This is a genomic window from Tabrizicola sp. (assembly GCF_034366665.1).
Taxonomy (GTDB): Bacteria; Pseudomonadota; Alphaproteobacteria; order Rhodobacterales; family Rhodobacteraceae; genus Tabrizicola.
The window spans coordinates 1-107,808 of record NZ_JAXMMF010000122.1; the positions used below are offsets into that span (position 1 = coordinate 1).

Genomic DNA, 107,808 nt, shown 5'->3' on the forward strand with positions numbered 1-107,808 from the left:
CAAGGACAGCGCTGAAGTCGCCCAGGTCGGCACCATCTCGGCCAACGGCGAAGCGGAAATCGGCCGTCAGATCGCTGATGCGATGCAGAAGGTCGGCAACGAGGGTGTCATCACCGTCGAAGAGAACAAGGGCCTGGAGACGGAAACCACCGTCGTCGAAGGCATGCAGTTCGACCGCGGCTACCTGTCGCCCTACTTCGTCACCAACGCCGACAAGATGATTGCCGAGCTGGAAGACGCCTACATCCTCTTGCACGAGAAGAAGCTTTCGTCGCTGCAGCCGATGGTTCCGCTGCTGGAAGCCGTGATCCAGTCGCAGCGCCCGCTGATCATCGTGGCTGAAGACGTCGAAGGCGAGGCTCTCGCCACCCTCGTCGTCAACAAGCTGCGCGGCGGCCTCAAGATCGCTGCCGTCAAGGCGCCGGGCTTCGGCGACCGTCGCAAGGCCATGCTGCAGGACATCGCGATCCTGACCGGTGGCCAGGTGATCAGCGACGATCTGGGCATGAAGCTTGAGAATGTCACGCTGGACATGCTGGGCCGTGCCAAGAAGGTCATCATCAAGAAAGACGACACCACCGTCATCGACGGCGCTGGCGACAAGGCCGAGATCGAAGCCCGCGTCGGCCAGATCCGCGCTCAGATCGAGGAAACCACCTCGGACTACGACCGCGAGAAGCTGCAGGAGCGTGTGGCCAAGCTGGCGGGCGGCGTTGCCGTCATCCGCGTCGGCGGCATGACCGAAGTCGAAGTCAAGGAACGCAAGGACCGCGTTGATGACGCCCTGAACGCGACCCGTGCGGCCGTTCAGGAAGGCATCGTCGTCGGTGGCGGCGTCGCCCTGATCCAGGCTGGCAAGGTGCTGGAAGGCATGACCGGCGCGAACAGCGACCAGAACGCGGGTATCGCCATCGTGCGCCGCGCGCTGGAAGCCCCGCTGCGCCAGATCGCCGAGAACGCTGGCGTCGACGGCGCTGTCGTGGCTGGCAAGGTCCGCGAGTCGAAAGACACCTCGTTCGGCTTCAACGCCCAGACCGAAGAGTACGGCGACATGTTCGCCTTCGGTGTGATCGACCCGGCCAAGGTGACGCGGACGGCTCTGGAAGATGCGGCTTCGGTCGCGTCGCTGCTGATCACCACCGAAGCGATGATCGCAGACCGTCCGGAGCCCAAGGGCGCCCCGGCTGGCGGCGGCATGGGCGGCGGCGGCATGGGCGGCATGGACTTCTGACCCAGCCTCCCTCAGGATCGGAAGGGCGGCCTTCGGGCCGCCCTTTTGCTTTGGAGACGCCCTTGGTCATCGGTCCAGATTTCTCACGCGAAATGCGCTCCGGCGAAGAGGGTGAAGTCGATGCCCTTCTGCGCGCCGCCTTTCCGGGGCCGGAAGAGGCGAAGCTTGTCCGTGACCTTCGAGCCTCCGGCCAGATGGTGGCCGAAATGGTGACGCCATGGCAGGACCGCATCGCCGCCTATGCAGCCGTCAGCCGAATGGTCGCGCCGGAGGGCTGGATTTGCCTTGCCCCCGTTGCCGTCTGGCCAGAGTGGCAGCGCGGGGCGCTGGGCAGGAATGACGGCGACAGCCGGCCAAATCCGTACCATTTCGGCACAAGACTGGTCTCGATGCTCGTAACGGTGGTCAGGAATTCTTCTGTCTTTTCAATTGGCAGCGCAACTCCCACTCTGGTCGTCCTCGGCAAACCCTCTTTCTACGCCCGCTGCGGGTTCTCGCTAGAGCGCGCTGAGCGGCTGACCTCTCCCTATCCGATTGCAAACACGCTGATCGCCCGGTCGGGGGACGACACCCCCGAAGCAACGCTTGTCTATCCGGCCGCGTTTGACGGGGTCTGATGCGCCTGTTCCTCCTCACCGCCCTGACGATGCTGGCCTTCGCGGCCAATTCCGTCCTGAACCGCTGGGCGGTCGGGCCGGGGCATATCGGCGCGGTGGAGTTTGCAATGATCCGGCTGGTGGCCGGGGCGGCGATGCTGGCGGTTCTGGTCCTGTGGCAGCGGGGTGGACTGGCCTGGCCCGGCGCGCGAGGCCGCTTGGCGGGGGTGCTGGGGCTGTCGGTCTATCTGATCGGGTTTTCGCTGGCTTATCGCGGGCTGGATGCCGGGACGGGGGCGCTGGTGCTCTTCGGCATGGTGCAGGTCACGATGTTTGCGGGGGCGTTGGTGTCGCGCGAGGCGGTGCCGGGGCGGCGCTGGGCCGGGGCTGGGTTGGCGCTGGGCGGGCTTGTACTGATCGCGGCGCCGGGCGCGGTGGCGGCGGTGCCGTTGGCGCTGATGGCGGCGGCGGGAGTGGGTTGGGGCGTCTATTCGCTGGCCGGGCGCGGGGCGGTGGACCCCCTGGCGGCGACGGCGTGGAATTTCCTGTTGTCGGTGCCATTGGTCCTTCCGCTGGGTCTGCTGGCGGGGGTGGCCTTGCCGGATGTGACGGGAGTGGCGCTGGCCATCGTCTCGGGAGCCGTGACCTCGGGCCTTGGCTATGCGCTTTGGTATGCGATCCTGCCCCGGCTTGGAGCGGGGCGGGCGGCGGTAGCGCAGCTCACGGTGCCGGTGATCGCGGCTTTGGGTGGGGCGGTGCTGCTGGCGGAACTGCCGGGGGTGCGGTTCTGGCTTGCGACCGTGCTGGTCCTGGGCGGGGTGGCGCTGGCGAGCTTGCCTTACAGGTCCAGGACCATTCGCTCCAGCCAGTGACCGGTGATCTTGTCCTGCCCCCTCTTTCCGGTGGGCTTGAACCCCTCCCGTTCCCAGAACGCCCGGCCACGGGGGTTCACGTCGAGGACGGCAAGGTAAAGCCGGGCGGCATGGCGTTTGCGGGCGAGTGTAACCACATGTTCGAGAAAGCTGCGCCCGTGGCCCGAGCCTTGCGCCCAGGGGCCAAGCATCATCAGCACGAGATAGGCGTCGTTCGGTTCGGGGAAACCATAGGACAGGTCGGCCACGCCGGAAAGCCGTTGGTCGATGAACATCCCGAGTCGGTCGCTTTGCGCGGGATCACAGTTCGGGGGCGCGTCGGTGAAGAATTCAGCCGCCTGATGGGGCGGGTCACAGCGGCCTTCGGCCAGCAGCCAGTAGTCCGGTGCTTCGCGGTAGAATTGCGCGACGAGGGCGGTTTCCGAGGGGAAGAGCTCACGGATGCGCATGGGTGATCCTGGTGACTTCAAGGTTGATTGGACCGGCGGGGCGCTTCCAGGTCACCACATCTCCGACCTGAGCGCCGAGGAGCGCCCGGGCGAGGGGGAGTTCGGGGCGATGCGGTGGCGGGGGGCGTCGGCTTCGTCCTCGCCGGTGATTTCGTAGGTGGTCTGGGTCCCGTCCTGATCGGCCACGGTGACCGCAAGCCCGAAGGCGACCTCGGTCAGGTCATGGGTGGCGGGGTCGATGACGACGGCGGCCTTCAGGCGAGCGTCCAGCCAGCGCAGGTCGCGTTCGGCAGCGGCTTCGGGAAGCTTGTCCAGCCGGTCGGGGCGGGCTTTCAGCCGCGCAAGGTCGGCCTGCCGTTCCAAGATCTTCGCTTGCAGCGTGGCAAGGCCCCGGGGCGTCAGGATGTTCGGGCCGGGGGGAACGGGGAGTTCCGGCAGGTCGGATCGGTCGGCCCCGGCATCCTCGTTGACGAAAGCGCGGCTCATTTCAGGATCACTTCCAGCGGGTCGTAGCGGGCTGACGCAGTGCCCCAGGCGGCATCGGGCAGGCTGTCGGGCTTGAAGCGGATCTGTCCGGCGGCAAGTTCCGTCCGGGAAAAGAAGCGGCGTTGGGTCACGACACCTTCGGGGTCCAGCCAGGCATCGTCAAGGTCGCCCCGGGTCACGCTGCAGCGGAAGAACAGGTCGACCTGGTGAAAGCCTGTCTGGGGGTCGTGGAATTCGTTGACCAGGACGGGGGGGCCGACGGCGATGGTCAGGCCGGTTTCCTCCATCACCTCGCGGGCCAGGTTTTCCGGCAGGGACTGGCCCGCCTCGCAGCCGCCACCGGGTGCGCACCAGAGGCCAAGGTGCCCGTCGGGGTAGGCGTTCACCAGCAAAAGCCGGTCTTGATGCAGGATCAGCGCACGCACGGCGAGGCGGGGTTTCATCTTGGCCATGCGGCAAAGCCTGTGACGCTGCGTCGGCTTTGTCCAGAGGCGGGAATTCCGGGCTTGCTGAGGCGGCGCGGCGGGCAGACAGTTGCGTCATGTGGCTGACCGGACGCCTTTCCCGCTTCCTGCCCGCCCCCGCGTCCGAAGAGGGCGCGGGAGTGGCCGATGCCGTGGTGCTACTGCACGGGCTGGCCCGGACCGACGCCTCGCTGGCCCCGATGGCGCTGGCGCTGAAGGCAGCGGGGTTCCGGGTGGTCAATTGGGCCTACCCGTCCACCAAGGCCGCTCCAGAGGCGCTGGTTGCCGAGGTTGGCCGCGCCGTCGATGCCGCGGGACCGGGGCGGGTGCATTTCGTGACACATTCGATGGGCGGTATCCTGCTCCGGGACTGGCTGACCACGCAGCGACCGGCGCAGATGGGGCGGGTGGTGATGCTGGCCCCGCCGAACCACGGGTCCGAACTGGTGGACAAGCTGGGCGACAACCCGGTGTTCAGCATGATGAACGGCAAGGCGGGGCTGACGCTGGGAACCGGACCGGAAAGCTGGCCGAACCGCCTGCCGCCTGCCGACTATCCGCTGGGTGTCATCGCCGGGACGCGGTCGCTGAACCCGGTCTGGAACGCGATGCTGCCGGGGGCGAACGACGGCAAGGTGACAGTGGAAAGCACCAGGCTGGACGGCATGGCCGAGCATCTGGTTCTGCCGGTGACCCACACCTTCATGATGGTGAACCCAGTGGTGGTCCGTCAGGTCCTCAGCTTCCTGCGCGAGGGGAAGTTCGACCCTTCGCTGACTCTGAGCTCTGTGGTGAAAGAGACGTTTCAGGCGGTGCAGTCTGGCTGACGACTTCGGGCGTGCCGGTGTCGGTCATGCCCTTGTCCAGCTGCGCGCGGCCAAAGCTGGCAAGCGCCTCATACTGGCGGACGAAAGCGGCAAGCTCCTTCTCCTCCAGTTCCTCCAGATCCAGCAGCGACAGATGCGCGCCGCGGGTGGCCCGGATCAGCTCGTCCAGTTTCAGCTGCATCGCCACGGTGTCGCGGTTCTGGGTGTTCTGGATCAGGAAGACCATCAGGAAGGTGATGATCGTGGTGCCGGTGTTGATCACCAGCTGCCAGGTGTCGGAAAAGGCGAAAAGCGGGCCGGTGACCAGCCAGAGGACGATCAGGCCGACGGCCAGCAGGAAGGTCATCGGGCGGCCGGACAGCTGGGCGATCCAGCGGGCGGCGCGGGTGTAGACAGAGGCTTTGTCGGTCATGATGTCCCCCGGTGGGTGTCGATGACCGAGCCAACGCACAAACCGGCGATCGGTGCCGTGATCTGTGTCACCCCGAAACAAGCTCGTCGTGGACTTCGTCACTCCTCGCGGGTTCTGCGACGAGGAGACGCAGTCGAACGAGGAGCGGTCAGGGGCGCAGAATGCGGTTCACGTGGCCCATCTTGCGGCCCGGACGCGGGGCGCCCTTGCCGTAAAGATGCACCGCCGTGTCGCGGGCTTTCAGCAGGTCGGGGACCGTCAGGATGTCATCGCCGATCAGGTTCTCCATCACCACGTCGGCGTAGCGGTTGCCGTCGCCGAGCGGCAGGCCCGCCACGGCGCGGATGTGCTGTTCAAACTGGTCGACGGTGCAGCCTGCTTGCGTCCAGTGGCCCGAGTTGTGGACGCGGGGGGCGATCTCGTTGACAAGAAGGCCGCGCGGGGTGACGAAAAGCTCCACCCCCATGACGCCCACATAGTCGAGCGCGTTCAGGATGCGGGCGGCAAGCAGGATGGCGTCGGACCGCTGGCCGGGGTTCAGTTTGGCGGGAACCGTCGTGGTCCGCAGGATGCCCTCGCGGTGGATGTTTTCGCCGGGATCGAAGCAGGCGACCTGGCCGTCCAGGCCGCGGGCGGCGATGACGCTGACCTCGTGGTCGAAGGCGACGAAGCCTTCCAGGACGCAAGATGCGTTCATCATCGACGCCCAGGCCGCGGGGATGTCGGCGGTGTCGGTCAGCTTGACCTGACCCTTGCCGTCGTAGCCAAGGCGGGTGGTCTTCAGGATGGCGGGCAGGCCCAGTGTGCCGGCAGCGGCGCGCAGGTCGGCTTCCGAGTTCACAGCGGCCCAGGGGGCGGTTTGCAGGCCAAGATCGTTCAGGAAGGACTTCTCGCTGATCCGGTCCTGGCTGATCGCCAGCGCGCGGCGGTTCGGGCGGATCGGTTTCAGCGATTCCAGCAGGTCGAGGGCCGATGTCGGGACGTTCTCGAATTCGTAGGTGATGACGTCGACCGCTGCGGCGAAAGCGCGAAGGGCGGCTTCGTCCTCATAGGGGGCTGATGTCACGGCAAGGGCGACGTCACCTGCAGGGGCCGCGCCCGGTTCGTAGATGTGGCAGCGATAGCCAAGGCGGCTGGCGGCGACGGACAGCATCCGGCCAAGCTGGCCACCGCCAAGGATGCCGATGGTCGCGCCCTGCGGCAGTTCACTCATCCTTCGGCTCCTCGGGGATAGAGGCGGACAAGGCCTCGCGCCAGGCGTCCAGTCGGGCTGCGATGGCCGCGTCCGAGACCGCCAGGATCGCCGCCGCCATCAGGCCCGCGTTGGCCGCACCGCCGATCGCCATCGTGGCGACGGGGTAGCCCTTGGGCATCTGCAGGATAGAATAAAGCGAATCGACGCCGGACAGAGCCTTGGTCTGCACCGGCACGCCGATCACCGGGACCCGGGTCTTCGACGCCATCATGCCGGGCAGGTGCGCGGCCCCGCCCGCCCCGGCGATGATCACCTTCAGCCCGCGCGAGACGGCGGTCTTGCCGTAGTCCCACAGCCGGTCGGGCGTGCGGTGGGCCGAGACGATCTTCGCCTCATACGCGATGCCGAGTTCGTCAAGGATTTCAGCGGCGGCTTTCATGGTGGGCCAGTCGCTTTGCGACCCCATGATGATTCCGACGGATACGACCATGCGCGCCCCCTTGTTTCAGGCGCGATTACCGGGAACCGCGCGCAGGGGCAAGCGTCAGGCGATGATCCCCGTCACGCAATGATGTCGGGGATCAGCATATCCTCGATCTTCACGATCTGGTCCTTCAGGAACAGCTTCTGCTTCTTCAACCGGCGCAGGGTCAGCACGTCAGGACGACCCGTTTCCTCCAGCGCATGGATGGCCTGGTCCAGGTCGCGGTGTTCGCGGCGCAGAACCTCAAGCTTGATGCCAAGCATTTCGTCGTGGGTGAGTTCGGTGGGGGCGTTCATGGCTGTGACGAATCAATTCCTGCCTTTCGGGAATGATATAGGAAAGCGCTGCCCTTGCGTGAAGGTTTCTGTGCGAATTCCCGACGATGATGAGCGTTTCTGCCCGTGGCACGGCCCTTGCGGGGCGCGACGGGCGGCCCCATATTCGAAGGACGCGGTGCCTGACTGCAGGGCCGCAAAGACCGAACCGTCGCTTATGCCAAGGACTGTCCGATGACGAAACTAAGCTTTGGGGCCCATCCCTACCTTCTGGGGTTCGAGCAGCTGGAACGGCTGGTCGAACGCACCGCGAAATCCGGGGCCGAGGGTTATCCTCCGTTCAACATCGAGGCGGTGGCCGAAAACGCTTACCGGATCACTCTGGCCGTCGCAGGTTTCCGCGAGGAGGACCTGTCGATCACGGTCGAGGACCGGCAGCTGGTTGTGCGGGGCCGTCAGGCTGACGATGTGGCGGAGCGTGTGTTCCTGCATCGCGGAATCGCCAGCCGTGCCTTCCAGCGCAGTTTCGTCCTGGCCGATGGGGTCGAGGTCGCGGGGGCCACGATGGAACACGGGCTTCTGCACGTCGACCTGCGCCGCCATGTGCCGGAAACCGTGGTGCAGACGATCCGGATCGGTCGCAAGGATGCCGCGTCCAATGGGACGGGCCACAAGGAAGGGGTCAAGACGTGAACACTCCATTCAACGGGCTGCCGCAAGGGGCCGACCGGATTGTCTATGTCCGCGAGATCGCGGTCACGGACCTGCCGGACGAAGTGCGCGAACAGATGGACGGGCTGGAGGTGATCTGGTCGGTCCACGGGGCGGACGGCCGCCAGCTGGCGCTGGTCGCGGACCGCAAGCTTGCGTTCCATCTGGCGCGCGAGCATGACTTCACGCCCGTAAGCGTGCACTGATTTCAGCACAGGGCAGCGGGTGGCCTATGGCGCGCCTGTGACAGAACTGGCCTTTGACGACGGAACGACTACGCTGAGGCGTAGGTGTCATGTCGTCAACGGAGGTCATCTTGAAAACCACTACCGGATACTCGGGGCTGCAGATTGCCCTGCACTGGCTGATTGCCATCCTGATCGTGACCGCCTGGTTCACGGGTGAGGGTGCCGAAGAGGCGATGGAAGTGGTCGAAGAGGGCGGGACCGTCGGCTTCGTGCCGCATGTGGCCGTGGGGCTGTCGATCCTGGCGCTGGTCGTCGTCCGGGTGCTGGTCCGTCTGACGCGCGGGGCCCCTGCCGCCCCAGGCGCGCCGGGCAGCCTGTCGGTTCTGGCAGCGGACTGGGGCCACCGGCTGATCTATCTTCTGATGATCGCGGTTCCGCTGGGCGGGATCAGCGTCTTCTTCCTGGGCCTGGACGTGGGCGAGATCCACGGGCTGGCGGCGAACCTGCTGATGCTGGTGGTGCTGGGCCACGCGCTGATGGCGCTTTACCATCAGTATGTGCTGAAAGACGGACTCTTGCGCCGGATGATGAAGCCGGACTAGCGGTCAGGGCGCCGCCCGTTCGGCCACGTGCAACAGGGCGGCCCCCGGTTCGATGCGGGAGAGCAATGGCTCGTCCATCGGGCAGGTCACCTTGTCCTTGGACGTCAGCCTGAGGGTGAACTCCTCGCCCGTGTCGGCGCGCCCGATGATCGCATCCGCTTCGGCCCGGTAATGCAGGCAATAGCCGGGGTTCGTGTCTTCGTAGAGGTAGCAGACATAGCCGTTCTGGACCTGCCAGATGCCTGCCTGGCAGGTGCCAACGGCGTCCTGCCAGATCACCTTCCGGTCATTCAGGAAGATTTCGATGCCTTGCAGGGTGCCGTCGGCGAAGTAGGTGCCGAATGCGTGACCCTCGGTCCGGGCCTGGAATTGGTCGGGCGACAGCTCTTGCGCCTGCGCCGCCGGGGCAAGCATCAGGGCAAAAGCTGTGGCCGCGGCGCGGATCATGCGCGGATCAGGCCCATCTGTTCCAGCTTCAGCAGCACTTGGTGGGCGCAGTGGTCGACGTCGACGTTCTCGGTGTCCACCACAAGCTCGGCCTGGGTCGGGGCCTCGTAAGGGTCTGAGATTCCGGTGAATTCCTTGATCTTGCCCTCGCGCGCCAGCTTGTACAGGCCCTTGCGGTCGCGGCGTTCGCATTCTTCAAGGCTGGTGGCCACGTGCACCTCGATGAAGGCACCGAAGGATTCGATCATCTCGCGGACGGCACGGCGGGTGGCGGTGTAGGGCGCGATGGGGGCGCAGATCGCGATGCCGCCGTTCTTGGTGATCTCGGACGCCACATAACCGATGCGCTTGATGTTGAGGTCGCGGTGTTCCTTGGAGAAGCCAAGCTCTGACGACAGGTGTTTCCGCACCACGTCGCCGTCAAGGAGGGTGACCGGGCGGCCGCCCATCTCCATCAGCTTGACCATGAGGGCGTTGGCGATGGTGGACTTGCCCGAGCCCGAAAGGCCGGTGAAGAACACGGTGAAGCCCTGCTTGGACCGGGCAGGCGAGGTCTTGCGCAGTTCGTTGACAACCTCGGGGAAGGAGAACCATTCCGGGATGTCCAGGCCTTCGCGCAGGCGGCGGCGCAGTTCGGTCCCGGAGATATCAAGGACGGTGGAGCCTTCCGGGATCTCGTTCGCGGGGTAGTACTGGGCCTTTTCCTGCACGTAGACCATGTGCTTGAAGTCGACCATTTCGATGCCGATTTCGGCGGCGTGCTGGGCGAACAGTTCCTGCGCGGCGTAGGGGTCGTAGAAATCCTTGCCCTGGGAGTTCTTGCCCGGACCGGCGTGGTCGCGGCCGACGATCATGTGGGTGCAGCCGTGGTTCTTGCGGATCAGCCCATGCCACACAGCCTCACGCGGGCCGGCCATGCGCATGGCGAGGTTGAGGAGGGAAAGGGCCGTGGTCTGGGCGGGGTATTTGTCCAGAACCGCCTCATAGCAGCGCACACGGGTGAAGTGGTCGACGTCGCCGGGTTTGGTCATGCCGACGACGGGGTGGATCAGCAGGTTCGCCTCGGCCTCACGCGCGGCGCGGAAGGTCAGTTCCTGATGCGCGCGGTGCAGGGGGTTGCGGGTCTGGAAGGCGACGATCTTGCGCCAGCCGAGCTTGCGGAAGAGCGCGCGGAGTTCGTTCGGCGTGTCGCGGCGGGCCTTGAAATCGTAGTGGACGGGTTGCTGGATGCCGATCACCGGGCCGCCAAGGTAGACCTTGCCCGCCTGGTTGTGCAGGTAGTTCACTGCCGGATGCGCCAGATCGTCGGCACCGAAGACCTTCTCGGCCTCGACGGCCTTGTTCGGCACCCACTTGTCGCTGATCGACAGGATCGCCAGGATCACGCCTTCCTGGTCGCGCAGCGCGATGTCCTGACCCGGTTCGACCTTGTCGGCGAAGGCTTCGGACACGTCCAGCGTGATCGGCATCGGCCACAAAGTGCCATCGGCCATGCGCATGTTCGCGACGACGCCATCGTAATCCGCCTGCCCCATGAACCCCTTCAATGGCGCAAAGCCGCCGTTCATCAGCAGCTCAAGGTCGCAGATCTGGCGTGGGGTCAGGTCCCAGGAGGGCAGCTGCCCGGCCTCGATCTTCAGCTTCTGGGCCGAGTCGTACGAGACGTAAAGCTCGGGGATCGGGGCGTGGTTCTGCAAATACATGGGACAACCTTTCAGCGCGGCAGGTTCCCCCGCCAGTTGCGCGGGGCGTAGCCCGACCGGGGGGGCCATATCAAGCGGATGCGGGGGATTTTGCGCAGATAAGGCGGAAATCGCGGGGCGACGGGCGCGGATGGGCAACGGTTCTGTGGCGCGGCAAGGGGCGGGACAGATTTCCCGTCATTAGGGGTTTGCGGCGACGTTTCGGAATTCTGTTCTGCAAGGACCGCTCGTCGATGACTTCGTCACTCCTCGCTGGCGCACGCCGCCGACGAGGAGACGAAGTCGAACGAGGAGGCGTCAGGCGAGATAAGCGCGGAAGCTGCGGATGACTTCGTCGTAGACGGCGCGCTTGAAGGGCACGATGCTTTCGACCATCTCGTCGGCCAGAATCCAGCGCCAGGACGCGAACTCGGGGTGGTCGGAGGCGATCTTGATGTCGCTGTCCTGGCCCTTGAAGCGGAAGAGGAACCACTTCTGCCGCTGGCCCCGGTACTTGCCGCCCCAGACGCGGCCCAGAAGTTCGGGCGGCAGGTCGTAGGTCACCCAGCCATGCGTCTTGCCCACGAATTCCACCAGGTCGCGGGTGACGCCGGTTTCTTCCCAAAGCTCGCGGTAGGCGGCCTCGCGCGGTTTTTCGCCCTCGTCGATCCCGCCTTGCGGCATCTGCCAGGCGGGTGAGGGGCTGTCGATCCGCTGACCGGCAAAGACCATGCCGCGGGCGTCGATCAGGACGACGCCCACGCAGGGCCGGTAGGGCAGGCTTTCGGGGTCGGTCATAAGGGTTACGGCTGTTCCCCGGCGATGGCGGTCAGGCCCTTGATGATGTCGACGGCGTAGGCCAGCTGGTAATCCTCGTCCCGAAGCTTGGCGGATTCTTCGGCGCGCTCCTGCTCTTCCTGGTAGAGGCGCTTTTCCTCGTCGGTCATCGAGTCGTTGGTGATCGCCCCGCGCAGGTCGGCTTCCGACCGGTCGCGCCGCGCTGCGGACTGCTCTTCCTCGGCGGTGGCCTCATCGGCGGGCGGGGGGGCGGGCTGCTGGACGACGATGTCGGGCGAGATCCCAAGCGCCTGGATCGAGCGGCCCGAGGGCGTGTAATAGCGCGCGGTGGTCAGGCGCATGGCGCCGTCGCCGCGCAGCGGGATCAGCGTCTGGACCGAGCCTTTGCCGAAGCTTTTGGTGCCGACGACGATGGCACGGCGATGGTCCTGCAGCGCACCGGCCACGATCTCGGAGGCCGAAGCAGAACCGCCGTTGATCAGAAGGACGATGGGTTTGCCTTCGATCAGGTCGCCAGGCTGGGCATTGTAGCGTTCGCCGCTTTGCGGATCGCGGCCCCGGGTCGAGACGATCTCGCCCTTGTCGAGGAAGGCGTCCGAGACGGTGATCGCCTCGTTCAGCAGGCCGCCGGGGTTGTTGCGCAAGTCGATGACCACGCCGTCAAGGTTGGCCATGCCGCCCAGTTCTTCCAGGCCCTTCTTCAGCTCTTCGTTCACGCCGGTGGTGGTCTGGTCGTTGAAGGTGGTGATCCGCAGGACGATGGTCTTGCCCACAACGCGGCCCCGCACGGCGGTCAGCTTGATCGTGTCGCGGATGATCGAGACGTCGAAGGGCTCCGGCGTGCCTTCGCGGACGATGGTGATGATGATCTCGGACCCGATCGGGCCGCGCATCTTTTCGACGGCGTCGTCAAGAAGGAGGCCCGAGACCGGCTCGCCGTCGACATGGGTGATGAAGTCGCCTGCCAGGATCCCGGCCTTGTCGGCGGGGGTGTCGTCCATCGGGGCGATGACCTTGATAAAGCCTTCCTCTTGGGTCACCTCGATCCCGAGGCCGCCGAATTCGCCCCGGGTCTGGACCTGCATGTCCTCGAAGTCCTTGGCGGACAGGTAGCTGGAGTGCGGGTCCAGCGAGGTCAGCATCCCGTTGATCGCGGCGGTCACCAGTTCGTCGGTCGGGACCTCTTCGACATATTGCGAGCGGACCCGTTCGAAGATGTCGCCAAAGAGGTCAAGCTGGTCATAGACCGAACTGTCCTGAACCGCCTCTTGCGCGACGAGGGGGCCTGCGATCTGCGTGGTCGCGATGACCCCGGCGACGGTTCCCGCCAGTGCGGCGATCACGTGTTTCTTCATCCTCGTCAGTCTCCTGTGCGGGCAAGTCCGGCGAACCACGGGATCGGGTCCACGGGGGCTGCCCCCTGTCTGAGTTCCATATAAAGCGTTTCCGTGTCGCGCCCACCAGAGCGATCTGGCGACCCGGCCACGAATTCCGCAGCAGCACCGGACGGCCCGCCCATCAGGCCCAGGGGTGCGTCGGCTGCGACAACCTCTCCCACTTCGCCATACAGGGTTTCCATCCCTGCAAGAACCAGGAGATAGCCGTCGCCGGGTTCAAGGATCATCACATTTCCGTAGTCGAGAAGCGGTCCCCGGTAGCGGATCGTGGCGGGCCAGGGCGCGGTGACCAGGGCGAGGGGCTGGGTGGCCAAGGTCACCCCGGGGCGGCGGACCCCTGCCGCGTCGGCTTCATCCGGGCGGCGCAGGATCGTGCCCAGCACCGGCAGGGGCAGGCGGCCCTGTTCGCCGGCAAAGGAGGTACCGCTTTCGGCATCCGGCGACAGGCCCGCGGCGAAGGCGTCCAGCGTGTCGGCGCTGTCCAGCAGTCCTTTCAGCACCTCGGGGTCATCGGTGAAGCGTCTGGGCAGGTCGGTGCGGTCCGAGATCGCTTGCGACAGTTCGGTGCGGGCGTCCTGCGCGGTGGCAAGGCCGGTCTTCAGCACCTCGCCTGCCGAAAGCTGCAGGGCGCGAAGGTCGGCGAGTTCCTGCAGCTCGGCCTTCAGGGCGGCGGCTTCGGACTGCAGGGCGGGGGTGACGTCGGCCAGAATCATGCCGGAGCGCGCGCTGCCGACGGCGCCTTCGGGGTGCAGCAGGAGAAGCGGGCCGGGGTTCGCCTCCATCGTGGCAAGGACGCCCAAGAGCCGCCCGATCCCGTCGCGCTTGGCGTCGAAGGCGCGGGTCAGCGTCGCCTCACGGAGGGCCGCTTCGCGCAGCGCGCCGCGCAGGGCGGCCAGGCCGGATTCGTAGGCCCGGATCGTCCGGCTTAGCGCCGAGACCCGGTCGCGCGCTTCGGTCGCCTGCTCCAGTTCAGCGACGGCCGCTTGCAGTTCGGTTGACGCCCGTGCGGCCTGCTCGGCCACGGTCTCGGCCTGCAGCGGCAGGGCCAGAAGGCACAGAAGGGCGGCGGTGCGGATCATGCGATGAGGGTCTGGGCCGGCAAGCTTTGGCCCAGCAAGCTTTGGCCGGTCATCTCGGCGGGCTGGGGCAGGCCCATAAGCTGCAGAAGCGTCGGGGCCAGGTCGGCAAGGCGGCCGCTGCGCAGGGTGGCACCGGGGGGGCCGCCGACCAGGATCACCGGGACCGGGTTCGTGGTATGCGCCGTATGGGGGCCGCCGGTGACGGGATCGACCATCACCTCGCAGTTGCCGTGGTCGGCGGTGACGATCATCGCGCCGCCCCTGGCCTGCAGCGCGGCCAGGGCGCGTGTGAGGCCGCGATCGACCGCCTCGCAGGCCTTGATCGCGGCGGGAAGCGACCCGGTATGGCCCACCATGTCGGGGTTGGCGTAGTTCACGACGATCAGGTCATAGCCCTTTTCGATCGCAGCCACGAAGTGGTCGGACACCTGATCCGCGCTCATCTCGGGTTGCAGGTCATAGGTCGCGACCTTGGGCGATTGCGGCATGGCGCGGTCTTCGCCGGGATAGGGAGCCTCGCGCCCGCCGTTCAGGAAGAAGGTGACGTGAGGGTATTTCTCGGTCTCGGCGAGGCGGAACTGGGTCAGGCCGTGGTTGGCGACCCATTCGCCCAGGGTGTTGATCAGGACGCGCTTGGGGAAAGCGGTGCCGATGTAGGCGTTGTGGAGGTCGGAGTATTCGACCATCCCCAGCAGCACCGACCACTGCGGTCGGGTGCCGGTGTCGAAGGCGGTGAAGGTCGGATCGCCGATGGCGGCGAGAATTTCCCGCGCGCGGTCGGCGCGGAAGTTCAGGCAGAAGACCCCGTCGCCGTCCTTGGCGCCGTGGTAGCCGTCGATCACCGTGGGGGCGAGGAATTCGTCGGTCTCGCCCTTGCCATAGCTGTTCGAGACGGCGGTCAGCGGGTCGGGCGCGGTCTCGCCCTTGGCGTGGACGATCGCGTCGTAGGCGCGGCTGACGCGTTCCCAGCGGTTGTCGCGGTCCATCGCCCAGTAGCGCCCCGTGACCGTGGCGATGCTGGCGCCATAGGGGAGGCGCTTGACCAAGGCCTCGACAAACCCCTGCGCCGAGGACGGCGCGACGTCGCGGCCGTCGGTCACGGCGTGCAGCGCGACCGGGACTCCAAGTGCGGTGATCGCCCGGCAGGCGGCAAGGACGTGGTTCACATGGCCATGCACCCCGCCGTCCGAGACGACGCCCATCAGATGCGCGGTCCCGCCCTTGGCCTTCACTTTGGCCGCAAAGTCCAGGATTGCCGGGTTCTTCGCAAAGCTGCCGTCCTCGACCGCAAGGTCAATGGCCCCAAGGTCCATCGCCACCACCCGGCCCGCGCCGATGTTGGTGTGCCCGACCTCGGAGTTGCCCATCTGCCCCGTGGGCAGGCCCACGTCCGGCCCGAAGGTGGTCAGCGTGGCGTGGGGGCAGGTGGCCCAGAGGTGGTTGAAGGTCGGCACATGCGCCTGGGCGGGGGCACTGGTGTCGGGGTTCGGGCCGATGCCCCAGCCGTCAAGGATGCACAGAACGACGGGTTTCGGGGCGGGCATCGGCAGTCTCCTTCTGTCTGGGAAGGCTTTTACGCGCGCTGGCGAAGCGGAGCAACCGGGACCGCTCCTCGCGGCGCTGCGCTTGCTCCTCGCTAGGGCTGCGCGCGGGTCAGGGCCGCCTTCTCGCGCACGCGTTGACGCCACAGGGTGAAGACGCCCGCTGCCACCACGATCCCTGCGCCGACGGCGACGTTGATCCGCAAGGTCTCGCCAAAGACCAGAAGGCCGATGCCGCTGGCCCAGACAAGCTGCAGATAGGCGAAGGGCTGGATTGCCGAAGCCTCGGCCACTGCGAAGGCGCGGATCAAGAGCCAGTGACCCAGCGCGGCGCTGCAGCACAGGGTCGCCATCCAGGCCCAGTCGCCGGGGCTCATCGGCTCCCAATGGGCCAGGCCGAAGGGGGTCATCGCGACCGCACCGACCACGCCGGTCCAGAAGAAGCTGACGGTGGTGCTGTCCTTCTGCGCCACGAAGCGCGTCAAAAGCCCGTAAAGCGCGAACATCGCGGCGGCCAGGAGGGGCACCAGCGCCCAGGGCGAGAAGACGCCGCCCCCCGGCTGCAGGATGATCAGGATGCCCAGAAAGCCGACCAGAATGGCCGTCCAGCGCCGCCAGCCGACCTTTTCGCCCAGGACCGGCCCGGAGAGGGCGGCGATGAGCAAGGGGTAGCTGGCAAAGACGGCATGTGCCTCGATCAGCCCCAGTTTGACGAAGCCGACCATCATGACCGCGATCTCGGCCACCAGGATCAGCCCCCGCGCCAGCTGGTGCCAGGGATAGGCCGACCGGGCCGCAGCACGGAGCCCGCCGTTGGAGCGCGCGGCCAGAGCCATGACGAAGACGGCGAAGAACCAGAACCGCACCATCACGACCATCGTGACGTTGTAGGTCGACCCCAGGTGCCGCGAGATGCCGTCCTGCGCGGCGAAGACCAGCGTCGTCGCGATCATCAGCCAGATGCCAAGCCGGGTGTCCTGCGGGGCCTGGTGGGTCATGCGGTCCTCCGCTCCAGCGACAGGGCGTAAAGGCCTGCCGCGACGACGATCACGCTGCCGATGGCGACGGGGAGTTCAAGCACCTCGCCGTAGACCGTCATGCCGATGATGGTGACAAAGACCAGTTGCAGGTAGGCATAGGGTTGGACCCGCGCCGCCTCGACCTGTTCGTAGCACTTCAGCAAAAGCCAGTGCGAGAGGATCGACAATCCGCAGTAGACGGCAAGGAACCCCGCGTCCTGGGGCAGCATCGGGGTCAGGGATGGCAGGCCGATTGTGGTGATCAGCCCCGCCCCGATGACGCCGGGCCAGAAGAAGGCGGGGAAGGTCGCCTCGCCGCGCGTCGTGAGGCGGGTCAGCACGGAGTAAAGCGCGAACATGAAGGCTGCGGCCAGGGGCAGGATCGCGGCCCAGGAAAAGACGCCCATGCCGGGGCGCAGGATGACCAGGACGCCCACCATCCCTGCGGCGACGGCGGCCCAGCGTTGCCAGCTGATCCGCTCGCCCAGGATCGGCCCCGACAGGGCCACGATCAGCAGCGGGCAGACCGAGAAGATCGCCAGTGAGTTGATCAGCCCGATCTGGGTGTAGCCCCAGACGATCAGGCAGATTTCCCCCACCAGAAGGCAGGACCGCACCAGATGCGTGGGCAGTCGGGCAGAGCGGATGGCGGCGCGGAAGCCTTCGGGGCGGCGCAGCGCCAGCAGGGTGACGAACCCGGCAAAGACCCAATAGCGGATCATGATGATCATCTGGGTGGAATAGGTCCCCGCCAGGTGCTTGGCGAAGGCGTCCTGCGCCGCAAAGGTTGCGACGGCGGCCACCATGAGCCAGATGCCCAGGGTCGGATTGCGCGAGGAGGTCATGACGCGGGCTGGCTATCATCTGGGGCGGGCGGGCGAAAGGGGCGGTGGGCACCAGAGCGGGGCGGGCGAAAGCGCCGCGACGCGCGCTTGACGCCTGGCCGGGTTCTGCGCAGACTTCGGGTGTCCAAAGGGAGTGTCCGCGTGATCCTGCGCGCCAACCACCACCATACGACCGGCCCTGTCTGTGCCCCGCATCTGATCGTGCGGGGCTGATCGGGGCCGACGACGTCTCTGATCTGCCCGAACGGCAGCACGTCTGCCTTGTCCGGACCGGAGACACCCATGTCCATCCTTACTCTGAAAGCCGCTGGCATCATGCTTGGCGCACCGTTGTTCTCACAACTTGACCTGACGCTTCACCCCGGCGACCGGCTGGCCATCGTGGCCCAGAACGGACGCGGCAAGTCCACGCTGCTGCAAGCCGTGGCGGGGGTGGCCGAGCTGACCTCGGGCGAGATCACCCGGCGGCGTGGGCTGGTGATCGGCCATCTGCCGCAGGACATGCCGCCGGACCTTGCGCCCCTGGCCCTGCGCGATGCCGTCCGGGCTGCGGTGGACGCGGACTGGCGCGCCGACATCGCGCTGGATGATCTGGAGATCCCCCAGGACCTGCGCGACCGGCGCATGGGGGATCTGTCGGGCGGCTGGCAACGCCTGGCCATGCTGGCCCGGGTCTGGGTCACGGAGCCGGACCTTCTGCTGCTGGACGAGCCGACGAACCACCTGGACCTGTCGCGGATCGGCCTGGTGCAGCGCTGGATTGCGGCGCTTCCACGTGCGACGGCCCTGATGGTGGTGTCGCATGACCGGGCGTTCCTGGATGAGGTCTGCACCCGGACTCTGTTCTTGCGCGAAAGCCAGTCGCAGGTTTTTGCGTTGCCTTATACCCATGCCCTTGCCGCGCTGGATCAGGCCGATGCCGCGACCGGCCGCCAGCACGATCTGGACCTGCGCGCCGCGCGGCAGTTGCGCAGGCAGGCGGCCCGGCTGAAGAACATCGGTGTCAACTCGGGCAGTGATCTGCTGGTGGTGAAGACCCGTCAGCTGACCGAGCGCGCGGCCAGGATCGAGGCTGCTGCGACCCCGGCCCACAAGCCGCGCAGCGCAGGCGAAATCCGGCTGGACACCAGCGAGGCCCGCGCCCGCGCGCTGATCTCGGTCGCGCCTTGCGCCGTCACGGCTCCGGGGGGCCGGGTGCTGTTTCACTGCCCCCAGCTTTGGATCGTGCCGGGTGACCGCGTCGTGCTGCTGGGAGCGAATGGGGTCGGCAAGTCGCGGTTCGTGGCTTTGGTCGAGGCCGCGCTGCGGGGCGGCGATGGCCCGGTTCGGGCGGCACCGACCGTGGTCGCGGGGATTGCCGATCAGGGGCTTGGGGGTCTTGACCCCGACGCCACGCCGCACGGGCTGGTGACCCGCCGCTTCGACCTGGGGGACCAGGCTGCCCGGACAGCCCTGGCGGGGGCTGGCATCGCGCTTGCCCTGCAGACCACCCCGATCCGCGCACTCTCGGGAGGTCAGCGGGCGCGGCTGCAACTGCTGGTGCTGCGGCTTACCCGGCCCAACTTCTTCCTATTGGACGAGCCGACCAACCATCTGGACATCGAAGGCCAGGAAGCGCTGGAGATGGAACTGGTCGCAAAGTCCACGGCGACCCTGCTGGTGTCGCATGATCGCAGCTTGATCCGCGCGGTCGGAACGCGGTTCTGGTGGATCGAGCCGGGTGGCAAGAACGGGGGCCGGCTGACTGAAGTGGACAGCCCCGAGCCCTTCATCCACCAGATGCTGAAAAACCCCGTCAGCGGATGGTGAAAGCCACCTCGTTCCGCCGCTTCCACGGCAGGGTCATCGGCGCGTCGTAGAAGTAGTAATGCGGCCCGTCGGTGATTTCATACCCCTGCGCCTCGGCCCAGTCGCGCAGGGCGTTGGCACGTTCGGCCAGTCCTGCACTGCCGGGCAGGCCCGAGAACCGCTCGACCAGTTGCCGCGAGGGGCCGGCGGGCACAAAGCGGATGCGGCCGTCGCGGGGGGCGGGAAGCGTCTCGGCAGTATAGCGGGCGGGCATCATGAAGCTGACCGTCCAGAAGTCGCGCTCGGCGGTTTGGGCGACGGGGACGGTCATGGCGATCTTCTCGCCCGTCGCATTGCCGCCGAAGATGTAGCCCGCCAGCATCCGGAACCCGGCCTGGATCGCGCCGGTCCGACCGCCCGTGACCTTCACCTCGGCCAGAAGATGCGGGCCGTAGGTCCGAATCTCGCGCGCGCCCTCGGACCACTCCATGCTGTAGGGCGGCATCTCATAGCCCTTGTGCGTCGCCTCGGCCCCTGCCATCCCCGCCATCGCACCCCCCAAGATCCCTGCCAGCACCAGTTTGCGCATCGAAACACCCCTGCTTTCAAGGGGACCTAGCTTGCCTGACCCGGAATTCGAGCGTATATCGCGCCCATGTCCGGGTTCATCTACTTCAACATCACCGATCACGCGCGGCTTCCGGCCCGCTTCTTCGGCATGACCCGCTGTGTCCTCGCCCGCGCCTGACCTTCGCCGTCCCGCGCGCCCGCGCCGTTTCGCCTATCCAGCCATCCCAAGACACAGGTGAGAGCCATGACCGCTCCGCGTACGCTTTACGACAAGATCTGGGACGACCATGTCGTCCATCAGGCCGAGGATGGCACCTGCCTCCTCTACATCGACCGGCATCTGGTCCACGAAGTGACCAGCCCCCAGGCGTTCGAGGGCCTGCGGATGACGGGCCGCAAGGTGCGCAGCCCGGAGAAGACCATCGCGGTGCCGGACCACAACGTGCCCACCACGAAGGGCCGGGAAAACCCCGACCAGATGCCCGAGGAAAGCCGTATCCAGGTCGCGGCGCTGGACAAGAACGCCAAGGATTTCGGGATCAACTACTACCCCGTGTCCGACATCCGCCAGGGCATCGTCCACATCGTCGGGCCGGAGCAGGGCTGGACCCTGCCGGGCATGACGGTGGTCTGCGGTGACAGCCACACCGCGACGCATGGTGCGTTCGGCTCGTTGGCCCACGGGATCGGCACGTCCGAGGTGGAACATGTGCTGGCCACCCAGACGCTGATCCAGCGCAAGGGCAAGAACATGAAGGTCGAGATCACCGGGTCGCTTCGTCCCGGCGTCACGGCCAAGGACATCACCCTGTCCGTCATCGGTGAGACCGGGACGGCGGGCGGCACGGGCTATGTCATCGAATACTGCGGCCAGGCGATCCGCGAGCTGTCGATGGAAGGCCGGATGACGGTCTGCAACATGGCGATCGAGGGCGGCGCTCGGGCCGGTCTGATCGCGCCGGACGAGAAGACCTTCGCCTATGTCATGGGCCGCCCGCATGCCCCGAAAGGGGCGAAGTGGGAAGCGGCTCTGGCCTACTGGAAGACGCTTTACACCGACGAAGGCGCGCATTTCGACAAGGTGGTGACCATCCGTGGCGAGGACATCGCGCCGGTCGTGACCTGGGGCACCTCGCCCGAGGACGTGCTGCCGATCACTGGGGTTGTCCCGGCACCGGAGAGCTTCTCGGGTGGCAAGGTCGATGCGGCGCAGCGGTCGCTGGATTACATGGGCCTGACGCCGGGCCAGAAGCTGACCGACATCCAGATCGACACCGTCTTCATCGGGTCCTGCACCAACGGCCGGATCGAGGACCTGCGGGCGGCTGCAGCGATCCTGAAGGGCAAGAAGATCAAGGTGAAGCGCGCGATGGTCGTGCCGGGTTCGGGGCTTGTGCGCGCCCAGGCCGAGGAAGAGGGTCTGGCGCAGATCTTCATCGATGCGGGGATGGAGTGGCGGCTTGCCGGTTGTTCCATGTGCCTGGCGATGAACCCCGACCAGCTGGCCCCGGGCGAGCGCTGCGCGGCGACCTCGAACCGCAACTTCGAGGGCCGTCAGGGCCGTGGCGGCCGCACCCACCTGATGTCTCCCGCGATGGCGGCTGCGGCGGCGATCACCGGCCACCTCACCGACGTGCGCGAGCTGATGGGCGAGACGGTGTAGGGTTTGCATGTCCGCGTTCAGCGAGTACATCGTTTATGCTGACGAAAGCGGCTCTCCGGTACTGGGTGCCGACGCGAATGACTTTCCAGTGTTTGTGCTAGTATTTCTGATCGTGAAGAAATCGTACTATGCTCAGGAGGTCGTCCCGAAGATCCAGCAGTTGAAGTTCGACTTCGTCGGACACGATCAACTGATCCTTCATGAACGCGACATACGGCGTCAGTCCGGTGCTTTCGCGTTCCTGCAGGTCTCAGAAGAGAAGCGTGCAGAGTTCATGGGACGACTTTCATCGATCATGGACGCTGCCGAGTTCCAGCTATGTTGCGCCATCATCGACAAGTCAAAACTTGCTGAAAAGTACGCGGACCCTTGGAGCCCATACGACTTGGCTCTCACCTTCTGCATCGAGAAGACGGCAAAGACTCTCCGAGAAGCGGGAGAGGAGGACACAGAAGTGAACGTGATATTCGAAGCGCGAGGTCCGAGGGAAGATCATCACCTTGAACTCGAATTTAGAAGAATTGTCGGTGGCCAGCCCAAGATTGGGAAAGCCCTTCCGGTCGTTCAGCGTTTCAGGTGGGTACCCCGTTTTGTAGACAAGAGGTCGAACTCAACCGGTCTGCAACTTGCCGATCTCGCTGCTCGTCCTCTGGGCCTCGAATACATGCGACCGACGCAAGACAATCGCGCCGTAAAGATTCTGCGGCAGAAAATGGTGTTCCCACACCCAAAGTGCTTCCCATGAAAAGCAGAAGGGCCCCCGAGCAAGCCCAGAAGCCCAACGCCGACCGAAAAACTCCAGCCCATTTGCACACCATATGTGACCTCTGGGCGTTAAAGTCAACCTAACGAGACCTGCAGTGTACAAGCTTACCTCCCCAATCGAAGCTGTAGAGATGACAGGCGAACGCGCTTGATCGATTCGGTCTTAGCCACAAAACACACCACCAGCGGGGCCGCGCGTCGGCCCCGCGTTCTGGTCATTGCCGAGGCGGCGAACCCCGAATGGGTCTCGGTCCCGCTGATCGGATGGTCCTTGGCCGAGGCGCTGCGTGGGGTGGCGGATGTCCATCTGGTGACGCAGGTCCGCAACCGCGATGCCATTCTGCGGGCGGGCTGGGTCGAAGGGCGGGATTTCACCGCCATCGATACCGAGGCGCTGGCCGCCCCGGCCTGGAAGCTGTCCCAGGTGTTGCGGATGGGCGAAAGCCGGGGCTGGACGGTCGTGCAGGCTGTCAGCAGCCTGACCTATCCCTGGTTCGAGCGGAAAGTCTGGAACGCCTTCGGCGCTGCGCTGAAGCGCGGCGATTATGACCTGGTCCACCGCATCACGCCGCTGTCGCCTGCCGCCTCCGGCCCCCTGGCGGTGCAGTGCCGCAAGGCCGGGGTGCCCTTCGTCCTGGGTCCCTTGAACGGCGGTGTACCTTGGCCCAAGGGCTTCGAGGCCGAACAGAAGCAGGAAGGCGAGTGGCTGAGCCGGGCCCGTGGCCTCTTGCGCGTCTTCCCCGGTCGCCGCCGGATGCTGCAGGCCTGCAGTGCGATCCTGTACGCCTCGAAATTCACGCGCAAGGACATCCCCGAGGCGCTGGCGGACCGCGCCATCTATCTGCCGGAAAACGCCATCGACCCGGCCCGCTTCTTCCGCCAGGCCACGCCTGAACCCGGCAGTCTGAAGGCCTGCTTCATCGGACGCTTTGTGCCCCTGAAGGGCCTTGGCATGCTGATCGAGGCCGCGCGGCCCCTGGTCGAGGCCGGAAAGCTGGAGCTGCATCTGGTCGGCGACGGCCCGCTGACCCCGGTTCTGAAAGAGCAGGCCAAGGGCCTGACGGGCGTGCATTTCCACGGCTGGTTGAAGCACGAACAGGTGCAGGACGTGGCGGCGGGCTGCCATGTCCTTGCCTTCCCCTCGATCCGCGAGTTTGGCGGTGGCGCGGTGCTGGAGGGGATGGCGCTGGGCCTGGCCCCCTTGGTCGTCGACTATGGCGGTCCGGCCGACCTGGTGACGCCGGAAACCGGGATCAAGATCCCGCTTGCCACCCGCGAAGAGATGACGCTGGCGCTGCGCGAGGCGCTGGAGCGGATGGCAGCCGACCCCGCACAGACCGCGCGGATGGGCCAGGCCTCGCGCCAGCGGGTCACCGACCTTTTCACCTGGCCCCGCCGGGCCGAGCAGATCCTGACCATCTACGACTGGGTCCTGGGCCGCCGCCCGACCCGCCCCGAACCGATCACCTCACGCTAAGACCCACACCGGCCCGCAGCCCGGGCCAAGACGAAGGCAGACGACATGGAAAAGTTCACCACTCTTACCGGCGTTGCGGCTCCGATGCCGCTGGTCAACATCGACACCGACATGATCATCCCCAAGCAGTTCCTGAAGACCATCCAGCGGTCGGGCCTGGGCAAGAACCTGTTCGACGAGATGCGCTATACCCCCGACGGTAAGGAAATCCCGGACTTTGTCCTGAACCAGCCCGCCTACCGCAATGCCGAGATCATCGTCGCCGGTGACAACTTCGGCTGTGGGTCCAGCCGTGAGCACGCGCCCTGGGCGCTTTTGGATTTCGGTGTGCGCTGCGTGATTTCCACCAGCTTTGCGGACATCTTCTTCAACAACTGCTTCAAGAACGGCATCCTGCCCGTGGTCCTGCCACAGGACGCGGTGGATCACCTGATGGACGACGCCCGAAAGGGGGCCAATGCCCGCATCACCATCGATCTGGAAAGCCAGACCGTCACCGCTTCGGACGGCAAGACATTTGCCTTCGAGGTTGACCAGTTCAAGAAGCACTGCCTGTTGAACGGGCTGGACGACATCGGCCTGACGCTGGAGAAGGCCGCCTCGATCGACGCCTACGAGGCGAAGAACGCCACACTCCGTCCCTGGGCGTAAGCCTTGCGGCGCGAAGGCCCGGTCTGATGGCCGGGCCTTTGGCATTGCGCTGCGGCGCTGCGGGGGACTAACGTTCCGCCGATGCTTTCACCCTTGTCCAATCCGATCTTCCGCCGGCTTTTCGCTGCGCAGGCCGTGGCGCTGACCGGCACGGGCCTGGCCACGGTGGCGCTGGGTTTGCTGGCCTTTGACTTGGCCGGGGACAACGCGGGGGCGGTGCTTGGGACAGCACTTGCGATCAAGATGGTGGCCTATGTCACCCTGGCCCCATTGGCCGCCGCGCTGGCCGTCCGCCTGCCGCGGCGGGCCTTCCTGGTGGCGCTGGACCTGATCCGCGCCGTGGTGGTCTGCGCCCTGCCGTTCGTCGATCAGGTCTGGCAGGTCTACGTGCTGATCTTCCTGCTGCAAGCCGCGTCCGCCGGGTTCACACCCGCCTTCCAAGCGACGATCCCCGAAGTGCTGCCCGCCGAGAAGGACTACACCGAGGCCCTGTCCCTGATGCGGCTGGCCGAGGACATGGAGCAGATCGCCTCGCCCCTGATTGCCGCCGCGCTGCTGACGGTGGTCTCGTTCCCGGTGCTGTTCGCGGGGACGGTCGCGGGGTTCGTGCTGTCGGCGGCGCTGGTCGGCACGTCGCGCCTGCCGGCCCGGGCGCCCGTCGCTGCCGAGCCGTTTCTGGCCTCGGCCACGCGCGGGCTGCGCATCTATGCCGCTACGCCCCGCCTGCGGGGCCTGCTGGCGCTGGAGGCGGCCGTCGCGGCCACGGGAGCGATGGTCTATGTGAACACCGTGGTTCTGGTGGAGACCCGGCTTGATCTAGGCGCGCCGCAGGTGGCGCTGGCCTTTGCCGGGTTCGGGGCCGGGTCGATCGTGGCAGCACTTCTGCTTCCCCGGATTCTGGAGCGGCTGGAGGACCGGCCAGTGATGCTGGCTGGGGCCGGGCTGATGATCCTGTCGGTTGCCCTCCTGCCGCTGATCGGCGGGTTGACGGGGCTGGTCGCGCTTTGGGCGCTGGCGGGTTTCGGCTTTTCGCTGACGCAGACGCCGATCGGACGCATCCTGAACCGTTCAGCGGACGAGGCCGACCGCCCCGCGCTTTTCGCCGCGCAGTTCGCGCTGAGCCATGCCTGCTGGCTGGTGACCTATCCGCTGGCGGGCTGGCTTGGCGCGCTGGCGGGGCTGTCCACCGTGGCGCTGGTGCTGGCCGCTGTCGGTGCTGTGGCGCTGGTCCTGACCTTGCGGCTTTGGCCCGCCCGCGACCCCGAGACGCTGGCGCATGACCACCCCGAGCTTGCCCCGGGCCACCCGCATCTGGTGGCGCATGGGCAGACAGGAGCGCACCGGCACCGCTTCGTCGTCGACGCGTTGCACCAGCGCTGGCCCAATCCGGCGCGCTAGGTTTCCCGGTCCAGCATCGCCTGCAAGGTGGACAGATGGTCCGCCTCGGCCGCAGGTTTGTCGTCGCGGATGCGGTTGATCCTTGGAAAGCGCATGGCGACGCCGGACTTGTGCCGGGTGGAGCGGTTCAGCCCTTCGAACGCCACCTCCACCACCTTGGTCCGCGCCACGGATCGGACCGAGCCGAAGCGTTCCACCGTGTTGTTGCGGACAAAGCGGTCGAGGTCCTTCAGCTCGGCATCGGTGAAGCCGAAATAGGCCTTGCCGACCGGGACAAGTTCATCGCCGTTCCAGACGCCGAAGGTGAAGTCGGAATAGTAGCCCGACCGCTTGCCATGCCCGCGCTGGGCGTACAGCAAGACCGCGTCGATGAGGTGCGGGTCGCGTTTCCACTTGAACCACGGACCCTTCATCCGCCCCGCGAGATACGGACTGTCGCGCCGCTTGATCATCACGCCTTCGATCACCGTTGCGGGCGGGTTCAGGCGCAGGGCGGCCAGGTCGTCCCAGGTCTGGAAGTCCAGTTCCGGGGAGAGGTCGATGCGCGGCCCCAGCGGCGCCACGGCCTTGGTCAGCACCGCGCGGCGCGTGTCATAGGGCTGGTCGCGCAGATCGCTCCCCTCCCAGATCAGCACGTCGTAAAGCCGCAGGCCCGCGGGGTGGCTGCGCAGCATGGCGGGGGTCACGGTCTTGCGGTTCAACCGCTGCTGGAGGTCGCCGAAGCTGGCGATCTCGGCATCACGCCGCACCAGAAGTTCGCCGTCCAGAGTCCCGTCAAAATCCATCAGGTCGACGATGTCGGGGAAGGCGGCGCTGATGTCTTCCCCGGTCCGGGAATACAGCCGCCGGGTCCCGCCATCGCTGACTGCCTGGATGCGGATGCCGTCCCATTTCCATTCGGCGGCATAGGCGGTGGGGTCCAGAGCTGACAGCTGGTCAAGGTCGGTGGGGGTGGACAGCATGACGGGGCGGAACGGCGCGCGGGCGGCGGCTTCGGGGCGCGGGGCGGTGCCTGCGGCCCAGGCGAAGAGGTCCAGGTAGGGCGGCGAAAGGGCGTGCCAGATCTCTTCGACCTCGGACACTGGGAGGGTGGCCCAGGTGGCAAAGGCGGTGCGCGCGAGGCGGGCCGAGACGCCGACCCGCAGCGCGCCGGTCGCCAGCTTCAGGTAGGCGTAGCGTTCCGACGGGCCAAGGCTGTCCAGCCGAGCGGTGATCAGCGCGGGAAGGCGGGTCTTGGGCGTGGTGGCAAGTTCCTCGACCACCTCGGACAGGGGCGGGTCGGACCGGGTGCCTTCGGGCCAGATCAGGGCGATCGTCTCGGCCAGGTCGCCGACAAAGTCGTAGCTGGCGGCAAAAAGCTGAGCATCTACTCGCGTTTCGGTCAAGCCGCGCAAGAGGCTGGGGGTGACCTGCCGCAGCTTCAGGTCGCCGGTGATCGCGGCCAGCATCAGCCCGCGCTGGGGGTCGGGACTGTCGGTAAAGGCTTGCATTAGAAGCCTTTCCTTGCCCAGCCGTTGCGGTGTGAAGGCCAGGCGTTCCAGCAGGGTGGCGAAGGCGGCAAGGCTCATTCCGCTTCGTCCTCGTAGCCGATCAGGTGCAGGGGGCGGGCCTTGCGCTGCTGAAGCTCGCACCAGCGCATCAGGGCGTCTTCGCGACCGTGGGTGATCCAGACCTCGGCGGGGTTCAGCTCGGTGATCGTGGCGGTGAGGTGTGGCCAGTCGACGTGGTCCGAGAGGATCAGCGGCAGTTCGACGCCGCGCTGGCGGGCGCGGGCGCGGACCTGCATCCAGCCCGACGCGAAAGAGATCACCGGATCGGGAAACCGCTGCGCCCAGGTGGCGGCGAAGGCGGACGGGGGCGCGATGACGATGGCCCCCGCGAAGTCGGCCTTGGTCCCCCGGGTCGCAGGGCGCAGGTCGCCAAGGTCGATGCCTTCCGCGATGTGGTAGTCGCACAGCCGCTGCAACGCGCCGTGGATGTAGATCGGCGCATCCCATCCCGCCTGCCGCAACGCCCCGATCACCCGCTGCGCCTTGCCCAGGGCGTAGGCCCCGATCAGGTGCGACCGTTCGGGGAAGGCCGCGACGGACGCCAGCAGGCGGGCGATTTCCACCTGTGGAGGGGGGTGGCGGAAGACCGGCAGGGCAAAAGTCGCCTCGGTCACGAAGATGTCGCAGGGGACGGGCTCGAAGGGCGCGCAGGTGGGGGTGGGGACACGGGCATAGTCGCCGGAAAACACGATGCGGCACCCCCGCGCCTCGACCGCGATCTGGGCCGAGCCAAGGACATGGCCCGCCGGGTGAAAGCTCACTTTCGCCTCGCCCAGCGTCACCGGGCCGTCATAGGCCTGGCGACTGCCCGCGAAATCCTCGCCATAGCGGATGGCCATGATGTCCAGCGTCTGCCGGGTGGCCAAAACTGCGCCGTGGCCGGGGCGGGCGTGGTCGGAGTGCCCATGCGTGATCAGCGCGCGGGGGACCGGGCGCAGCGGGTCGATGAAGAAATCCCCCGCCGGGCAGTAAAGCCCTTCGGGACGGGGCAGAAGAAGCGGCTCGCGCGCCATGCATGGGTCCTGACTGGCTGTCCCAGTGATATGTGGCACCAACGCCGTTGTCCAAGTCGGGATCCGGTGCGGGGAACAATGGCCGGGCAGCCGCGTTGCAGGGTCATGGGTCCGGGTTACGGGCCGCGAAACTGCAAAGGAGATTTGCAATGGACGAACGTACCCTTGGGGCCATCGTGTTCCTGATCCTGCTGGCCATTTCCGTGGTCGGCCTCTTCTGGTCCTCGCGCCAGGCCGACCGGCTGGATGGCGAGCGTCGCCAGCGCACGACGCTGGTGCGCGAGGATGGCACGATGGTCGGAAACCGGCTTTAAGCCAGCCGTCCCAACCGGAACCGGGGCGTTCCCGCCTGGCCCAGCTGGTAAAGCGGCTGGTAGCCCGGCGGGGGCTCCGGTTCCGGGTTGCCCAGGTCGAAGGCGATGTCGGCTTGCAGCGTGCCGTCCCGGAAATGCCACAGCGCGGTCAGGCCGCGCTTGCCCAGCGGGGTGATCTGGAACTCGCGGCGGCGGCCAGAGCGGAACAGCGGGAGGAGTTGCTCCCGCCGCAGGTCCAGGACCGTCCGGGTCACCTCCAGCCACAGTGCGGCATCGCCGGGTTCGGGCGTCGCATAGGGCCAGGCCAGGCTAAGGGTCGCGGGGTCGAAGGGGTCGATCATGTCCTGACCCTTGCCGGGCAAGTCCTCGAACTGCTTGACGCGCCCGTCGCGCATCTTCGTGGCAATCTTGCCGGTATAGTCCGCAAACCACGGAAACGGTCGGCGCGAGCCGATCTCTTCGCCCATGAAGATCAGCGGGGTATAGGGTGCCGACAGCAGGAACGCATGGGCGACCAGCGCCCGGTCGGCCCCGATCAGCGAGATCAGCCTTTCGCCTTTCGGCCGGTTTCCGGCGTGGTCATGGTTGAGGTTGAAGTTGACAAAGCAGTGCGGCGGCAGGTGGCCTGAGGGTTCGCCCTTGCTTTGGCCCGCCGCGCGCGGCTGGCCCTGCAGCGTCTGCCCGTCGCGCAAGGCAAGACGCAGGTCGGCGCCGGGGTCCTTTACGAAAGCCTTGTAGTAGCCGAAGCTTTCCCCGGTCAGCAGCACATGCAGCGCGTGGTGGTAGTCGTCATCCCAGGTGGCATCAAAGAGCCCCGCTGCGGGATCATACCAGCCGACGGTGTTCGAGCTGTCCTCGGCCACCAGGTGGATAGGGCGGCCGAAGTCGGTCTGGCGAATGGTCTGGGCCAGTTCGACCACCACATGCGGGTCGGAGGGGTCCTCCATGGAATGGACCGCATCAAGGCGCAGGCCGTCGAAGCCGTAGGCGTGCAACCAGTGCAGCGCGCAGCCGATGACATAGGCGCGGACCTCGGGGCGGCGGAAGTCGATCTTGCGGCCCCAGTCGTTGCTGTCGTCCAGGAAGAACTCGGGGCAGAGCTGTTCCAGATTGGCGCCTTTGGGGCCGAAGTGGTTGAAGACGACGTCCAGATAGACCGAAAGGCCCAGCCGGTGCGCTGCGTCCACCAGGGCCACCAGATCCTCGGGCGGGCCGTAGGTGTGCTGGGGTGCCCAGGGCAGGACGCTGTCGTATCCCCAGCCGCGCGTGCCGGGGAACTGGCCCAGGGGCATGATCTCGATGGCGGTGATCCCGATGTCCGCCAGCCGTTTGAGGTTCGGCGAGTGGGCGGCGGCCCGGAACGTGCCCTCGGGGGTGAAGCTGCCGATGTGCAGCTCGCAGATGACGCTTTCGTCGAAGGGTCGTGCCGGGCTGGCGGTTGCGCCGCCGCCGAAGCGGGACGGGTCGCGCAGGATCGACCAGCCTTCGACCCCTGCCTCTTGGTGCAGCGAGGCCGGGTCGGCGAAGGGCGCGCCGGTGGTCGAGAAGGCATAGCGCGTGCCCTCGGCGGCCTGGACCCGGGCGCGGTGAACGCCATCCGCCCCGCGCAGCATCGGCAGCGGCACCGCGTCGCCGAGGTGCAGCGTCAGGCTGTCGGTCGAAGGCGCCCAGAGGGCGATGTCCCAGCGGCCCGGACCTGCGGGACGCGCGCCCCAGACTTGAGGGGTGATGGAAGTTTCGTCGCGTGTGTGCATGTCTTGTCGCTTTGGGAGGTTCAGAAAAGGTCCGGCAGGACGTGGGCACCGAAGGCGTCGATGAAGGCCTCCTGGTTCCGCCCCACGCAGTGCAGGTGGACCGTCGCGTCCAGCGCGGCCAGAGCTGCGATGTCGGCGGTGTGGCGGCCCAGGTCCTCCGAGATCGGCAGGCGGTCCATCAGCGCCGCTTCCGAGGCGGCATCCGACGCGGTGTCAAAGTCGGCGGGCCGCCGCAGGTCCCACATCGCCTCGCCGCCCAGGACCGCGTGGCGCCACTGGTGCATCGCCTCGGCCAGCGCGGTTGCGCGGTCTGGGGCCCAGGACAGGGCGTGCTGGATGTGGACGGGTTTGCCCGCCCCGCCATTGTCGCGGAAGGCCCGCAGGACCGGGGCGACGTTTTCGACCTTGCCGCCTACGGTCAGCAGGCCGTCGGTCCAAGTGGCGACCTTGGCGGCGGTCTCCTTGCTGACGGCGGCGGCGTAAAGCGGCATCCGCGCGTCGGGCCGCGAGTAAAGCTTTGCCCCAATTACCGTCACCCGGCCCCGGTGGGTCACCTCTTCGCCGTCGAAGAGCGCGCGGATGATCTGGGCACATTCCGCCAGCCGCGCGTTGCGTTCGGGCTTGTCGGGCCAGGGCAGGCCGGTCATCGCCTCGTTGATCGCCTCGCCGCTGCCAAGCGCCAGCCAGAAGCGGCCGGGGAACATCTCGGCAAGTGTCGCGGCGGCCTGGGCCAGGACGGCGGGATGTGTGCGGTACCCCGGCGCGGCGATGGACCCGAAGGGCAGATCGCAAGCCTGCATCGCCGCCCCAAGCCAGGCCCAGGAGAACCCGGACTGGCCTTGCCGTTCGCTCCACGGGTGGAAGTGGTCCGAGCATTTGATCGCCGCGAACCCGGCCTCTTGCGCGCTGCGGCACAGGGTCAACAGGCGGGACGGGGCAAACTGTTCGTGCGAGGCGTGAAATCCGATCTGCGCCACGGTCAGGCACGTCCTGCAAAAAGGAAGGTAACCGGAGTCATGAAACCCTCAGGCCCTGCGCCGCGAACGGCCCGACGGCGCATCGCCGGTCGGCGCGATGTCGTGCAGTTCGGCCGTGCTGGCGTTGCGGGCCTCGGGCAGGTCCTGACCCTCGGTGCCGCTGAACAGTTCGGCTTCGGCCTGCTGCCAGTGGCGTTCGGCGCAGCCGTCGGGGCAGCCGTCGGCCTCCCACAGGCTGTAGGCGCGTGCGCGAATTTGGTCTTCAGGGGCGCGGGGCGTGTCCATCGGGTGCTCCATCCTGTGGGCGTGGGGTCATCGTCGGATGCACCAACTGCGGGGGCGGCAAAATGTTCCTGCGGAAAGCCACAGCGGCACATCATCTTCCCGACGGTTGCCCTGCCCTGATGCGGGGTCTATCGTCCCGCCCGGCCAAGGAGGACGACCGATGCAGCTAGCCGCCCATGACGTGCTACCCACCGATGCAGCCCAGGCGATCCTGGTGGGTCGTGTCTGGTCCGAGACGGCGGGTGGTCCCTGCCCGGTCCTGGTGCGGGGCGGGCGGTGTCTGGACCTGACCTCGCTTGCCGCAACCGTCTCGGGCCTGATGGAGATCGACGGGCTGGCGAAGCGGCTGGCGCAGGCCGAGGGGTTGGCGGACCTGGGGTCGGTCGAGGATGCGCTTGCCGGGCGGGGGCTGACGCTGCTTGCCCCCATCGACCTGCAGGCGGTCAAGGCGGCGGGCGTCACCTTTGCCGACAGCATGGTGGAACGGGTGATCGAAGAGCAGGCCAAGGGCGACAGCGGCCGTGCGCAAGCGATCCGCGACCGGCTTGCCCCGGTGATCGGCGACAGCCTGAAGGGCGTGCCCGCCGGGTCGGAAAAGGCGCAGGAGGTGAAGCGGGTGCTGCAGGACCTGGGCCTTTGGTCGCAGTATCTTGAGGTGGGCATCGGCCCCGACGCCGAGATCTTCACCAAGGCGCAGCCGATGGCCTCGGTCGGGTGCGGGGCGGATGTGGGCATCCACCCGATTTCCGAATGGAACAACCCCGAGCCCGAGGTGGTGCTGGTGGTCCGATCCGACGGGACGGTCGTGGGGGCGACGCTGGGCAACGACGTGAACCTGCGGGATGTCGAGGGACGGTCGGCACTGCTCTTGGGCAAGGCCAAGGACAACAACGCCTCTTGCGCGGTGGGGCCGTTCCTGCGGCTGTTCCACGGCGACTTCGACATGGCGGCGCTGGAAGCGGTGAAGGTCTCGCTGAGGGTGACGGGCGAGGACGGGTTCGAGATGACCGGCGAAAGCGCGATGGCTGCGATCAGCCGCACGCCCACGGACCTGGCGCGGCAGCTTCTGAACCGCAATCACCAGTATCCCGATGGGGCGGTGCTGTTCCTGGGCACGATGTTCGCCCCGGTCAAAGATCGGCGCGGCGTGGGGCAGGGCTTCACGCATGAAGTGGGCGATGTGGTCGAGATCGCGACCCCGCGTCTGGGCCGTCTGGTCAACCGCGTGCTGCGCACCGATGCCTGTCCGGAGTGGACCTTTGGCACCCGGGCGCTGCTGCGGAACCTGGCGGCCCGGGGGCTGGCCGACAAGGTATAAGGGAACTTCGCCCGGGACTGCGGGTTTACCGTCCTTGAAACCGAGTCAGGGAGAAAGCCGATGTCCGCCCCTCATACCAACATGGAAACCCAGAAACGCCGGCACAGGGGTCCGCTGATCGGCATGGCGCTGGTGGTGATCTTCGGGGTCGCGCTGATCGTCTACTGGCAGTTCGAAGAGGCCGCGCAGGGCAATTCGCCCACGCCCGACACGGTTGAGGCCGACACTGGCACCGAACCGGCCGCCACTCCGGTCGCCGAGGAGTAGATGAGGCGAAGCCCGGCCGTTGGGCCGGGCTTGCCGTCACGCCAGCTATGACGTCGATCAGCGCTGCTGACCCTTCGGGTTGGTCTGCTGCTGCTGGCCGCCCTGGCCAGCCTGACCACCCTGCTGGGTCTTGTTCTGGCCGCCCTGGTTGTCCTGCTGGCCACCCTTCTGGCCCTGCTGGTTCTGCTGGCCTTGCTGACCCTGCTGGCCTTTCTGGCCCTCTTGCGATTTGTTCTGGTTGTTCGCCATCGGTCTTCTCGTGTTGCAGTGGGACCGCCGGTGCAAGGCGGCTGGACAAGGTGAACCGGCGTGGCGGCGATATGTTCCAGCGGAACCGGGGGGCCGCTTGTCGGTTGACCGATGCCGAAAAGGAGCATCCCCATGCCGCCGCGCACATTCTGGAAGGGTTATCTGAAGCTTTCGCTTGTCACTTGCCCGGTGGCGATGATGCCCGCCGTGACCGAGGGCGAGCGGCTGCGCTTTCACACGCTGAACCGGGCGACCGGAAACCGGGTGCAGCGCCAGTATGTCGACGCCGAAACCGGCAAGCGGGTCGAGGACGAGGATCAGGCTCGCGGTTATCCGCGCGGCGAGGATGACCATGTGATCCTGGAAGACGAGGAACTGGACGCGGTCGCACTGGACAGCACGCGGACCATCGACATCCAGGAATTCGTGCCGTCGGACAAGATCGGCTGGATCTGGTTCGACCGTCCGCATTTCCTGCTGCCCGACGATGCGGTGGCGGAAGAGGCGTTCTCGGTCATCCGGGACGCGATGCGGTCCACGGGAACTGTCGGCATCGCGCGGCTGGTGATGTATCGCCGCGAGCGGGCGGTGATGCTGGACGCGCGCGGCAAGGGGATCGTGCTGTGGACCCTGCGCTATGGCGACGAGGTGCGGGACGACCGCGACTATTTCGGCGATGTGCGTAAGGTCAAGCCCGATGGAGAGGCCCTGAAACTGGTCAGCAAGCTGATCGAGGCCCGGACCGCGGACTGGGACCCCAGGATGGTCGAGGACCCGGTGCAGGACCGCCTGCTGGAGCTGATCGAGACCAAGCGGAAGGGCCGCAAGCCCGCGCGCAAGTCCAAGGGCGAGGAGCCGAAGGAAAGCGGCAAGGTGGTCAGCATCATCGACGCCCTCAGGCGCAGTATCGCGGCCGAAAAGCCCGCCTCTCGCAAGCGCTAGGCGTTCAGTGGGCGCGCGGCCTCGGCAAACTCTGCCCAGGGGTCGGCGCGCAGGTTGGCCAGACGCGTGGGCATGGTCAGCACGGTAAAGTCGGACGGGGCGACGCCCGCAGAGAGTTCCTCCCAGGTGACGGGGGCCGAGACATGCGCACCGGGCCGGGCGCGGGTCGAGAAGGCGGCAACGGCGGTCGCCCCGCGCTGGTTGCGCAGGTAGTCGACCAGAATTTTGCCCTGCCGCTTCGACTTGGTGATGGTGGACACGTAGGCGGAGGGGTCGTCCGAAGCCATCTCCTGCGCAAGGTCGCGGCAGAAGGTCTTGACGGCGGGCCACTCGGCTTTGGGCTTCAACGGGGCCACGACATGCAGCCCCTTCCCGCCCGAGGTCTTGACGAAGCCAGCCAGGCCCTTGCCCTTCAGCCGATCCCGCACGTCCTGCGCCGCGCGGACCACATCCAACCACTTTACCCCGTCGCCGGGGTCCAGGTCGATGACGATCCGGTCGGGACGCTCCCAGTCCTTCAGGGTGCTGCCCCAGGGGTGGATCTCCAGCGCGGCGGACTGGGCCAGGGCGATCAGCCCATCCAGATCGGCGATGGCCAGGGAGGGGGCGTCCTTCGGCTCGGCCGGGTCCTGCACCCGCAGGATGGCGGCGTTCATCCCCTTCCATTCGTGTTTCTGAAAGAACTGCTGCCGCCCGCCCACACCGTCGGGCAGGCGCAACAGGGCCAGGGGGCGGCCCACGATATGCGGGGCGATCCAGGGCCAGACCTCGGTGTAATAGTCGGCGAGGCCCGCTTTGGTGACGCCCTCGTCCGGCCAGTAGACGCGTTCGGGATGGGTCAACCTTATCCGGCGCACGGGAGGGGCCTGGGGGGCTTCGACGGGCGCGGGCAGACCCTCTCCGGTCACTTCGCGCGGGTCCTTGTCCTCGCGCAGGCCCTTGAAGGACGCGTGGCGCAAGTTGCCGTCGCCGGTCCAGGCGCGGAAGTCGACTTCGGCCACGAGGTCCGGTCGTACGAAGCGTACGCCGCGCGCGTCGGCCCGGGGCAGGGGCGGCTGGAACGGCTGGGTCTCTGTCTGAAGCGCCACCAGGCGGTCATGCAGCTGTTCGGCCTGCGCGACCGAAAACCCGGTTCCCACGCGCCCCACCGGCCTTAGTCTGTCGCCGTCATAGACCCCCAGCACCAGCGACCCGATGGCGCGGGGCGACACGGTCGAGGGCAGGAAGCCGGCCACCACGAACTCTTGCCGGGCCGAGCATTTCGATTTCACCCAGGCCTTGCCGCGACCGGGCTGATAGCGGCTGTCGCGCAGTTTCGAGATGATGCCTTCCAGCCCCAACCGGCAGGCATGACGCAACACCACCTCGCCCTTGTCCGAGAGATGCTCGCTGATCCGCAGCGGACCAGAGGCCGTTGTAAGACTCCCCTCCAGAAGCCTCTTGCGGTCGACCAGCGGCAGGCCGGTCAGGTCGCGGCCATCAAGGTGGAGAAGGTCGAAGGCATAGTAGACCATCCGGTCCGTCCGCCCCTCGGCCAGGTCCGCCTGCAATGCCGAGAAATCCGAGGATCGGCCCGAGGCTTCGACCACGATCTCGCCGTCCAGCACCGCCTGCTGCACCGGCAGGCCGGTCAGCGCCTTTGCGATGTCCGGCCCGAACCGGTCCGTCCAGTCGCGACCGGACCGGGTGAAGAGCCTGACCGTGCCAGCCGCGATCTGGGCCTGGATGCGGTAGCCGTCGAACTTGATCTCGTGCAGCCAGCGGTCGTCGCCGGGGGTGGACTTGACCAGCGAGGCCAGCATCGGCGGGATGAAGCCGGGGAGATCTGCCTTTGGGGTTTTCGGTTCCGGGGTTTTCGGTTCCCGGGTTTTCGGTTCCGGGGTTTTCGGTTCCGGGATTTTCGGCTTGCCAGTCGTCTTCTTCGCCTTTGCTGCGCGGGCGGGCTTGCCCCCGAGGTCTTCGATCAGGCGGCCGGTCTTCACCGACTCGGGCCGTTCCTCCAGGATGTCCGGCGCGGCCTCGTCGCGGGCGCTGGCGTCCTCGCCCTTGATCAAAAGCCAGTTCTCGCGCTTTTCCCGAGGCTTGCCGCGCATCCGGATCAGGTGCCAGCGGCCTGAAAGCTTTTCGCCCTTCAGCTCGAACTCCAGATGCCCCTTGGCATAGCCCTTGGCCGCGTCGAAGACCGGGGTCCAGGTGCCGCGGTCCCAGACGATCACTGTCCCCGCGCCATACTGGCCTTCGGGGATCGTGCCCTCGAAACTGCCATAGTCCATCGGGTGATCCTCGACATGGACCGACAGGCGCTTTTCGCCGGGCACCAGGCTTGGCCCGCGCGTGACGGCCCAGCTTTTCAGGACCCCGCCCATTTCCAGCCGCAGGTCATAGTGCAGACGGGTGGCGGCGTGCTTCTGGATCACGAAGACCGGGTCGCCTTTGGAGGCCTTCTTGCGGCCCTTCGGTTCCGGCGTCGTGGCGAAGTCGCGCATCGACTGGTAGGTTTCCAGCGCCATCCTAGCCTGCCTTCCGCCGTGGAGCCTTGCCCTTGGGCGCAGGCTTCGCAGGGAGGGCCTTCTTCGCCGCCTTGGCGCTTTCGCGCAGCGCGGCCATAAGGTCCACGACCTTTTCGCGCGGAGCTTCCTTGCGCCGAGGCGGAGCGCGGCCTTCCAGCTTGGCCTTCACCAGCTCGGCCAGCGCCGCATCGTACCGGTCGTCGAAGGCCTGCGGGTCGAAGGCGCCCAGCTTGGTCTGGATGATATGTTCGGCCAGCTCCAGCATCTCGCCCTTGATCTGCAGGTCGGGGATGTCGGCGAAGGCGCGTTCGGCCGACCGGACCTCGTAATCGAAGTTCAGCGTGTTGGCGATGAAGCCCGCACCGTGGGGCCGGATCATCACGGTGCGCAGGCGGCGAAACAGGACCGTGCGGGCCAGGGCCGCGACATTTGCATGATCCATCCCTTCGCGCAGAAGGGTGTAGGCCTCGACCGAGGCCGCGTCCGAGGGACCCAGGTAATAGGGCCGGTCGAAATAGAGCGTGTCGATGTCGCGGCAGGCGATGAAGGACTCGATCTGCAAGGTCTTGTCCGAGGGCGGGACGGCGGCGGCGATCTCTTCCTGCTCCAGCAGAAGATAGTCGCCCTGGTCCACTTCATACCCCATCACCTCATCATCCTTGTCCACCGGCTTGCCGGTTTCAGAGTCGACAAGTTCATTCTTCAGCCGGTTGCCGGTGCGGCGGTTGACCATGTGCAGCGCCACCCGGTCCGAGGTGGTGGCCGCCGTGTAAAGCGCTACGCCGATGCTGATCTCGCCCAGCCGAAGCCGGCCCTTCCAGTTCGCCCGCGGTGCCATGCAAAGCCCCTTCGCAACCGTCGGCCGCAGTCCGGCCGTGGCTTGAACCAACGGCGGCTGGGGTCGGTTCCCGATTGCCCCAATGTCTTCGGCTGGAAGCTGCCAGTGCCCGCAACCGTGAAGGGACCCGGTCGGAACCGCCCCTTGGCCCCGGCATTAACCCCCGGGCGCAGGAGAACGAACGAATGTCAGACGACGTGCTGAGTCACATCCCCGCACTGCGGCTGTTTGCCCGGTCGCTGACCGGGCGCTACGGCGATGCGGATGATCTGGTGCAGGACACGCTGGTCCGCGCCATCGCAAGTGCGCAATCCTACACGCCGGGGACGAACATGCGGGCCTGGCTGTTCACCATCATGCGCAACCGGTTCTACAACGACCGGGTGAAGCTTGCGCGGGAAAGACCGGGGGCCGAGGACTGCATTTCCTCGGTCCCGACGACGCCGGAGACCCAGTACTGGCACGTCCGGGGCCGCGAGATCGAGGCCGCCCTGATGGGCTTGCCGCAGGCCTACCGCGAGGCGGTGATGCTGGTCCTGGTGACGGGCGAAAGCTACCAGTCCTCGGCCGAAATCCTGGGCTGCGACATCGGCACGATCAAGAGCCGGATCAACCGTGGCCGCAAGCTGCTGCAGACCGCCCTGGGCGAAGAGGTGTGATCTGACGGGGAACTTTCGTCCCCCAAGTTGGTTGAGGGTCGGGACCACGACACACCGCAACGCTAGGAGAGCGACATGAAGACGAAGACCATGGAAGACCTGTTCCACGAGACCCTGAAGGACATCTACTACGCCGAACGCAAGATCCTGCGCGCCTTGCCGAAGATGGCCCGTGGCGCGACATCGCCCGATCTGAAGGCCGCCTTCCAGAAGCACAAGGACGAGACCGAGGTCCAGGTGGAACGCCTGCAACAGGTGTTCGAGCTGATCGGCAAGCCCGCGCGCGGCAAGACCTGCCCGGCGATCGACGGCATCCTGGAAGAGGGCGAAGAGGCTCTGCAGGCCTTTGCCGACAGCCCGGCGCTGGACGCCAGCCTGATCGCGGCGGCCCAGGCGGTCGAGCATTACGAGATGGCCCGCTACGGCACGCTGCGCCGCTGGGCCGAAGTGATGGGCATGAAGGACGCCGCAAAGCTTCTGGACCAGACGCTGCAGGAAGAGGGCATGACCGACGAGGCGCTGACCCAGCTTGCTGACACGTCGATCAACCAGGCGGCGCTGCAAGCCGCCTGACCCACTGCCTTTGCCCGGTTTCGTCTACTCCCCTTTGCCGGGCAAAGCAGGCGGCCCCGCGCCCGGATCGCGGGGCCGCTCCTCCATCTGAAAGTGCGCGCGATGTCCAACAACAGTGCCGACCCCGATCCAGGCCCCGATCCTGCCCCTGCCAACGAAAAGCTGCGGCGACCAAAGCCGAACGTGATCGACCAGCGCCAGCAGCAGATCGATCCGGCGGGCCAGCACCGGCAGGACCCGGACGCGCGGCCTGACGCCAACCGCAAGCAGCCCGGCGGCAGTGTCCACAATGGGCAGCGCAGCGAAAAGGACAGCCAGCCATGACCGACTACCCCAAGTCCCCCTTCCCCGAACAGACGCAGGAACCTCCCGGCAGTTTCGTGCCGATGCAGCCACGTCCCGATCACGGCGAGACGACCTGGGTCGGTGCCGGTCGCCTGCAGGGCCGCGTGGCGCTGATCACCGGGGCCGACAGCGGCATCGGCCGGGCCGTGGCCATCGCCTTCGCGCGCGAAGGGGCCGACGTCGCGCTGTGCTATCTGAACGAGACCGAGGATGCCAAGGACACCGCCAAACTGATCGAGGCCGAGGGGCAAAGCTGCGTCCGCATCCCGGCAGACCTGGGCGACCCCGTCGCCTGTCGTCAGGTGGTCGACAAGGTGATCCAGGAATGGGGCCGGATTGACATCCTGGTCAACAACGCGGCCCATCAGGCGGTGTTCGAGACATTCGAGGACATCCCGGCAGAAGAGTGGGACCGCACCTTTGCGGTGAACATCGACGCGATCTTCCACCTCTGCCAGGCCGCCGTGCCGCACATGGGGGCGGGAAGTTCGATCATCAACACGACGTCGATCAACGCGGACAAGCCGAACCCGACCCTTTTGGCCTACGCCTGCACTAAGGGGGCGATTCAGAACTTTACCGTGGGGCTGGCGCAACTGCTGGCGGAACGCGGAATCCGGGTGAACTGCGTCGCTCCGGGGCCAGTCTGGACGCCGCTGATCCCCTCCACCATGCCGGCCGAGAAGGTCGCGACGTTCGGCCAGGACAGCCCGATGAAGCGGCCCGCGCAGCCGGTCGAGCTGGCCTCGGCCTATGTGATGCTGGCCGAGCCGATGTCGAGCTATGTCTCGGGGGCGACCATCGCGGTGACGGGCGGGCAGCCGATGATCTGATCGGGTGGTTCGGAAAGGTCAGGGGCTCACATCGCTGAAAACTGTCCTGGGCCGGTGGCTGGCGACGGCCACAGGAACAATCCCACAGCCTGGCTGTTGACAGGTCAGTAGGACTTTTCCCCAGAAAGGATACGGCATGACCGATGTACCGCCCCCCCAGACCGAACCCGTCCCGGATCGATCCCACCATTGATCCCCGGATCGACCCGCGGATCGACGGCGGAATCGACGGGCGACCGGTTCCCGAAAGACTCCGGTCGTCGCAGATCAGCATGTGGCTGGTCTTTCTGGTGCTGGCCGCGGTGATCCTGGCCGCCATCGCCTTCAGCGTCAACCGGTCGACCAGTGTGGTCGATACCGCCCCGACCGAACCTGCGGCCACCACAACGCCCGATGCGACCGAGGTCGTTCCGGCTGACTCCGCCCCTGACCCCGCCCCGGCCGCGACAGACGAAGCCACGACCCCGGAGGCCACGCCCGGAAAGGGTGGCACGACGACCACCCCTTAAGAACACATGACCAAAGGCCGCGCCGGATCGGGCGCGGCCTTTCGGTCGGGCATCGTCTAGCGCTGGGCAGGCAGGTCCAGCTCGGCGCGGCTGAGGTACGTGCGCGTGATCTCGGCCGAGTGACCGGCCAGCCAGTCGGCCATCGCCTCTTCCTCTTCCAGGCAGCGGATGAAGACCTCGACCGCCTCGGTGTCGCCCAACTGTTCGGCTGCGGTGATCAGGATGCGATAGGTCGCGATCTCCATGTTCTCGAACGTGTAGCTGCCCAGCGTGCCCTTCACCACTTCGTCGCCGGTGAACATGCCCGACATCGACTGCGCAAAGGCCGTCATCTTGCCCAGCGTGTCCTTGACCACCGACGCGTTCGCACCCTGCCGGTCGAGAAGCCGGGACAGGGCCGAGACCTGGCCTTCGGTTTCCCGGATATGGTCCTGAATCCGTTTGCGCAGCTGGGGATAGGTTTCCAACCGGCTTGCCATGCTTTGCATCATGGCAAGCGCCTGTTCTTCCATTGCGTGAGCGTCGCGCAGCCAGGCAAGGTAATTCTGACGGGTCTGTTCCATCGGGTGTCCTTCATGAAAGGCGGGCGACCGCTGCCGGAGGGGCACGGTCGAAACCGGGACAAAGCCGCCGTCGCTCCTGGGTAGAACCGGGCAGGATGGGGATTGTTCCCGCGTTCGCCGTTCAGTCGGAGGCGGTACGGACCAGACGTCTGAGGACCTGGAATTCGTCGGCGCGGGCCAATTCCTGCTCGATCCCTTCGCCGGGCCCATCGCCGGGCCCTTCGCCGGACGCAGCGCCGGGGTCTGCGTCCAAGACCCGGTAGATCGCGCCTTCGTCCAGCCAGTCCAGCATTTCGGCCCGGCGCGCCGGGGGCAGGTCGCGCAGAAGCTCCACCAGGATTCGCCGGTGCGCCAGAAGGCGGCCTTCAAGCGGAAGCGAGAAGGGCGGGACGGGTCGGTGGGATTTGAGGTTCGACATGATTCATGTGCTCCATCCTGCAAAACGCCCGGATCGGAAAAAGGTTCCCGCCCTGGGAACTTTTTTGCGCCTCCGGGGTTGGGATGGCGCGTCCTTGTGCTGGCGCGTTCTTGTGCTGGCGCGTTCTGGGGGCGTGCCGCACACTGGACCCATGACCATCCGCTTTGATCAGGACATCGTCGACCTGGCCCGCAGCCTGCCCGGCGCGCGGCTTCTTGTGCGGGGTGTCGGCGGCACGGTGATCGAGACCGAGGCCTATGGCCGGGACGATGCGGCCTCGCACAGTTTTCGGGGGCCTACGGCGCGCAATGCGGCGATGTTCGGCCCACCGGGGACGGTCTATGTCTACCTGTCCTACGGCTGCCATCTGTGCCTGAACGTGGTGGGCAGGCCCGGTGAGGCGGTGCTGATCCGCGCAATCCTGCCCGAGGTCGGGCTGGAGGCGATGATCGCCCGGCGGGGCACGGCGCGGGACATCGCCAGCGGGCCGGGCCGGTTGGGTCAGGCCTTGGGAATCGCGCTGACCGACAGCGGCAAGCGTTTCGGCGCAAGCGGGTTCGGGGGCGAGTTCGTGCTGGACGCTGGCGCTCCCGTCGGCGGCCTGCTGGTCGGCCCACGGATCGGGATCACCAAGGCCGCAGACCGGCCCTGGCGGTTTGGTGTGCCGGGCGTGCCCGGGCTAAGCCGGAGGTTTCCTGCCTTCGACTAGCGATCCGTCGCCGGTCAGCGCAGGCCGAAGAAGGACAGGATCGCCACAACGACGACAATCAGTCCGACAATGTAGATCACGTTGTTCATGGCCGTTTCCTTGGTGCTTCGATTGCCGGACCAACGGACGGCGGGCCGCTTTGGTTCCCCGCATGCCTGTGGCCGGGAACAAATCGGGCGTGGCGGGATTGGGGATGGCAAAGGAGATCCCGGATGCCCAACGAACCCGAACCTGCCGCCGAAAAGCGGACCCCGCCGCTGGACCGCCGCAATGCACAAGGCGACCACGAAGGCTCGCCCCACCGGCCCGAGGCATTTGACCAGGCCAATCCGGCAAAGCAGGTGCCGCAGCCAAAGACGGAGGACTGACATGCCCGCGAAATCGAAAGCCCAGCAGAAGGCGGCTGGCGCGGCCCTGGCGGCCAAGCGCGGCGAGGCGGACAAGGACGACCTTTTCGGCGCGTCGAAGGACATGGCCCGGTCGATGACCGAGGCCGAGCTGGAAGAACTGGCCAGCACAAAGCGCAAGGGCCTGCCCCGGAAGAAGGACTAGCCGTCGGCCTCGGACAGGTTCATCACCGCGACGGCCATCCCGAAGGTGCCGAACAAAAGCGCCATCTGCGCGAAGAACAACGCGGTCAGGCTGGCGTCGTGACCGCTGGTGGAAATCAGCCGGGCCAGCTGGCCAAGGTCAGTCCACAGGATCGCAAGTCCGACGGCCAGACCCAGGGCCACCCCGTCGGCAAAGCGCGCAAGCAGGAACCGGATGAGGCGGGGCATGATGAAACGGGGCATGGGGAACCTCCTTTCTCCGGCCAACCGGGACAGCGCACCGATTGTTCCGGGGAACATCGCGGCGCCGGGGCGGTTTCCTGTCGGTAGGGCCGGACTCCCGTCCGGCGATATCCAAGGAGACTGACATGGACCACAGCACGCATACCCCGCTTGGCCCGGCGGAACTGACGGAATCGACTTTGGTCGGGGCCACGATCTACGGCGCCGATGACGAGAAGGTCGGCACAATTTCGCACCTGCACCAGTCCGGCGCGGTCGCTCAGGCGGTGGTGGATGTGGGCGGCTTTCTGGGCATCGGGTCGAAGCCGGTTCTGGTCAGCCTGAACGAGCTGAACATGATGCGCGACCATACCGGTTCGGTCCACGGGATGACGTCCTGGACCAAGGATGAGCTGAAGACCTTCCCCGAACACCGGCATTGATCCAGCGCCGGACGGTCGGCCCGGGGCGGCTGCGGTCGGCCCGGGCCGATCTGTGCGGGGGAACCGGCGCGGCCGCACGGCGTTCTTCCCGGACTTTTGTCACCAAGCGAAAAGGACCCCGCCATGCAAGACCTTCACCTTGGCCGACCCGAGACACCCGACCTGCCGCCGTCCGAGCCCGATCTGCCGGTTCCCGGTGATCCCGTGCAGCCGGATGTGCAGCCCGACCCCATGCCCGATCCCATGCCCGACCCGCAGCCGATCCCGACGCAGGACCCGCAGCAGATCCCGCCGGGCGAGATCACGCCGCCGATACAGGGGTGACGCGTGAATGGGTGATGGGCGACAGACGCGGCGCGGGGTGCCCCCCGGCCTGAGCACGGGTCACCGGCGATCGCTTTTGCGTCTTTGCTTCAGCGTGCGGTCCAGCTCTTGCGCAAGGTCAAGGATCGCTTCGGGCACGGGTTCGGCCTTCACCTCTTCCAGAAGCCGGGCCGAGACGGCGGACAGCGCGGTGTCCTTCTTCGACTCTGGTCCCGAATCCTGCGGCATGCTCTGTCCCCAACTGATCCTCTGCACAACCTATCCCAGGGGTGCGACCAAAACGACGACCAAATTTGGTCTTTTCCGCGAAAGTGATCCCCAGGCTTTGTGCGCGCCTTCTGACTTGTGGAATCTAGCGCGATCTGCGGGTCCTTCCAGAGCCAAATCCGCGCCTGCCGGGACGGCAGTCGGTTTCGCGCGGTTGCTGTTGGCGGCAGCAAAGCGCAGGGTCGGTCGGGCGAAATCGCTGGGGGCCGCATCCACGGCGTGCTTGCCGGAAGGAGTCTTCCCATGACAACCAATCTGAGTGGCAAGCGCGTGCTGGTCGTCGAGGACAACTATCTGCTGGCGATGGACCTGATCTGTGAACTGGAGGCCGCGAATGCCGTGGTCGTGGGGCCGTACAACAACCTGACCGATGCCGTCCTTAACCTGGCACACAGCGACCTGGCGGTTCTGGACGTCAACCTTGGGGGCGAGACCACATTCTGGCTGGCCGACCGGCTGCAGGCACTGGACGTGCCTTATGTCTTCTTCACGGGCTATGACAAGGATGTGTTGCCGGAACGCTTTGCCAGCGTCGACTGCATCACCAAGCCGCAGCCGCCCTCGATCGTTGTCCAGCTGTTGGTGGTCCGGTCGCGCAAGGTGGAAAGCGGGAACATCCTGGACCTGATCCCGATGCTGCGCGCGCGGGCGCGGGGCTTTTTGGCTGATCCGCACGCGGCTGACCGGCTGGTCGAACTGACACTGCAACGCGCGATCGAAGAAGCGGCCCCGATGCCTTCGGGCGCGGCCGTCGCGCCGTGGCTGGTCGACCTGATGGACGACCTTATGGACCTGGGTCCCGGGCACTTCCTGAACTGACCCGACGCAACCGGGAACAAAGCTCCGGCCCTCTGGTTCTTCTCTTCACTGGCGATATCCGGCCAAGCGCCGGTCGCTGTGACTGCGGCCTGATGGCCACCCAGCAATGAGAGAAAGGACGACCCCATGAAACATGCATTTCTTGCCCTGCCCGCCGTGGCACTGTTTGCAACCGGAGCCTTCGCCCAGACCGACACGACCGCGGACGCGGCAACCGGAGCGGACGCCGGTGCCGCCACGGGGATGGAGGCATCCACCAGCTTCGGGACCAACTGGCCGCTGTCGGTCGGGACAACCTTCTTTGCCGACGCGGACAGCAGCGCGCTGCGGTCCTCCGAAGAGATCACCAGCGGCTGGCAGTCGCTGTCGCAAGAGGACCGCGACATGATCAAGGCCGACTGCGTGACGTTCATGGCAGAGCATGGCGACGCCTCGACGGGCGCTTCGACCGACGCCGCGACATCGACCGGGACGGACGCCGCGACGGGGACCGCGACGGACACGGCGACGGACACTGCGACGACCGGCGCGGCGACCGACACCACGGCAGGCGCTGCGACGGGCACGGATGCGGGCACCGCGTCGACCGATGGAACCATCGCGACCTCAGTGGGTTATGACATCACCGAGATGAAAGCCATCTGCGAGGCGGTCGCGCCGCTCTGACGCCCGTCTGCTGGCCGGCTTTTGTCGGCGGCTTTGAAAAACCGACGGGGGGATGTCCCTCCTCCCTGTCGGCGCCGGTGGTCGCAAGCCTTTGGGTTTGTGGCCACCGGTTTTTTTTGTGGCTTGCGGACGGGCAGGGGCCGGTCTGAGGTCGCAAGCCTGGCAGGCCCGTGACGGCCCGAAGCTGGAACATTCGCGGCGCATCCCCGGTTGATCCTTTGTCCGAACAGGACGGCCCGCGACGACGGGCGGGTCCCAAAGCGAGCAACCGGAGAGACCAATGGCACAGAAATACGAAGACGACGATTATGACCGTGGCGGCCAGGGCGGCCGAAGCCGTTCGACTGCCAGCCGTGGCGGCTATGACGACGACATGGAGCGCGGCTACGGCCGTCGCGGCCAGTCGGGAACGTCTCGCGGATCGTCCGCATCCTACCGCGGAGAGGAGGACGACGAATACGGCAGTCTGCGCGGCGACTGGTCCGAAAGCAGCAGCCGTGGTTCCCAGGGTCGGGGCCGGGGCGAAGGTCTTTACGCCGGACAAGGCCAAGGGGACGAAAGCGGCTATGGGCGCGGCTACGGTGGTGGCCAGGGTGGTTACGGCCAGGGTGGCTACGGGCAAAGTGACATGGGCGGCCACGGCGGTTTTGGTGGCGGTTCTGTCCGGGGCGGTTTTGGCCCAGGCCAGAGTGGTTACGGCATGGGCCAAGGCGGGTCGCAGGGCGGCTCGGGCCACGATCCGCACTACCACACCTGGCGCGAGCGGCAGATGCAGGCCCATGACGAGGACTTCAAGGCCTTCAACGAAGAGCGCCAGAAAAAGTTCGAAACCGAGTTCGAGGAATGGCGGAAGAACCGCAGCTCTGGCTCCGGGTCGCAAGGCGGCAGCGCATCAGGCATGAGTGGCAGCTCTGGCTCTGACAGTGGCGGCAGCTCCTCTTCCAAGAAAAGCTGACGAAGGTCGCCTGAACGCACCGGCTGGACCCCCAGCCGGTGCTTTTCTTTGAGGGGGGATCGCTTCCCCAGCGGAACAATCGCCACCCTCTGCGGTTCAACGAAAAGCGGGTGGCAAAGGCCGCCGCACCATCAGCAACGGAGAGCAAGGATGGACAGGAACTCGAATGACCGCGAGCGTGACGAGTATGGCCGTTTCACCACGGATGACGGCCGGGGCGGCAGCGCGTCGCGGGGCGGCGGGCGGTCCTCGTCGCGCGATGGCGACGACCGTCGCGGCAGTGGCGGACGTGGCAGCGATGACCGTGAGCGGGACCGTTCCGGCCGGTTCATGAGCGACGACGACGACCGGGGCGGTCGCTCCTCGGGCCGGGGCGGGTCGCGCGATGACGATGACCGTCGTGGCAGTGGCGGACGTGGCAGCGATGACCGCGAGCGGGACCGTTCTGGCCGGTTCATGAGCGACGACGATGACCGGGGGCGGTCCTCCTCGGGCCGGTCCTCGTCGCGGGATGACGAAGATGACCGTCGGTCGGGACGGTCGTCGCGTGGCGAGGACGGCCGCGGCTGGTTCGGCGATCAGCGTGGGCATGCCGAAGCCGCTCGCCTGGGCTGGGAGAACCGCGACAACGACCGGCGGTCATCTGGCGGGCGGTCCTCGTCCCGGGATGAAGATGATGATCGTCGTGGCGGTTCGCGCGCTTCCGGGTCCCGTGGTGGCGGCGATGACCGCAGCCAGGGTGGCTGGTTCGGGGATGCCGAAGGCCATGCCGAGGCCGCACGTCGCGGCTGGCGCAACCGCTAGGAACCAAGGCTGGCCCCGGCAGTTTCCCCCTGCCGGGGCCAGTCGCCTGCATGCCCCCAGATATCCAGGAGCCACAAGATGAAGACCCAGCTGCAGAATGGAACCGACGGCGGCCCCGCCGAAGTGCACCAGACCGCCACGGACGGCGCCGAGGTGCTGACGACCTCGCAAGGGGTGGCGATCTCGGACAACCAGAACAGTCTGAAGGCCGGCGCGCGGGGTCCGACCTTGCTGGAAGACTTCGTCCTGCGCGACAAGGTCTTTCACTTCGACCACGAGCGCATCCCGGAACGCGTGGTCCATGCCCGTGGCTTCGGGGCGCATGGCACCTTCGAATGTACCCGCGATCTGTCCGACATCACCCGCGCGGCCCCGTTCCAGAAGGTCGGCAAGCTGACCGAGACCTTCGTGCGCTTTTCGACCGTGGCGGGGAACAAGGGGTCGATGGACCTTGCACGCGACGTGCGCGGCTTTGCGGTCAAGTTCTACACCGATGAAGGCAACTGGGACCTTGTCGGCAACAACATCCCGGTCTTCTTCATCCAGGACGCGATGAAATTTCCCGACCTGGTCCATGCCGTGAAGGACGAGCCGGACCGGGGCTTTCCGCAGGCGCAGTCGGCGCATGACACCTTCTGGGACTATATCGCGCTGACGCCGGAATCGATGCACATGGTGATGTGGCAGATGTCCGACCGGACGATCCCCCGGTCGTTTCGCACGATGGAAGGCTTCGGAGTCCACACCTTCCGGCTGGTGAACGCCGAGGGTCAGTCGACTTTCGTCAAGTTCCACTGGAAGCCCCGGCAGGGCCTGCAGTCGGTGCTGTGGGACGAGGCGGTCAAGATCAACGGCGCGGACCCCGACCACCACCGCCGCGACCTGTGGGAGGCGCTGACGACGGGTGACCATCCGCAATGGGAACTCTGCCTGCAGATGTTCGACCAGGACTTCGCCGACAGTTTCGACTTCGACATCCTGGACCCGACCAAGCTGATCCCCGAAGAGATCCTGCCTGCCGAACCCGTGGGCACGCTGACGCTGGACCGCGCCGTGGACAACTTCTTCGAGTTCACCGAACAGGTGGCCTTCTGCACCCAGCACGTCATCCCCGGCATCGACTTCACCGATGACCCTCTCTTGCAGGGGCGCAACTTCAGCTACCTCGACACCCAGCTGAAGCGTCTGGGCAGCCCGAACTTCAGCCAGCTGGAGGTGAACAAGCCGCGGGGCTGTCCGATGAACAACTTCCAGCAGGACGGTCACATGCGGAAGGGCAACCGCAAGGGCCGTATCAACTATGAGCCGAACGGCTTCGAGGAAGGCCCGCGCGAGGACCCGCTGGCGGGCTATGTCAGCTATGCCGCGCCCGTGGAAGGCACCAAGGTCCGGCTGCGTCCGGACAGCTTTGCCGACCACTACAGCCAGGCCCGGCAGTTCTACATCAGCCAGACCGCGGTCGAGCAGCAGCACCTGCGCGACGCGCTGGTCTTCGAACTGGGCCGTTGCGAGCTGGCGCGGGTGCGCAGCGCCATCGTCGGCCACCTGCGCAACATCGACGAGGATCTGGCGGCCGGCGTGGCCGCTGGCCTTGGCCTGCCCGAATTGCCCGCTCCTGCGACGGCGGCCCGGCCGACCCGTCAGGACCTGCCACCCTCGGACGCGCTGAGCATCCTTAAGAACGGGCCGGAGAGTTTTGCGGGCCGGGTCTTGGGCGTGATGATCGCCGACGGCTTCGACGGCACGCTGCTGGACCAGCTGACCAGCGCGGTGACCGAGGCCGGAGGCAAGGTGAAACTGATCGCTCCGCGCGTCGGGGGCGCGCAGGACGACCGGGGCGACCTGCGCGAGGCGCAGTTCAGCGTCCAGGCCGGTGCCTCGGTTCTGTTCGACGCGGTGGCGGTGCTGATCGGCCCCGAGGCCGAAGCGCAGGTCGCGGCGATGCCGGCTGCGCAGAACTTTCTGCGCGATGCCTTCGCGCATGGCAAGTTCATCGGTCACGCGATGGCGGGCGAGCTGTTCAAGGCCGCAGGGTTGAAGGGCAAGGCCGATGAGGGCTGCTTTGACCTGGGGCTCGTGGACGACGGCGAGACGGTGGAGGCCTTTGTCGCAAGCTGCGCGAAGCTGCGGCACTGGACGCGGGACGGGTTGGCGCGGACGGCCCCCTAGCGGAGCGGATTGCATAGTCCGGTGACGGGATCGGAAAGGGGCCCGCCGGGCCCCTTTCTGGATTTGCCGGGCCCCTTTCTGGAATTGGTGGTGCAGATATGGCACGTGGCTGCGCGCCTCCGCTTCGGCGGGAACACTTCCCTGGACCGCAGGTTGAGTCCGGGTGGCGGCTTTCGGGATACAGGCCCGATGCAGGGTGCCGTCGTTTGGGAAAGGACTTGATATGACCAAATCATTCGCCCTTGCCGGGGCGAGCTGGCTGGCGCTTTGCGCAGCCACGGCCACGGCTCAGACCACGATCACCGGGTACGATGACATCGACGACCGGATCACCGACATCGAGGACGTCGCCACCGACGAGATCGAGCGCGCCGATGATCCGCTGCGCTATGGCAACCCCGAGGACCGCCAGGGCTACTCCGGGTCGGCCTCGCTGGCCTATTCCGGCAAGACCGGAAACAACGAATCGCAGGAGTTCAGCCTGAGCACGCGGCTGCGTTATGCCACCGGCCCCTGGGTCCAGACGCTGGGCGTGGCGCTGGACTATGCCGAGGACGATGTCGCGCGGACCAAGGAAGACGCGCTGATCGTCTATGACGCGAACTACTACTTCGACGACCGCTTCTATGCCTTCGTCCTGGGTCGGGCCGAGATCGACGGGCTGGCCGAAACGGCGGACGACATCGACACGGACGCTTTTGTCGGCTTCGGACCAGGCTACCGGATCATCAACGAAGAGAACATGACCTGGCGCCTTCAGGCCGGGGTCGGGGTCAGTTACCTGCGCGATGGCGTGGGTGACAGCGACACCTCGGCAGGGGCGATTGCCAGTTCGCGCTTTTTCTACCGCTTTTCGCCGGATGTCTTCATGACCAACGACACGGACGTATTGCAGGCGAACGATGCGCTGCGGATCAACAACGATCTGGGCGTCAGCTTCCAGATGACCGACGTGCTGTCGACCCGGGTCAGCTATCTGACCGACTATAACGAGGCCCGGGCAATCCGGACCGACAACCGGGTCAGCGTGGCGATCGTCTACGGGTTCTAAGCCCTCTGGCAGGGGCGGCTGCGGTCGCCCCTGCGTTACTCGGCCGGGGCGGTCACCGTTTCGGCCGGGGCTGTCAGGCGGCAGACAAGGCCCTGCGGGTCATGGATGATCTCGACCGACCCGCCGGTCTGCGCCGACAAGGCGTGCCTGATGACCTTGGACCCGAATCCGGTGCGGTCCGGCTTGGTCACGGGTGGCCCGCCGCGTTCGGTCCATTGCAGGGAGAAGGCGTCGCCCGCCTCGTGCGGCTGCACGTCCCATTCGATCAGGACCTTGCCGGTGTCATTGCTCAGCGCGCCATACTTCACGGCGTTGGTGCAAAGCTCGTGGATGGACATGCCGATGGCGGTCGCGACGTTGCCCTTCACCACCAGGTCCGGCCCCTTTGTTTCGACGCGGTCGTGGTTGTCGCCGATGAAGGTCGACACCCCGTTGGTGATCAGACAGCGCAGCGGAGTGCTTTTCCAGCCGGACTGCTTGAGCAGGCGGTTCGCCTCGCTGATGGCGTTCAGCCGGTCCGAGAAGGTGCGCATCGCGGTTTCGTTCCCGGTGTCCGAAAAGGTCTGCCGGGCGACCGCCTGGATCGTCGCCAAAAGGTTCTTCTCGCGGTGTTCCAGTTCGTCGCGCATCAGGTCGCGGGCCTCGTCCGCCTTCTGTCGCGCCTCGCGGTTGGCCAGAAGTTCGGACATGAAGGCATCCAGCGCCGCCCCGGCATCACCGATCTCGCCATCCGTGGCGCTCATCCCGGTGCGGGCCGTGGTCTTGCCGCGCCGCCAGGCCGTGATCGTGTCGATCAGGACCCCGACCGGGCGGGCGATGAAGGCCCTCGCAGTGTAAAGGGCCAGGATCAACGCCAGCAACGTCCCCAGAAGCGCCAGGGCAAGCGCCTGCAGCGCCACGGTGCGCATGGTCTCCAGCCCCTCGGCGATCGAATAGCCCGCGCTGATGTACAGGCCTGTCGCGTTCGCGGCGGGCGGGAAATAGCCCAGAATGCGCGGGGTGCCGTCCCGGCTGACGATCTCAAGCGATCCGGGTTGCGCTGCCTGAATCAGGTGCAAGTACTCTTGCAGGATCTTGGTCCCGACGAAGGTCGCCGAGTCGGGAACCCGCGCCAGGATGGTGCCGCTGCGGTCCACGATGGTCAGAGAATTACCCGCCGCCAGCGTACGGCGCTGCAACCGCTGTTCCATCCAGACCAGGTCAAGATGGGCAACGGCGATGCCGGGCTTCTGGCCCGCCCCCTCGCCGATCCGCAGGGCGACGGGCAGCCTTGGGCCGGCGCTGGCATCGGCGGGGCGAAACATCCCTGCCATCGCCCTTTGCGTGTCGGCCTGCGCCAGAAGGTCCTGCGGCACCACATCCACCTCTCCGGTGGACGTTGAACTGCAACGGATGCCGCCATCCTGGTCCAGAATGTAAAGTTCGGCGACGAAGGCCACGGCCGTCACCGTATCGGCAAGCAGCGTCGAGCAGGCCGCGCTGTCGCCGTTCCGCACGACCGGGGCAGCCGCCAGCGTCCGCAACACGCTTTCCACGCCCGCGAAGGTCTGCTCGACTTCCAGCGAGACCAGTTCGGCCGTGCGCAGGGCGTCGCCGTGCAGGTCGGCGGTCCGGTCGCGCTGGATGGTAAGCAGACTGGTGATTGCAATCGCAACGGCGGGTGCAAGTGCTACCGCAGTGACCACGAGCAGGCGCGAAGACAGCGACTTCGGCCGCACCAGACGCCCTCCCTCATCAAAACCGGGCAATTTTCGCAGGTCTGCAGGGCGACGCAAGCAAAAGCTGCGCCCCGTCCGGGCCTTCAGCAGACAACTGCAAGTTGACGCTGGGGCAGAGGATCAGGCGGCGGTATCTGCACGTTGTCGACGTGGTGAAAACTTGTGCAAAGCGCCTGGTTTTGCATCGCTCGGCCACCTTCCGACCCTGTGCGCGCCCGGAGAAGCGGGATCGTGAAAGACCCTGGCGCGGCAAGTCCGTAGCTCTGGGATGAAACCGCAGAAGCTTTGCATGACCGCCTGTCCCGCCCCCCATCCTGTCAGCCCCGAACGCAGCCACGGCGCAGCGCGGCTGTCGTTTCGTCGCTCGGGGGCCTGGACGCGGCTGGCGGGTCTGCACCAGTCGGGCTCGGCCAAGGCCTTCGTCCATCCGACCGCACAGGGGCCGGAAGTGGTGTTCCTGAACACCTCGGGCGGCATGACTGGCGGTGACCGGCTTTCCTTCGGTCTGAAGCTGGAGGCCGGGTGCCGCGTCACCGCCACCACCCAGACCGCCGAGCGCGCCTATCGCAGCGCCGAAGGTGCAGCGCAGGTCACGGTCGACCACGAGGTCGGGCCGGGCGGGCATCTGGACTGGTTGCCGCAAGAGACCATTCTTTTCGACCATTCGGCGTTGCAGCGGGCCACGACGATCCGCCTGGGCAAGGACGCCTCGTGCCTCCTGATGGAGGCCATCGTCCTGGGTCGCGCGGCGATGGGGGAAACTGTGCGCTCGTTGCACCTGACCGACCGCCGCAAGGTCCTGCGCGACGGGATGCCGGTGCTTTATGAGCCGTTGTCCCTGACCGACGCCGCCCTGGTGGCCGGGACGGGCGTGCTGCAGGGGGCACGGGCCTTCGCCTCGCTGGCGCTGGTGGGGCAGGGGGCCGAGGCGGCGCTGGGCGCCGTGCGGCAGGTGCTGGACGAGCCGGGGGTCAACGCCGGGGCTTCGGGCTTCGACGGCAAGCTGACGGTGCGGCTGATGGCGGCGGATGGCTGGCCCCTGCGGCGGCAGATCCTGCGGCTGTTGGCGGTCTTGCGCGAGGGGCCGGTGCCCCGCGTCTGGCAGATGTAAGGAGAGGCGATGAACCTGACCCCGCGTGAGCGTGAAAAGCTTCTGATCAGCGTTGCGGCGATGGTCGCCCGCGGCCGTCTGGCCCGCGGCGTCAAGTTGAACCACCCCGAGGCGGTGGCGCTGATCACCGACTTCGTCGTCGAAGGTGCCCGCGATGGCCGCAGCGTGGCCGACCTGATGGAGGCCGGGGCGCATGTCATCACCGCCGAACAATGCATGGCCGGCATCCCCGAGATGATCCATTCGGTGCAGGTCGAGGCGACATTCCCCGACGGCACCAAGCTTGTGACCGTTCACCATCCCATCCGCTAACGAGGCCCCGATGAAAAAGTTTTTTGCACTTGTCGTCCTGACCCCCTCGACAGCAATGGCCCATCCCGGGGACCATCGCGGCGACGGGCTGTGGCACTTCCTGTCGCAACCCGATCACGCTGCTCTGATCGCCCTTGGCGCGGCGGTGCTGGGCTATGCGGTCTGGAAGCTGTGGTCGCGCTCATGATCCCCGGAGAGGTCATTCCCGCCGCGGGCGACATCGAACTGAACGCAGGTCAGACCGTGACCGTGCTGATGGTCGCCAACACCGGCGACCGCCCGGTTCAGGTGGGCAGCCACTACCATTTCGCCGAGACGAACAGCGCCCTCTCGTTCGACCGTGACGCCGCGCGGGGTCAGCGCCTCGACATCGCAGCAGGCACCGCCGTCCGGTTCGAGCCGGGGCAGGCCCGCGAAGTCCGGCTGGTTCCCTTCGGCGGTGCGCGGGTGGTCTACGGGTTCAACCAGAAGGTCATGGGGCCGCTTGGATGACGCTTGACGCAAGGGCAACAGCGGGAGGACGCTGGGCGTTCCAACCAACCGGGAGAATGACCCATGTGTGACGCCTGCCTGATCGAGAACATCAAGTCTTCCATGCTGTCCCGCCGCGCCCTCTTCACCGGGGCCGCCGCGACAACCGCTGCCGTGATCGCTACCGGCCTGACCACCGCGAAGCCCGCCCTTGCCCAGTCCTCCGGCAAGGTCGTGGACCTGACCCACGCCTATGACGGCAGCTTCCCGACCTTCGACGGCAATCCCGGCATCCTCTATGAACCGGCGGTGAAGTTCGAAGGCAACGGCTACCAGCTGTGGAAGCTGACCATCTTCGAACACACCGGCACCCACATCGACGCGCCCTTGCACTTTACCGCCGATGGCACCTCGGTCGCCGACCTTGCGCCCGAGAAACTGGTCTGCCCGCTGTGTGTCATCGACCTGACCGCCAAGGCCGCCGAGGACGCCAACGCGATGGTCGAACCTGCCGATATCGAAGCCTGGGTCTCGGCCAACGGCGCAATCCCCGCCGGGTCCTGCGTCGCGATGAACTCCGGCTGGGCCGCCAAGGTCGCCACGCCCGAGTTCCGCAACACCCCCGACGGCAAGCTGGCTTTCCCCGGCTTCTCCAAAGCCGCGACCGACATGCTGGCCGGGCTGGACGTCGCCTGCATCGGCGTCGACACCCTGTCCTTGGACCCCGGCAATTCCGCCGATTTCGCGGTGCATTTCAGCTGGCTTCCCGGCGGGCGCTTCGGGATCGAGAACATGGCGAACCTCGACCAGGTCCCGGCCACCGGGGCCACGGTCTTCATCGGCGCGCCGAAGCACAAGACCGGCACTGGCGGCCCAGCCCGCGTGATGGCGGTGGTCTGATGGCTGTCGTTCCGCTTCTGAACGACGAGGAGGCGGGGGCGGAAGCCCTCGCCGTCTTCGACGACATCCGCGCCAAGCGGCAGACGGACTATGTGAACAACTTCTGGCGGGCCTTGGCGCATGACCCGGCCACGCTGAAGGCGACATGGGATCGCGCGCAGGCCGTGATGGCCCCCGGTGCGCTGGACCCGCTGGTTAAGGAGCTGATCTACGTCGCCGTCTCTACCGCCAACGGCTGCGACTACTGCGTCCATTCCCACACGGCCGCCGCCAAGGCCAAAGGCATGACCCCCGCGATGCATGGCGAACTTCTGGCAGTGATCGCGATGGCCAGCCAGACCAACGCCCTCGCCACGGCTCTGTCGGTCCCGGTGGACGAAAGGTTCATGGCATGAGCCTTGATCCCGACGCACACCAAGACGTTACCGGCCGCAGCAGCCGTTCCGACACGATCGCGCGTTACCCCTGTGCCCGTCCACCCGGTGCCACCACGGCGCGGGTCGGTGACTGGTCCAAAGAGAGCCCCCGATGACCCCGATGATGACCCCGGCCCAGATGATCAGCCTGTCGATGAAGACCGGCATGATGCTGATGGAAGCGCAGATGGTGATCGGCATGCGGATGATGGGAATGGCGGGCCTCTGGCGCGTTCACCCGTCGGAGAACGCCATGATGTCGTCCGAGAAGGTGTCGGCGCTTGGTCAGTCGGCCATCGCCACCTCACAGGCGATCATGACCGGCAAGTCGCCGTCGTTCATCGCCAACGCCGCGCTGAAGCCCATCGCCCGCCGCACCAAATCCAACGTCAAGCGCCTGGCCGCACGCGGCCCCGGCAAGCCCTGAGGTCTCCATGCCAGCCCTGATCAGCCGCCAGTCCTATGCGTCCATGTATGGCCCCACCACCGGCGACCGTCTGCGGTTGGGCGATACCGACCTGATCGTTGAGGTGGAGCGGGACCTCACCACCTACGGCGAGGAGGTGAAGTTCGGCGGCGGCAAGGTGATCCGCGACGGGATGGGGCAAAGCCAGATCTCGCGCGCGGGCGGGGCGATGGATACGGTGATCACCAATGCGCTGATCATCGACCACTCCGGCATCTACAAGGCCGACGTGGGCCTGCGCGACGGGATGATCGCCGCCATCGGCAAGGCGGGGAACCCGGACACCCAGCCGGGCGTCACGATCATCATCGGACCGGGGACGGAAGTCATCGCGGGCGAAGGCCGCATCCTGACCGCCGGCGGCATGGACGCGCACATCCATTTCATCTGCCCCCAGCAGGTCGAGGACGCGCTCCATTCCGGCATCACCACCATGCTCGGGGGCGGCACCGACCCGGCGCATGGGACGCTTGCCACGACCTGCACTCCGGGGCCGTGGCATCTGGGGCGGATGATCCAGGCGGCGGATGCCTTGCCGATGAACCTGGCCTTTGCGGGCAAGGGCAACGCCTCCTTGCCCGAGGCGCTGGTGGAGCAGGTCCGCGGTGGTGCTGCGGCGTTGAAGCTGCATGAGGATTGGGGGACCACCCCCGGCGCCATCGACTGCTGTCTTGGGGTGGCGGACCAGATGGACGTCCAGGTGATGATCCACACCGACACGCTGAATGAAAGCGGGTTCGTGGAGAACACCTTGGCCGCCTTCAAGGGCCGCACGATCCACGCCTTCCATACGGAAGGCGCGGGGGGCGGCCACGCGCCAGACATCATGAAGGTCGTCGGCTGGCAGAACGTGCTGCCGTCCTCGACCAACCCGACGATGCCCTACACGGTGAACACCGTCGAAGAGCATCTGGACATGCTGATGGTCTGCCACCACCTCGACAAGCGCATCCCCGAGGATGTGGCCTTCGCCGAAAGCCGCATCCGGCGCGAAACGATCGCGGCCGAGGATGTGCTGCACGACATGGGGGCGTTTTCGGTCATTTCCTCGGACAGCCAGGCGATGGGCCGGGTCGGCGAGGTGATCACCCGCACCTGGCAGACCGCCCACAAGATGCGCCAGCAGCGCGGGCGGCTGGCGGGGGAAGTGGGGCAGAACGACAACCTCCGCGTCCGGCGCTATATCGCGAAGTACACGATCAACCCGGCCATCGTGCATGGCATCAGCCAGCACATTGGCAGCGTCGAGGTCGGCAAGCGCGCCGATCTGGTCCTCTGGAACCCCGCCTTCTTTGGCGCGAAGCCCGAGATGGTCCTGATCGGCGGCATGATCACCGTGGCGCAGATGGGTGACCCGAACGGGTCCATCCCCGTGCAGCCGATGTATTCGCGCCCGATGTTCGGGGCCTTGGGGCGGGCGGTGGAACGCTCGGCGGTGGTGTTCGTCTCGAAGGCCGCGCAAGAGGATGACCTGCGGTCGAAGCTGGGGATCGCCAAGTCCACCGTCGCCGTGGAAAACACGCGCGAGGTCAACAAGCGCGACATGATCCACAACTCCGCCACCCCCAAGGTCGAGATCCACCCCGAGACCTACGAGGTCCGCGCCGACGGAGAAGTCATCACCTGCGCCCCCGCGACCGAGCTGCCCCTCGCGCAGCGCTACTTCCTGTTCTGACATGACCACGCTTCTGAAATCCGCCCCACCGCTTGCCCATGACCGCGTCGTGATGGACTACGACCAACGCCTGATGCGGCGGAAGCTGCTGACGACCCAAAACGGGCGGGAGTTCCTCGTGGACCTGCCAAGCGTCACCAGTCTGGACGACTTCTGGGGCTTTCAGACCGATGGCCTGAACATCGAAATCGTCCCCGCGCCCGAGGCCGTCCTTGTCATCACCGGCGACCTCACCCGCCTTGCCTGGCACATCGGCAACCGCCACACGCCCTGCCAGATCCTCTCCGACCGTTTGATTATCCGCGAGGATCACGTGCTGGAACGCATGCTCCAGGGCCTTGGTGCCACGATCCGCCGCGAAAGCCTGCCCTTCAAACCCGAAGGCGGGGCTTACGGCCACGGCCGCACGATGGGCCACACCCATACCGAAGCCGAGCAGTTCGGCTGGCACCACCACGGCGACGGGCAGCTGCATTTCCACGCCCCGAAGCCGACGTGACCGCCCTCCTCACCCTTGTCCAATGGCTCTCCCCCGCCTTCCCCACGGGGGCCTTCGCCTATAGCCACGGGCTGGAGCGGGTCATTGCCACGGGCCATGTCAGTGATGCCGACAGCTTCGAGGCATGGCTGCGCAACATCCTTCACCACGGCGCGGGGTGGCAGGATGCGGTGCTACTGACCCATGCTTTGGCCGAAGATGCGGACCACGACGCGCTGGATGCACTTGCCCGCGCCCTTGCCCCCTCGGCCGAGCGGCTTCAGGAAAGTGCCGAGCAAGGGGCCGCCTTTGCCCGGATGGTCGCGGGCCTGACCGGGCGCACCTTGAATCCCCGAATGCTGCCCGTAGCCATCGGCGAAGCGGTGGCCCCCCTTTCCCTTCCCCCCGGCCAGGTGGCGCAGCTTTACCTGCAGACCTTCGCCAGTAACCTGTGCATCATCGCCACCCGTCATGTGCCTCTGGGCCAGACCGACGGCCAGCGCGTCCTGAGCCGCCTTCTGCCCGAGATCGAGGTGCTGGGCACCTGGGCTGCGGTCGCCTCCCTCGACGACCTTGGCAGTTGCGCCCTTGCCGCCGACCTGGCGGCGTTCCAGCACGAAACCCAGGATGTAAGGATCTTCCGCACATGACCACCAACGGCCCCCTTCGCGTCGGCATCGGCGGTCCCGTCGGCGCTGGCAAGACCACCCTCACCGAGAAACTCGCCCGAGCGCTGGGCCCGCGCCTCTCGATGGCCGTCATCACCAACGACATCTACACGCGTGAGGATGCCGAGGCGCTGACCCGCGCGCAGGTCCTGCCTGCCGCGCGGATCAGGGGCGTCGAAACCGGCGGCTGCCCCCACACCGCGATCCGCGAGGATGCCAGCATCAACCTGGCCGCCGTGGCCGACCTGAACCGCGCTTTCCCCGACCTCGACCTTATCCTGATCGAAAGCGGCGGCGACAACCTGGCCGCCACCTTCTCGCCCGAGCTAGCCGACCTCACGATCTACGTCATCGACACTGCCGCCGGTCAGGACATCCCAAGGAAACGCGGGCCGGGGGTGACGAAGTCCGACCTTCTGGTCGTCAACAAGACCGACCTTGCCCCCCATGTCGGCGTCGATCCGGTGTTGCTCGAGGCCGACACCGCCCGCGCACGCGGGACCCGACCTTACGTGATGGCCCAGCTTCGCCACGGCAAGGGGGTGGATCAGGTCGTCGATTTCATCGTCAAGCACGGTGGTCTGCGGCTGAAGACTGACGCAGCGTAAAGCGCGACTCAGGGCGCTAACAGCGGGCGGAAGGGGGCCTCCTTTCCGCCCGCTGCCTTTTCCGCAGGCCGATTGCCCGCCGGGCAGGCGTTTCCGCCTCCCTACTCTGCCCGATTTCTGCGCTGCAGCGAAACGCAGCGCACAAAATTGCGCCGTCTGCCTGCGGGCCGCTCGCGATGGAACCCGTTGTCCTATGCGCCCGCGGCGGACCCCGCTTTCCTGTCCCCAGCCAAGGCCACTGCCAAGGCCAGAGAAGACCAACCCGCCCGGCCAGCATCGGGCACGAAACAGGGGATAGACACATGAAACTTTCCAGACGGACCCTTTTGTCCAGCGCTGCCGCCGCCGCTGCCATGACCATGCCGCGCTTTGCTTTCGCCCAGGCCGAGACGATCAAGGTTGGCGTGCTGCACTCCTTGTCCGGCACGATGGCGATTTCCGAGACCACGCTGAAAGACACCATGCTGATGCTGATCGAGGCGCAGAACGCCAAGGGCGGGCTTCTGGGCAAGCAGATCGAGGCTGTCGTCGTGGACCCGGCCTCGGACTGGCCCTTGTTCGCCGAAAAGGCGCGCGAGCTGCTGACCGTGTCCAAGTGCGACGTGATGTTCGGCTGCTGGACCTCGGTGTCGCGCAAGTCCGTCCTGCCGGTCATCGAAGAGTTGAACGGCCTCTTGTTCTACCCGGTCCAGTACGAAGGCGAGGAGTCCTCGAAGAACGTGTTCTACACCGGTGCCGCCCCGAACCAGCAGGCGATCCCGGCAGTGGACTACTACCTCAACGAGCTTGGGGTGCAGAAGTTCGCGCTTCTGGGCACCGACTATGTCTATCCGCGCACGACGAACAACATCCTGGAGGCCTACCTGATCGGGAAGGGCATCCCGAAGGAAGACATCTTCGTCAACTACACCCCGTTCGGTCATTCGGACTGGTCGAAGATCGTGGGCGACGTGGTGGCCTTGGGCGCGGACGGCAAGAAGGTCGGTGTCATCTCGACCATCAACGGCGATGCGAACATCGGCTTTTACAAGGAACTGGCCGCTGCGGGCGTCACAGCCGATACGCTGCCGGTCGTCGCCTTCTCGGTTGGCGAGGAAGAGCTTTCGGGTCTGGATACCACCAACCTTGCGGGCCATCTGGCCGCCTGGAACTACTTCATGTCGGCCGACACCCCGGAGAACGCCAAGTTCATCGCGGACTGGAAAGCCTTCATCAAGGACGACAAACGCGTCACCAACGACCCGATGGAAGCGCATTACATCGGCTTCAACATGTGGGTGAACGCGGTCACCGCCGCTGGCACCACCGAGGTTGACGCCGTCCGCACCGCGATGTGGGGGCAGGAGTTCCCGAACCTCACCGGCGGCATGGCGGTGATGGGCACCAACCACCACCTCACGAAACCCGTCCTGATCGGCGAAATCCGCGCCGACGGCCAGTTCGACATCATCAGCCAGACCGAGCCCGTCGCGGGCGACGCCTGGACCGACTACCTGCCGGAATCGGCGGTTCTGGAAGCCGACTGGAAGGATCTTCAGTGCGGGATGTACAACAAGGATACCAAGACCTGTGTCCAGTTGACCTCGAACTACTGATGCAATGGTGGGAGGGGCGCGCCCCCTCCCACTCGCCTCTTTCCCCGGACATCCCATGCGCCTGACCGCCCTTCTTGTCGCGGCCCTTTGCTGGCTTGCGCCCCTGCCGTCCCTCGCGCAGGAGGCGGCGCGGATCGTCGAAGCAAACCGCGATCAGATCGAGAAACCCTCGCGCCAGACCATCGGGCCGGTGATCACCGAACTGGCGGCCAGCGGCGATGCGATGGCCGATGACATCCTGCAGGCCTGGGCCGACAAGCGGCTGGTGATCCGCAAGGCGGACGACGCCATGTTCGTGGCGGTGCCCGAAGGCGACGGCTTTGCCCTGACCGCGCTGGACGGCTCCCCCGCCGGGTCCGCTGCCAAGGGCGACCTGACCGAGCTGAAACCCAATGCGGGCGTGCGCGGGTTGATCGCCACGGCGCTGGTGCAGTTCACTCTGTCGGACCCCGACCCGGTGAAGCGGCAAGAGGCGCTGACCTCCATCGCGCAAGACCCGACAGCCGAGTCCCTGGAGCCCCTTCGCGCGGCCATAGCCACCGAGAATGACCCCACGCTGAAGGCACAGAAGCAGCGGCTGGAGCGCCTCTTGACCCTGCGCTTCGATCCCTCGTCCTCGGCGCGCGTCGCCGCCATCGACAGCTTCGGCGCGGACCTTGGCCTTGACCTGCGCGCCGCCTTGAATCCGCTGGTCGCGACCACCCGCGTCGCCTCGGCCACCCCGCCCGAGGGCAATGTCGCCCGCGAGTTGCGGTTGGGCACCGACATCCCCGAGGATGAGGCCTATGCCCTTCTGGTCGCCGCCAATCTTGCCCCCGCCCGCCTGACGCTGGAAGAACAGCGCGCGGCGCTGGTGGCGAACCTGCAGGGCGGCATGGTCGGCGGCGTGCCGGTGGCCGAGCTTGACAGCCAGGCCGCCCGCGACCGCGCCTATACCGCGTTGGAGGCCAGCGGGGCCGTCCCCGTCGCCGCCACCGACGACGAGGCGAAAGCTGCGCTTGCCACCGCGAAATTCTATGAGGTCTATGCCGAGCCCGACCCCGCCGTGACCAGCGCGGCCCAGGCTGCACTGGACCGGATCGGCACCACTGTCGGCCTCATGCAGACCGCCGACCTTGGGCTGGACGCGCTGTCGTTGGCCTCGATCTACTTCCTCGCCGCCATCGGCCTGGCCATCACCTTCGGCGTCATGGGCGTCATCAACATGGCGCATGGCGAGTTCATCACCATTGGCGCCTACACTGGCTACGTGGTCCAGCTGTTCGTGCCCGACTACACCCTGTCGATCCTGATTGCCCTGCCCCTGGCCTTCGCCGTCACCTTCGGCGGGGGCGTGGCGATGGAGCGGCTGGTGATCCGGCATCTTTACAAACGTCCGCTTGAGACGCTGCTGGCCACCTTCGGCATCTCCATCGCCTTGCAGCAAATCCTGAAAAACGTTTTCGGAACGCAGGCGCGACCTCTTACCTCTCCTGCCTGGCTGGACGGGGCCTGGGTACTGAACGACGTGGTGTCGATCAGTTACATCCGCATTGCGATCTTCGTGCTGGCGCTTCTGTTCCTCGGCTTCTTCCTGTGGCTTATGAAGCGCACCCGCCTGGGGCTGGAGGTCCGCGCCGTGACGCAGAACCCGGCAATGGCCGCCAGCATGGGGATCAACCCCGACCGGATCAACATGCTGACCTTCGGCCTGGGCAGTGGCATCGCCGGTATCGCCGGGGTCGCCATCGGGCTTTTCGCCAAGGTCACGTCCGAGCTTGGGACCGACTACATCGTCCAAAGCTTCATGACCGTGGTCGTCGGTGGCGTCGGCAGCATCTGGGGGACGCTTGCCGGGGCCACGATGATCGGCAGCTTCCAGAAGGTGATCGAGTTCTTCAACCCCTCGAACACGCTGGCCGCGCAGACCTACATGATCCTGTTCATCATCCTGTTCATCCAGTTCCGGCCTCGCGGGATCATCGCCCTTCGTGGTCGCGCGGCGGGGGATTGACGCCATGACCCGCATCCTTCTGGCCGCCTTCCCCCTCACCCCAGCCCTCTCCCCCGTCGGGGAGAGGGAGGTGCCCGGACAAGCCGCGTCGCGCAAGGGGAAGGCCGCGAAATGACCCTGCTTCACCCCCGCCACCGTTCGGCTCTGATCTTCATCGCCTGCCTGGCCGTCTTCACCATCGCCGTGACCATCGCGGCGCAGTTCGGCCTTGTGTCGACGTCCTTCGTCAAGACGCTGGGCAAGACGCTGTGCCTTTGCCTGGCCGCCCTGGCGATGGACCTGATCTGGGGCTACGCGGGCATCCTCTCTCTCGGCCACATGGCTTTCTTCGCGCTGGGCGGCTACATGATCGGCATGTGGCTGATGTACGCCCGGACCGAGGAGATCGTGGTCGCCTCGCTGGCGAACGGCGGGTTGCCAGCCACGCCCGAGGAAGTGTCCCAAGGCATCGCCACCCAGATCTTCGGCGTCGTCGGGGCCAGTGACCTGCCCGCGATCTGGTCCTTTGCCTACAGCCTGCCATTGCAACTGGCGCTGGTCGTGGCGGTTCCGGGCATCTTGGCGCTGGTCTTCGGCTGGCTTGCGTTCCGCAGCCGCGTGACCGGCGTCTATCTCTCGATCCTGACGCAAGCGATGACGCTGGCGCTGGCGCTGTACCTGTTCCAGAACGACAGCGGGTTGCGGGGCAACAACGGACTGTCGGGCCTGCAGAACCTGCCCGGAGTGACCGCAGGCCAGGACGCCGTCAGCCTGTGGTTCTTCTGGGCCTCTGCTGCAGCGCTTGCTGTGGCCTACCTGACCCTGCACGCCATCGTCTCGGGCAAGTTCGGATCGGTCATCCGCGCGATCCGCGACGACGAAGCGCGGGTGCGGTTCCTGGGTTACTCGGTCGAAGGATACAAGCTTTTCGTCTTCACCCTGACCGCCGTGATCTGCGCCTTGGCCGGGGCGCTTTATTACCCGCAGGCCGGGATCATCAACCCCGCCGAACTGGCCCCCATCGCGTCGATCTACCTTGCCGTCTGGGTCGCCATCGGCGGACGCGGGCGGCTGTACGGGGCGGTCATCGGGGCGGCCATCGTGTCGCTTCTGTCCAGCTGGTTCACCGGGGGGAGGGTGCCCTCGATCAACCTTGGGGTCTACATGATCAACTGGGTCGACTGGTGGCTGGTTCTGCTGGGCCTGACCTTCGTCTGCGTCACCCTCTTCGCGCCCAAGGGGATCGGCGGGCTTTTCGACCGCTTCGCCGGGGTGCTGAGTCCCGACCGCAAGGGGGCTCCGCTTGGGCCTGACCAGGGGTCGCTGCAAGAGAAGGAGGCGCAGGAATGACCGCGCTTCTGGAAGTCTCGGGCGTGACCGTCAGCTTCGACGGCTTCCGCGCGATCAACAATCTGACCTTCGCCATCCAGGCCGCGGAGTTGCGCGCGATCATCGGACCGAACGGGGCAGGGAAAAGCACCTTCATGGACATCGTCACCGGCAAGACCCGGCCGGACAGCGGCTCGGTCACGTTTGGCGAGAAGTCGCTCTCGCTGCTCAAGCTGTCCGAAGCCCAGATCGCCCGCGCCGGGATCGGCCGCAAGTTCCAGCGCCCCACGGTGTTCGAGGATCAGACGGTGCACGAAAACCTGACGCTGGCGCTGAAGGCGGCGCGCAGCCCCTGGGCCGTGCTCGCCTGGCGGAAGACGGGGCAGGACGAAGACCGCATTCAGGCACTTGCCGCTCAGGTCGGGCTTGGCGACAGCCTGGAACGCAAGGCGGGCATCCTAAGCCACGGCCAGAAGCAATGGCTGGAGATCGCGATGCTGTTGGCACAGGAGCCGCGCCTGCTGCTGGTCGACGAACCGGCGGCGGGGATGACTTTGGCGGAACGCGAGAAGACGACGGAACTCCTCGTGGACATCGCCAAAACCCGCGCGGTGGTGGTGGTCGAGCATGACATGGAGTTCGTGCGCCGCCTGAACTGCAAGGTCACGGTCCTGCACGAAGGCGCGGTGCTGGCCGAGGGAAGCCTGGATCACGTGACCAAGAACCAGGCGGTGATCGACGTCTATCTGGGGCGGGGATGAGATGCTGAAGACCGAAGGCCTGACCCTGCACTATGGCGGGTCGCAGATCCTGCACGGGATCGACTTTCAGGCGAAGGCCGGGGAGGTGACCTGCATCATGGGGACGAATGGGGTTGGCAAGACCAGCTTCCTCAAGGCGCTGGCCGGGACGCATCCCCGTTCGGGCGGGACGGTGGAACTGGACGGCGAAAGCCTGGGACGCCTTCGCGCGCAGGACATGGCGCGGCGTGGCTTGGCCGTGGTGCCGCAGGGGCGGATGATCTTCCCCCTCCTGACCGTGCGCGAGAATCTGGAGACCGGCTTTGCCCTTCTGCCGAAGTCCGAGCACAAGGTCCCTGATACGATCTATGACCTCTTCCCGGTTCTGAAGGACATGACGCACCGGCGCGGGGGGGACCTTTCTGGCGGGCAGCAGCAGCAGCTTGCCATCGCACGTGCGATGATCATGAAGCCGAAGGTGCTGCTGCTGGACGAACCGACCGAGGGCATCCAGCCCAACATCATCCAGCAGATCGGCCGGGTGATCACCTACCTCAAGGATCAGAAGACGATGGCGATCGTGCTGGTCGAACAGTACTTCGACTTCGCCTATGGGTTGGCCGACCAGTTCTATGTCCTGCGGCGCGGGGCGGTTTCGGCGTCGGGGCCGAAGTCGGGCTTCGACCAGTCCGCGTTAAGGGCCGAAGTGTCGGTCTAGGGCGCGGTCAGACCGGCCTCGGTCACGATCACATCCAGCGGGATGTCATGCGGCTGCGGGAAGATCGTCGCCAGCCGCGCCGCTGAAAGCCCGATTCCGATGGTAAAGGGCCTTGGGTCCAATGCTGCCAGCGTCCGGTCGAAATACCCCCCGCCGTAGCCAAGCCGGAAGCCGTCGTCGGTCCATCCCATGACGGGGGCCAGCGAGATGTCGGGGGTCACGACCTCGGCCTCGGGCGGAGGCACCGGGATGTTCCAGTCGCCGCGCACCATCCGCGTCTCGGGCGTCCAGCGCCGGAACACCAGCGGGGCGGCCTTCACCTCGACCAACGGCAGTGCCACCAGCGCGCCCTCGTTGTGCAGCGCCTCCAGCACCGGGCGCAGGTCCGGCTCGCCCTTGATCGGCCAGTAGCCCGAAAAGACCCGACCGGCCATGGCACCGAAGCGGTCGTGCAGAAACTCCAGCAACACCGCAGCGATGGCATGGCCGATGTCCTGCCGCGCGGCCACGCTGAGCGCGTCCCGCTCGGCCCGCAGGCGCTGCCGTTCGGCCTTGCGCCAGCGCGCCACGTCCTGCGCCTGTTGGTGATCCAGATCCGACGGATTGAACCCCTCGGCCAAACAGGGTGGAGAGGCGCAGCGCCCGGTCATTGCCGCACCGCCGCCAGGCAGGCCTCGGCCTCCGACACCATCCGCTGCAGCCTCTCGCCCGCTGGCACCACGTCGCGGATCAGGCCCGCGCCCTGGCCCGCGTAAAGCGCCATCTCCTCCAGCGACCCGGTGGTGTGGCGCATGGGGGAATCGGTGGAATAGCGCAGCAAAGGCTGGCCCCCGTCATGGGCGATCACCTCGCGTGGCAGGGTGGCGGGGTCGTGGCCCATCAGGTTGGCCTGCGCGGCTGTCACGCTGTTCGCAATGACCCGCACCGCTGCCCCCTTGGGCCAGTTCAGCACGAAGACATCGGTCAGGACGGTGTCGCCACCCCCCGCCTCGACGACGCGCCGCTTGTGGTAGTCATGCGCCCAGGCCTCCACCGTCGCAAGGAACGCCGTGCCGCATTGCACGCCCTGCGCCCCCAGCGCCAGCGCCGCCGCCAGCCCCCGGCCCGAGCCGATGCCGCCCGACACCACGACAGGGACCTCTGCCCGCTCCAGCACCGCTTCGGCCAGGGCAAAGGCACCGATGCGGCCATGCACATGGCCCCCGGCCTCGATCCCTTGCGCGATGATCACATCCGCGCCGGCCGCCTCGGCCAGGCGCGCGTCTGCAACCGTGCCGACCTGATGCAGGACCAGACAGCCCTCGCGCTTCATCCGCGCGATCACGTCGGGCATCGGGTCCCAGAAAAAGGTGAAATGCCGCACGCCAAGGTCCAGACAGCGACCCAGTTGCCGGTCCAGAAGCGCAGGATCGGTGGCCGAGGGAATCACGTTCACCGCAAAGGGCCGGTCCGTCGCGGCTTTAACTGCGGCGATCTCGGTCGCGATCAGTTCGGGGCTTTCGCGGACCATCCCCAGCATGGGATAGCCTCCGGCACGTGCCACCGCCGCAGCCAGCTCGGACCTGGCGACGCCGCCCATGCCTGCCAGCAGCACCGGAACCTCGCAGCCCAAAAGGTCGCACAGCGGTGTTCGCAGCATTCGACGGGTCCCCCTTGGCTTTGCCAAAACGCCCGGCTTGCCGATCCGGTTCCCCCAGGTGCTGCAATTTTTCCAGCCGCTGGTTTTTCCGCGCCGCCCGCGCTAACCCTAGGTCACTGGCGGATCGAGAGGGGACAATGAGCGATCATCTGGCACGGGCCCTGGCCCTGATCGACACGGCCAATGCCGCCGACCCCAAGGGCGAGGCGCTGGTCTATGGCCAGCGGATGACCGAAGAACTGGCGCGGCTTTTCCCCGATGCGTCCGAGGTGCTTCAGGTCGCCGCGCGCGGCCAGCACGTCGAACGCTGGCTTCTGCCCCGGTCGGACTACCCCGAAGGAAAGGCCGGCTATCTGGACTGGCGGCGCGAGCAGGGGCGACGCCACGCCGCGCGGGTTGCCGGGATCATGGAAAAGGCCGGGTTTCCGGCGTCGGACTGCGACCGTGTCGGCGTCCTTCTGCGCAAGGAGGGGATCAAGCGCGACCCCGAGGTGCAGGCGCTGGAGGATGTGATCTGCTTTGTCTTCGTGCGCTGGTATTTCGCCCCCTTTGCAGCGGAACGGGACGCCGCGTCGACGCTGGACATCGTCCGCAAGACCGCCCGCAAGATGTCCGAGGCAGGCCGGGCGCGCCTGTTGCAGGACTTCGCGCTGCCGGATGACCTTGCCGAGGCCTTCCGCGCGGCCTGAGCCGGTTTTGCGGACGGGGACTGGGGTGGCAGCCCTGCGGCATCCGACGGCAGGGGACCTGCGCCAGTCTGGGCGAAGCCGCCCCACCCGAAAGAATACGGAAATCCCCGCCGCCAAATGGCTGATTTCATTGCGCTTGATCGGATGCGCCACCGTGGTCACCCGCGCCCTTGCCTGCCCTTTCCCCCCGCGCTAGGCTTGCCCCAACCCCAGCCGGAGACCCCCATGCACCCGATCGAACAGCGCCTTGCCGAGCTTGGCGTCACCCTTCCCGACGCCCCCGCCCCTGCGGCGAACTATGTTCCCTTCGTTCAGGTGGGCAACCTTGTCCACATCTCGGGCCAGATCAGTCAGAACGAGCATGGGCTGATCAAGGGCCGCCTGGGCGAGGACCTGTCGTTCGAACAGGGTGCCGAGGCGGCGAAACGCTGCGCGATCTCGCTGCTTGCCCAGCTGAAGAAGGCCGTCGGCGGCGACTGGAACCGGCTGGACCGGGCGGTCAAGCTGGTGGGGTTCGTGAACTCCACCCCCGATTTCACAGACCAGCCCAAGGTCATCAACGGCGCGTCGGACTTTCTGGTCTCCGTCCTGGGCGACGCGGGCCGCCATGCCCGGTCTGCCGTTTCGGCCGCCTCGCTGCCCCTGGGGGTGGCGGTCGAGATCGAGGCGATCTTCGCCCTGAAATGACCTCCTGAAATGACCGCCTGAAATGACCCACGTCCCGCTGCCCGACAGCTTCCTGAAGCTGCCCATCGCTCACCGCGCGCTGCATGACCGGGCGGCGGGGCGGATCGAGAATTCGTCTGCCGCGATCAAGGCGGCGGTGACGGCCGGATATGCCATCGAGATCGACCTGCAACTGTCGTCGGACGGCGTGCCGATGGTCTTCCATGACGAGGACCTTGACCGCCTGACACGCGAGGCCGGTCCCCTCCACGCCCGGACCGCCGCCGACCTGGGACGCGTCCGCCTTCGCGACTCCACCGATACGATCCCGACCTTGGCCGAGGTGCTGGACCTGATCGCGGGCCGGGTGCCTTTGCTGATCGAGATCAAGGACCAGACGCTGGTGATGGGTCCGACCGATGGCAAGCTGGAGGCCGCGACGGCAAAGGCGCTGCAGGGCTACACGGGCGATGTGGCGCTGATGTCGTTCAACCCGCACTCGGTCGCCCATATGGCGCGGCTGGCCCCGCACCTGCCGCGGGGGATCACCACCTCGGCCTACGACCCCGACGACTGGGCACCGCTTCCCGTGGAGGTCTGCGACCGGCTGCGCCCGATCCCGGACTATGACGCGACAGGGTCCAGCTTCATCAGCCACGAAGCGCGCGATCTGGCCCGGCCCCGGGTGGCCCGGCTGAAGGCACAGGGCGCAAGGGTCCTGTGCTGGACGATCCGCTCTGCCGCAGACGAGGCGTTGGCGCGGCAGATTGCCGACAATGTGACCTTCGAGGGCTACCCGGCCGCGCTTGCCGCTTGACCTTCGCGCCCCGCCCGCCACCTTTCCCCCGAACAAAGGGGCGCACATGGCCGACCTGATCCTGCACGAAAGCCTGTCCGAAATCCCCGCCGCCGACTGGGATGCGGTGGCCGCGCCTGAACAGGCGACGGGCCGCCCTCTGGACCCTTTCACGACGCACCGTTTCCTGGCGGCGCTGGAGGAGTCCCGGTCCACCGGCGCGGGCTCCGGCTGGCAGGCGCGGCCTCTGGCCCTGCGCGACGACGGCCGGCTTCTGGCCGCGACGCCTCTGTACGTGAAATCGCACAGCCAGGGCGAATACATCTTCGACCACGGCTGGGCCGACGCGCTGGAGCGGGCCGGGGGCCGCTACTACCCCAAACTGCAGATCGCGGTGCCCTTCACCCCCGCGACCGGCCGGCGGTTCCTGGGCGCGCCTGAATACCGCGAGGTGCTGTGGCAGGGGGCCATCGCGGTCACGGCGCAGAACAAGCTTTCCAGCCTGCATGCGACCTTCTGCACCGAGGAGGAGGCGGAGGCGCTGGCGGGGGTCGAAGGCACGCTGCACCGCGTCACCCAGCAGTTCCACTGGGAAAACCGGGGCTATGACAGCTTTGACGGCTTTCTGGGCGACCTCGCCAGCCGCAAGCGCAAGATGATCCGCAAGGAACGCGAGACGGCGCAGGGTCGGGGCCTGACGATCCGCGCGCTGACGGGTGACGAGATCGAACCTCAGCATTGGGACGCCTTCTGGCAGTTCTACCAGGACACCGGCAGCCGCAAATGGGGCACGCCATATCTGACCCGCAAAGCCTTTACCCGCTTTCACGAGACGATGCGGAACGACATCCTGCTGGTCCTGGCCTTCAACGGGGACCGGCCCGTGGCTGGGGCGCTGAACTTCATCGGGCGCGAGACGCTGTATGGCCGCTACTGGGGCTGCACCGAAGATCATCCCTGCCTGCATTTCGAGCTGTGCTACTATCAGGCCATCGACTGGGCCATCGCCCACGGCCTGAGCCGGGTCGAGGCGGGGGCGCAGGGCGAACACAAGCTGGCGCGCGGCTATCTGCCGGTCGAGGTGCATTCCCTGCACTGGATCGCGGAACCCTCGTTCCGCACGGCGGTTGACCGGTATCTGCAAGCCGAACGCCGCGCGGTCGGCGAAGAGATCGAGGTGCTGACCTCGTACGGCCCCTTCCGCAAGCACGAGGGGCGCGAGTAGCCCCTCAGCAGGGATGGAGAACTCATGCTGACCTTCTACACCAACCCGATGTCGCGTGGCCGGATTGCCCGCTGGATGCTGGAAGAGACCGGCCAACCTTACGACACGGTGGTGCTGGGCTATGGCCCGCCGATGAAGGCCAGGGACTATCTGGCGGTGAACCCGATGGGGAAGGTTCCGGCCATCGTGCATGGCGGTTCCATCGTCACGGAAGTCGCGGCCATCTGCACCTACCTGGCGCTGACCTTCCCCGAGGCCGGGCTGATGGCCGACGACAAGGCCGCCTTCTTCCGCTGGCTGTTCTTCGGGGCTGGTCCGCTGGAGCAGGCAGTGGTCAACACCTCTTTCGGCTGGACGCCCGCCAGCCCGCAAGAGGCCGGGCGCACCGGTTATGGCACCCTTGAAACAGTGGCACAGGCGCTGACCGGGCATCTGGAGAAGAACGATTACATCGCCGACGGGCGCTTCACCGCGGCGGATGTCTACGTCGGCAGCCAGGTCGGCTGGGGCTTGCAGTTCAAGACTCTTCCGGGCAACCCGGTGCTTGAGGCTTACTGGTCCCGCCTTAGGGACCGCCCGGCCCTGCTGGCCGCCAATGCCAAGGACAATGCCCTTATCCCGGAGGCCAAGACATGACGCCGCTGCTGCCCGAAGCTGACCGCAAGACCCAGTTGCCGCCCCTGGCCGAGACCGGCTGGGCCGCCGTTCCCGGCGCGGATGCGATCCGCAAGGTCTGGAAGTTCCGCAATTTCAGTCAGGCCTGGGGGTTCATGACCCGCGCGGCCCTCGTGGCCGAAAAGCTGAACCACCACCCGGAATGGCGCAACGTCTACAACGTCGTCGACGTGACGCTGACCACGCATGACTGCCACGGGATCAGCCAGCTGGACATCGACCTTGCGACGGCGATGGACAAGCTGGCCCCCGATGCCCAGATCGAACGCAACCACGGCGAGCCGATCAGCTGCCTGTGCGAGCTGCGCGCGCGCAAGGCGTAAGGTTGTCCGGCTGCGCGAAGGCCGCTAAACCCGTCCGAGATTCAAGCGGAGAGACGCCGTGCTGCAACGCCATGCCGACTGGTTCCCTGTCCTCAAGGTAAAGCCTGCGGCCCGCACTCGGGCGCAGCCCATCATGGCCGAGACGCTGGCGATCTCGGCCGGGATGATGCACCAGCGCGACATCGAGGCGCTGACCGCGCTTTTATTGGCGCTGAAGCCGAAGCGGATCTTCGAGATCGGGACCTACCGGGGCGCGTCTTCGGAACTGATGCTGCAGCTGCTGCCCGAGGTCCAAGTGATCTCGATCGCCTTCGTCAATCCGGCCGAGACGCGGCAATTCAACAACGACGATCTGGCAGCGGATGAGGTGGGCGCGCTGGTCAGCGCCGGCAACCGCAGCCGCTATACCCAGCTGATCGGCGATTCGCATCAGATCGACGCGGCAGCCTTCGCCCGAGACCACGGGCGGATGGACCTGGTCTTCATCGACGGCGACCATTCGCGCGAAGGCGTGCGGCAGGACACCGAACTTGCCGATGCCATCCTGGCACCGGGCGGCGCGATTGCCTGGCACGACGCCAATCCCAAGAAGCGCTACCTCGGCTCGCGGCTGTTTCTGGAGCAGGACCTGGACCGGCTGGCGCTGGCGACCACCGATGATTTCATCGGTGGGGTGGCACTGTGGACGGAAGCGTTGGAGCGACAGCTTCGGTCCTAAAGCAGCCCGGCCATCCGTGCCCCGGTCAGAAGGTCGGGGGCCAGATGATGCGCCCAGCGGCCCCGGCTTGGCACCACATCCGGCACCTGCACCACGACGCAACCGGCACGATGCGCGGCCTCGGCCCCGGTTTCGCTGTCCTCGAACACCAGACAGCGCGAGGGGCTGACGCCAAACAGCGAGGCCGCCAGCAGATAGGGTTCGGGGTCCGGCTTCGGGGCGCGGACGTCGTCCAGGGTGACGACATGGGTGAAGGCCTCGGCGATCCCGGCCAGCCCCAGCTTGCGATGCGCGCCGATCCGGCCGGTCGAGGTGACGATGGCCAGGGGCGAGGACAGCGCGGGCAACAGGTCCAGCGTGCCCGGCTTCAGCGCGAGGCCATTGTCCACCCCGTCATTGAAACCCTTGCGCCAGTGCAGGTTGACCGCCTCAAGGTCGATCCCCGGTAGCGCGGCGCGGATGATCTGGGCGGCGGTGGGTTCGTCCTTGCCGACCAGGCCGTGCATGAACGCCTCGTCCACGTCATGACCATGCGCCGCAAAGGCCGCAAGGCCGCTTGCCAGCGCGATGCTTTCGCTGTCGATCAGCGTGCCGTCCAGGTCGAAGAGAATGGCGTCGTACATCGGGGCCTCCGCGCCGAGGCATAGCCGATCACAGATGCAGCCGGTAGTGGGTAAAGCCCTCGGCGTCGCGGCTGAGGGCCTGCGGCCGGTAGGTGGCGATGTCGGACAGATGCAGGGCGGCCCCGTCGCCTGCGGCAATGCGGACGCTGGTGCCCGGCATCGGCAGGAAGTGCCAGTTGCGCTGCGGCATGGCCCCGACGCAGGGCCGGGACTGGACATGCGCCGCGATCACCGACTGTACCCGCGCGCCATCGGTGAAGACGACCTGCAGGTCCGCCGAAGGGTCCTGCAACCGCGCCCGTCCGGCCCGGTGGCTGTTGGTCACCAGAAGGAATTCTTCGTGCGGATCGACGGGCCGGTCGCCAAAGCGCAGTCCGGTGATCCTTCGGGCATCCGGCTGGACCAGCCGACCCTGACCGTCAAAACGGGCGGGCTGCGACAGGTCGATGGCGTAGGACAGCTGCGGGATCGTCTCGAACAGGAAGGACGGCACGCTGTCGTCATGCAGCGGCGCATCGACCGCCCCGGGGGTGATCTGGCGAAAGATCGCGGTTGACCGTTCCAGCCAGTCCGCGATCTCGGCCCCGGTCATCAGAAGCGTGACGATGGTGTTGGGAAACGGGTAAAGGTCCGACAGGTTGCGCATCCTCAGGGGGCCGGTCGGGATCTCGGTAAAGTTGGCAGGCCCGCCACGTCCGCCGCCGCGGAACGGGGTGGCCGAGGACAGCAGCGGCAGATCGGACCAGGCGGTCCCGGCCAGGGCCTTGGCGACATGGCCCGCCTTGGCCTCGGCGATCAGCGCCAGGGCGGCCGACGGGGCGGCGGTGGCGAAATGGGTGTGCAGCGGGACGGCCGCCGCGCCCAGCTGTCGGCGCGACCAGGCCAGCGCGGCGCGGTGATCGGGGGCCAGCGCCTGATGCAGCGCCGGGGTCGGCGTGCGGTCGCTGCGCTGGCCGATCCGGGCTTGCGAGCCGACGACATGCCACCGCCGCCCGCCCGAGCCCAGGCGCTGCAGGCGAAGGTCGATGATGCCGACGTGGTTCGCCGAATGGCCCGGCATCACCGCAGGCTTGCCCGCCAGAAGGCCCCGGACCGGGTCAACGTCCGGAGAACTGGGAAAGTTCGGTCCCGGAAAGGTCTGGTGGCTGTGGCCCGCGACAACGGCGTCGATCTCGGCCAGGGCGGCAAGGGCCGTTGCTGCGTTCTCGCTGCCGTCCTCGGGATCAAGGGTGCCGATGCCGGTATGGGCCAGGGCCACGATGATGTCCGCCCCTTGCGCCCGCAGGCGCGGCAGCCAGGCGCGGGCGGCGGCCAGGATATCGCGGGTCTGCACCTGCCCGCCCAACGTGTCCCGGTCCCATTCGGCGATCTGCGGCGGGGCAAAGCCGATCACGCCAATCCGCAGGATATGGGCATTGCCCTCGTCATCGAAGATCTGCCGCCGCAGGATCGTGAAGGGCGGCATCAAGGTCTCGTCCCGGGCCGGGCTGGTGCCAAGGCGGGTCGCGATATTGGCCGAGACCACGGGGAATCGCGCTTCGGCCAGCACCTCGGACAGGAAGCGCAGGCCATAGTCGAACTCGTGGTTTCCCAGGGTCGCCGCGTCATAGCCCAGGGTGTTGAACGCGGTGATCACCGGATGCGCCCGGCGACGGCGGGCCGTGGCGGCATAGTCGGCCAGCGGGCTGCCCTGCAGGAAGTCGCCGTTGTCGAACAGAAGGCAATTGCGCGCCTCGCCCCGCGCCTCGGCGATCTGCTGCGAAATCGCCCCCAGGCCAAGGTCGGCATTGGGCCGGTTCGCGCAATAGTCGTAGGGCATCACGCTGGCGTGCAGGTCGCTGGTCGCAATCAGGCGCAGCGAGGCAAGCGGGCGTCCGGCAGGCTGGCATCCGGCAGACTGGCCGGTCGTCGCATCGGAGAGCTGATGTCCGGCTTCGGCCTCGGAATCCTTGGGCTTCAGCGAACGGGCAACTGACGCGACGGGAACCTGGTACATCAATCTTCCAGCGACTGGTATGGTCTTGCACAACCCTTGTTGACCAAGCCTGCATCCAGACGCAAACCCGGCATGGGTCCGATGTATCGTTCCGGTTGTGTCAATGTTATGGCAAATTGTCGTTATTCCCGCGCAGGTTGTTAACGCCGCAGTGGATGGGAATTGATCTTTTCTGCTTTGCGGTTGAGGGTCGCGTCGGCGGAACCTTTAGCAACGAAAGCCCCTTCGCAATGCAGATCGCAGAAACCGTGACCTTCGGCGGATCGGGCCTTGATCGACACGCCAGCCTGCGGCGCGATGCCGCAGGGCTGGCCGACGCCTTGTCGCGGGGGGCCGTCCTGCCTTTGTGGCGCGGCAAGCCCCTGATGCGCGGCGCGCGGCCCGGCTGGGTTCCGGCCGGGCATCCGGTGCTTGCGCTGGCCGGGCCTCCGGTCTTTCTTGGGCTGGACGATGGCACGCCGCGCTTTGCGGCCGACCTGTCCGACTGGTCGCCCGAGGCCGGGGCCGATGCGCCCGAAGCCGGGTTCTTCGACGCCACGGTGCAGCGGCACCCGGCCCTGACCGACGGCGAGGGCTTTGTCGAATTGCGCGGGGTCATGACCGACTTGACCGCGCGCGAGGCGGAACTGGTGGCGACGGCCAAGGCGGTTCTGCAATGGCACCGCAGCCACGGCTTCTGCTCGGCCTGTGGGGCCCGGTCCGACCTTGCTGTGGGCGGCTGGCAGCGGTCCTGCCCGGCCTGTGGCACGCAGCATTTCCCGCGCACCGACCCCGTGGTCATCATGCTGGTCACCCACGGAAATTCTGTCCTTCTGGGCCGTAGTCCCGGCTGGCCCGAAGGCATGTTCTCGCTGCTTGCCGGTTTCGTCGAACCCGGCGAGACGATCGAGGCTGCCGTCCGCCGCGAGGTGGCCGAGGAAACCGGCGTGCGCTGCGGTGCGGTCTCGTACCTGGCCAGCCAGCCCTGGCCCTTCCCGGCCTCGCTGATGATCGGTGCGCGGACCGAGGCATTGGGCCGCGACATCCAGGTCGACCCCGAAGAGCTGGAGCAGGCGCTTTGGGTCACGCGGGAAGAGCTGGTTCAGTCCTTTGCCGGGCTTCATCCGGTGATCCGCCCGGCGCGGCATGGATCGATTGCGAATTTCATTTTGCGCAACTGGCTTGCGGACCGGCTTGATTGAAACAATGTAGCTGGTAAGCCGGAACGGGAACCCGTTGCTGTCCGAAGTGCCTGTCCAAAGTATTCGGAGTGAAGATGAAACTGACTGCGAAGACCGATCTTGAGGTTCCGGCGGCCTTCGTCTTTGCGACGCTGGTCGATCACCCCTCGTGGGAGCGTGACGCCGTGCGCAACGGGGCCGAGGTCGAGCGTCCTCCCGGCACTCCGGCCACCGGGCTTGGTGCGGCCTGGCGGGTTCGCGGGCAGTTCCGCGGCAAGGTCCGCAAGGTACAGCTGACCATCACCGAACTGGTCGAGAACCAGCGCGTCGTGCTGACGATGGATGGACCCACGATCGAAGGGTCTGCCCGGTTCGAGGTGATGGTCCTGTCCCCGCGCCGCAGCCGCCTGCGGGTCGATGTCGAATTCAAGCCGAAGACACTTTCGGCGCGCCTGTTCATCAACACCATGCGGTTGGCCAAGGGCCGGGTCCAGGCCAAGTTCGAGGCTCGTCTGGGCCAGATCGGCGGGCGGATCAAGGACCGCTACGAACGCAGCCAGGTGCAGGCTTAGCCAGGTGCAGGCTTAAGCGGCTGAGGCTCAGGTCGGCGCCTGACCCCTCTCGCGGTCGGCGGGGTAGACCCCCAGTATCCGCACTTCCGAGGTGAAGTAGCGCAGCTCTTCCAGCGCCAGGGCGACATTCGGGTCCTCGGGGTGGCCCTCGATGTCGGCGTAGAATTCCGTTGCCGTGAAGGTGCCGCCGACCATGTAGCTTTCCAGCTTGGTCATGTTCACCCCGTTGGTCGCAAAGCCCCCCATCGCCTTGTAAAGCGCGGCCGGAATGTTGCGGACCCGGAAGGTGAAGGTGGTGATCATCTTCCCCTGGCCGCGGCGCGAATGGTCGGGGGTGCGCGACATGACCAGGAACCGGGTGGTGTTGTTGGCGTGGTCCTCGATATGCCGGGCCAGCACGTCCAGCCCGTAGATTTCGGCCGCAAGCTCGCTGGCCAGCGCCGCCCTGGACTTGTCCTTGCCCTCGGCCACTTCCCGCGCCGCGCGGGCGTTGTCGCTGCTGACCTTGCCGCGGATGCCATGCGCCTTCAGGAACCCCGCGCATTGCGGCAGGATCACCACATGGCCGTGGGCTTCCTTCACGTCGGCCAGCGTCGCCCCCGGCACGCCCAGAAGGTTGACATGCACCCGGACGAAAGCCTCGTCCACGATATGCAGCCCGGCGCGGGGCAGCAGCGAGTGGACATCGGCAACGCGGCCATAGGTCGAATTCTCGACCGCGAGCATCCCCAGGTCGACCTCGCCGCGCGCCACCTTGTCCACCACTTCCTCGAACGTGGTGCTGGGCACGGGCTGGAAATCCGGGCGCGATTGCTGGCAGGCCTGGTGCGAATAGGCCCCGAGTTCGCCCTGAAACGCGATGCGACCGGCCATGTGACGTCATCCCCTGTCGAAAACCTGCCCCACGGGGCGTTTCGTCGCGCGTCTACACCTTGAAACCGGCCTGTGGAAGCGGATACATACCGCGCAACTTTAGACTGCGGGATAGGTGGACCATGTTCGACACGATGACGATGACCAAGGCCGTGGGCGCAGTCTGCGGCTCGCTTCTGGTCCTGATGCTGGCGAGCTGGGCCTCCGACTCGCTTTACACTGTGGGCGGCGGTCACGGCGAACATGCCGAGGGTGAACTTGCCCAGGCCTACACCATCGACACCGGCGAAGAGGCTGCCCCGGCCGAGGGTGAGGGTGAAACCATCGACGTGGCGGCTCTGCTGGCGGCTGGCGACGCGGCGGCGGGTGAGGCGGTGTTCAAGAAATGCGGCTCGTGCCACAAGCTGGACGGCAATGATGGCGTTGGTCCGCACCTGAACGGCGTCGTCGGTCGCAACCATGCGGCCGCTGCAGGCTATGCCTATTCCGAAGCGAACCTGGCACTGGCGGCCGAACCCTGGACGCCCGAGGCCCTGTTTGCCTTCCTGGAAAACCCCAAGAAGTACATGCCCGGCACGAAGATGGCCTTTGCGGGCCTGCCAAAGCCGGAAGACCGCGCCAACGTCATTGCTTACCTGGCCGCGAATCCCTGATTTTCGGACGCTGCCGAAACACGCAAAGCCGCCCCACCCGGGCGGCTTTTTCTTTGCGCTCACGCAAACGCGCAGGCAATCGCGGGTTGTTGCCTCGACAAAGCGCGAAATAGCATAAATGAATAAGCCGGGCGGCAAGCAGGGAGGCGGACGGATGCGGACAGGCAAGCGGGTGACAACACAGGCGAAAGTGGTACGGGCCAACGTCGGCCCCGTGGTCGCGACCGGGGCGCTGATCGTGGCGCTGGGCGCGTTGGCCCTGCCTGCACGGGCGGAAACCGTGATCAAGTCGCACGGGATTTCCACCTTCGGCGACCTCGCCTTGCCCGCCGACTTCACCCATCTTCCCTACGTCAACCCGAACGCCCCGAAGGGCGGCGAGATGAGCCAGTGGGCACCTGGCAGCTTTGACAGCTTCAATCCCTATGCCATTGCAGGGAATTCGGCCGCGCTGGCCTCGATCTTCTACGAGTCCATCCTGCAGGCCACCGCCGACGACATCAGCGCCGCCTACTGCCTTTTGTGCGAAACGATGGAATATCCCGAGGACCGGTCCTGGGTGATCTTCAACCTGCGTCAGGACGTCAAGTTCTCGGACGGCTCGCCAATGACGGCCGAGGACGTGCTGTTCAGCTACGAGCTGTTCCGCGACAAGGGCATCCCGGAATACCGCAGCGTCGCCAACGCCAAGTTCCAGTCGGTCGAAGTTCTGGACCCCTACCGCATCAAGTTTACCTTCACCCCCGGCACGCCCTTCCGCGACATGCCGGGGCAGGCGGGCAGCCTGACGATCTTTTCCAAGAAGGACTACGAAGACAACAAGCGCGATCTGGAGAAATCCAGCCTGGAGCCCTTCCTGGGAACCGGGCCCTACGTCCTGGAAAGCTTCAAGCCCGGCCAGCAGGTGATCTACGCGCGCGACATGGACTATTGGGGCGAGAAGCATCCGCTGAACGTCGGCCAGAACAACTTTGACCGCATCCGCATCGAATACTTCGCCGACGACAATGCCGCGTTCGAGGCGTTCAAGGGCGGGGTCTACACCTTCCGCAACGAAAGCCTGCCCAAGCGCTGGGCGCTGGAATACGAATTCCCCGCTGTCCAGTCGGGTGGCGTGGTCAAGGAAGTGCTGCCCTCGGGCAACATCGCGGGCGGCCAGTCGATCATCTTCAACCTCCGCCGCGCGCAGTTCCAGGACCCCCGTGTGCGTGAGGCGCTGGGCGTGATGTTCAACTTCGAATGGTCGAACAAGTCGCTGTTCTATGACCTGTTCGCCCGGGTGAACTCGATCTGGGAAAATTCGGACATGGCCGCCGTGGGCACGCCCACGCCCGAGGAAGCGGCGATCCTTCAGCCCCTGGTGGACGAAGGCCTGCTTCCCGCCACCATCCTGACCGACGAAGTGCCGGTGGGCTCGGTGTCTTCTGCCGACACTGCCCTTGACCGCAGGAACCTCCGTCGTGCGTCGCAACTGCTGGACGAGGCGGGCTGGGTCGCCGGTGACGACGGCATCCGTCGCAACGACAAGGGCGAGACCTTGAGGATGGAGATGGTCCATTCCCGCACCGACCTTTTGCCGGTGATGAACGCCTATGTCGAAAACCTGCGCGCGCTGGGCGTGGACGCCAGCTTTGACATCATCGACGACCCGCAACTGCAGGAACGCGCCAGTCCACCGAACTTCGATTTCGACGCGCTGCCGACCACCGTCGTCAATGGCGGTTTGGAACCGGGGGGCGTCTTGAAGCAGGCCTGGGCTTCGGTCGCCAAGGACAACTCCAGCCGCAACCGGATGGGCTATGCCAATCCGGCGGTGGACAAGCTGCTGGACCAGGTCGAAGCCGCGGCCAGCCGCCAGGACCTGACCAACGTCGTCAAGGCGCTGGACCGGGTGCTGCGGTCGGAATTCGTGATGGTCCCGCGTTACTACAAGAAGGACAACTGGGTCGCCTACTACAACATGTACGAACGGCCCGAGACTTTGCCGCCTTATGCGGTAGGCGAACTTGCGTTCTGGTGGTACAACCCCGAAAAGGCCGAGGCGCTGAAGGCCAGTGGCGCGTTGAAGTAACAGGGACGGTCGGGGACTTTGGGCGCCTACATCCTTCGCCGCTTGCTGCTGGTGATCCCGACTTTGTTCGGGGTCATGCTGATCAACTTCGCGCTGACGCAATTCGTCCCCGGCGGTCCGATCGAGCAGGTCCTGGCCCGGCTGGAGGGCGAGGGCGATTCCATCCAGAACATCTCGGGCACCGAAGGCGGCGGGGTGCAAGAGGAAGACTCCGGCTATCAGGGCGCCCGCGGGTTGCCCCCGGAATTCCTGGCCAAGCTGGAAGTGCAGTTCGGCTTCGCCCGCATCGTCTGCGATGAAGGCTTCACCGGCGAGCCGGCCGTCACGGCGCCGGAGTGCCGGAAAGAGGCGATCCCCGCGACGGAACGGTTCTTCATGATGATGGGGAACTATCTGACCTTCGACTTTGGCGAAAGCTACTTCCGGTCGATCTCGGTCGTGGACCTGATCCTGGAAAAGATGCCGGTGTCGATCACCTTGGGCCTCTGGTCCACCCTGATCGCCTACCTGATCTCCATTCCCCTCGGCATCCGCAAGGCCGTCCGCGACGGCTCGCGCTTCGACACCTGGACCTCCGGCATCATCATCGCCGCCTATGCCATCCCCGGCTTCCTTTTCGCCATCCTGTTGATGGTGATGTTCGCCGGCGGCAGCTATTTCCAGTGGTTCCCCCTGCGCGGCCTGACCAGCGACAACTGGGAAGAACTGAGCCTCTGGGGCAAGATCGTCGACTACCTCTGGCACATCACCCTGCCGGTGACGGCGCAGTTGATCTCGTCCTTCGCGGTGCTGACCCTGCTGACGAAGAACAGCTTCCTGGACGAGATCAAGAAGCAGTACGTCCTGACCGCCCGCGCCAAGGGTCTGTCCGAGGCGCGGGTGCTTTACGGCCATGTCTTCCGCAACGCCATGCTGATCGTCATCGCGGGCTTCCCAGCGCTGTTCCTGGGGGTGTTCTTCGGGTCCAGCCTGATCATCGAGGTGATCTTCTCGCTGGATGGCCTTGGGCAGTTGGGCTTCAAATCCGCTGTCGAACGCGACTATCCGGTGATCTTCGGCACGCTTTTCGCCTTCGGGCTGATCGGCCTGGTCGTCGGCATCCTGTCCGACCTGATGTACGTCCTCGTCGACCCCCGCATCGACTTTGACAGGCGCGACTGATGGCCCTTTCGCCCCTGAACCAGCGCCGCTGGCGCAACTTCAAGTCCAACCGCCGCGCCTACTGGTCGCTGTGGATCTTCCTGATCCTCTACGGCCTGTCGCTGTTTGCCGAGCTGATCGCCAACGACCGCCCGATCCTGGTGCAATACCAGGGCAGCTACTACACCCCGGTCATCAAATTCTACCCCGAGGTGGCCTTCGGCGGCGACCTGCGCACCGAAGCCAACTACACCACGCCCGAGGTGCAGTGCCTGATCGTCACCGGCGGGTCGCTGGATTGCTGGGATGACCCGCAGGGCATCAAGGCCGAGGCTGAAACCAAAGGCACCGCCCTGGGTGAACCCGTGCAGCAAGGCTGGATGCTTTGGCCGCCGATCCCCTACAAGTACAACACCATCGTCGACACCGGTGGCGTGGCCCCCGGCCCGCCCTCGGCGCAGAACTGGCTGGGCACCGACGACACCAGCCGCGACGTCCTCGCCCGGGTTATCTACGGCTTCCGCCTCTCCGTCACCTTCGCGCTGATCGTTGTGGCCCTCACCTCGGTCATCGGCATCGCCGCCGGGGCCGTGCAGGGCTATTTCGGCGGCCTCACAGACCTGCTGTTCCAGCGCTTCATCGAGCTTTGGTCCTCGGTCCCGACCCTTTACGTGATCATCATCATCACCGCGATCTGGGCCAAGAGTTTCTGGTTACTCGTCGGCCTCATGGTCCTTTTCGGCTGGACCGGCCTTGTCGGCGTCGTCAGGGCCGAGTTCCTGCGCGCCCGCAATTTCGAGTATGTCCGCGCCGCCAAGGCCTTGGGCGTCTCGGACCCGCAGATCATGTTTCGCCACGTGTTGCCCAACGCGATGGTCGCCACGCTGACCATGCTGCCCTTCGCCATCACCGGCACCATCGCGGGCCTGGCCACGCTGGACTACCTGGGCTTCGGCCTGCCCTCGGACCTGCCGTCATTGGGCCAGCTGACCCGGCAAGCCCAGCAGAACCTGCAGGCGCCGTTCCTGGCTTTCACCGCCTTCTTCACCTTCGCCATCATGCTGTCGCTTCTGGTCTTCATCTTCGAAGGCGTCCGCGATGCCTTCGACCCCCGAAAGACGTTTAGATGAGTGTGCTGGAGGTCAAGGACCTTACCGTCAGCTTTCGCCAGGACGGCCGCATCATTCAGGCTGTGAAGCGGGTATCCTTCACCGTTGCCAAGGGTGAAACCGTCGCGCTGGTCGGTGAAAGCGGGTCCGGCAAGTCCGTCACCGCGCTGTCGACTGTGGGGCTTCTCAGCGACAGTGCCGAGGTCTCGGGTTCGATCACCTATCGCGGGTCGCAGATGGTGCGGGCGACCGAGGCCAACCTGCGCAAGATCCGCGGCAACGACATCAGCTTCATCTTCCAAGAGCCGATGACCAGCCTGAACCCGCTTCACACCATTGAAAAGCAGCTGGCCGAAAGCCTGGCCCTGCACCAGGGCCTGAGCGGAGCCGCAGCCCGCGCGCGGATCATCGAGCTTCTGGGCAAGGTCGGCATCCGTGACGTCGAAAGCCGCCTTGGCGCCTACCCGCACCAGCTTTCGGGCGGCCAACGCCAGCGCGTGATGATCGCGATGGCACTGGCCAACGGGCCGGAGCTTCTGGTCGCGGATGAGCCGACCACGGCGCTGGACGTCACCATCCAGGCGCAGATTCTGGATCTTCTGGCCGACCTGAAGCAGGCCGAGGGCCTCAGCCTTCTGTTTATCACCCACGATCTTGGCATCGTCCGCCGCATCGCCGACCGCGTCTGCGTGATGCAGGGCGGCGAGATTGTCGAACAGGGCCCGACCGCCGACATCTTCGCCAACCCGCAGCACCCCTATACGCAAAAGCTTCTGGCTGCCGAACAGAAGGGCGGTCCCGAACCCGTCCCGACCGGGTCGCAGGAGATCGTGCGGACGGAAAACCTGCGCGTCTGGTTCCCGATCCACAAGGGTTTGCTGCGCCGCACCGTGGGCCATGTGAAGGCCGTCAACGATGCCAACTTGTCCGTTCGCGCCGGGGAAACCCTGGGCATCGTCGGCGAAAGCGGGTCCGGCAAGACCACGCTCGCGCTGGCGATCCTGCGGCTGATCGGCTCGCAGGGGAAGGTCGTGTTCCTGGGCCGCGACATCAGCCGGCTGGACGAAACCTGGGACGGTGCGCCGTCCCGCCGCAGCGCCGAGGCGGGGCCGAAAGGCTGGGACGCGCTGATCGACGCCGCCCGCTCTGACTTTGCGAACACCAGGGGCCGCAAGGCGATGCGGGTGATCCGCCGCAACATGCAGGTGGTGTTCCAGGACCCCTACGGCAGCCTCTCGCCCCGGATGACGGTGGAACAGATCATCGCCGAGGGCCTTGGCGTCCACGGTGTCGAACCCGGTCGCAACCGGACCGAGATGGTGGCCGACATCATGCGCGAGGTCGGCCTGGACCCAGCGATGATGGCCCGGTACCCGCACGAATTCTCCGGCGGCCAGCGCCAGCGCATCGCCATCGCCCGCGCGATGATCCTGCGGCCGCTGCTGGTCGTGCTGGACGAACCGACCAGCGCACTGGACATGACGGTGCAGGTCCAGATCGTCCAGTTGTTGCGTGAGTTGCAGCGGAAATGGGGCCTCGCCTACATCTTCATCAGCCACGACCTGCGGGTGATCCGCGCGATGGCGCACAAGGTCATGGTGATGCAAGCCGGTGACGTTGTGGAATCCGGCGATTGCGAGGCCGTGTTTACCGAACCGAAATCCGATTATACGAAGGCTCTGATGGCGGCAGCCTTCGGACCCGGAATGTGAAGCTTCTCTTCGTCCACCAGAATTTTCCCGGCCAGTTCCTGCACCTCGCGCCCGAGATGCAGCGCCTTGGTCACGACGTGCGGGCCCTGACCGACGCCACAAACCTGAAAACCTCGCCCGTCCCGATCCTGCGCTACACCCACAAGCCGCAAGAGGTGGACGCCAGGGCCACCCGCCTGGGACGCAACTTCACGGTGATGAGCGACCGGGGCGTTTCCGTCGCCCGCCACGCCCGCAGGATGCGGGCCGAAGGCTATGTGCCGGACGTGATCTACGGCCATTCCGGCTGGGGCGAGACGCTGTTTCTGAAAGAGGTCTGGCCCGAGGCCAAGCTGCTGGTCTTCGCCGAATTCTACTATCGCGGCATCGGCGCGGACACTGGCTTTGATCCCGAGTTTCAGGCCCAGGGCTTTGATCAGGTGATGATCTCGCAATCCCGCGCCGCCTATCTGGCGCAGGCGCTGGTCCATGCCGATGCGGGCGTCTCGCCCACCGAATGGCAGGCCAGCACGCATCCCCCCGTTCTGCGCCGACAGCTTGAGGTGATCTTCGACGGCGTCGACTGCGACCGCCTGGCCCCCAACCCGCAGGCGCGGTTTACCCTGCCCGATGGTCGGGTGCTGGCCCGGGGGGACGAGGTCCTGACCTTTGTCAACCGCAACCTCGAACCCTATCGCGGCTGTCACATCTTCCTGCGCGCGCTGCCCGAAGTGCTGGCTGCCCGGCCCAATGCGCAGGTGGTGATCGTGGGCGAGACGGGCGTCAGCTACGGCACTGCGCCCAAGGGCGGCGGCACCTGGAAGGACCTGATCCTGGCCGAGGTGAAGGACCGCATCGACCTGAACCGCGTGCATTTCACCGGCAAGCTGCCCTATGACCGGCTGGTCGATCTGATCCATGTCTCTCGCGTTCACGCCTATCTGACCTATCCCTTCGTCCTGTCCTGGTCGATGGTCGAGACGATGGCGGCGGGGACACTGGTCATCGGCTCGAACACCGCGCCGGTGGCCGAGGTGATCCAGGACGGGGTCAACGGCAAGCTGGTCGATTTCTTCGATGTCGCGGGCTGGTCTGCCGCGCTGAGCGACGCTCTGGCCCGGCCCGAAGCCTATGATCCGATGCGCAAGGCAGCCCGCCAGATGGTGCGCGACAGTTACGACCTGCGCTCGGTCTGCTTGCCGAAACAGGTCGAGCTTCTGACGCGTCTGTCCCGCACCTGACTGCCGATGTCTTCAAAGAAATCGGACCGGAGCCTTCAAAGGATCCGAACCGGAATCTTCCAGAATTCCGGCGCCCTCAGACCGCCGAGGAGTGCTTGGCCTTCTCGCTGTCATAGGCATCGAAGGCCCGTGCGATCATCCGGGTCAAGGGCCGCGCACGGTCGGGGATGCGGAAGCCCTCGTCGCTGACCTGCACCATGTCGCCGAACTCTCTGGCCGCGCGCTGGAACAGGGCTTCGACTGCGGCGGGCGTCACGTCATAGTCGCGCAGAAGCTCGTCGCGCGAGACGAAGAAGTCGCACATCAGCGCCTCGATGATCCGGGCCCGCAGGGTGTCCTCGCCGGTGAAGACATGCCCCCGGTGGGTCGAAAACTGCCCCGCGCGGATCGCCTTGGTATGCGCCGCCGTGGCCGAGGCATTCTGGGCGAAGCCTTGCGGAAAGCGGCTGATCGACGAGGCGCCCAGCCCGATCAGCGTCGGCGCGGTGTCGTCGGTATAGCCCTGGAAATTCCGCCGAAGGGTCCCGGCCTTCAAGGCCTTTGCCATCCCGTCCTCGGGCTTGGCGAAGTGGTCGATCCCGACTTCGACATAGCCATCCCACAGGAACAGCTGCCGCGCCGTTTCGAACAGCGACAGGCGTTCTTCGGGGGTCGGCATCTCGTCCGAGGGGATCATCTGCTGCCGGCGGCTCATCCACGGGACATGGGCATAGCCGTACAAGGCCACCCGGTCGGGCGACAATGTCAGCAACTTCTGCACCGAATCGGAAATCCGCGGACCGGTCTGGAACGGCAATCCGTACAGGATGTCGGCGTTCAGACTGGCCACCCCGCGCGCCCGGATGCGTTCGGCCACATCGCGGGTGAGCTGATAGCTTTGTTCGCGCCCGATCGCTTTCTGGATCACGGGGTCGAAGTCCTGCACCCCGATCGAGGCCCGGTTCATCCCCGACGCCGCAAGCGCATCCAGCCGCGCATCGTCAATCTCGTTCGGGTCAATCTCGACCGAGAATTCCCCATCCTCGGCCAGGGGCACCACGTCGAAGATCGTGTCCGCCAGACCCCGCATCAGGTCGGGGGACAAAAGCGTCGGCGTCCCTCCGCCCCAGTGCAGCCGCGACAGCCGCACACCGCGCGGCAAATGCGTGCGCAACAGCGCAATCTCGGCCTTCAGCGTCTCGACATAGGCGATGACCGGCTCGTCTGAGGTCGTGCCTTGCGTCCGGCAGGCGCAGAACCAGCACAACCGTCGGCAGAAAGGCACGTGTATATAGAGCGAGACTGCGCTATCCTGCGGTATCGTCTCGATCCATCGGGCGAAATCCGACGGTCCAATGTCCGACCCGAAGTGTGGGGCCGTCGGATACGACGTGTAACGCGGTACGCGTGCGTCGAATAGCCCAAGCCGGGCGAGTTGCGGGTCATGTGTCATGCGGTTAAGATAGAAAGAGTGTCAAGGTCGCTCCTTGACTCAGATCAAGGGACTGGAAAACCGATGCACGATCACTCGGTTCACGTTCAGTGCGGCGATTGTCCGATCCGGCATCGGGCGGTCTGCGCGCGCTGCGAAACGGACGAGCTTTCGCAGCTGGAGCAGATCAAGTATTATCGCAGCTTCCAGGCGGGCCAGACGGTCATCTGGTCCGGTGACCGGATGGAATTCGTCGGTTCGGTGGTCAGTGGCATCGCCTCGCTGACCCAGACGATGGAGGACGGCCGCCGCCAGATGGTGGGTCTGCTGCTGCCGTCGGATTTTGTCGGTCGCCCGGGCCGGTCCACCGCCGCCTTCGACGTGACCGCGACCACCGACCTGGTGATGTGCTGCTTCCGCAAGAAGCCCTTCGAAGAGATGATGTCCACCACGCCGCACATCGCCCAGCGTCTGCTGGAAATGACGCTGGACGAGCTGGACGCCGCGCGGGAATGGATGCTGCTTCTGGGGCGCAAGACGGCGCGCGAGAAGATCGCATCGCTGATCTCGATCATCGCCCGTCGTGATGCGGCGCTGCAGGCGCGCAAGAGGTCCGGCCCGCTTTCGGTCGATCTGCCGCTGACGCGGGAGGAAATGGCCGACTATCTGGGCCTGACGCTGGAGACGGTAAGCCGTCAGATTTCCGCGTTGAAGAAGGACGGGGTGATCACGCTGGAGGGCAACCGCCACGTCTCGATCCCCGATCTGGACCGCCTGCTGGAAGAGGCGGGCGATGACAGCGATGGCGGGATGCTGGTCTAGGTGCTGACCTTCCACACCTGCGATGTCTTTACCGACCGGGCCTTTGCGGGCAACCCGCTGGCCATCGTTCTGGACGCCGACGACCTGACGCCGGGCCAGATGCAGACGCTTGCGCGCGAGTTCAACCTGTCCGAGACGATCTTTGTCCAGCGCCCGGTGAACCCGGCCCACACCGCCCGCGTCCGCATCTTCTTTCCCACGGCCGAGATTCCTTTCGCCGGTCATCCGACCATCGGCTGCGCGATCCATCTGGCCACGGCGGCCGCGGGGCCCGGGGACTTCGAGACCCGGGTCCTGCTGGAGGAAGAGGCCGGCCTCGTGCCCGTCCGCGTCTGGCGGCAGGGGGCCGAGACGCGGGCCGAGTTCGTCGCCCCCGTGATCCCGCATGCCGTGACCGATGCGCCCGACCTTGCGGCGGCGCTGGACCCCGCCCGACTGGCTGCAAGCCTTGGGCTGCCGGTCGGCGAGATCGGCTTTGCCAGCCATCACCCCGGTCTTTGGCAGGGCGGGCCGCGGTTTCTTTACGCCCCGGTCGCGTCCCTGGCTGCCTTGGCGAGGGCCCGCCCGATCCAGCCGATCTGGTCCGAACAGATGCAGGCCGGCGGGGTGGACAGCATCTATCTTTACACGCCGGGGCCGGACTGCGATTACCGCGCGCGGATGTTCTCGCCCACTGCGGGCATCCCCGAGGACCCGGCGACCGGCTCGGCCAGCGCGATCCTGGCCGCGCAACTTCTGGCGTCGGGGGCATTGGCCGAGGGCGAGACGCGCTTTGCTTTGCGGCAGGGCGTGGAGATGGGGCGGCCCAGCGACATCGGGCTGACGGTTGTCCTGCGTGGCGGGGTCATCGGCCCGGTCCGGGTTGCGGGCAGTGCCGTTCCCGTCGCGTCTGGCCGGATTCGCGTGCCGGGCAAGCTGGAGCATGCCACCTGATTGAAGGCTTCTGCGGCGCAGGGCCGGGAAGGTGGGCGAATCGCCCACCCTACGCCTGCGCAAGGGTCTTGCGGACCAGGCCCGTATCCGAGGTGGACAGCGGCCTTATCCGGCGCGCGCGAAGGTGTCGGCCGAGGACCAGGCCCAAGCCTCGGCGAACCGCGGCGACGAGGACGGGTCGGCCGTCAGCTGACCGGGGGCCAGCTGTTCGTATTGCTCGGCCAGCGAGATCACCTTGTCGGAAGAGGCCCGCCGCAGAAAGTGGTGCGGCTTGAGCGCGGACGGGTGTGAGACGCCTGCCGCCGCCACCAGCTCGGCCAGGGCATGCAGCGTGTTGCGGTGGAAGCTGGCCACCCGTTCCGCCTTGTCCGGCACCACGATCGCCCGCTGCCGCAGCGGGTCCTGCGTCGCGACGCCCGTCGGGCAGGCCCCCGTGTGGCAGGACTGCGCCTGGATGCAGCCCACGGCGAACATGAACCCGCGGGCCGCGTTGCACCAGTCGGCCCCCAGCGCCATGACGCGGGCGATGTCGAAGGCCGAGGTGATCTTGCCGCTGGCCCCGATCTTCACCCGGTCCCGCATGCCGATCCCGACCAGCGCGTTGTGGACGAAGCTGAGGCCGTCGCGGAGCGGCATGCCGACATGGTCCATGAACTCCAGCGGGGCGGCACCCGTTCCGCCTTCCTTGCCGTCGACCACAATGAAGTCAGGCGTGATCCCGGTTGCCAGCATCGCCTTGCAGATCGCCATGAACTCCCACGGGTGGCCGATGCAGAGCTTGAACCCGGCAGGCTTGCCGCCCGACAGATCCCGCATCTGAGACACGAATTCCAGCAGGCCGATGGGCGTCGAGAACACCGCATGGCTGGCGGGCGAGACGCAATCCTGCCCCATCGGCACGCCGCGGATGCGCGAGATCTCCTCGGTCACCTTCGCGGCAGGCAGCACCCCGCCGTGGCCGGGCTTGGCGCCTTGTGACAGCTTCAGCTCGACCATCCGGATCTGCGGGTCCGCCGCGGTCTCGGCGAACTTTCCGGGATCAAAGCCGCCGTCCGCCGTCCGTGCCCCGAAGTAGCCCGAGCCAAGTTCCCACACCAGATCGCCGCCATGCTCTCGGTGGTAGGGCGAGACCCCGCCTTCGCCCGTGTCATGGTAGAACCCGCCCGCCTTCGCCCCCTTGTTCAGCGCCCGGATCGCATTGGCCGAGAGCGAGCCATAGCTCATCGCGGAGATGTTCAGCAGGCTGGCGGAATAGGGCTGGGCGCAGCTTGCCCCGACAATCGTGCGCAGCTTGTCATGCGTCAGGGCGGGTTTCGGGGCGATGGAATGGTGCAGCCATTCGTAGTGCTGCTGGTAGACGTCGTATTGGGTGCCGAAGGGTCGCTTGTCGAGATCGCGCTTGGCGCGCTGGTAGACGATGGCGCGCTTGTCCCGTGGGAAGGGCGCGCCGTCCTTGTCGCCTTCGAAGAAGTACTGCCGCATCTCGGGGCGGATCGCCTCCAGCAAAAAGCGCAGGTGGGCGGCGACGGGGTAGTTGCGCAGGACCGCGTGACGGGTCTGGCGCAGGTCACGCAGGCCAAGCAGAACCGACGCCAGGCAAAGCGTCCCGAAGGGGAGCAGCCACCAGTCCTGCGTCGGGAAGGCCAGCATCAAGAGGGCGGCCACGACCACCAGGATCGCAGGCCAGGTGATCATGGCATAGCGCAGCGTGAAGATCGTCGTCAGCATTCCGGCCCCCGGGTTCGGTCGGACCAGAGTTAACCCTCAAGCTTGACACTTGCTTAACACCGTTCAGAACGGTGCGGGGGCCGCAAAACTGACCCATTCGCCGGTGGTGGGATGGTGAAGGCCCAGCGTCTCGGCATGCAGCATCAGGCGGGTGTGGTCGGCCAGCGTCTCGGGCGCGTAGATCTGGTCGCCCAGGATCGGATGCCCCAGCGCGAGCATGTGGACGCGCAACTGGTGGCTGCGCCCGGTATGCGGTGTCAGGCGCACCCGGGTTTCCTGGTCGCTGCGGTCCAGCACCTGCCAGTCGGTGACGGCGGGGCGGCCCTTCACCGGGTCCACCTTCTGGCGCGGCCGGTAGTCCCAGTCGCTTCCCACGGGCAGATCGACAGTGCCACTGTCGGGCTCCAGACGGCCCTTCAGCCGGGCGATGTAGGTCTTCTGCGCGCGGCGCTTTTCGAACTCTTGCCCCAGAAAGCCCTGGGCCTGTTTGGTGCGGGCGAAGATGATGACGCCACTGGTGTCGCAATCCAGCCGGTGGACCGTCAGCGCATTCCAGCGCGCTGCCTGCAGGCGGGAGATCAGGCAGTCCTGCCGGTTCTCCAGTTTGCCCGGCACGGTCAACAGGCCTGCGGGTTTGTCCAGCACCAGGATCGCCGCGTCCTCGTGCAGGATCTGCAACGGACTGTCCGGCGGGTCGTAGGCGAAATCCCGGATGAGCGAGGGCTTATGCAACCGTATGGCCTTCCGCCGTCAGGCGGGCGTGCAGGTGGCGGATATGCGCGGGGCCAACCTCGCAGCAGCCGCCGATCAGCGTGGCCCCTTGTGCCACCCAGCCAAGCGCGAAATCGGCGTAGCGCTCGGGCGACAGGTCGTGGCGGGCGCAATAGTCGGGGGCGCTGGTGCCGTGCGTGTGCGGCGTGATCTCGGAAAATCCGTTGGCATAAGCCCCGAAGGGCAGGCCAAGGGGCTTCAGTGCCGCGAGGGCGGCCGACATCGCCTCGGGCATCGAGCAGTTGGCCAGGACGGCGTCGGCGGGCGTCTCGCTCAGGACCTCGGCCAAGGCCGCGACAGGCTCACCCGACCGCAGCTTCGTGCCGTCGCGGTCCTGGACCGAGACCGAGAGCCAGACCGGGCGGTCGGTCGTGCGCGCGCCCCGCAGCGCACCGCGGGCGAGGTCCAGCGACGAGATCGTCTCGATCAGGATCACGTCGACATGGGCGGCAAGGATGCGGGCCTTTTCCGCATAAAGCGCAGTGGAAACCGCGACTGGCGGAGTCAGGTCGGGGCGGTAGCTTTCGCCCAGAGGTCCCATCGACCCGGCGATCAGCCCGCGACCGGCCGTGGCCCGGGCCTCATGCGCTTCGGCCAGGGCGCGCAGGTGCAGCGCGTGGTAAAGCGCGTCCAGCCCGTGCGGCTGCAGGCGGTCGTGCAGGATGTTGTAGGTGTTGGTCGTGGCAAGGCTGGCGCCCGCGGCAAAGTAATCCTCGTGGATGGCACGGACCAGGCCGGGGTGGTCAAGCATCACCCGCGTTGCCCAGAGCGGCCCCGGGTCCGAGCCGGCGCGGGCGATCAGTTCCTGGCCCATGCCGCCGTCGAGAAGGGTGATCTCGGTCATTTCGTGTCCTGTCGTTGCGCCTGTGGCCAGCCCCGGAGGGTTTTCACACCCTCCGACCCTCCGGTGGGATATTTGCACAAAGATGAAAGCGCAACTCGGTCTGGAGGGTCAGGTCGCGTCGTGGAAGACCTCGGCAAGAAGGGGGACGAGCCAATCTTCGTCGGCCTTGGTGAAAGCGGCAGGGGTGTCGCTGTCAAGGTCAAGGACGCCAAGAAGCCGGCCCTCGCCGTTCCAGACCGGAAGCACCAGTTCGGATTTCGTCGAGGACGAGCAGGCGATGTGGCCGGGGAAGGCCTCGACGTCGGGCACGTTCTGGATCTGGCCGGTGCGGGCCGCGGCCCCGCAGACCCCGCGCGAAAACGGGATCACCAGGCAGCCGTGGCCGCCCTGGTAGGGGCCGATCTTCAGCAATTCCGGCGCGGTGACGCGGTAGAAGCCGGTCCAGTCGCAGAAGGGGTGCGCGTGGTGGATCTCGCACACCACGGTGGCCATCAGCGCGACGCTGTCCGTCTCGCCGTGGGTCAGGGCGCGGATCGCCTGGGTGATCGCCGTGCGGTCAAGCGTCTGGGCGGGGTCAGTAGCCAAGGGCGCAGCCGTCCTTTCTGGGGTCCGAGGCTCCGACCAAGAGGTCTCCGTCGATGCGGATCGCCTGGGCCCCACCCAAAGGAGTGTCCGGAATGACAACCTTGTGGCCCATCGCGGCCAGGTCGCTGCGGACCTGGTCGGAATAGCCACGCTCGACCTCCATCCCCTCGGGGCCCGAGAAGCAGCGCGGGGCGTCGATCGCGGTCTGCGGATCAAGCGCAAAGTCGGTAAGGTTCGACACAAAGCGCGCGTGGCCGCAAGGCTGGTAAGCCCCGCCCATCACGCCAAAGGGCATCAGCACCTTGCCGTTCTGCCGGATCATGCCCGGGATGATCGTGTGCATCGGCCGCTTGCCCGGCCCGGCCTCGTTCGGGTGGCCTTCCTGCAAGGTGAAGCCCGCGCCGCGGTTCTGGAAGTTGATCCCGAACTTCGACGAAGCAAGGCCCGAACCAAAGCCCCAGAAGATCGAATAGATCAGCGACACCGCCATCCGGTCGCGGTCCACGACGGTGATGTAGATCGTGTCGCGGTGCACCGCCTCGGTCAGAGGGGCGGCGGCGGACATCGCACGCTTGGGGTCGATCAGCGCAGCAAGTTTCGCCGCCGTGTCGGGCGACAGCATGTGCGCCAGCCGGGTGGTATGGTCGGGATCGGCGATGAAACGGTTGCGGGCGTCATAGGCCAGCTTCGTCGCCTCGGCCTCGACATGGGCGCGCTGGGTGCCGAACGGGTCCATCGACGACAGGTCGAAGTGCTTGAGGATGTTCAGAAGCAGGATCGCCGTCGCCCCCTGGCCGTTCGGCGGGTGCTCGACCAGCTCGACCCCCTGGTAGGGACCCGAGACCGGCGTGGTGTAGTCGCAGGCGGTGGCGGCCAGGTCGTCATGGGTGTGGGTGCCGCCCAGGCCCTGCAGCGAGGCGATCATGTCCTCGGCGACCTCGCCCTCATAGAACCCGGCGCGGCCTTCGCGCGCGATGCGGCGCAGGACTTCGGCCTGACCGGGGGCACGGAAGACCTGGCCGATGGTGGGGGCCTGGCCGTTCAGCGTGTAGAAGTCGCGCGCGGCACCCTTCAGGCAGGGCAGATCGTCCGCCCAGTCAAAGGCGACACGGGGGGCGACGGGGATGCCTTCCTCGGCATAGTGGATCGCGGGGGCAAGAACCTCGGCCAGCGACTTCATGCCATAGTCGGCGTTCAGACGGCAGAAGGCGTCGATGGCGCCGGGCAGGGTGACCGATTCGATGGCCTGGATCGGCATCGCGGTCAGGCCCTTGGCGCGAAGGTCGGCGGCGTTCAGCCCCCGGGGCGCGCGGCCCGAGCCGTTCAGCGCGACGATCTCTTCGGACCCGGCCGGTTTCAGAAGGACAAAGCAATCACCCCCGATGCCGGTCATCTGCGGTTCTGCAATTCCAAGCACCAGGGCCCCGGCAAGGGCCGCGTCGGCAGCATTGCCGCCCGATTTCAGCACCTCGATGGCGACCTGGGCCGCGATGGGGTGCGACGTGGCGCAGATGCCGTTGCGGGCATAGACGGCCGAGCGGCCGGGCAAGTGAAGGTCGCGCATCATTTCCCCCGAGTCTGATGCAACGAAGCTAGGCCGCAGCCGGGACGATGCCAAGGGCAGAAAGGACCCCTGACATCCGGGAGAGGGTGGGACTGAGGAACCGGATGCCAGGGGGCAGCGTGTCGCCGCAACACCGGTTTCGCCCGCCGCTTCAGCCAAGGTGGGACGACTTGATGGCAGGCTGGTGACGAATTGCTAGAATGCGACCTGTCTAGGCGTCCAGCGGCAGAAGAAAGCTTACCCGGTTGCTGCCGCCGGTCCTGACATAGGCCAGGTCGCGGGTCAGGCTGCGGATCATGTGCCAGCCGAAGCCACCTTCCGGCAAGGTCTCAAGCGGGGTTCCCAGGTCAGGCGGATTTCCTTCGGGCAAGGTGCCGCCCGGCATCACCAAACCCTGGTCCACCACCAGGCAATGGATGCCGGCGGCCACCGGGACCAGCGTGACCGCCACCGGCCCCGGCCGGCCATCATAGGCGTGTTCCGTCACGTTGTTCAGCACCTCGGCCAGCACAAGCTCGACCGTGCCGCGGGCATCGGGCGAAAGACTGCGCAGCGCGGGCGCGGCAAGCATCTGCGCCAGGCTGTTTCGCACGGCAAGCGGGCTGGCCAGGAAGACCAGGTGCAGCCCGCCCGCCGTTCCTGCCTGATCAGGCGCTGGCAGCATGCGAGATGGCAACTTCGACCGAAGGATGGATGGTGAAGATGCTGTCCATCCGGGTCAGGCGGAAGACCTTCTCGACCGTGGGGGTCAGGCCGGCAAGTTCCAGCACCCGGTCGGGGCCCAGAAGCTTCTTCACCGCCACGATGGCGCCAAGCCCTGACGAATCCAGGAACTGGACGCGGGCAAGGTCCAGGACCACGCGGTTTGGTGCGGTTTTGGTCAGGTCGCGCATCTTTTCCTTGAACTGGATCGCCGTCGCGGCGTCGATCCTGTCGTCGATCACCGAAACCGACATCACCTTGGGACGAGTCTGAGTCTGCAGTTGCATGGAGCACCCCTTCGCTTGCGTTTCTCGCAGGTTAGGGGCAAAGGGTGAACAAGTGGTAAGCGGCTGCCGATCAGTTCAGCTGGAATGTCACCGGATAGCGCCCATCCTCAAAGTCGCCGAAAAGGTCGCCAAGGTCGGGGTGATCCACCGGCTCGCCGGTTTCATCCGGGACCAGGTTCTGCTCGGACACATAGGCCACATAGTAGCTTTGCCCATTTTCGGCGAGCAGGTGATAGAACGGCTGGTCCTTGGAGGGGCGGCTGTCTTCGGGAATGTTGTCGTACCATTCCTCGGTATTGGAAAACATCGCATCGACGTCGAACACGACACCCCGGAACGGATGCTTCCGATGACGGAGCACCTGCCCGATATGGTACTTGGCGTGCGTCGTCTGCATCTGACAATCTCCCGGATTTTCTTTACGCTCTTGCAACGAAACTGTCCACTTTGACGCGCCACTGTGAGGGAAACAGTCTGTGGGCCAGACCCCTACAGTCAGGCAACCCGCGGGCAGGTGCCTTCTCGGCGGGCACCTCGCGGGTTTCTGATCTGCGGGTCCGGCAATGCCCATTTCATCCCCGCGCCGAATAAGCTAAACTTGCTGCAAAAGAAAAGTGCACGAGGGGCAAATGAGCAGGTTTCTCCGTGCGTCGCTGGTGGTCCTTTGTCTTGCGTCCTGCGGGGGCGGGGGCAACTACTCGGCGCCGAGGCAGTTGGACGATGCATGCGCGATCCTGCGCGAGCGGCCGCAATATCTGCGGGCGATGGAGCAGACTGAACGCCGCTGGGGTATCCCGGTGCATGTCCAGATGGCCACGATCTACCAGGAATCGAAATTCATCGGCAACGCGCGCACTCCGCATACCTTTGCGCTGGGCGTGATCCCGATGGGCCGGCAAAGCACCGCCTATGGCTATAGCCAGGCGCTGAACGGCACCTGGGAGGAATACCAGGCCAGTGTCGGCGGGCGGCGGGCCAAGCGCGACGACATCGGTGACGCCACGGATTTCATGGGCTGGTACATGGACGAATCCGCCCGGTCGCTGGGGATTTCGAAGGACGACGCCCAGGCGCAGTATCTGGCCTATCACGAAGGCCGCACCGGCTATGCCAATCAAAGCTACCTTGGAAAACCCTGGTTGGTCGAGGTTGCTGCCGCCGTGGGGGCCAGATCAGCGACCTATCGCGAGCAATTGCAGTCCTGCCGGTAACGCTCCCGGCAAATGTCCGCGTCCAGATGATCCGTCCGCTCAACTGGCCTGACGCAGTTCCAGACTGGCGTGGGTTTCGGGCCGCAGCCTGAAATCCGCAATGCAGCCCACCAGATCATCGGCCGCGCGGGTCATTTCCGCAGTGGCGGCCGCCGTCTCTTCGAACATGGCGGCATTGCGCTGGGTGGCCTGGTCCAGGTCGGTCACCGTCTTTGAAAGGTCTTTCAGTCGTCCGGTCTGATCCGTGGTCGCCTGGGTGATTTCGACCATGCGCTCGTGAATTTCGGTGATGGCGCTGCGAATTTCGCCGATGGCTTCGCCCGCACGGTTCACCAGCGTTTCGCCCGTCTTCACCTCGGTCACGGACTGTCCGATCAGCATTGCGATCTCTTTCGCCGCGGTTGACGATTTGAGGGCAAGCGCCCGCACTTCCGACGCGACAACGGCAAATCCGCGACCGGCGTCCCCGGCACGAGCGGCCTCGACACCGGCATTCAGCGCCAGGAGGTTGGTCTGGAAGGCGATCTCGTCGATCACCCCGATGATGCGCGAAATCTGGTCCGAGCCATCCGCGATCCGGGACATGGCCTGCACCGCATCCATAACGACAACGCTGCTTGCCTCGGCGCTGTGGCGGGCGCTGGATGCAAGGCGGCTCGCCTCGGCAGTCTGCTCACTGGTCTGGGTGGTTGACCGTGACATCTGCGACAGGGCCCCCGACGCCTGGGCCAGCGAGTTGGCCTGCTTTTCCGTCCTGCTGGACAGGTCGATTGCCGACTTGCTGAGGCTGGAACATTCGTGCTGCACCGAGCGCGCGTTCTGGCTGACGTTGTGCAGGGTGTCGGCCAGACGATCGAACGTCGCGTTCAGGTTGGTCCGCACGGTTTCAAGTTCGCCCACGAGCGGCGTGTCGATCCGGTAGCCGAGATCCCCGCTGGCAAGCCGGTCCAGTGCAAGGGCGATGGTCTCGGTACCCAGCTTTCGCGCGGTGACGTCCGTTGCATATTTCACGACTTTCTCAACCCGACCCTCGGCGTCGAACACCGGGTTGTAGCTGGCCAGGATCCAGACATCGGTCCCCGCCTTGCTGCGACGCTGGAACTCTGAACTGATCAGCTTGCCCGCGCGCAGGCTGGCCCACAACGCATGGTAGGCCGGCAGGTCCGCCTCACCCGGCGGCATGAAAAGGGAGTGGTGCTGTCCGACGATCTCCTCCAGCCGGTAGCCGACAACGGCAAGGAAATTCTGGTTTGCCGTCAGGATGCGTCCGGTCGGATCAAACTCGATCACCGCCTGAGCCCGGTCGATGGCGGCGATCCTGCCCGCCGTTTCCAGTGCCGCACGCTTGGTCTGGCTGATGTCAGTGGCAAACTTGATGACCTTGGCAACCTTGCCATCGGCCCCAAGGATCGCATTGTAGGTCGCCTGCAGCCAGACACGCCCCCCCGATTTGCTGCGCCGACAGTATTCGCCGGTGTGAAAGCCGCCCGCGCGCAGACTTTCCCAGAAGGCGCGGTAATCGGGGTCATCGGCTGTCGTGTCGATCAGGAACATCGAATGGTGCTTGCCGCGCAGATCTGCCAGGCTATAGCCCATCGCCGCCAGAAAGCTTTGGTTCGCAGTCAGGATGGTGCCGTTCGTGTCGAATTCAATGACCGCCTGCGACCGCTCGATTGCAGTCCGAATCCCCTCGGCCTCCAGCGTTTCGTCGGTGCGCCTGGTCACGTCGGTCGCGTATTTCACGAAGCCGTCGATCGTGCCGTCCGGTCCCATCAGCGCCGTGTAACTTGCCGCAAGCCAAAGGGGACTGCCGGTCTTGGACCGCCGCTCGACCGTCTGCGACAGGGAGTGGCCGGCCCGAAGTCTGTCCCAGAAGTGCTGGTATTCCGGGCGGTCGGCGCTGCCCGGCGGCATGAAGATGCGGTGATGCGCGCCAATAATCTCATCCCGCGTGTAGCCGGTCGTGGCCAGGAACAGATCGTTCGCGTCGCGGATCGTGCCATCCAGGTTGAACCAGATAATCGCATGGGTCCGCGTCAGGGCAGCAGCCAGTGCGTCGGCCCCGGACAGGCAGGCCGCAGGGTGCGATTTGCGGAGGAACGACAGCATTGCGGGACTCCTTGGACCCGCAAAGCCTAGGAGCCGCACCTCAACAATCGCTTAACGTCTAAAATGATGCCCGTTTTCCACGGCCCGCCTGCCGATCAGTTCCCGCGCTTTGCCGTCTCGGCGGTGATGTCGAACAGGCTGGCACGCATCTGGCCCCCTTTCTTCATCTCGCCCAGGATCACCGTGGTCTGAGCACCAAGATCGTCGGTGATGATCCACTGGCGCAGCTCGACCGGGTTGTCGGTGAAGACAAGTTCGATGGTGCCGTATTCCGGGTTCTCGGGGTCCTGGGCCGACACGCGGGTCGACGTGCCATCATCGCTGTGGCCGACTACCATCTTCGCCTGGCCCAGGTTGACGTCCTTGGCCAGGATCAGGTTCAGCGGCGTGCGTTTCAGCGGGTACTGTTCGGGCGGCTGGTTCGACTTGGCGTCGAAGATCGCGACCTGCTGGCCGCCGGCAATCACCAGGCTGCGGTCGGGCGGGGCGTATTCGAACCGCACCCGGCCGGGGCGGTTGATGTAGATCTTGCCGGTCGAGATCGACCCGTCCGAGTTCACCTGCGTGAAGTCGGACTCCACCGTGGTCAGGCTGTTCAGATAGGACGACAGGGTGGCAAGCGAGATCTTCTCGGCCGCCGCGGGAAACGGCAGCAGAAAGGCGAGCGGGGCCAGAAGGGCAAGACGACGGTTCATGCGGTGAATATAGCGGCCCGCGTCGCCGGATGCACCCCCACCCCCGGTTCTGTTGCAGCGACCTGCCGAGCCTGTGAAGGCCGCGTGACCGTCAATCCTGCGGCGTGGACCCAAATCTATGGAAGAATATCCTATAGAAATGCAAAAGCGCCGCAGAAAAATGCTCTCTGACGTATTCATGCGCCCAAAATCCCCAAGAAATCCCATCCAGTTCGCCATATCTTCCGCACAGGTTGAACGCTGGATCGAGGATGGGTCGGATGAAGGTCGTTGTTCTTGGCGCGGGTGTGATCGGGGTGACGTCGGCCTGGTATCTGGCCAAGGCGGGGCATGAGGTCACCGTGATCGACCGCCAGCCCGCCGCCGCGCTGGAGACGTCCTTTGCAAACGCGGGCGAGATCAGCCCCGGCTATTCCTCGCCCTGGGCGGCCCCCGGCATCCCGATCAAGGCGCTGAAGTGGATGTTCATGGAACATGCTCCGCTGATCATCCAGCCGCGGATGGACTGGACGAAGCTGTCGTGGATGGCGCGGATGCTGATGAACTGCACGTCCGAGGCCTATGCGGTGAACAAGTCGCGCATGGTCCGGCTGGCGGAATACTCGCGCGATTGCCTGATGGACCTGCGGGCCGAGACCGGGATTTCCTACGACGAACGCACGCAAGGCACGCTGCAGCTTTTCCGCACGGAAAAGCAGGTGGCGGCGGCGGAAAAGGATATCGCGGTCCTCAAGGCCGACGGCGTCCCGTTCGAGGTGCTGGATGCCGAGGCCTGCATCGCCGCCGAGCCGGGCCTGGCCGGGGCCAAGCACAAGATCGCGGGTGGGCTGCGCCTGCCGGGGGATGAAACCGGTGACTGCTTCAAGTTCACCCAGTCGCTTGCCGACATGGCCCGCGCCCAGGGTGTCACCTTCCGCCACGGCGTCGCCATCGACCGGCTGGAGGCCGACAAGGGCCGGATCACCGCCGTCCACACCTCGGAAGGCCGGGTCACGGCGGATGCCTTCGTCGTGGCGCTGGGGTCCTATTCGCCGATGCTGGTGCGTGACTTCGGGATCAAGCTGCCGGTCTACCCGATCAAGGGCTATTCGATCACCGTGCCGATCGTGGACGAGGCCCGCGCTCCGGTGTCGACGGTGATGGACGAAACCCACAAGATCGCCATCACCCGGCTGGGCGACCGCATCCGCGTCGGCGGCATGGCGGAAATCGCCGGGTTCGACCACAGCCTGTCGCCCAAGCGCCAGGCAACGCTGACCCATTCCGTCGAGGACCTGTTTGGCGGCGCGGGCGACCAGTCCCAGGCGAAATTCTGGTGCGGCCTGCGTCCGATGACGCCCGATGGCACGCCCATCGTTGGCCGCTCGCCGATCCAGAACCTGTTCCTGAACACCGGCCACGGCACCTTGGGCTGGACGATGGCGGCAGGGTCCGCCCGAGTGCTGGCCGACATCGTCAGCGGTCGCCGCGCCGAGATCGAGGCCGCCGACCTGGGCTACGCCCGCTACCTGCGCGACGGTCGCAAGGGTCAGCGTCCGCAGTCGGGGATGCCGGTTCCGGCGTAAACCGACGGCGCATCTCGCCGTAACCAAGGGTTGCATCGCGCGCCCCGGTCTCGCTGATGTGGCGAGCCGCATTACCCACTGGATTGAAACGCGATTTCGGCGCACACTGCAGCCATGCGTCGGCAGCGGGGAATGCAGCGTGACGGCAGAGCGGAACGGACTTATCGACTATGGCCGGTTCGCTGCGGCGCTTGGCCTGGTCTGGTTCTTCACCCAGGCGCCGGGCAACCGGATCGCCTATCTTTCCGTGCCGTTCCTGCTTGTGATCCTGACCTTGCCCACCACGGGGACCATCGCAGCCAAGGCGCGGCGGCTTCTGTTGCCCTTCCTGATCTGGTCGCTGGTCTTTGCGGTCGTGCAGATCGCGTTCACGCTGAAGACACACGCCCCGCCCTTCGGCTGGTGGGAAGACTACATGCTGTTGACCGGGACCTGGTACCACTTGTGGATTCTGCCCTTCGCCTTCCTCGCTTCGGTCCTTGCCCCGTGGTTCCAGCATCCGCTCGCCTCGCTTGGCACCGCGCTTCTGGTGGCGCTCCTCATGGCGGTAGAGGGCACGCCGGAAGCCGTTCCCTTCGGAATGTGGAGCTTCGGCATCATCCCGATTGTCGTCGGCATCGCCTTCTTTGCCTGGGGCTGGCGTCTGGCTGTCGTGACGCTGATCTTGAGTGCGACGATCCTGTTCCTGGGACGACCCGCGCCGGACAACACCACCATCCTGGTCGGCACGGCGCTTGCCCTGCTGTTCATGTCGATCCACCTGCCCGCCACGCCGACGTCGGACTGGTGTGGCCGGATGTCGACCTGGATCATCGTGTCCCACCCGCTGGCGATCATCATCGGTCAGTCGCTGCGGATCACCTATATCGAGCTTGCGCTCTTTTCCGTCGTGGTCAGCGTGATACTGGCCCAGATCCTTGAGGCGGCGACGCAAGGCTCACGACGCGATCAGCTTAAGCTGTCCTGACCGCTAAAGCCGCACCGACTGGGCAACTCTGCGCAACTGGACGCGGGCCAGACCCGGATTGGCGGTTTCCCCGTCCATCGTGACGCAGAGAAACGCCTTCGGCGACTGGGGCAGGGGGCGGATCAGCAGGACGCTGCGGCCCAGGGTCACCAGGATATCCTCGACGCTGTCGTCGACCAACTCCATCGCCCGCAGGTGCGCCCGGCCAAGGCCGACCGCTGCGGCCATCACGGATTCATGGTCGTGCGGACCTTCGTCCTGCTCGGCCGCCAGCACATGCCCCGTCACGCTGTCGACCAGCCAGGCGCCGACGAAGCCGCTGACCCGACGCAGGCCCGAGATGTCGACCTCGTTCCCGCGCAGGAAGGTGCGGCGCGGGCGGACAGGAAGCGGCGCAGGCCGGGCCTCCGGGACGACAGCGCGCACCGGACCCTCGGCGGCCGGGGTCATCGGCACCAGCCGGCGCAGCAGCACCACCTTGCGGTCCTTTGCCTCGGGCTGCGGCAGGATGCGCTGCCAATCCTCGGCCTTCTGGAACCGGGCCGCGGGCACCACGGCCATTGCCCGGTCGATGCTATCCAGGAAACCTGCCGGATAGCCCGTGATCCGCCCCGCCAGCGGACGGCAAGGATCGGGCCGTTTTTCGGCCATCGCCGACAGCCGTGACTGGCAATTCTCGGGCGCGGTGCCAGAGATCGCATGATACAGCGATGCCGCCAGCGAGTAGATGTCGCTCCACGGTCCGGAATTTCCGCCCGCCGCGTACAACTCATGCGGAGAGTAGCCGTCCTTCACCACGCTAAGGCCTGAATACTTCTGTGCCTCGCCCGCCGCACTGCGCCGCGCGGCACCAAAGTCGATCAGGATCGGCTCGCCGTCCGGAGTGACGAAGATGTTGTCGGGCGAGATGTCGCAATGCAGCAAGCCCCGCCCGTGGATGTAGCCGATGGCCGACACCAGCTTGCCCGCGATGGTCACGATCTGGTCGGGGGGCAGCGTCGCCTTCTTCTCGTCCACGATCTCCAGCAGGTCGTGGCCGCGGATATAGTCCATCGCCATGTAGGCGGTGTCGTTGTCCTCGAACACCTGATGCACCCCGACGACGTTCGGGTGCTTCAGGCTGGCCAGGCTCCGCGCCTCGTTCAGAAAGCTTTTGACGATCCGCTGCATGTTGTCGCGCGTTGACAGCGACCTTGCGCGCACCCGGGTTTCGGTGCGGCGGCAGAAGGTTGACGAGAAGCACTCCTTGATCACCACCTCGCGGTCAAGGCTGTCCTTGGCCAGATAGGTGATCCCGAAACCGCCGCTGTTGATGTAGCGGACGATGCGGTATTGGCCATGAAACAGCGCGGTACCAGGCAGAAGCTCGTCGCTCAGGTCCGAGCGGTTCAGCGTATCGGACGTGTCAAATGCCATGTTCCAGGGGCCCCCTTACCCCAAGACGCAACTGCCGGCCCCACTGCAGCACCATGTCGATTCTGTGGCGAAAACCGGACACGATTTACAACCTGAGGTTGTGTTCAGATTCGGGCTGGATTGAGGCGCGAATGTGTCCGAAATGCCTAAATGATTAAGACCCCACCGGAATCCTCCAGCAGGGCCTTTGCAGCGCTTAACCTTTGGGCAGTTACCGCTCTTCGATCAGGATTTCGCGCTTGCCGACGTGGTTGGCGCGGGTGACCACGCCTTCCTCTTCCATCTGCTCGACCAGACGGGCGGCCTTGTTGTAGCCGATGCCCAGTTTCCGCTGGATGTAGCTGGTCGAGCATTTGCGGTCCCGCGCCACGATCGCCACCGCCTGATCGTACAGCGCATCGTCCGAGCTTTCGCCCGACCCAAGCCCCAGCACCATGTCGATGTCGCTGGCGACCTCGTCCTCTGGGCCTTCGACGACGCCCGACATGTAGACCGGCGGCCCGAAGGACTTGAGGTGGTTGACGATCTCTTCCACTTCCTCGTCGCTGACGAACGGCCCGTGGATACGGGTGATCTTCGCGCCGTTGCCCATATACAGCATGTCGCCCGCGCCAAGAAGCTGCTCGGCCCCTTGTTCCCCCAGGATGGTGCGGCTGTCGATCTTCGAAGTCACCTGGAAGGAAATCCGCGTCGGGAAGTTGGCCTTGATCGTGCCGGTGATGACGTCGACCGAAGGCCGCTGCGTCGCCATGATCAGGTGGATGCCGCTGGCCCGCGCCATTTGGGCAAGGCGCTGGATGCAGGCCTCGATCTCTTTGCCCGCCACCATCATCAGGTCGGCCATCTCGTCGACGATGACGACGATATAGGGGAAGGGCTGCGGCGCGAATTCCTCGGTCTCGAACACCGGATCGCCGGTTTCCTCGTCGAACCCGGTCTGGATGGTGCGCTTGAACATCTCGTTCTTCGACAGGGCCTCACGCACCCGGCCGTTGTAGCCCTCGATGTTGCGCACACCCATCTTGGACATCTTGCGGTAACGTTCCTCCATCTCGCTGACGACCCACTTCAGGGCCACGACGGCCTTCTTCGGGTCGGTCACGACGGGGGACAGAAGGTGCGGGATGCCGTCGTAGACCGACAGTTCCAGCATCTTCGGGTCGATCATAATGAGGCGGCATTCCTCGGGCGTCAGCTTGTAAAGCAGGCTCAGGATCATGGTGTTGATTGCAACCGACTTGCCCGACCCCGTGGTCCCGGCAATCAGCAGGTGAGGCATCTTCGCCAGGTTTGCCACCACCGGCTCGCCGCCGATGTCCTTGCCCAAGGCCAGCGGCAACCGCATCTGGCTGTCACCGAAGTCGCGGGCCGAGAGGATCTCGCGCAGGACCACCTTCTCGCGGTGGGCGTTCGGCAGTTCGATGCCGATCACGCTGCGACCGGGGACAGTGGACACACGCGCCGACAACGCCGACATCGACCGCGCGATGTCGTCGGCAAGCCCGATCACGCGACTGGCTTTCAGACCCGGAGCCGGTTCCAGCTCGTACATGGTGACCACGGGGCCGGGACGAACAGCAGTGATCTCGCCCTTGACGCCATAGTCGTCCAGCACCGATTCCAGCATCCGCGCATTCTCTTCCAGCGCCTCGTCCGACAGCTGCATGCCCTGCACCTTGATCGGCGCGGTCAAGAGATTCAGCGGCGGCAGTTCGTAGGTTTGCACCGGTTCATCGAAGCGCAAGGCGGGCTGGCTTTCCGCCATCGCTTGACGGGACGGCGCCGGCTTCTTGACCACGTGCTGCACCACGGCCTTGCGGTCGGGGGTAAAGGACATCGGGCGGGCGGGGGGCAGTTCATCCTCCAGCTCGTCCAGCGGATAATCGGCCAGATCACCCTGGTCGTCCCAGGCTTCCTCGGTGTAGGCCAGCGGCTCGTCCTCCTCGACCTCCGGCTCCCACGCGGGAGCAACCACGGGCGGGGCGGTCCGGGGAAGGGGGCGCGTGTCGGCCATCAGGACGACGGGACCCTTGGGGCGCATCACGGGCGGCTCGACCCGCGCAGCTGTCGGCAAGGGCGGCGGGGCCACCGGGAAATCGGGGGTCCGCATCACGCGGGTGCGGATCACGTCGGAAATCCGCGCCTTGATCCGGTCTTCCTGCGGCATCTGGTCGTTCCAGGTCGGCTCGACCTCGATCAGTTCCGGCTCGGGCTGGGCCTTGCGGCGCAGACGCTCCAAGAGACCCAGCTTCTCCTTGACCGGGGCAGGGGCGTAGTCCGCTTCGGGCGCATGACGCGGCTCGGACCGCAGCGAGGCCGGCATCGCCCGCGCCGGTGCTGCCCGCAGGGGCTCGGGCGCCATCGCACCGGTAACCGGCGGCATCATCCGACGCGAGACCGAGGCATCGCGCCCCATCGCCACCGGAGGCTCATACCCCCGCGCCGAAGCCGCGTTGGCCTGACGCGCCCGCGCCCGGTCCTGCAACGCGGCCGCCCCATGCAGGGCTCCCCGCGCGCCATAGCCCAAAGCCTGACGCAAGGCGGCATAGCCCATGATCGAGCCAAGCAGCAGGAACCGCTGGATCGCCTTCAGCTCTTCCATGTCGAAGCCGGTAACGAACAGCATCATCGCAATGAGGCCCGCGAAGGTCAGCAGCGACAGGAACTTCAGCCCGAAGCCAGCCGACCCCGGAATGACCCCGATCAGCGACCCGGTGACCGTATCGCCGAACAACCCGCCCAGCCCGAAGGTGTGCGTCCAGGCATCCCCCGGCACCAGCGTCGCGCAATGCACGGCGGCGAAGGCCACCGCGATCACCGCAAAGACCACCCGCCCCACGGCCCGCTCGCCGCCGCGATGGATCATGAACCGGACACCCCAGGCCAGGAAGATCAGCGGGATCGTCCAGGCGCCCTTGCCGATCAGGATGATCAGGGTCGAGGCCACAGCCGCCCCGAAGCGCCCGAAGATGTTCTGCGCCGGTTCTTCCGTGGCGACCATCCAGCCCGGGTCCTCGGGCGAGTAGCTCCACAGCATCAGCGTGAAGCCGAAGGCCACCAGCATCAGGACCAGCCCAAGAAGCTCGCGCCCCCGACGTTCCAGCATCGCCTGCGTGCCCTGATCCAGAAGCGGATCGCGCTGCCGTGCCTGATACGAAGCCATTCGTTCCCTCACCCGTAGATGCAGTCGCGAAGCATCGTAAGCCCGCGCTGCGTTTCTTCTTGGCTGGCCACAAGGGCCACCCGGATATATCCGCGGCCGGGGTTTTGCCCCCCGGCGTCGCGCGAGAGGTAGCCGCCGGGCAGAACCCGCACCCCCGTCTCGCGCCACAATTTCAGTGCGGCCGCTTCGCCGTCCTCGACCGGCAGCCACAGGAAGAACCCGCCCCCCGGCGCCTGATAGCCCTGCAGGCCCGCGAAGATCCGGTCCGCATCGCGGAACTTCTGCTGATACAGCGCACGCGAGGCATCGACATGCGCCTCGTCCGCCCAAGCTGCCTCGGCCACGCGCTGCAAGGGCAGGGGCAGCGGAGCGCCCGCGAAAGCCCGCAACTGCCGGATGCGCAGCATGGACTGCAGCCCCGCCGCGACGAACCCCGACCGAAGGCCCGGCAGGTTTGACCGCTTGGACAGCGAATGGAACACCACAGCCCGCTCGGGGTCCGCGCCCTGAGCCTCGGCCACCTGCAACAGGCCCGGAGGCGGCACCTCACGCCAGATTTCCGAATAGCATTCGTCGGCGAGAACCTTGAAGTCATGCTTCTCGGCCAGCGCCAGCAGGTCCGCCAGATACTCCTTCGACGCCACCGCGCCCTGGGGGTTCGCGGGCGAGCAGATATAGGCCAGCGCCACCCGGTCCAGCACCTCGACAGGCAGGCTGCCATAGTCGGGCAGGAACCCGGTGGCGGCGGTTGCGGGAACGTAGACAGGTTCTGCCCCCACAGTGAGGGCCGCCACGGCATAGACCTGGTAAAACGGGTTCGGCATCAGGACGACCGGCTTCTGGCCGTTCTTGGTCTCGGGGCACAGTGCGATGCAGGCGTTGAACAGCCCCTCGCGGGTGCCGTTCAGCACCATCAGCCGGTCCTCGTCAAGGGTCATCCCATACCGCCGGGCGATCCAGCCCGAGATGGCGGCCAGCAGTTCCGGTGCCCCGTCGTTCGGCGGGTAGACCGCGAATCCCGACAGGTTGGCCGCCAGGATCGGTCCGACGAAGTCCGGCATCGCATGGCGCGGCTCGCCGATGGTCATGGCGATGGGCGCACCACCCGGAGGATGTGCGTCCAGAAGCTTCCGCAGACGCGGAAACGCATAGTCCGGCAGGTTCGAAAACCGCTCAGGAAACGCCATTA

The 107,808-nt window shown here is 66.3% G+C and carries 116 protein-coding genes and 1 pseudogene; 69 read left to right on the forward strand and 48 right to left on the reverse strand.

Annotated features, from left to right (window positions below; all coding sequences use genetic code 11):
* The 3 genes from groL to U1E69_RS17300 form a co-directional block, all read left to right on the forward strand.
* Positions 1-1,231, forward strand: a 1,231-nt coding sequence (groL, locus tag U1E69_RS17290; RefSeq protein ID WP_322245664.1) for a chaperonin GroEL, incomplete at its 5' end; no start/stop codon positions are given.
* 62 nt (positions 1,232-1,293) lie between these two features.
* Positions 1,294-1,848, forward strand: a complete 555-nt coding sequence (locus tag U1E69_RS17295; RefSeq protein ID WP_322245665.1) for an N-acetyltransferase — start codon at positions 1,294-1,296, stop codon at positions 1,846-1,848.
* Positions 1,848-2,699 carry a DMT family transporter gene (locus U1E69_RS17300; RefSeq protein WP_322245666.1) on the forward strand — a complete coding sequence of 284 codons (852 nt, stop codon included), beginning with the start codon at positions 1,848-1,850 and terminating at the stop codon, positions 2,697-2,699. Before U1E69_RS17295 ends, U1E69_RS17300 begins: the two co-directional genes overlap by 1 nt.
* Here U1E69_RS17300 and U1E69_RS17305 read toward each other — a convergent pair.
* From U1E69_RS17305 to U1E69_RS17320, 3 genes and pseudogenes are all read right to left on the reverse strand, one after another.
* Positions 2,666-3,148, reverse strand: coding sequence for a GNAT family N-acetyltransferase (locus tag U1E69_RS17305; protein WP_322245667.1), 483 nt, complete (start codon positions 3,146-3,148; stop codon positions 2,666-2,668). The genes U1E69_RS17300 and U1E69_RS17305 overlap by 34 nt on opposite strands.
* Positions 3,135-3,634: pseudogene (locus U1E69_RS17315) on the reverse strand (GreA/GreB family elongation factor). The gene U1E69_RS17305 and the pseudogene U1E69_RS17315 overlap by 14 nt, the downstream one beginning before the upstream one ends.
* Positions 3,631-4,086, reverse strand: a complete 456-nt coding sequence (locus U1E69_RS17320) for an NUDIX domain-containing protein (RefSeq protein ID WP_322245669.1) — start codon at positions 4,084-4,086, stop codon at positions 3,631-3,633. Before U1E69_RS17320 ends, U1E69_RS17315 begins: the two are co-directional and overlap by 4 nt.
* An 89-nt stretch (positions 4,087-4,175) precedes the next feature.
* Between U1E69_RS17320 and U1E69_RS17325 the strand changes: the two genes are divergently transcribed.
* On the forward strand, positions 4,176-4,925 hold the full coding sequence (locus U1E69_RS17325; protein WP_322245670.1) for an alpha/beta fold hydrolase: 750 nt from the start codon (positions 4,176-4,178) through the stop codon (positions 4,923-4,925).
* Here the strand turns inward: U1E69_RS17325 and U1E69_RS17330 are convergent.
* From U1E69_RS17330 to U1E69_RS17345, 4 genes are all read right to left on the reverse strand, one after another.
* Positions 4,837-5,337, reverse strand: coding sequence for a low affinity iron permease family protein (locus U1E69_RS17330; RefSeq protein WP_322245671.1), 501 nt, complete (start codon positions 5,335-5,337; stop codon positions 4,837-4,839). The genes U1E69_RS17325 and U1E69_RS17330 overlap by 89 nt on opposite strands.
* Positions 5,338-5,485: 148 nt before the next feature.
* Positions 5,486-6,550, reverse strand: a complete 1,065-nt coding sequence (locus U1E69_RS17335; RefSeq protein ID WP_322245672.1) for a 5-(carboxyamino)imidazole ribonucleotide synthase — start codon at positions 6,548-6,550, stop codon at positions 5,486-5,488.
* Positions 6,543-7,022, reverse strand: coding sequence for a 5-(carboxyamino)imidazole ribonucleotide mutase (gene purE / locus U1E69_RS17340; RefSeq protein WP_322245673.1), 480 nt, complete (start codon positions 7,020-7,022; stop codon positions 6,543-6,545). The genes U1E69_RS17335 and purE overlap by 8 nt, the downstream gene beginning before the upstream one ends.
* 71 nt (positions 7,023-7,093) lie before the next feature.
* Positions 7,094-7,312 (reverse strand): YdcH family protein, encoded by a 219-nt coding sequence (locus tag U1E69_RS17345; RefSeq protein WP_322245674.1) that lies wholly within the window; start codon positions 7,310-7,312, stop codon positions 7,094-7,096.
* A gap of 213 nt (positions 7,313-7,525) precedes the next feature.
* Here U1E69_RS17345 and U1E69_RS17350 point away from each other — a divergent pair, with 213 nt between their 5' ends.
* The 3 genes from U1E69_RS17350 (at position 7,526) to U1E69_RS17360 (ending at position 8,792) form a co-directional block, all read left to right on the forward strand.
* Positions 7,526-7,984, forward strand: coding sequence for an Hsp20 family protein (locus U1E69_RS17350; protein WP_322245675.1), 459 nt, complete (start codon positions 7,526-7,528; stop codon positions 7,982-7,984).
* Positions 7,981-8,208: a DUF1150 family protein gene (locus tag U1E69_RS17355; protein WP_322245676.1), complete on the forward strand. Its 228-nt coding sequence runs from the start codon at positions 7,981-7,983 to the stop codon at positions 8,206-8,208. The genes U1E69_RS17350 and U1E69_RS17355 overlap by 4 nt, the downstream gene beginning before the upstream one ends.
* A gap of 110 nt (positions 8,209-8,318) precedes the next feature.
* Positions 8,319-8,792 carry a cytochrome b gene (locus tag U1E69_RS17360; RefSeq protein ID WP_322245677.1) on the forward strand — a complete coding sequence of 158 codons (474 nt, stop codon included), beginning with the start codon at positions 8,319-8,321 and terminating at the stop codon, positions 8,790-8,792.
* A 3-nt stretch (positions 8,793-8,795) separates the two neighbouring features.
* Here U1E69_RS17360 and U1E69_RS17365 read toward each other — a convergent pair whose 3' ends face one another.
* From U1E69_RS17365 to U1E69_RS17400, 8 genes are all read right to left on the reverse strand, one after another.
* Entirely contained in the window at positions 8,796-9,239 is a 444-nt protein-coding gene (locus U1E69_RS17365; protein ID WP_322245678.1) for a hypothetical protein, read from the reverse strand.
* On the reverse strand, positions 9,236-10,942 hold the full coding sequence (locus U1E69_RS17370; RefSeq protein ID WP_322245679.1) for a bifunctional sulfate adenylyltransferase/adenylylsulfate kinase: 1,707 nt from the start codon (positions 10,940-10,942) through the stop codon (positions 9,236-9,238). Before U1E69_RS17370 ends, U1E69_RS17365 begins: the two co-directional genes overlap by 4 nt.
* Before the next feature lie 297 nt (positions 10,943-11,239).
* Positions 11,240-11,719, reverse strand: coding sequence for an RNA pyrophosphohydrolase (locus tag U1E69_RS17375; protein WP_322245680.1), 480 nt, complete (start codon positions 11,717-11,719; stop codon positions 11,240-11,242).
* A 5-nt stretch (positions 11,720-11,724) separates the two neighbouring features.
* Positions 11,725-13,074 carry a S41 family peptidase gene (locus tag U1E69_RS17380; protein ID WP_322245681.1) on the reverse strand — a complete coding sequence of 450 codons (1,350 nt, stop codon included), beginning with the start codon at positions 13,072-13,074 and terminating at the stop codon, positions 11,725-11,727.
* Between the two features lie 5 nt (positions 13,075-13,079).
* The gene (locus tag U1E69_RS17385) at positions 13,080-14,195 is read right to left on the reverse strand and encodes a murein hydrolase activator EnvC family protein (RefSeq protein ID WP_322245682.1); all 1,116 of its coding nucleotides are present in this window, start codon (positions 14,193-14,195) and stop codon (positions 13,080-13,082) included.
* Positions 14,192-15,739, reverse strand: a complete 1,548-nt coding sequence (gene gpmI / locus U1E69_RS17390; RefSeq protein ID WP_322245683.1) for a 2,3-bisphosphoglycerate-independent phosphoglycerate mutase — start codon at positions 15,737-15,739, stop codon at positions 14,192-14,194. Before gpmI ends, U1E69_RS17385 begins: the two co-directional genes overlap by 4 nt.
* A 92-nt stretch (positions 15,740-15,831) precedes the next feature.
* Positions 15,832-16,734 carry a DMT family transporter gene (locus tag U1E69_RS17395; RefSeq protein WP_322245684.1) on the reverse strand — a complete coding sequence of 301 codons (903 nt, stop codon included), beginning with the start codon at positions 16,732-16,734 and terminating at the stop codon, positions 15,832-15,834.
* Positions 16,731-17,600 (reverse strand): DMT family transporter, encoded by an 870-nt coding sequence (locus U1E69_RS17400; RefSeq protein ID WP_322245685.1) that lies wholly within the window; start codon positions 17,598-17,600, stop codon positions 16,731-16,733. Before U1E69_RS17400 ends, U1E69_RS17395 begins: the two co-directional genes overlap by 4 nt.
* Positions 17,601-17,882: 282 nt before the next feature.
* Between U1E69_RS17400 and U1E69_RS17405 the strand changes: the two genes are divergently transcribed.
* Positions 17,883-19,409 (forward strand): ATP-binding cassette domain-containing protein, encoded by a 1,527-nt coding sequence (locus U1E69_RS17405; RefSeq protein ID WP_322245686.1) that lies wholly within the window; start codon positions 17,883-17,885, stop codon positions 19,407-19,409.
* Here the strand turns inward: U1E69_RS17405 and U1E69_RS17410 are convergent.
* Positions 19,396-19,977: a heme-binding protein gene (locus tag U1E69_RS17410; RefSeq protein WP_322245687.1), complete on the reverse strand. Its 582-nt coding sequence runs from the start codon at positions 19,975-19,977 to the stop codon at positions 19,396-19,398. The genes U1E69_RS17405 and U1E69_RS17410 overlap by 14 nt on opposite strands.
* A 225-nt stretch (positions 19,978-20,202) precedes the next feature.
* Between U1E69_RS17410 and leuC the strand changes: the two genes are divergently transcribed.
* The 5 genes from leuC (at position 20,203) to U1E69_RS17435 (ending at position 25,912) form a co-directional block, all read left to right on the forward strand.
* Entirely contained in the window at positions 20,203-21,621 is a 1,419-nt protein-coding gene (leuC, locus tag U1E69_RS17415) for a 3-isopropylmalate dehydratase large subunit (protein ID WP_322245688.1), read from the forward strand.
* Between the two features lie 7 nt (positions 21,622-21,628).
* On the forward strand, positions 21,629-22,366 hold the full coding sequence (locus U1E69_RS17420) for a DUF3800 domain-containing protein (RefSeq protein WP_322245689.1): 738 nt from the start codon (positions 21,629-21,631) through the stop codon (positions 22,364-22,366).
* Between the two features lie 168 nt (positions 22,367-22,534).
* A complete protein-coding gene (locus U1E69_RS17425) occupies positions 22,535-23,863 on the forward strand; it encodes a glycosyltransferase family 4 protein (protein ID WP_322245690.1) in 1,329 nt (442 codons plus the stop codon).
* A gap of 45 nt (positions 23,864-23,908) precedes the next feature.
* Complete coding sequence (gene leuD / locus U1E69_RS17430; protein WP_322245691.1) at positions 23,909-24,514, forward strand: 3-isopropylmalate dehydratase small subunit; 606 nt, start codon at positions 23,909-23,911, stop codon at positions 24,512-24,514.
* A gap of 81 nt (positions 24,515-24,595) precedes the next feature.
* Complete coding sequence (locus U1E69_RS17435) at positions 24,596-25,912, forward strand: MFS transporter (RefSeq protein ID WP_322245692.1); 1,317 nt, start codon at positions 24,596-24,598, stop codon at positions 25,910-25,912.
* Here the strand turns inward: U1E69_RS17435 and U1E69_RS17440 are convergent.
* Complete coding sequence (locus U1E69_RS17440; protein WP_322245693.1) at positions 25,909-27,480, reverse strand: cisplatin damage response ATP-dependent DNA ligase; 1,572 nt, start codon at positions 27,478-27,480, stop codon at positions 25,909-25,911. The genes U1E69_RS17435 and U1E69_RS17440 overlap by 4 nt on opposite strands.
* Entirely contained in the window at positions 27,477-28,475 is a 999-nt protein-coding gene (locus U1E69_RS17445) for a ligase-associated DNA damage response exonuclease (RefSeq protein WP_322245694.1), read from the reverse strand. The genes U1E69_RS17440 and U1E69_RS17445 overlap by 4 nt, the downstream gene beginning before the upstream one ends.
* A gap of 149 nt (positions 28,476-28,624) precedes the next feature.
* Between U1E69_RS17445 and U1E69_RS17450 the strand changes: the two genes are divergently transcribed.
* A complete protein-coding gene (locus U1E69_RS17450) occupies positions 28,625-28,789 on the forward strand; it encodes a hypothetical protein (protein ID WP_322245695.1) in 165 nt (54 codons plus the stop codon).
* Here the strand turns inward: U1E69_RS17450 and U1E69_RS17455 are convergent.
* Genes U1E69_RS17455 through U1E69_RS17465 form a run of 3 tightly spaced genes read right to left on the reverse strand, consistent with a single transcriptional unit; the run spans position 28,786 to position 31,805 of the window.
* Positions 28,786-30,543 carry an alpha-amylase family glycosyl hydrolase gene (locus U1E69_RS17455; RefSeq protein WP_322245696.1) on the reverse strand — a complete coding sequence of 586 codons (1,758 nt, stop codon included), beginning with the start codon at positions 30,541-30,543 and terminating at the stop codon, positions 28,786-28,788. The genes U1E69_RS17450 and U1E69_RS17455 overlap by 4 nt on opposite strands.
* Before the next feature lie 20 nt (positions 30,544-30,563).
* On the reverse strand, positions 30,564-31,520 hold the full coding sequence (locus U1E69_RS17460; protein ID WP_322245697.1) for a TIGR03885 family FMN-dependent LLM class oxidoreductase: 957 nt from the start codon (positions 31,518-31,520) through the stop codon (positions 30,564-30,566).
* A 48-nt stretch (positions 31,521-31,568) separates the two neighbouring features.
* Positions 31,569-31,805 carry a DUF2934 domain-containing protein gene (locus tag U1E69_RS17465; RefSeq protein WP_322245698.1) on the reverse strand — a complete coding sequence of 79 codons (237 nt, stop codon included), beginning with the start codon at positions 31,803-31,805 and terminating at the stop codon, positions 31,569-31,571.
* 160 nt (positions 31,806-31,965) lie between these two features.
* On the opposite strand from U1E69_RS17465, the gene U1E69_RS17470 reads away from it, so the two are divergent.
* Together U1E69_RS17470 and U1E69_RS17475 are read left to right on the forward strand one after the other, a co-directional pair.
* A complete protein-coding gene (locus U1E69_RS17470) occupies positions 31,966-33,123 on the forward strand; it encodes a fumarylacetoacetate hydrolase family protein (RefSeq protein ID WP_322245699.1) in 1,158 nt (385 codons plus the stop codon).
* A gap of 60 nt (positions 33,124-33,183) precedes the next feature.
* The gene (locus U1E69_RS17475; RefSeq protein ID WP_322245700.1) at positions 33,184-33,390 is read left to right on the forward strand and encodes a hypothetical protein; all 207 of its coding nucleotides are present in this window, start codon (positions 33,184-33,186) and stop codon (positions 33,388-33,390) included.
* A gap of 57 nt (positions 33,391-33,447) precedes the next feature.
* Here the strand turns inward: U1E69_RS17475 and U1E69_RS17480 are convergent, their stop codons facing one another.
* Positions 33,448-33,639 (reverse strand): hypothetical protein, encoded by a 192-nt coding sequence (locus U1E69_RS17480; RefSeq protein WP_322245701.1) that lies wholly within the window; start codon positions 33,637-33,639, stop codon positions 33,448-33,450.
* Between the two features lie 132 nt (positions 33,640-33,771).
* Here U1E69_RS17480 and U1E69_RS17485 point away from each other — a divergent pair, with 132 nt between their 5' ends.
* Positions 33,772-34,581: a Ku protein gene (locus tag U1E69_RS17485; protein ID WP_322245702.1), complete on the forward strand. Its 810-nt coding sequence runs from the start codon at positions 33,772-33,774 to the stop codon at positions 34,579-34,581.
* Here U1E69_RS17485 and ligD read toward each other — a convergent pair.
* Both ligD and U1E69_RS17495 read right to left on the reverse strand, forming a co-directional pair.
* The gene (gene ligD, locus U1E69_RS17490) at positions 34,578-37,091 is read right to left on the reverse strand and encodes a DNA ligase D (RefSeq protein WP_322245703.1); all 2,514 of its coding nucleotides are present in this window, start codon (positions 37,089-37,091) and stop codon (positions 34,578-34,580) included. The two genes, U1E69_RS17485 and ligD, sit on opposite strands and share 4 nt — an antisense overlap.
* Position 37,092: 1 nt before the next feature.
* Positions 37,093-37,929: a Ku protein gene (locus U1E69_RS17495; protein ID WP_322245704.1), complete on the reverse strand. Its 837-nt coding sequence runs from the start codon at positions 37,927-37,929 to the stop codon at positions 37,093-37,095.
* Between the two features lie 185 nt (positions 37,930-38,114).
* On the opposite strand from U1E69_RS17495, the gene U1E69_RS17500 reads away from it, so the two are divergent.
* The 5 genes from U1E69_RS17500 to U1E69_RS17520 all read left to right on the forward strand — a co-directional run bounded on the left by U1E69_RS17500 (position 38,115) and on the right by U1E69_RS17520 (position 40,848).
* Complete coding sequence (locus U1E69_RS17500; protein WP_322245705.1) at positions 38,115-38,588, forward strand: sigma-70 family RNA polymerase sigma factor; 474 nt, start codon at positions 38,115-38,117, stop codon at positions 38,586-38,588.
* A 75-nt stretch (positions 38,589-38,663) separates the two neighbouring features.
* Positions 38,664-39,161: a ferritin-like domain-containing protein gene (locus U1E69_RS17505; protein WP_322245706.1), complete on the forward strand. Its 498-nt coding sequence runs from the start codon at positions 38,664-38,666 to the stop codon at positions 39,159-39,161.
* Between the two features lie 102 nt (positions 39,162-39,263).
* Positions 39,264-39,485: a hypothetical protein gene (locus U1E69_RS17510; RefSeq protein ID WP_322245707.1), complete on the forward strand. Its 222-nt coding sequence runs from the start codon at positions 39,264-39,266 to the stop codon at positions 39,483-39,485.
* Entirely contained in the window at positions 39,482-40,339 is an 858-nt protein-coding gene (locus U1E69_RS17515) for an SDR family oxidoreductase (protein WP_322245708.1), read from the forward strand. Before U1E69_RS17510 ends, U1E69_RS17515 begins: the two co-directional genes overlap by 4 nt.
* A 143-nt stretch (positions 40,340-40,482) precedes the next feature.
* Positions 40,483-40,848 (forward strand): hypothetical protein, encoded by a 366-nt coding sequence (locus U1E69_RS17520; protein ID WP_322245709.1) that lies wholly within the window; start codon positions 40,483-40,485, stop codon positions 40,846-40,848.
* Between the two features lie 56 nt (positions 40,849-40,904).
* Here the strand turns inward: U1E69_RS17520 and U1E69_RS17525 are convergent, their stop codons facing one another.
* Both U1E69_RS17525 and U1E69_RS17530 read right to left on the reverse strand, forming a co-directional pair.
* On the reverse strand, positions 40,905-41,411 hold the full coding sequence (locus U1E69_RS17525; RefSeq protein WP_322245710.1) for a ferritin-like domain-containing protein: 507 nt from the start codon (positions 41,409-41,411) through the stop codon (positions 40,905-40,907).
* A gap of 121 nt (positions 41,412-41,532) precedes the next feature.
* On the reverse strand, positions 41,533-41,829 hold the full coding sequence (locus tag U1E69_RS17530) for a hypothetical protein (RefSeq protein ID WP_322245711.1): 297 nt from the start codon (positions 41,827-41,829) through the stop codon (positions 41,533-41,535).
* A gap of 151 nt (positions 41,830-41,980) precedes the next feature.
* Between U1E69_RS17530 and U1E69_RS17535 the strand changes: the two genes are divergently transcribed.
* From U1E69_RS17535 to U1E69_RS17545, 3 genes are all read left to right on the forward strand, one after another.
* Positions 41,981-42,538, forward strand: a complete 558-nt coding sequence (locus U1E69_RS17535) for a DNA-3-methyladenine glycosylase (protein ID WP_322245712.1) — start codon at positions 41,981-41,983, stop codon at positions 42,536-42,538.
* Positions 42,539-42,750: 212 nt separating this feature from the next.
* Entirely contained in the window at positions 42,751-42,906 is a 156-nt protein-coding gene (locus U1E69_RS17540) for a hypothetical protein (RefSeq protein ID WP_322245713.1), read from the forward strand.
* Position 42,907: 1 nt separating this feature from the next.
* Positions 42,908-43,090: a DUF3008 family protein gene (locus tag U1E69_RS17545; RefSeq protein ID WP_322245714.1), complete on the forward strand. Its 183-nt coding sequence runs from the start codon at positions 42,908-42,910 to the stop codon at positions 43,088-43,090.
* Here the strand turns inward: U1E69_RS17545 and U1E69_RS17550 are convergent.
* On the reverse strand, positions 43,087-43,332 hold the full coding sequence (locus tag U1E69_RS17550; RefSeq protein WP_322245715.1) for a hypothetical protein: 246 nt from the start codon (positions 43,330-43,332) through the stop codon (positions 43,087-43,089). The genes U1E69_RS17545 and U1E69_RS17550 overlap by 4 nt on opposite strands.
* 125 nt (positions 43,333-43,457) lie before the next feature.
* On the opposite strand from U1E69_RS17550, the gene U1E69_RS17555 reads away from it, so the two are divergent.
* Together U1E69_RS17555 and U1E69_RS17560 are read left to right on the forward strand one after the other, a co-directional pair.
* Positions 43,458-43,754, forward strand: a complete 297-nt coding sequence (locus U1E69_RS17555) for a PRC-barrel domain-containing protein (protein ID WP_322245716.1) — start codon at positions 43,458-43,460, stop codon at positions 43,752-43,754.
* Positions 43,755-43,877: 123 nt separating this feature from the next.
* A complete protein-coding gene (locus tag U1E69_RS17560) occupies positions 43,878-44,078 on the forward strand; it encodes a hypothetical protein (protein ID WP_322245717.1) in 201 nt (66 codons plus the stop codon).
* Positions 44,079-44,138: 60 nt separating this feature from the next.
* Here U1E69_RS17560 and U1E69_RS17565 read toward each other — a convergent pair whose 3' ends face one another.
* Positions 44,139-44,306, reverse strand: a complete 168-nt coding sequence (locus tag U1E69_RS17565) for a hypothetical protein (RefSeq protein ID WP_322245718.1) — start codon at positions 44,304-44,306, stop codon at positions 44,139-44,141.
* A 282-nt stretch (positions 44,307-44,588) separates the two neighbouring features.
* On the opposite strand from U1E69_RS17565, the gene U1E69_RS17570 reads away from it, so the two are divergent.
* From U1E69_RS17570 to U1E69_RS17595, 6 genes are all read left to right on the forward strand, one after another.
* Positions 44,589-45,164, forward strand: a complete 576-nt coding sequence (locus U1E69_RS17570; RefSeq protein WP_322245719.1) for a hypothetical protein — start codon at positions 44,589-44,591, stop codon at positions 45,162-45,164.
* Positions 45,165-45,290: 126 nt separating this feature from the next.
* A complete protein-coding gene (locus U1E69_RS17575; RefSeq protein WP_322245720.1) occupies positions 45,291-45,830 on the forward strand; it encodes a hypothetical protein in 540 nt (179 codons plus the stop codon).
* 280 nt (positions 45,831-46,110) lie between these two features.
* Positions 46,111-46,785 (forward strand): hypothetical protein, encoded by a 675-nt coding sequence (locus tag U1E69_RS17580; RefSeq protein ID WP_322245721.1) that lies wholly within the window; start codon positions 46,111-46,113, stop codon positions 46,783-46,785.
* Positions 46,786-46,935: 150 nt separating this feature from the next.
* Entirely contained in the window at positions 46,936-47,589 is a 654-nt protein-coding gene (locus tag U1E69_RS17585; protein ID WP_322245722.1) for a hypothetical protein, read from the forward strand.
* Positions 47,590-47,667: 78 nt separating this feature from the next.
* Complete coding sequence (locus U1E69_RS17590) at positions 47,668-49,758, forward strand: catalase (protein WP_322245723.1); 2,091 nt, start codon at positions 47,668-47,670, stop codon at positions 49,756-49,758.
* Between the two features lie 223 nt (positions 49,759-49,981).
* Positions 49,982-50,809 carry a DUF481 domain-containing protein gene (locus U1E69_RS17595; RefSeq protein WP_322245724.1) on the forward strand — a complete coding sequence of 276 codons (828 nt, stop codon included), beginning with the start codon at positions 49,982-49,984 and terminating at the stop codon, positions 50,807-50,809.
* Positions 50,810-50,844: 35 nt separating this feature from the next.
* On the opposite strand, the gene U1E69_RS17600 is transcribed toward U1E69_RS17595, so the two are convergent.
* A complete protein-coding gene (locus U1E69_RS17600) occupies positions 50,845-52,527 on the reverse strand; it encodes a sensor histidine kinase (protein WP_322245725.1) in 1,683 nt (560 codons plus the stop codon).
* 289 nt (positions 52,528-52,816) lie between these two features.
* On the opposite strand from U1E69_RS17600, the gene U1E69_RS17605 reads away from it, so the two are divergent.
* The 16 genes from U1E69_RS17605 to urtE all read left to right on the forward strand — a co-directional run bounded on the left by U1E69_RS17605 (position 52,817) and on the right by urtE (position 65,986).
* Complete coding sequence (locus U1E69_RS17605) at positions 52,817-53,638, forward strand: urease accessory protein UreD (RefSeq protein WP_322245726.1); 822 nt, start codon at positions 52,817-52,819, stop codon at positions 53,636-53,638.
* 9 nt (positions 53,639-53,647) lie between these two features.
* Positions 53,648-53,950 (forward strand): urease subunit gamma, encoded by a 303-nt coding sequence (locus U1E69_RS17610; protein ID WP_322245727.1) that lies wholly within the window; start codon positions 53,648-53,650, stop codon positions 53,948-53,950.
* A 10-nt stretch (positions 53,951-53,960) separates the two neighbouring features.
* Complete coding sequence (locus U1E69_RS17615) at positions 53,961-54,137, forward strand: hypothetical protein (RefSeq protein ID WP_322245728.1); 177 nt, start codon at positions 53,961-53,963, stop codon at positions 54,135-54,137.
* The gene (locus tag U1E69_RS17620) at positions 54,134-54,442 is read left to right on the forward strand and encodes an urease subunit beta (protein WP_322245729.1); all 309 of its coding nucleotides are present in this window, start codon (positions 54,134-54,136) and stop codon (positions 54,440-54,442) included. Before U1E69_RS17615 ends, U1E69_RS17620 begins: the two co-directional genes overlap by 4 nt.
* 63 nt (positions 54,443-54,505) lie before the next feature.
* Positions 54,506-55,321, forward strand: coding sequence for a cyclase family protein (locus U1E69_RS17625; RefSeq protein ID WP_322245730.1), 816 nt, complete (start codon positions 54,506-54,508; stop codon positions 55,319-55,321).
* A complete protein-coding gene (locus U1E69_RS17630) occupies positions 55,321-55,716 on the forward strand; it encodes a carboxymuconolactone decarboxylase family protein (RefSeq protein ID WP_322245731.1) in 396 nt (131 codons plus the stop codon). The genes U1E69_RS17625 and U1E69_RS17630 overlap by 1 nt, the downstream gene beginning before the upstream one ends.
* 133 nt (positions 55,717-55,849) lie before the next feature.
* Positions 55,850-56,164, forward strand: a complete 315-nt coding sequence (locus U1E69_RS17635; protein ID WP_322245732.1) for an antifreeze protein — start codon at positions 55,850-55,852, stop codon at positions 56,162-56,164.
* Between the two features lie 7 nt (positions 56,165-56,171).
* Positions 56,172-57,878, forward strand: coding sequence for an urease subunit alpha (gene ureC / locus U1E69_RS17640; RefSeq protein ID WP_322245733.1), 1,707 nt, complete (start codon positions 56,172-56,174; stop codon positions 57,876-57,878).
* Position 57,879: 1 nt separating this feature from the next.
* Positions 57,880-58,377 (forward strand): urease accessory protein UreE, encoded by a 498-nt coding sequence (locus tag U1E69_RS17645; protein WP_322245734.1) that lies wholly within the window; start codon positions 57,880-57,882, stop codon positions 58,375-58,377.
* Complete coding sequence (locus U1E69_RS17650; protein ID WP_322245735.1) at positions 58,374-59,006, forward strand: urease accessory protein UreF; 633 nt, start codon at positions 58,374-58,376, stop codon at positions 59,004-59,006. Before U1E69_RS17645 ends, U1E69_RS17650 begins: the two co-directional genes overlap by 4 nt.
* Complete coding sequence (gene ureG / locus U1E69_RS17655; RefSeq protein WP_322245736.1) at positions 59,003-59,632, forward strand: urease accessory protein UreG; 630 nt, start codon at positions 59,003-59,005, stop codon at positions 59,630-59,632. Before U1E69_RS17650 ends, ureG begins: the two co-directional genes overlap by 4 nt.
* Before the next feature lie 302 nt (positions 59,633-59,934).
* Positions 59,935-61,227, forward strand: coding sequence for an urea ABC transporter substrate-binding protein (gene urtA, locus U1E69_RS17660; RefSeq protein ID WP_416200302.1), 1,293 nt, complete (start codon positions 59,935-59,937; stop codon positions 61,225-61,227).
* 55 nt (positions 61,228-61,282) lie between these two features.
* Positions 61,283-63,220: an urea ABC transporter permease subunit UrtB gene (urtB, locus tag U1E69_RS17665; protein ID WP_322245737.1), complete on the forward strand. Its 1,938-nt coding sequence runs from the start codon at positions 61,283-61,285 to the stop codon at positions 63,218-63,220.
* 111 nt (positions 63,221-63,331) lie between these two features.
* On the forward strand, positions 63,332-64,549 hold the full coding sequence (gene urtC, locus U1E69_RS17670; protein ID WP_322245738.1) for an urea ABC transporter permease subunit UrtC: 1,218 nt from the start codon (positions 63,332-63,334) through the stop codon (positions 64,547-64,549).
* Positions 64,546-65,289, forward strand: coding sequence for an urea ABC transporter ATP-binding protein UrtD (urtD, locus tag U1E69_RS17675; protein WP_322245739.1), 744 nt, complete (start codon positions 64,546-64,548; stop codon positions 65,287-65,289). Before urtC ends, urtD begins: the two co-directional genes overlap by 4 nt.
* 1 nt (position 65,290) lies before the next feature.
* Positions 65,291-65,986, forward strand: a complete 696-nt coding sequence (gene urtE / locus U1E69_RS17680; protein ID WP_322245740.1) for an urea ABC transporter ATP-binding subunit UrtE — start codon at positions 65,291-65,293, stop codon at positions 65,984-65,986.
* On the opposite strand, the gene U1E69_RS17685 is transcribed toward urtE, so the two are convergent.
* Entirely contained in the window at positions 65,983-66,636 is a 654-nt protein-coding gene (locus U1E69_RS17685; RefSeq protein WP_322245741.1) for a 5-formyltetrahydrofolate cyclo-ligase, read from the reverse strand. The two genes, urtE and U1E69_RS17685, sit on opposite strands and share 4 nt — an antisense overlap.
* Positions 66,633-67,625, reverse strand: a complete 993-nt coding sequence (locus U1E69_RS17690; protein ID WP_322245742.1) for a nitronate monooxygenase — start codon at positions 67,623-67,625, stop codon at positions 66,633-66,635. Before U1E69_RS17690 ends, U1E69_RS17685 begins: the two co-directional genes overlap by 4 nt.
* A gap of 137 nt (positions 67,626-67,762) precedes the next feature.
* On the opposite strand from U1E69_RS17690, the gene U1E69_RS17695 reads away from it, so the two are divergent.
* The 7 genes from U1E69_RS17695 (at position 67,763) to U1E69_RS17725 (ending at position 72,717) form a co-directional block, all read left to right on the forward strand.
* Positions 67,763-68,314 carry a DUF4202 domain-containing protein gene (locus U1E69_RS17695; RefSeq protein WP_322245743.1) on the forward strand — a complete coding sequence of 184 codons (552 nt, stop codon included), beginning with the start codon at positions 67,763-67,765 and terminating at the stop codon, positions 68,312-68,314.
* A gap of 225 nt (positions 68,315-68,539) precedes the next feature.
* Positions 68,540-69,001, forward strand: a complete 462-nt coding sequence (locus U1E69_RS17700) for a RidA family protein (RefSeq protein ID WP_322245744.1) — start codon at positions 68,540-68,542, stop codon at positions 68,999-69,001.
* Positions 69,002-69,023: 22 nt separating this feature from the next.
* Positions 69,024-69,797, forward strand: coding sequence for a glycerophosphodiester phosphodiesterase family protein (locus tag U1E69_RS17705; RefSeq protein ID WP_322245745.1), 774 nt, complete (start codon positions 69,024-69,026; stop codon positions 69,795-69,797).
* 46 nt (positions 69,798-69,843) lie between these two features.
* Entirely contained in the window at positions 69,844-71,001 is a 1,158-nt protein-coding gene (locus tag U1E69_RS17710; RefSeq protein ID WP_322245746.1) for a GNAT family N-acetyltransferase, read from the forward strand.
* 24 nt (positions 71,002-71,025) lie between these two features.
* Positions 71,026-71,637 (forward strand): glutathione S-transferase family protein, encoded by a 612-nt coding sequence (locus tag U1E69_RS17715; protein ID WP_322245747.1) that lies wholly within the window; start codon positions 71,026-71,028, stop codon positions 71,635-71,637.
* Positions 71,634-71,999, forward strand: a complete 366-nt coding sequence (locus U1E69_RS17720) for a 4a-hydroxytetrahydrobiopterin dehydratase (RefSeq protein ID WP_322245748.1) — start codon at positions 71,634-71,636, stop codon at positions 71,997-71,999. Before U1E69_RS17715 ends, U1E69_RS17720 begins: the two co-directional genes overlap by 4 nt.
* Positions 72,000-72,057: 58 nt before the next feature.
* The gene (locus tag U1E69_RS17725) at positions 72,058-72,717 is read left to right on the forward strand and encodes a class I SAM-dependent methyltransferase (RefSeq protein WP_322245749.1); all 660 of its coding nucleotides are present in this window, start codon (positions 72,058-72,060) and stop codon (positions 72,715-72,717) included.
* Here U1E69_RS17725 and U1E69_RS17730 read toward each other — a convergent pair.
* Together U1E69_RS17730 and U1E69_RS17735 are read right to left on the reverse strand one after the other, a co-directional pair.
* The gene (locus tag U1E69_RS17730) at positions 72,714-73,340 is read right to left on the reverse strand and encodes an HAD family phosphatase (protein ID WP_322245750.1); all 627 of its coding nucleotides are present in this window, start codon (positions 73,338-73,340) and stop codon (positions 72,714-72,716) included. The genes U1E69_RS17725 and U1E69_RS17730 overlap by 4 nt on opposite strands.
* A 28-nt stretch (positions 73,341-73,368) precedes the next feature.
* Positions 73,369-75,336, reverse strand: a complete 1,968-nt coding sequence (locus U1E69_RS17735; protein WP_322245751.1) for a bifunctional 2',3'-cyclic-nucleotide 2'-phosphodiesterase/3'-nucleotidase — start codon at positions 75,334-75,336, stop codon at positions 73,369-73,371.
* A gap of 230 nt (positions 75,337-75,566) precedes the next feature.
* Here U1E69_RS17735 and nudC point away from each other — a divergent pair, with 230 nt between their 5' ends.
* Both nudC and U1E69_RS17745 read left to right on the forward strand, forming a co-directional pair.
* Positions 75,567-76,517 carry an NAD(+) diphosphatase gene (gene nudC, locus U1E69_RS17740; protein WP_322245752.1) on the forward strand — a complete coding sequence of 317 codons (951 nt, stop codon included), beginning with the start codon at positions 75,567-75,569 and terminating at the stop codon, positions 76,515-76,517.
* A gap of 74 nt (positions 76,518-76,591) precedes the next feature.
* A complete protein-coding gene (locus U1E69_RS17745; protein ID WP_322245753.1) occupies positions 76,592-77,068 on the forward strand; it encodes an SRPBCC family protein in 477 nt (158 codons plus the stop codon).
* Between the two features lie 27 nt (positions 77,069-77,095).
* On the opposite strand, the gene U1E69_RS17750 is transcribed toward U1E69_RS17745, so the two are convergent.
* Complete coding sequence (locus U1E69_RS17750; RefSeq protein WP_322245754.1) at positions 77,096-77,941, reverse strand: prephenate dehydratase; 846 nt, start codon at positions 77,939-77,941, stop codon at positions 77,096-77,098.
* A 122-nt stretch (positions 77,942-78,063) separates the two neighbouring features.
* Here U1E69_RS17750 and U1E69_RS17755 point away from each other — a divergent pair, with 122 nt between their 5' ends.
* The 6 genes from U1E69_RS17755 to U1E69_RS17780 all read left to right on the forward strand — a co-directional run bounded on the left by U1E69_RS17755 (position 78,064) and on the right by U1E69_RS17780 (position 85,846).
* Complete coding sequence (locus U1E69_RS17755; RefSeq protein ID WP_322245755.1) at positions 78,064-78,594, forward strand: cytochrome c family protein; 531 nt, start codon at positions 78,064-78,066, stop codon at positions 78,592-78,594.
* A 154-nt stretch (positions 78,595-78,748) separates the two neighbouring features.
* On the forward strand, positions 78,749-80,665 hold the full coding sequence (locus tag U1E69_RS17760; protein ID WP_322245756.1) for an extracellular solute-binding protein: 1,917 nt from the start codon (positions 78,749-78,751) through the stop codon (positions 80,663-80,665).
* Positions 80,666-80,683: 18 nt separating this feature from the next.
* Positions 80,684-81,826 carry a microcin C ABC transporter permease YejB gene (locus tag U1E69_RS17765; RefSeq protein ID WP_322245757.1) on the forward strand — a complete coding sequence of 381 codons (1,143 nt, stop codon included), beginning with the start codon at positions 80,684-80,686 and terminating at the stop codon, positions 81,824-81,826.
* Complete coding sequence (locus tag U1E69_RS17770) at positions 81,826-82,935, forward strand: ABC transporter permease (RefSeq protein ID WP_322245758.1); 1,110 nt, start codon at positions 81,826-81,828, stop codon at positions 82,933-82,935. The genes U1E69_RS17765 and U1E69_RS17770 overlap by 1 nt, the downstream gene beginning before the upstream one ends.
* The gene (locus U1E69_RS17775; RefSeq protein WP_322245759.1) at positions 82,932-84,626 is read left to right on the forward strand and encodes an ABC transporter ATP-binding protein; all 1,695 of its coding nucleotides are present in this window, start codon (positions 82,932-82,934) and stop codon (positions 84,624-84,626) included. The genes U1E69_RS17770 and U1E69_RS17775 overlap by 4 nt, the downstream gene beginning before the upstream one ends.
* Positions 84,623-85,846 carry a glycosyltransferase gene (locus U1E69_RS17780; RefSeq protein WP_322245760.1) on the forward strand — a complete coding sequence of 408 codons (1,224 nt, stop codon included), beginning with the start codon at positions 84,623-84,625 and terminating at the stop codon, positions 85,844-85,846. Before U1E69_RS17775 ends, U1E69_RS17780 begins: the two co-directional genes overlap by 4 nt.
* A gap of 76 nt (positions 85,847-85,922) precedes the next feature.
* On the opposite strand, the gene hemN is transcribed toward U1E69_RS17780, so the two are convergent.
* Positions 85,923-87,278 carry an oxygen-independent coproporphyrinogen III oxidase gene (gene hemN / locus U1E69_RS17785; protein WP_322245761.1) on the reverse strand — a complete coding sequence of 452 codons (1,356 nt, stop codon included), beginning with the start codon at positions 87,276-87,278 and terminating at the stop codon, positions 85,923-85,925.
* 63 nt (positions 87,279-87,341) lie between these two features.
* Here hemN and fnrL point away from each other — a divergent pair, with 63 nt between their 5' ends.
* A complete protein-coding gene (gene fnrL / locus U1E69_RS17790) occupies positions 87,342-88,079 on the forward strand; it encodes a transcriptional regulator FnrL (protein WP_322245762.1) in 738 nt (245 codons plus the stop codon).
* A complete protein-coding gene (locus U1E69_RS17795) occupies positions 88,080-89,012 on the forward strand; it encodes a PhzF family phenazine biosynthesis protein (protein ID WP_322245763.1) in 933 nt (310 codons plus the stop codon). It abuts the gene before it with no gap.
* A 105-nt stretch (positions 89,013-89,117) separates the two neighbouring features.
* On the opposite strand, the gene U1E69_RS17800 is transcribed toward U1E69_RS17795, so the two are convergent.
* From U1E69_RS17800 to hspQ, 8 genes are all read right to left on the reverse strand, one after another.
* Complete coding sequence (locus U1E69_RS17800) at positions 89,118-90,740, reverse strand: FMN-binding glutamate synthase family protein (RefSeq protein ID WP_322245764.1); 1,623 nt, start codon at positions 90,738-90,740, stop codon at positions 89,118-89,120.
* Positions 90,741-90,803: 63 nt separating this feature from the next.
* The gene (locus tag U1E69_RS17805; protein ID WP_322245765.1) at positions 90,804-91,472 is read right to left on the reverse strand and encodes an RluA family pseudouridine synthase; all 669 of its coding nucleotides are present in this window, start codon (positions 91,470-91,472) and stop codon (positions 90,804-90,806) included.
* Positions 91,465-92,355, reverse strand: coding sequence for a homocysteine S-methyltransferase family protein (locus tag U1E69_RS17810; RefSeq protein ID WP_322245766.1), 891 nt, complete (start codon positions 92,353-92,355; stop codon positions 91,465-91,467). Before U1E69_RS17810 ends, U1E69_RS17805 begins: the two co-directional genes overlap by 8 nt.
* Before the next feature lie 108 nt (positions 92,356-92,463).
* A complete protein-coding gene (locus U1E69_RS17815) occupies positions 92,464-92,940 on the reverse strand; it encodes a GAF domain-containing protein (protein WP_322245767.1) in 477 nt (158 codons plus the stop codon).
* Positions 92,930-94,504, reverse strand: a complete 1,575-nt coding sequence (locus U1E69_RS17820) for a gamma-glutamyltransferase family protein (RefSeq protein WP_322245768.1) — start codon at positions 94,502-94,504, stop codon at positions 92,930-92,932. The genes U1E69_RS17815 and U1E69_RS17820 overlap by 11 nt, the downstream gene beginning before the upstream one ends.
* Positions 94,505-94,715: 211 nt before the next feature.
* The gene (locus U1E69_RS17825; RefSeq protein ID WP_322245769.1) at positions 94,716-95,168 is read right to left on the reverse strand and encodes an ATP-binding protein; all 453 of its coding nucleotides are present in this window, start codon (positions 95,166-95,168) and stop codon (positions 94,716-94,718) included.
* Positions 95,152-95,493 carry an STAS domain-containing protein gene (locus U1E69_RS17830; RefSeq protein ID WP_322245770.1) on the reverse strand — a complete coding sequence of 114 codons (342 nt, stop codon included), beginning with the start codon at positions 95,491-95,493 and terminating at the stop codon, positions 95,152-95,154. Before U1E69_RS17830 ends, U1E69_RS17825 begins: the two co-directional genes overlap by 17 nt.
* A gap of 70 nt (positions 95,494-95,563) precedes the next feature.
* Positions 95,564-95,890 (reverse strand): heat shock protein HspQ, encoded by a 327-nt coding sequence (gene hspQ / locus U1E69_RS17835; RefSeq protein WP_137109145.1) that lies wholly within the window; start codon positions 95,888-95,890, stop codon positions 95,564-95,566.
* A gap of 232 nt (positions 95,891-96,122) precedes the next feature.
* Between hspQ and U1E69_RS17840 the strand changes: the two genes are divergently transcribed.
* Complete coding sequence (locus U1E69_RS17840) at positions 96,123-96,704, forward strand: lytic transglycosylase (protein WP_322245771.1); 582 nt, start codon at positions 96,123-96,125, stop codon at positions 96,702-96,704.
* Between the two features lie 39 nt (positions 96,705-96,743).
* On the opposite strand, the gene U1E69_RS17845 is transcribed toward U1E69_RS17840, so the two are convergent.
* Positions 96,744-98,813, reverse strand: coding sequence for a PAS domain S-box protein (locus U1E69_RS17845; RefSeq protein ID WP_322245772.1), 2,070 nt, complete (start codon positions 98,811-98,813; stop codon positions 96,744-96,746).
* Between the two features lie 95 nt (positions 98,814-98,908).
* Positions 98,909-99,508, reverse strand: a complete 600-nt coding sequence (locus tag U1E69_RS17850) for an outer membrane lipoprotein carrier protein LolA (RefSeq protein ID WP_322245773.1) — start codon at positions 99,506-99,508, stop codon at positions 98,909-98,911.
* 260 nt (positions 99,509-99,768) lie between these two features.
* On the opposite strand from U1E69_RS17850, the gene U1E69_RS17855 reads away from it, so the two are divergent.
* On the forward strand, positions 99,769-101,073 hold the full coding sequence (locus U1E69_RS17855; protein WP_322245774.1) for a D-amino acid dehydrogenase: 1,305 nt from the start codon (positions 99,769-99,771) through the stop codon (positions 101,071-101,073).
* Positions 101,074-101,212: 139 nt separating this feature from the next.
* Positions 101,213-102,040: a hypothetical protein gene (locus U1E69_RS17860; protein WP_322245775.1), complete on the forward strand. Its 828-nt coding sequence runs from the start codon at positions 101,213-101,215 to the stop codon at positions 102,038-102,040.
* A 3-nt stretch (positions 102,041-102,043) separates the two neighbouring features.
* Here the strand turns inward: U1E69_RS17860 and U1E69_RS17865 are convergent, their stop codons facing one another.
* The 3 genes from U1E69_RS17865 to U1E69_RS17875 all read right to left on the reverse strand — a co-directional run bounded on the left by U1E69_RS17865 (position 102,044) and on the right by U1E69_RS17875 (position 107,806).
* Positions 102,044-103,456 (reverse strand): serine/threonine-protein kinase, encoded by a 1,413-nt coding sequence (locus U1E69_RS17865; RefSeq protein WP_322245776.1) that lies wholly within the window; start codon positions 103,454-103,456, stop codon positions 102,044-102,046.
* A gap of 211 nt (positions 103,457-103,667) precedes the next feature.
* The gene (locus U1E69_RS17870; RefSeq protein ID WP_322245777.1) at positions 103,668-106,619 is read right to left on the reverse strand and encodes a DNA translocase FtsK; all 2,952 of its coding nucleotides are present in this window, start codon (positions 106,617-106,619) and stop codon (positions 103,668-103,670) included.
* Between the two features lie 8 nt (positions 106,620-106,627).
* On the reverse strand, positions 106,628-107,806 hold the full coding sequence (locus U1E69_RS17875; RefSeq protein WP_322245778.1) for an aminotransferase class I/II-fold pyridoxal phosphate-dependent enzyme: 1,179 nt from the start codon (positions 107,804-107,806) through the stop codon (positions 106,628-106,630).
* Positions 107,807-107,808: the final 2 nt, after the last annotated feature.

What these genes read in the sequence shown, in the direction of transcription:
- U1E69_RS17300 (WP_322245666.1), top strand. Translation starts at nt 1,848, where the DNA reads ATGCGCCTGTTCCTCCTCACCGCCCTGACGATGCTGGCCTTCGCGGCC.
- U1E69_RS17305 (WP_322245667.1), bottom strand. Translation starts at nt 3,148, where the DNA reads ATGCGCATCCGTGAGCTCTTCCCCTCGGAAACCGCCCTCGTCGCGCAA.
- U1E69_RS17320 (WP_322245669.1), bottom strand. Translation starts at nt 4,086, where the DNA reads ATGGCCAAGATGAAACCCCGCCTCGCCGTGCGTGCGCTGATCCTGCAT.
- U1E69_RS17325 (WP_322245670.1), top strand. Translation starts at nt 4,176, where the DNA reads ATGTGGCTGACCGGACGCCTTTCCCGCTTCCTGCCCGCCCCCGCGTCC.
- U1E69_RS17330 (WP_322245671.1), bottom strand. Translation starts at nt 5,337, where the DNA reads ATGACCGACAAAGCCTCTGTCTACACCCGCGCCGCCCGCTGGATCGCC.
- U1E69_RS17335 (WP_322245672.1), bottom strand. Translation starts at nt 6,550, where the DNA reads ATGAGTGAACTGCCGCAGGGCGCGACCATCGGCATCCTTGGCGGTGGC.
- purE (WP_322245673.1), bottom strand. Translation starts at nt 7,022, where the DNA reads ATGGTCGTATCCGTCGGAATCATCATGGGGTCGCAAAGCGACTGGCCC.
- U1E69_RS17345 (WP_322245674.1), bottom strand. Translation starts at nt 7,312, where the DNA reads ATGAACGCCCCCACCGAACTCACCCACGACGAAATGCTTGGCATCAAG.
- U1E69_RS17350 (WP_322245675.1), top strand. Translation starts at nt 7,526, where the DNA reads ATGACGAAACTAAGCTTTGGGGCCCATCCCTACCTTCTGGGGTTCGAG.
- U1E69_RS17365 (WP_322245678.1), bottom strand. Translation starts at nt 9,239, where the DNA reads ATGATCCGCGCCGCGGCCACAGCTTTTGCCCTGATGCTTGCCCCGGCG.
- U1E69_RS17370 (WP_322245679.1), bottom strand. Translation starts at nt 10,942, where the DNA reads ATGTATTTGCAGAACCACGCCCCGATCCCCGAGCTTTACGTCTCGTAC.
- U1E69_RS17375 (WP_322245680.1), bottom strand. Translation starts at nt 11,719, where the DNA reads ATGACCGACCCCGAAAGCCTGCCCTACCGGCCCTGCGTGGGCGTCGTC.
- U1E69_RS17380 (WP_322245681.1), bottom strand. Translation starts at nt 13,074, where the DNA reads ATGAAGAAACACGTGATCGCCGCACTGGCGGGAACCGTCGCCGGGGTC.
- U1E69_RS17385 (WP_322245682.1), bottom strand. Translation starts at nt 14,195, where the DNA reads ATGATCCGCACCGCCGCCCTTCTGTGCCTTCTGGCCCTGCCGCTGCAG.
- gpmI (WP_322245683.1), bottom strand. Translation starts at nt 15,739, where the DNA reads ATGCCCGCCCCGAAACCCGTCGTTCTGTGCATCCTTGACGGCTGGGGC.
- U1E69_RS17395 (WP_322245684.1), bottom strand. Translation starts at nt 16,734, where the DNA reads ATGACCCACCAGGCCCCGCAGGACACCCGGCTTGGCATCTGGCTGATG.
- U1E69_RS17400 (WP_322245685.1), bottom strand. Translation starts at nt 17,600, where the DNA reads ATGACCTCCTCGCGCAATCCGACCCTGGGCATCTGGCTCATGGTGGCC.
- U1E69_RS17405 (WP_322245686.1), top strand. Translation starts at nt 17,883, where the DNA reads ATGTCCATCCTTACTCTGAAAGCCGCTGGCATCATGCTTGGCGCACCG.
- U1E69_RS17410 (WP_322245687.1), bottom strand. Translation starts at nt 19,977, where the DNA reads ATGCGCAAACTGGTGCTGGCAGGGATCTTGGGGGGTGCGATGGCGGGG.
- leuC (WP_322245688.1), top strand. Translation starts at nt 20,203, where the DNA reads ATGACCGCTCCGCGTACGCTTTACGACAAGATCTGGGACGACCATGTC.
- U1E69_RS17420 (WP_322245689.1), top strand. Translation starts at nt 21,629, where the DNA reads ATGTCCGCGTTCAGCGAGTACATCGTTTATGCTGACGAAAGCGGCTCT.
- leuD (WP_322245691.1), top strand. Translation starts at nt 23,909, where the DNA reads ATGGAAAAGTTCACCACTCTTACCGGCGTTGCGGCTCCGATGCCGCTG.
- U1E69_RS17435 (WP_322245692.1), top strand. Translation starts at nt 24,596, where the DNA reads ATGCTTTCACCCTTGTCCAATCCGATCTTCCGCCGGCTTTTCGCTGCG.
- U1E69_RS17440 (WP_322245693.1), bottom strand. Translation starts at nt 27,480, where the DNA reads ATGAGCCTTGCCGCCTTCGCCACCCTGCTGGAACGCCTGGCCTTCACA.
- U1E69_RS17445 (WP_322245694.1), bottom strand. Translation starts at nt 28,475, where the DNA reads ATGGCGCGCGAGCCGCTTCTTCTGCCCCGTCCCGAAGGGCTTTACTGC.
- U1E69_RS17450 (WP_322245695.1), top strand. Translation starts at nt 28,625, where the DNA reads ATGGACGAACGTACCCTTGGGGCCATCGTGTTCCTGATCCTGCTGGCC.
- U1E69_RS17455 (WP_322245696.1), bottom strand. Translation starts at nt 30,543, where the DNA reads ATGCACACACGCGACGAAACTTCCATCACCCCTCAAGTCTGGGGCGCG.
- U1E69_RS17465 (WP_322245698.1), bottom strand. Translation starts at nt 31,805, where the DNA reads ATGGACACGCCCCGCGCCCCTGAAGACCAAATTCGCGCACGCGCCTAC.
- U1E69_RS17470 (WP_322245699.1), top strand. Translation starts at nt 31,966, where the DNA reads ATGCAGCTAGCCGCCCATGACGTGCTACCCACCGATGCAGCCCAGGCG.
- U1E69_RS17475 (WP_322245700.1), top strand. Translation starts at nt 33,184, where the DNA reads ATGTCCGCCCCTCATACCAACATGGAAACCCAGAAACGCCGGCACAGG.
- U1E69_RS17480 (WP_322245701.1), bottom strand. Translation starts at nt 33,639, where the DNA reads ATGGCGAACAACCAGAACAAATCGCAAGAGGGCCAGAAAGGCCAGCAG.
- U1E69_RS17485 (WP_322245702.1), top strand. Translation starts at nt 33,772, where the DNA reads ATGCCGCCGCGCACATTCTGGAAGGGTTATCTGAAGCTTTCGCTTGTC.
- ligD (WP_322245703.1), bottom strand. Translation starts at nt 37,091, where the DNA reads ATGGCGCTGGAAACCTACCAGTCGATGCGCGACTTCGCCACGACGCCG.
- U1E69_RS17495 (WP_322245704.1), bottom strand. Translation starts at nt 37,929, where the DNA reads ATGGCACCGCGGGCGAACTGGAAGGGCCGGCTTCGGCTGGGCGAGATC.
- U1E69_RS17500 (WP_322245705.1), top strand. Translation starts at nt 38,115, where the DNA reads ATGTCAGACGACGTGCTGAGTCACATCCCCGCACTGCGGCTGTTTGCC.
- U1E69_RS17505 (WP_322245706.1), top strand. Translation starts at nt 38,664, where the DNA reads ATGAAGACGAAGACCATGGAAGACCTGTTCCACGAGACCCTGAAGGAC.
- U1E69_RS17510 (WP_322245707.1), top strand. Translation starts at nt 39,264, where the DNA reads ATGTCCAACAACAGTGCCGACCCCGATCCAGGCCCCGATCCTGCCCCT.
- U1E69_RS17515 (WP_322245708.1), top strand. Translation starts at nt 39,482, where the DNA reads ATGACCGACTACCCCAAGTCCCCCTTCCCCGAACAGACGCAGGAACCT.
- U1E69_RS17520 (WP_322245709.1), top strand. Translation starts at nt 40,483, where the DNA reads ATGTACCGCCCCCCCAGACCGAACCCGTCCCGGATCGATCCCACCATT.
- U1E69_RS17525 (WP_322245710.1), bottom strand. Translation starts at nt 41,411, where the DNA reads ATGGAACAGACCCGTCAGAATTACCTTGCCTGGCTGCGCGACGCTCAC.
- U1E69_RS17530 (WP_322245711.1), bottom strand. Translation starts at nt 41,829, where the DNA reads ATGTCGAACCTCAAATCCCACCGACCCGTCCCGCCCTTCTCGCTTCCG.
- U1E69_RS17535 (WP_322245712.1), top strand. Translation starts at nt 41,981, where the DNA reads ATGACCATCCGCTTTGATCAGGACATCGTCGACCTGGCCCGCAGCCTG.
- U1E69_RS17540 (WP_322245713.1), top strand. Translation starts at nt 42,751, where the DNA reads ATGCCCAACGAACCCGAACCTGCCGCCGAAAAGCGGACCCCGCCGCTG.
- U1E69_RS17545 (WP_322245714.1), top strand. Translation starts at nt 42,908, where the DNA reads ATGCCCGCGAAATCGAAAGCCCAGCAGAAGGCGGCTGGCGCGGCCCTG.
- U1E69_RS17550 (WP_322245715.1), bottom strand. Translation starts at nt 43,332, where the DNA reads ATGCCCCGTTTCATCATGCCCCGCCTCATCCGGTTCCTGCTTGCGCGC.
- U1E69_RS17555 (WP_322245716.1), top strand. Translation starts at nt 43,458, where the DNA reads ATGGACCACAGCACGCATACCCCGCTTGGCCCGGCGGAACTGACGGAA.
- U1E69_RS17560 (WP_322245717.1), top strand. Translation starts at nt 43,878, where the DNA reads ATGCAAGACCTTCACCTTGGCCGACCCGAGACACCCGACCTGCCGCCG.
- U1E69_RS17565 (WP_322245718.1), bottom strand. Translation starts at nt 44,306, where the DNA reads ATGCCGCAGGATTCGGGACCAGAGTCGAAGAAGGACACCGCGCTGTCC.
- U1E69_RS17570 (WP_322245719.1), top strand. Translation starts at nt 44,589, where the DNA reads ATGACAACCAATCTGAGTGGCAAGCGCGTGCTGGTCGTCGAGGACAAC.
- U1E69_RS17575 (WP_322245720.1), top strand. Translation starts at nt 45,291, where the DNA reads ATGAAACATGCATTTCTTGCCCTGCCCGCCGTGGCACTGTTTGCAACC.
- U1E69_RS17580 (WP_322245721.1), top strand. Translation starts at nt 46,111, where the DNA reads ATGGCACAGAAATACGAAGACGACGATTATGACCGTGGCGGCCAGGGC.
- U1E69_RS17585 (WP_322245722.1), top strand. Translation starts at nt 46,936, where the DNA reads ATGGACAGGAACTCGAATGACCGCGAGCGTGACGAGTATGGCCGTTTC.
- U1E69_RS17590 (WP_322245723.1), top strand. Translation starts at nt 47,668, where the DNA reads ATGAAGACCCAGCTGCAGAATGGAACCGACGGCGGCCCCGCCGAAGTG.
- U1E69_RS17595 (WP_322245724.1), top strand. Translation starts at nt 49,982, where the DNA reads ATGACCAAATCATTCGCCCTTGCCGGGGCGAGCTGGCTGGCGCTTTGC.
- U1E69_RS17605 (WP_322245726.1), top strand. Translation starts at nt 52,817, where the DNA reads ATGACCGCCTGTCCCGCCCCCCATCCTGTCAGCCCCGAACGCAGCCAC.
- U1E69_RS17610 (WP_322245727.1), top strand. Translation starts at nt 53,648, where the DNA reads ATGAACCTGACCCCGCGTGAGCGTGAAAAGCTTCTGATCAGCGTTGCG.
- U1E69_RS17615 (WP_322245728.1), top strand. Translation starts at nt 53,961, where the DNA reads ATGAAAAAGTTTTTTGCACTTGTCGTCCTGACCCCCTCGACAGCAATG.
- U1E69_RS17620 (WP_322245729.1), top strand. Translation starts at nt 54,134, where the DNA reads ATGATCCCCGGAGAGGTCATTCCCGCCGCGGGCGACATCGAACTGAAC.
- U1E69_RS17625 (WP_322245730.1), top strand. Translation starts at nt 54,506, where the DNA reads ATGTGTGACGCCTGCCTGATCGAGAACATCAAGTCTTCCATGCTGTCC.
- U1E69_RS17630 (WP_322245731.1), top strand. Translation starts at nt 55,321, where the DNA reads ATGGCTGTCGTTCCGCTTCTGAACGACGAGGAGGCGGGGGCGGAAGCC.
- U1E69_RS17635 (WP_322245732.1), top strand. Translation starts at nt 55,850, where the DNA reads ATGACCCCGATGATGACCCCGGCCCAGATGATCAGCCTGTCGATGAAG.
- ureC (WP_322245733.1), top strand. Translation starts at nt 56,172, where the DNA reads ATGCCAGCCCTGATCAGCCGCCAGTCCTATGCGTCCATGTATGGCCCC.
- U1E69_RS17645 (WP_322245734.1), top strand. Translation starts at nt 57,880, where the DNA reads ATGACCACGCTTCTGAAATCCGCCCCACCGCTTGCCCATGACCGCGTC.
- ureG (WP_322245736.1), top strand. Translation starts at nt 59,003, where the DNA reads ATGACCACCAACGGCCCCCTTCGCGTCGGCATCGGCGGTCCCGTCGGC.
- urtA (WP_416200302.1), top strand. Translation starts at nt 59,935, where the DNA reads ATGAAACTTTCCAGACGGACCCTTTTGTCCAGCGCTGCCGCCGCCGCT.
- urtB (WP_322245737.1), top strand. Translation starts at nt 61,283, where the DNA reads ATGCGCCTGACCGCCCTTCTTGTCGCGGCCCTTTGCTGGCTTGCGCCC.
- urtC (WP_322245738.1), top strand. Translation starts at nt 63,332, where the DNA reads ATGACCCTGCTTCACCCCCGCCACCGTTCGGCTCTGATCTTCATCGCC.
- urtD (WP_322245739.1), top strand. Translation starts at nt 64,546, where the DNA reads ATGACCGCGCTTCTGGAAGTCTCGGGCGTGACCGTCAGCTTCGACGGC.
- urtE (WP_322245740.1), top strand. Translation starts at nt 65,291, where the DNA reads ATGCTGAAGACCGAAGGCCTGACCCTGCACTATGGCGGGTCGCAGATC.
- U1E69_RS17685 (WP_322245741.1), bottom strand. Translation starts at nt 66,636, where the DNA reads ATGACCGGGCGCTGCGCCTCTCCACCCTGTTTGGCCGAGGGGTTCAAT.
- U1E69_RS17690 (WP_322245742.1), bottom strand. Translation starts at nt 67,625, where the DNA reads ATGCTGCGAACACCGCTGTGCGACCTTTTGGGCTGCGAGGTTCCGGTG.
- U1E69_RS17695 (WP_322245743.1), top strand. Translation starts at nt 67,763, where the DNA reads ATGAGCGATCATCTGGCACGGGCCCTGGCCCTGATCGACACGGCCAAT.
- U1E69_RS17700 (WP_322245744.1), top strand. Translation starts at nt 68,540, where the DNA reads ATGCACCCGATCGAACAGCGCCTTGCCGAGCTTGGCGTCACCCTTCCC.
- U1E69_RS17705 (WP_322245745.1), top strand. Translation starts at nt 69,024, where the DNA reads ATGACCCACGTCCCGCTGCCCGACAGCTTCCTGAAGCTGCCCATCGCT.
- U1E69_RS17710 (WP_322245746.1), top strand. Translation starts at nt 69,844, where the DNA reads ATGGCCGACCTGATCCTGCACGAAAGCCTGTCCGAAATCCCCGCCGCC.
- U1E69_RS17715 (WP_322245747.1), top strand. Translation starts at nt 71,026, where the DNA reads ATGCTGACCTTCTACACCAACCCGATGTCGCGTGGCCGGATTGCCCGC.
- U1E69_RS17720 (WP_322245748.1), top strand. Translation starts at nt 71,634, where the DNA reads ATGACGCCGCTGCTGCCCGAAGCTGACCGCAAGACCCAGTTGCCGCCC.
- U1E69_RS17730 (WP_322245750.1), bottom strand. Translation starts at nt 73,340, where the DNA reads ATGTACGACGCCATTCTCTTCGACCTGGACGGCACGCTGATCGACAGC.
- U1E69_RS17735 (WP_322245751.1), bottom strand. Translation starts at nt 75,336, where the DNA reads ATGTACCAGGTTCCCGTCGCGTCAGTTGCCCGTTCGCTGAAGCCCAAG.
- nudC (WP_322245752.1), top strand. Translation starts at nt 75,567, where the DNA reads ATGCAGATCGCAGAAACCGTGACCTTCGGCGGATCGGGCCTTGATCGA.
- U1E69_RS17745 (WP_322245753.1), top strand. Translation starts at nt 76,592, where the DNA reads ATGAAACTGACTGCGAAGACCGATCTTGAGGTTCCGGCGGCCTTCGTC.
- U1E69_RS17750 (WP_322245754.1), bottom strand. Translation starts at nt 77,941, where the DNA reads ATGGCCGGTCGCATCGCGTTTCAGGGCGAACTCGGGGCCTATTCGCAC.
- U1E69_RS17755 (WP_322245755.1), top strand. Translation starts at nt 78,064, where the DNA reads ATGTTCGACACGATGACGATGACCAAGGCCGTGGGCGCAGTCTGCGGC.
- U1E69_RS17760 (WP_322245756.1), top strand. Translation starts at nt 78,749, where the DNA reads ATGCGGACAGGCAAGCGGGTGACAACACAGGCGAAAGTGGTACGGGCC.
- U1E69_RS17770 (WP_322245758.1), top strand. Translation starts at nt 81,826, where the DNA reads ATGGCCCTTTCGCCCCTGAACCAGCGCCGCTGGCGCAACTTCAAGTCC.
- U1E69_RS17775 (WP_322245759.1), top strand. Translation starts at nt 82,932, where the DNA reads ATGAGTGTGCTGGAGGTCAAGGACCTTACCGTCAGCTTTCGCCAGGAC.
- hemN (WP_322245761.1), bottom strand. Translation starts at nt 87,278, where the DNA reads ATGACACATGACCCGCAACTCGCCCGGCTTGGGCTATTCGACGCACGC.
- fnrL (WP_322245762.1), top strand. Translation starts at nt 87,342, where the DNA reads ATGCACGATCACTCGGTTCACGTTCAGTGCGGCGATTGTCCGATCCGG.
- U1E69_RS17800 (WP_322245764.1), bottom strand. Translation starts at nt 90,740, where the DNA reads ATGCTGACGACGATCTTCACGCTGCGCTATGCCATGATCACCTGGCCT.
- U1E69_RS17810 (WP_322245766.1), bottom strand. Translation starts at nt 92,355, where the DNA reads ATGACCGAGATCACCCTTCTCGACGGCGGCATGGGCCAGGAACTGATC.
- U1E69_RS17820 (WP_322245768.1), bottom strand. Translation starts at nt 94,504, where the DNA reads ATGCGCGACCTTCACTTGCCCGGCCGCTCGGCCGTCTATGCCCGCAAC.
- U1E69_RS17825 (WP_322245769.1), bottom strand. Translation starts at nt 95,168, where the DNA reads ATGCTGCCAGCGCCTGATCAGGCAGGAACGGCGGGCGGGCTGCACCTG.
- U1E69_RS17830 (WP_322245770.1), bottom strand. Translation starts at nt 95,493, where the DNA reads ATGCAACTGCAGACTCAGACTCGTCCCAAGGTGATGTCGGTTTCGGTG.
- hspQ (WP_137109145.1), bottom strand. Translation starts at nt 95,890, where the DNA reads ATGCAGACGACGCACGCCAAGTACCATATCGGGCAGGTGCTCCGTCAT.
- U1E69_RS17840 (WP_322245771.1), top strand. Translation starts at nt 96,123, where the DNA reads ATGAGCAGGTTTCTCCGTGCGTCGCTGGTGGTCCTTTGTCTTGCGTCC.
- U1E69_RS17845 (WP_322245772.1), bottom strand. Translation starts at nt 98,813, where the DNA reads ATGCTGTCGTTCCTCCGCAAATCGCACCCTGCGGCCTGCCTGTCCGGG.
- U1E69_RS17850 (WP_322245773.1), bottom strand. Translation starts at nt 99,508, where the DNA reads ATGAACCGTCGTCTTGCCCTTCTGGCCCCGCTCGCCTTTCTGCTGCCG.
- U1E69_RS17855 (WP_322245774.1), top strand. Translation starts at nt 99,769, where the DNA reads ATGAAGGTCGTTGTTCTTGGCGCGGGTGTGATCGGGGTGACGTCGGCC.
- U1E69_RS17865 (WP_322245776.1), bottom strand. Translation starts at nt 103,456, where the DNA reads ATGGCATTTGACACGTCCGATACGCTGAACCGCTCGGACCTGAGCGAC.
- U1E69_RS17870 (WP_322245777.1), bottom strand. Translation starts at nt 106,619, where the DNA reads ATGGCTTCGTATCAGGCACGGCAGCGCGATCCGCTTCTGGATCAGGGC.
- U1E69_RS17875 (WP_322245778.1), bottom strand. Translation starts at nt 107,806, where the DNA reads ATGGCGTTTCCTGAGCGGTTTTCGAACCTGCCGGACTATGCGTTTCCG.